The sequence below is a fragment of the Kitasatospora sp. NA04385 genome (genome assembly GCF_013364235.1).
In the GTDB taxonomy this organism is placed as follows: domain Bacteria; phylum Actinomycetota; class Actinomycetes; order Streptomycetales; family Streptomycetaceae; genus Kitasatospora.
The window spans coordinates 5,860,515-5,971,252 of the sequence record NZ_CP054919.1 but is presented as its reverse complement, the minus strand read 5'-3'; the positions used below and the strand labels follow the sequence as shown (position 1 = coordinate 5,971,252).

The 110,738-nt window shown below is 74.4% G+C and carries 101 protein-coding genes, 4 pseudogenes and 1 riboswitch; of the genes and pseudogenes, 48 read left to right on the top strand and 57 right to left on the bottom strand.

Translation table 11 applies throughout. From position 1 onward, the window contains the following. Positions 1 to 194: 194 nt before the first annotated feature. From HUT16_RS26540 to HUT16_RS26530, 3 genes are all read right to left on the bottom strand, one after another. A complete protein-coding gene (locus HUT16_RS26540; protein ID WP_014138756.1) occupies positions 195 to 428 on the bottom strand; it encodes a helix-turn-helix domain-containing protein in 234 nt (77 codons plus the stop codon). Between the two features lie 364 nt (positions 429 to 792). Further along, complete coding sequence (locus HUT16_RS26535) at positions 793 to 2,391, bottom strand: ABC-F family ATP-binding cassette domain-containing protein (protein ID WP_176190570.1); 1,599 nt, start codon at positions 2,389 to 2,391, stop codon at positions 793 to 795. A gap of 120 nt (positions 2,392 to 2,511) precedes the next feature. Further along, positions 2,512 to 3,426, bottom strand: coding sequence for a hypothetical protein (locus HUT16_RS26530; protein WP_176190569.1), 915 nt, complete (start codon positions 3,424 to 3,426; stop codon positions 2,512 to 2,514). Between the two features lie 198 nt (positions 3,427 to 3,624). Between HUT16_RS26530 and HUT16_RS26525 the strand changes: the two genes are divergently transcribed. Both HUT16_RS26525 and HUT16_RS26520 read left to right on the top strand, forming a co-directional pair. Next, complete coding sequence (locus tag HUT16_RS26525; RefSeq protein WP_176190568.1) at positions 3,625 to 4,512, top strand: neutral zinc metallopeptidase; 888 nt, start codon at positions 3,625 to 3,627, stop codon at positions 4,510 to 4,512. A 105-nt stretch (positions 4,513 to 4,617) separates the two neighbouring features. Beyond that, a complete protein-coding gene (locus HUT16_RS26520) occupies positions 4,618 to 5,700 on the top strand; it encodes a glycoside hydrolase family 26 protein (protein ID WP_176190567.1) in 1,083 nt (360 codons plus the stop codon). Here HUT16_RS26520 and HUT16_RS26515 read toward each other — a convergent pair. From HUT16_RS26515 to HUT16_RS26475, 9 genes are all read right to left on the bottom strand, one after another. Continuing rightward, positions 5,677 to 6,852, bottom strand: coding sequence for a GNAT family N-acetyltransferase (locus HUT16_RS26515; RefSeq protein WP_254897996.1), 1,176 nt, complete (start codon positions 6,850 to 6,852; stop codon positions 5,677 to 5,679). The two genes, HUT16_RS26520 and HUT16_RS26515, sit on opposite strands and share 24 nt — an antisense overlap. Beyond that, on the bottom strand, positions 6,849 to 7,541 hold the full coding sequence (locus HUT16_RS26510; protein WP_176190566.1) for a Wzz/FepE/Etk N-terminal domain-containing protein: 693 nt from the start codon (positions 7,539 to 7,541) through the stop codon (positions 6,849 to 6,851). The genes HUT16_RS26515 and HUT16_RS26510 overlap by 4 nt, the downstream gene beginning before the upstream one ends. Positions 7,542 to 7,620: 79 nt before the next feature. Then, positions 7,621 to 9,186 carry a glycosyltransferase gene (locus HUT16_RS39860; protein ID WP_176190565.1) on the bottom strand — a complete coding sequence of 522 codons (1,566 nt, stop codon included), beginning with the start codon at positions 9,184 to 9,186 and terminating at the stop codon, positions 7,621 to 7,623. Further along, positions 9,183 to 9,983: a polysaccharide deacetylase family protein gene (locus tag HUT16_RS26500; RefSeq protein WP_176190564.1), complete on the bottom strand. Its 801-nt coding sequence runs from the start codon at positions 9,981 to 9,983 to the stop codon at positions 9,183 to 9,185. Before HUT16_RS26500 ends, HUT16_RS39860 begins: the two co-directional genes overlap by 4 nt. Further along, a complete protein-coding gene (gene murJ / locus HUT16_RS26495) occupies positions 9,973 to 11,817 on the bottom strand; it encodes a murein biosynthesis integral membrane protein MurJ (RefSeq protein WP_176190563.1) in 1,845 nt (614 codons plus the stop codon). Before murJ ends, HUT16_RS26500 begins: the two co-directional genes overlap by 11 nt. Then, the gene (locus HUT16_RS26490) at positions 11,814 to 13,136 is read right to left on the bottom strand and encodes an O-antigen ligase (RefSeq protein WP_176190562.1); all 1,323 of its coding nucleotides are present in this window, start codon (positions 13,134 to 13,136) and stop codon (positions 11,814 to 11,816) included. Before HUT16_RS26490 ends, murJ begins: the two co-directional genes overlap by 4 nt. Positions 13,137 to 13,140: 4 nt before the next feature. Then, positions 13,141 to 14,688 carry a sugar transferase gene (locus HUT16_RS26485; protein WP_176190561.1) on the bottom strand — a complete coding sequence of 516 codons (1,548 nt, stop codon included), beginning with the start codon at positions 14,686 to 14,688 and terminating at the stop codon, positions 13,141 to 13,143. 295 nt (positions 14,689 to 14,983) lie between these two features. Next, positions 14,984 to 16,147: a glycosyltransferase gene (locus tag HUT16_RS26480; RefSeq protein ID WP_176192881.1), complete on the bottom strand. Its 1,164-nt coding sequence runs from the start codon at positions 16,145 to 16,147 to the stop codon at positions 14,984 to 14,986. Positions 16,148 to 16,266: 119 nt separating this feature from the next. Continuing rightward, positions 16,267 to 16,707, bottom strand: coding sequence for an SRPBCC family protein (locus tag HUT16_RS26475; RefSeq protein WP_176190560.1), 441 nt, complete (start codon positions 16,705 to 16,707; stop codon positions 16,267 to 16,269). A 191-nt stretch (positions 16,708 to 16,898) separates the two neighbouring features. Here HUT16_RS26475 and HUT16_RS26470 point away from each other — a divergent pair, with 191 nt between their 5' ends. Next, the gene (locus HUT16_RS26470; protein WP_176190559.1) at positions 16,899 to 17,798 is read left to right on the top strand and encodes a HipA family kinase; all 900 of its coding nucleotides are present in this window, start codon (positions 16,899 to 16,901) and stop codon (positions 17,796 to 17,798) included. 120 nt (positions 17,799 to 17,918) lie between these two features. Here HUT16_RS26470 and HUT16_RS26465 read toward each other — a convergent pair whose 3' ends face one another. Both HUT16_RS26465 and HUT16_RS26460 read right to left on the bottom strand, forming a co-directional pair. Beyond that, complete coding sequence (locus HUT16_RS26465; RefSeq protein WP_176190558.1) at positions 17,919 to 19,406, bottom strand: S8 family serine peptidase; 1,488 nt, start codon at positions 19,404 to 19,406, stop codon at positions 17,919 to 17,921. A gap of 225 nt (positions 19,407 to 19,631) precedes the next feature. Continuing rightward, on the bottom strand, positions 19,632 to 22,559 hold the full coding sequence (locus HUT16_RS26460; protein WP_176190557.1) for a glycoside hydrolase family 48 protein: 2,928 nt from the start codon (positions 22,557 to 22,559) through the stop codon (positions 19,632 to 19,634). 347 nt (positions 22,560 to 22,906) lie between these two features. On the opposite strand from HUT16_RS26460, the gene HUT16_RS26455 reads away from it, so the two are divergent. Continuing rightward, on the top strand, positions 22,907 to 24,475 hold the full coding sequence (locus tag HUT16_RS26455; protein WP_176190556.1) for a cellulase family glycosylhydrolase: 1,569 nt from the start codon (positions 22,907 to 22,909) through the stop codon (positions 24,473 to 24,475). A gap of 160 nt (positions 24,476 to 24,635) precedes the next feature. Here HUT16_RS26455 and HUT16_RS26450 read toward each other — a convergent pair whose 3' ends face one another. The 3 genes from HUT16_RS26450 to HUT16_RS26440 all read right to left on the bottom strand — a co-directional run bounded on the left by HUT16_RS26450 (position 24,636) and on the right by HUT16_RS26440 (position 26,127). Further along, entirely contained in the window at positions 24,636 to 25,091 is a 456-nt protein-coding gene (locus tag HUT16_RS26450; protein WP_176190555.1) for a hypothetical protein, read from the bottom strand. A gap of 356 nt (positions 25,092 to 25,447) precedes the next feature. Further along, a complete protein-coding gene (locus tag HUT16_RS26445) occupies positions 25,448 to 25,783 on the bottom strand; it encodes a DUF2568 domain-containing protein (protein WP_176190554.1) in 336 nt (111 codons plus the stop codon). Beyond that, positions 25,780 to 26,127, bottom strand: coding sequence for a hypothetical protein (locus tag HUT16_RS26440; RefSeq protein WP_176190553.1), 348 nt, complete (start codon positions 26,125 to 26,127; stop codon positions 25,780 to 25,782). Before HUT16_RS26440 ends, HUT16_RS26445 begins: the two co-directional genes overlap by 4 nt. Before the next feature lie 59 nt (positions 26,128 to 26,186). Between HUT16_RS26440 and HUT16_RS39350 the strand changes: the two genes are divergently transcribed. Then, on the top strand, positions 26,187 to 26,621 hold the full coding sequence (locus HUT16_RS39350; protein ID WP_176190552.1) for a MarR family winged helix-turn-helix transcriptional regulator: 435 nt from the start codon (positions 26,187 to 26,189) through the stop codon (positions 26,619 to 26,621). A gap of 6 nt (positions 26,622 to 26,627) precedes the next feature. On the opposite strand, the gene HUT16_RS26430 is transcribed toward HUT16_RS39350, so the two are convergent. Both HUT16_RS26430 and HUT16_RS26425 read right to left on the bottom strand, forming a co-directional pair. Continuing rightward, positions 26,628 to 27,377: a transposase family protein gene (locus HUT16_RS26430; protein ID WP_176192880.1), complete on the bottom strand. Its 750-nt coding sequence runs from the start codon at positions 27,375 to 27,377 to the stop codon at positions 26,628 to 26,630. Positions 27,378 to 27,493: 116 nt separating this feature from the next. Further along, entirely contained in the window at positions 27,494 to 28,537 is a 1,044-nt protein-coding gene (locus tag HUT16_RS26425; protein WP_176190551.1) for a hypothetical protein, read from the bottom strand. Between the two features lie 344 nt (positions 28,538 to 28,881). Here HUT16_RS26425 and HUT16_RS26420 point away from each other — a divergent pair, with 344 nt between their 5' ends. After that, a complete protein-coding gene (locus HUT16_RS26420; protein ID WP_176190550.1) occupies positions 28,882 to 29,364 on the top strand; it encodes a hypothetical protein in 483 nt (160 codons plus the stop codon). On the opposite strand, the pseudogene HUT16_RS26415 reads toward HUT16_RS26420, so the two are convergent. After that, positions 29,356 to 30,131: pseudogene (locus tag HUT16_RS26415) on the bottom strand (IS5 family transposase). The gene HUT16_RS26420 and the pseudogene HUT16_RS26415 sit on opposite strands and share 9 nt — an antisense overlap. Before the next feature lie 146 nt (positions 30,132 to 30,277). Between HUT16_RS26415 and HUT16_RS26410 the strand changes: the two are divergent. Continuing rightward, complete coding sequence (locus tag HUT16_RS26410) at positions 30,278 to 30,811, top strand: nitroreductase family deazaflavin-dependent oxidoreductase (RefSeq protein ID WP_368662714.1); 534 nt, start codon at positions 30,278 to 30,280, stop codon at positions 30,809 to 30,811. A gap of 21 nt (positions 30,812 to 30,832) precedes the next feature. On the opposite strand, the gene HUT16_RS26405 is transcribed toward HUT16_RS26410, so the two are convergent. Together HUT16_RS26405 and HUT16_RS26400 are read right to left on the bottom strand one after the other, a co-directional pair. Next, positions 30,833 to 30,997: a hypothetical protein gene (locus tag HUT16_RS26405; protein ID WP_176190548.1), complete on the bottom strand. Its 165-nt coding sequence runs from the start codon at positions 30,995 to 30,997 to the stop codon at positions 30,833 to 30,835. 117 nt (positions 30,998 to 31,114) lie between these two features. Continuing rightward, the gene (locus tag HUT16_RS26400) at positions 31,115 to 31,873 is read right to left on the bottom strand and encodes a DeoR/GlpR family DNA-binding transcription regulator (protein ID WP_176190547.1); all 759 of its coding nucleotides are present in this window, start codon (positions 31,871 to 31,873) and stop codon (positions 31,115 to 31,117) included. A gap of 91 nt (positions 31,874 to 31,964) precedes the next feature. On the opposite strand from HUT16_RS26400, the gene HUT16_RS26395 reads away from it, so the two are divergent. Further along, positions 31,965 to 32,333 (top strand): DUF4406 domain-containing protein, encoded by a 369-nt coding sequence (locus HUT16_RS26395; RefSeq protein WP_176190546.1) that lies wholly within the window; start codon positions 31,965 to 31,967, stop codon positions 32,331 to 32,333. Next, positions 32,330 to 33,112, top strand: coding sequence for an NUDIX domain-containing protein (locus tag HUT16_RS26390; RefSeq protein ID WP_176190545.1), 783 nt, complete (start codon positions 32,330 to 32,332; stop codon positions 33,110 to 33,112). Before HUT16_RS26395 ends, HUT16_RS26390 begins: the two co-directional genes overlap by 4 nt. 160 nt (positions 33,113 to 33,272) lie before the next feature. Here HUT16_RS26390 and HUT16_RS26385 read toward each other — a convergent pair whose 3' ends face one another. Further along, positions 33,273 to 33,833 carry a GNAT family N-acetyltransferase gene (locus tag HUT16_RS26385; RefSeq protein WP_176190544.1) on the bottom strand — a complete coding sequence of 187 codons (561 nt, stop codon included), beginning with the start codon at positions 33,831 to 33,833 and terminating at the stop codon, positions 33,273 to 33,275. A 110-nt stretch (positions 33,834 to 33,943) separates the two neighbouring features. Then, the gene (locus HUT16_RS26380; RefSeq protein ID WP_176190543.1) at positions 33,944 to 34,432 is read right to left on the bottom strand and encodes a MarR family winged helix-turn-helix transcriptional regulator; all 489 of its coding nucleotides are present in this window, start codon (positions 34,430 to 34,432) and stop codon (positions 33,944 to 33,946) included. A 508-nt stretch (positions 34,433 to 34,940) separates the two neighbouring features. Here HUT16_RS26380 and HUT16_RS26375 point away from each other — a divergent pair. Then, entirely contained in the window at positions 34,941 to 35,681 is a 741-nt protein-coding gene (locus HUT16_RS26375) for an MBL fold metallo-hydrolase (RefSeq protein ID WP_254897995.1), read from the top strand. Positions 35,682 to 35,903: 222 nt separating this feature from the next. On the opposite strand, the gene HUT16_RS26370 is transcribed toward HUT16_RS26375, so the two are convergent. Further along, complete coding sequence (locus HUT16_RS26370; RefSeq protein WP_176190541.1) at positions 35,904 to 36,488, bottom strand: hypothetical protein; 585 nt, start codon at positions 36,486 to 36,488, stop codon at positions 35,904 to 35,906. A 372-nt stretch (positions 36,489 to 36,860) separates the two neighbouring features. Next, positions 36,861 to 38,171: a glutamine synthetase family protein gene (locus tag HUT16_RS26365; protein WP_176190540.1), complete on the bottom strand. Its 1,311-nt coding sequence runs from the start codon at positions 38,169 to 38,171 to the stop codon at positions 36,861 to 36,863. A gap of 209 nt (positions 38,172 to 38,380) precedes the next feature. Between HUT16_RS26365 and HUT16_RS26360 the strand changes: the two genes are divergently transcribed. Together HUT16_RS26360 and HUT16_RS26355 are read left to right on the top strand one after the other, a co-directional pair. Then, positions 38,381 to 39,019 carry a TetR/AcrR family transcriptional regulator gene (locus HUT16_RS26360; RefSeq protein ID WP_176190539.1) on the top strand — a complete coding sequence of 213 codons (639 nt, stop codon included), beginning with the start codon at positions 38,381 to 38,383 and terminating at the stop codon, positions 39,017 to 39,019. Positions 39,020 to 39,142: 123 nt separating this feature from the next. Beyond that, positions 39,143 to 40,630: an MFS transporter gene (locus tag HUT16_RS26355; RefSeq protein ID WP_176190538.1), complete on the top strand. Its 1,488-nt coding sequence runs from the start codon at positions 39,143 to 39,145 to the stop codon at positions 40,628 to 40,630. A gap of 62 nt (positions 40,631 to 40,692) precedes the next feature. On the opposite strand, the gene HUT16_RS26350 is transcribed toward HUT16_RS26355, so the two are convergent. Then, positions 40,693 to 41,277 (bottom strand): Uma2 family endonuclease, encoded by a 585-nt coding sequence (locus HUT16_RS26350; RefSeq protein ID WP_176190537.1) that lies wholly within the window; start codon positions 41,275 to 41,277, stop codon positions 40,693 to 40,695. 399 nt (positions 41,278 to 41,676) lie between these two features. Here HUT16_RS26350 and HUT16_RS26345 point away from each other — a divergent pair, with 399 nt between their 5' ends. From HUT16_RS26345 to HUT16_RS26305, 9 genes are all read left to right on the top strand, one after another. Beyond that, positions 41,677 to 43,455 (top strand): 3-hydroxyacyl-CoA dehydrogenase family protein, encoded by a 1,779-nt coding sequence (locus HUT16_RS26345; protein WP_176190536.1) that lies wholly within the window; start codon positions 41,677 to 41,679, stop codon positions 43,453 to 43,455. Positions 43,456 to 43,649: 194 nt separating this feature from the next. Then, entirely contained in the window at positions 43,650 to 44,552 is a 903-nt protein-coding gene (locus HUT16_RS26340; RefSeq protein WP_176190535.1) for a TetR family transcriptional regulator, read from the top strand. Positions 44,553 to 44,933: 381 nt separating this feature from the next. Next, positions 44,934 to 46,337: a crotonyl-CoA carboxylase/reductase gene (gene ccrA / locus HUT16_RS26335; RefSeq protein WP_176190534.1), complete on the top strand. Its 1,404-nt coding sequence runs from the start codon at positions 44,934 to 44,936 to the stop codon at positions 46,335 to 46,337. After that, positions 46,337 to 48,361 (top strand): protein meaA, encoded by a 2,025-nt coding sequence (locus HUT16_RS26330; protein ID WP_176190533.1) that lies wholly within the window; start codon positions 46,337 to 46,339, stop codon positions 48,359 to 48,361. Before ccrA ends, HUT16_RS26330 begins: the two co-directional genes overlap by 1 nt. Positions 48,362 to 48,382: 21 nt before the next feature. After that, positions 48,383 to 49,363 carry a CoA ester lyase gene (locus HUT16_RS26325; protein ID WP_176190532.1) on the top strand — a complete coding sequence of 327 codons (981 nt, stop codon included), beginning with the start codon at positions 48,383 to 48,385 and terminating at the stop codon, positions 49,361 to 49,363. Between the two features lie 4 nt (positions 49,364 to 49,367). Next, on the top strand, positions 49,368 to 49,865 hold the full coding sequence (locus tag HUT16_RS26320; protein WP_176190531.1) for a MaoC family dehydratase: 498 nt from the start codon (positions 49,368 to 49,370) through the stop codon (positions 49,863 to 49,865). A gap of 143 nt (positions 49,866 to 50,008) precedes the next feature. Then, positions 50,009 to 51,211 carry an acyl-CoA dehydrogenase family protein gene (locus HUT16_RS26315; RefSeq protein WP_176190530.1) on the top strand — a complete coding sequence of 401 codons (1,203 nt, stop codon included), beginning with the start codon at positions 50,009 to 50,011 and terminating at the stop codon, positions 51,209 to 51,211. Between the two features lie 430 nt (positions 51,212 to 51,641). Further along, positions 51,642 to 52,319: a phosphatidylserine decarboxylase gene (locus HUT16_RS26310; RefSeq protein WP_176190529.1), complete on the top strand. Its 678-nt coding sequence runs from the start codon at positions 51,642 to 51,644 to the stop codon at positions 52,317 to 52,319. Between the two features lie 13 nt (positions 52,320 to 52,332). Next, positions 52,333 to 53,184: a phosphatidylcholine/phosphatidylserine synthase gene (locus tag HUT16_RS26305; protein WP_176190528.1), complete on the top strand. Its 852-nt coding sequence runs from the start codon at positions 52,333 to 52,335 to the stop codon at positions 53,182 to 53,184. 134 nt (positions 53,185 to 53,318) lie between these two features. Here HUT16_RS26305 and HUT16_RS26300 read toward each other — a convergent pair whose 3' ends face one another. The 4 genes from HUT16_RS26300 to HUT16_RS26285 form a co-directional block, all read right to left on the bottom strand. Continuing rightward, a complete protein-coding gene (locus HUT16_RS26300; protein WP_254897994.1) occupies positions 53,319 to 54,719 on the bottom strand; it encodes a hypothetical protein in 1,401 nt (466 codons plus the stop codon). Between the two features lie 337 nt (positions 54,720 to 55,056). Next, positions 55,057 to 56,178 (bottom strand): S9 family peptidase, encoded by a 1,122-nt coding sequence (locus tag HUT16_RS26295; protein ID WP_176190527.1) that lies wholly within the window; start codon positions 56,176 to 56,178, stop codon positions 55,057 to 55,059. 169 nt (positions 56,179 to 56,347) lie between these two features. Continuing rightward, complete coding sequence (locus tag HUT16_RS26290) at positions 56,348 to 57,061, bottom strand: helix-turn-helix transcriptional regulator (protein WP_176190526.1); 714 nt, start codon at positions 57,059 to 57,061, stop codon at positions 56,348 to 56,350. A gap of 166 nt (positions 57,062 to 57,227) precedes the next feature. After that, positions 57,228 to 57,596, bottom strand: a complete 369-nt coding sequence (locus HUT16_RS26285; RefSeq protein ID WP_176190525.1) for a VOC family protein — start codon at positions 57,594 to 57,596, stop codon at positions 57,228 to 57,230. A 62-nt stretch (positions 57,597 to 57,658) separates the two neighbouring features. Here HUT16_RS26285 and HUT16_RS26280 point away from each other — a divergent pair, with 62 nt between their 5' ends. The 6 genes from HUT16_RS26280 (at position 57,659) to HUT16_RS26255 (ending at position 65,115) form a co-directional block, all read left to right on the top strand. Next, the gene (locus HUT16_RS26280; RefSeq protein WP_176190524.1) at positions 57,659 to 58,183 is read left to right on the top strand and encodes a MarR family winged helix-turn-helix transcriptional regulator; all 525 of its coding nucleotides are present in this window, start codon (positions 57,659 to 57,661) and stop codon (positions 58,181 to 58,183) included. A gap of 154 nt (positions 58,184 to 58,337) precedes the next feature. Beyond that, positions 58,338 to 58,420: riboswitch (cobalamin riboswitch) on the top strand. A gap of 53 nt (positions 58,421 to 58,473) precedes the next feature. Next, entirely contained in the window at positions 58,474 to 59,418 is a 945-nt protein-coding gene (locus HUT16_RS26275) for a cobalamin biosynthesis protein (protein WP_176190523.1), read from the top strand. A gap of 100 nt (positions 59,419 to 59,518) precedes the next feature. Then, positions 59,519 to 61,069: a cobyric acid synthase gene (locus tag HUT16_RS26270; RefSeq protein WP_176190522.1), complete on the top strand. Its 1,551-nt coding sequence runs from the start codon at positions 59,519 to 59,521 to the stop codon at positions 61,067 to 61,069. Between the two features lie 35 nt (positions 61,070 to 61,104). Further along, a complete protein-coding gene (locus HUT16_RS26265) occupies positions 61,105 to 63,126 on the top strand; it encodes a putative cobaltochelatase (protein WP_254898369.1) in 2,022 nt (673 codons plus the stop codon). A gap of 5 nt (positions 63,127 to 63,131) precedes the next feature. After that, entirely contained in the window at positions 63,132 to 63,728 is a 597-nt protein-coding gene (gene cobO, locus HUT16_RS26260) for a cob(I)yrinic acid a,c-diamide adenosyltransferase (protein ID WP_176190520.1), read from the top strand. A gap of 4 nt (positions 63,729 to 63,732) precedes the next feature. Continuing rightward, entirely contained in the window at positions 63,733 to 65,115 is a 1,383-nt protein-coding gene (locus tag HUT16_RS26255) for a cobyrinate a,c-diamide synthase (protein ID WP_176190519.1), read from the top strand. Between the two features lie 69 nt (positions 65,116 to 65,184). Here the strand turns inward: HUT16_RS26255 and HUT16_RS26250 are convergent, their stop codons facing one another. Next, on the bottom strand, positions 65,185 to 66,579 hold the full coding sequence (locus HUT16_RS26250) for a DUF4190 domain-containing protein (protein ID WP_176190518.1): 1,395 nt from the start codon (positions 66,577 to 66,579) through the stop codon (positions 65,185 to 65,187). A gap of 149 nt (positions 66,580 to 66,728) precedes the next feature. Here HUT16_RS26250 and HUT16_RS26245 point away from each other — a divergent pair, with 149 nt between their 5' ends. The 3 genes from HUT16_RS26245 (at position 66,729) to HUT16_RS26235 (ending at position 69,497) form a co-directional block, all read left to right on the top strand. Beyond that, entirely contained in the window at positions 66,729 to 67,376 is a 648-nt protein-coding gene (locus HUT16_RS26245; protein WP_176190517.1) for a GntR family transcriptional regulator, read from the top strand. Positions 67,377 to 67,381: 5 nt separating this feature from the next. Then, positions 67,382 to 67,864, top strand: a complete 483-nt coding sequence (locus HUT16_RS26240) for an OsmC family protein (RefSeq protein WP_176190516.1) — start codon at positions 67,382 to 67,384, stop codon at positions 67,862 to 67,864. Positions 67,865 to 68,003: 139 nt separating this feature from the next. Beyond that, positions 68,004 to 69,497, top strand: a complete 1,494-nt coding sequence (locus HUT16_RS26235) for an alpha/beta hydrolase (RefSeq protein ID WP_176190515.1) — start codon at positions 68,004 to 68,006, stop codon at positions 69,495 to 69,497. A 74-nt stretch (positions 69,498 to 69,571) separates the two neighbouring features. Here HUT16_RS26235 and HUT16_RS26230 read toward each other — a convergent pair whose 3' ends face one another. Together HUT16_RS26230 and HUT16_RS26225 are read right to left on the bottom strand one after the other, a co-directional pair. Beyond that, positions 69,572 to 71,227, bottom strand: a complete 1,656-nt coding sequence (locus tag HUT16_RS26230; protein WP_176190514.1) for an ABC transporter permease — start codon at positions 71,225 to 71,227, stop codon at positions 69,572 to 69,574. Continuing rightward, on the bottom strand, positions 71,224 to 72,141 hold the full coding sequence (locus HUT16_RS26225; RefSeq protein ID WP_176190513.1) for an ABC transporter ATP-binding protein: 918 nt from the start codon (positions 72,139 to 72,141) through the stop codon (positions 71,224 to 71,226). The genes HUT16_RS26230 and HUT16_RS26225 overlap by 4 nt, the downstream gene beginning before the upstream one ends. Positions 72,142 to 72,240: 99 nt before the next feature. Between HUT16_RS26225 and HUT16_RS26220 the strand changes: the two genes are divergently transcribed. After that, the gene (locus HUT16_RS26220) at positions 72,241 to 72,723 is read left to right on the top strand and encodes a GbsR/MarR family transcriptional regulator (RefSeq protein WP_254897993.1); all 483 of its coding nucleotides are present in this window, start codon (positions 72,241 to 72,243) and stop codon (positions 72,721 to 72,723) included. Positions 72,724 to 72,759: 36 nt separating this feature from the next. On the opposite strand, the gene HUT16_RS26215 is transcribed toward HUT16_RS26220, so the two are convergent. From HUT16_RS26215 to HUT16_RS26200, 4 genes are all read right to left on the bottom strand, one after another. Next, complete coding sequence (locus HUT16_RS26215; RefSeq protein ID WP_176190512.1) at positions 72,760 to 73,407, bottom strand: hypothetical protein; 648 nt, start codon at positions 73,405 to 73,407, stop codon at positions 72,760 to 72,762. Between the two features lie 57 nt (positions 73,408 to 73,464). Further along, on the bottom strand, positions 73,465 to 74,553 hold the full coding sequence (locus HUT16_RS26210) for a TolB-like translocation protein (RefSeq protein WP_254897992.1): 1,089 nt from the start codon (positions 74,551 to 74,553) through the stop codon (positions 73,465 to 73,467). Between the two features lie 147 nt (positions 74,554 to 74,700). After that, positions 74,701 to 76,035 carry an MFS transporter gene (locus HUT16_RS26205; protein WP_176190511.1) on the bottom strand — a complete coding sequence of 445 codons (1,335 nt, stop codon included), beginning with the start codon at positions 76,033 to 76,035 and terminating at the stop codon, positions 74,701 to 74,703. A gap of 6 nt (positions 76,036 to 76,041) precedes the next feature. After that, positions 76,042 to 76,935, bottom strand: coding sequence for an alkaline phosphatase family protein (locus HUT16_RS26200; RefSeq protein WP_176190510.1), 894 nt, complete (start codon positions 76,933 to 76,935; stop codon positions 76,042 to 76,044). 85 nt (positions 76,936 to 77,020) lie between these two features. Here HUT16_RS26200 and HUT16_RS38560 point away from each other — a divergent pair. After that, a pseudogene (locus HUT16_RS38560) lies at positions 77,021 to 77,545 on the top strand (cobalamin biosynthesis protein); the annotation flags it as partial. Positions 77,546 to 77,629: 84 nt separating this feature from the next. Continuing rightward, positions 77,630 to 78,680, top strand: a pseudogene (cobC, locus tag HUT16_RS26195) (Rv2231c family pyridoxal phosphate-dependent protein CobC). On the opposite strand, the gene HUT16_RS26190 reads toward cobC, so the two are convergent. The 5 genes from HUT16_RS26190 to HUT16_RS26170 form a co-directional block, all read right to left on the bottom strand. Beyond that, positions 78,637 to 78,879 (bottom strand): hypothetical protein, encoded by a 243-nt coding sequence (locus HUT16_RS26190; protein ID WP_176190509.1) that lies wholly within the window; start codon positions 78,877 to 78,879, stop codon positions 78,637 to 78,639. The pseudogene cobC and the gene HUT16_RS26190 sit on opposite strands and share 44 nt — an antisense overlap. A gap of 372 nt (positions 78,880 to 79,251) precedes the next feature. After that, positions 79,252 to 80,028, bottom strand: coding sequence for an MOSC domain-containing protein (locus tag HUT16_RS26185; protein ID WP_176190508.1), 777 nt, complete (start codon positions 80,026 to 80,028; stop codon positions 79,252 to 79,254). Further along, positions 80,025 to 80,561 carry a hypothetical protein gene (locus HUT16_RS26180; RefSeq protein ID WP_254897991.1) on the bottom strand — a complete coding sequence of 179 codons (537 nt, stop codon included), beginning with the start codon at positions 80,559 to 80,561 and terminating at the stop codon, positions 80,025 to 80,027. The genes HUT16_RS26185 and HUT16_RS26180 overlap by 4 nt, the downstream gene beginning before the upstream one ends. Then, entirely contained in the window at positions 80,558 to 81,718 is a 1,161-nt protein-coding gene (locus HUT16_RS26175; protein ID WP_176190507.1) for a M48 family metalloprotease, read from the bottom strand. Before HUT16_RS26175 ends, HUT16_RS26180 begins: the two co-directional genes overlap by 4 nt. A gap of 43 nt (positions 81,719 to 81,761) precedes the next feature. Next, positions 81,762 to 82,268: a hypothetical protein gene (locus HUT16_RS26170; protein WP_176190506.1), complete on the bottom strand. Its 507-nt coding sequence runs from the start codon at positions 82,266 to 82,268 to the stop codon at positions 81,762 to 81,764. A gap of 164 nt (positions 82,269 to 82,432) precedes the next feature. Here HUT16_RS26170 and HUT16_RS26165 point away from each other — a divergent pair, with 164 nt between their 5' ends. Further along, positions 82,433 to 83,194: a GNAT family N-acetyltransferase gene (locus HUT16_RS26165; RefSeq protein WP_176190505.1), complete on the top strand. Its 762-nt coding sequence runs from the start codon at positions 82,433 to 82,435 to the stop codon at positions 83,192 to 83,194. Between the two features lie 81 nt (positions 83,195 to 83,275). Here HUT16_RS26165 and glnII read toward each other — a convergent pair whose 3' ends face one another. From glnII to HUT16_RS26145, 4 genes are all read right to left on the bottom strand, one after another. Then, positions 83,276 to 84,298, bottom strand: coding sequence for a glutamine synthetase GlnII (gene glnII, locus HUT16_RS26160; RefSeq protein WP_176190504.1), 1,023 nt, complete (start codon positions 84,296 to 84,298; stop codon positions 83,276 to 83,278). A 251-nt stretch (positions 84,299 to 84,549) separates the two neighbouring features. Then, positions 84,550 to 85,506: an SCO1860 family LAETG-anchored protein gene (locus HUT16_RS26155; protein ID WP_176190503.1), complete on the bottom strand. Its 957-nt coding sequence runs from the start codon at positions 85,504 to 85,506 to the stop codon at positions 84,550 to 84,552. A gap of 277 nt (positions 85,507 to 85,783) precedes the next feature. Further along, complete coding sequence (locus tag HUT16_RS26150) at positions 85,784 to 86,458, bottom strand: uracil-DNA glycosylase (protein ID WP_176190502.1); 675 nt, start codon at positions 86,456 to 86,458, stop codon at positions 85,784 to 85,786. Positions 86,459 to 86,517: 59 nt separating this feature from the next. Beyond that, the gene (locus tag HUT16_RS26145) at positions 86,518 to 87,603 is read right to left on the bottom strand and encodes an amidohydrolase family protein (protein WP_176190501.1); all 1,086 of its coding nucleotides are present in this window, start codon (positions 87,601 to 87,603) and stop codon (positions 86,518 to 86,520) included. A gap of 125 nt (positions 87,604 to 87,728) precedes the next feature. Between HUT16_RS26145 and HUT16_RS26140 the strand changes: the two genes are divergently transcribed. After that, positions 87,729 to 88,826, top strand: coding sequence for an alanine--glyoxylate aminotransferase family protein (locus HUT16_RS26140; protein WP_176190500.1), 1,098 nt, complete (start codon positions 87,729 to 87,731; stop codon positions 88,824 to 88,826). On the opposite strand, the gene HUT16_RS26135 is transcribed toward HUT16_RS26140, so the two are convergent. Next, the gene (locus HUT16_RS26135) at positions 88,816 to 89,502 is read right to left on the bottom strand and encodes an SMI1/KNR4 family protein (protein WP_176190499.1); all 687 of its coding nucleotides are present in this window, start codon (positions 89,500 to 89,502) and stop codon (positions 88,816 to 88,818) included. The genes HUT16_RS26140 and HUT16_RS26135 overlap by 11 nt on opposite strands. A gap of 150 nt (positions 89,503 to 89,652) precedes the next feature. On the opposite strand from HUT16_RS26135, the gene HUT16_RS26130 reads away from it, so the two are divergent. Further along, complete coding sequence (locus HUT16_RS26130) at positions 89,653 to 91,236, top strand: TauD/TfdA family dioxygenase (RefSeq protein WP_176190498.1); 1,584 nt, start codon at positions 89,653 to 89,655, stop codon at positions 91,234 to 91,236. Here the strand turns inward: HUT16_RS26130 and HUT16_RS26125 are convergent. Beyond that, positions 91,233 to 93,506, bottom strand: a complete 2,274-nt coding sequence (locus tag HUT16_RS26125; protein WP_176190497.1) for a SpoIIE family protein phosphatase — start codon at positions 93,504 to 93,506, stop codon at positions 91,233 to 91,235. The genes HUT16_RS26130 and HUT16_RS26125 overlap by 4 nt on opposite strands. A 116-nt stretch (positions 93,507 to 93,622) precedes the next feature. On the opposite strand from HUT16_RS26125, the gene HUT16_RS26120 reads away from it, so the two are divergent. After that, on the top strand, positions 93,623 to 93,874 hold the full coding sequence (locus HUT16_RS26120; RefSeq protein WP_176190496.1) for a hypothetical protein: 252 nt from the start codon (positions 93,623 to 93,625) through the stop codon (positions 93,872 to 93,874). Here HUT16_RS26120 and HUT16_RS26115 read toward each other — a convergent pair. After that, the gene (locus HUT16_RS26115) at positions 93,823 to 94,230 is read right to left on the bottom strand and encodes a RidA family protein (RefSeq protein ID WP_176190495.1); all 408 of its coding nucleotides are present in this window, start codon (positions 94,228 to 94,230) and stop codon (positions 93,823 to 93,825) included. The genes HUT16_RS26120 and HUT16_RS26115 overlap by 52 nt on opposite strands. A gap of 58 nt (positions 94,231 to 94,288) precedes the next feature. Next, positions 94,289 to 95,056 carry a GntR family transcriptional regulator gene (locus HUT16_RS26110; protein WP_176190494.1) on the bottom strand — a complete coding sequence of 256 codons (768 nt, stop codon included), beginning with the start codon at positions 95,054 to 95,056 and terminating at the stop codon, positions 94,289 to 94,291. A 289-nt stretch (positions 95,057 to 95,345) separates the two neighbouring features. Here HUT16_RS26110 and HUT16_RS26105 point away from each other — a divergent pair, with 289 nt between their 5' ends. The 7 genes and pseudogenes from HUT16_RS26105 to HUT16_RS39855 all read left to right on the top strand — a co-directional run. Beyond that, positions 95,346 to 96,521 (top strand): ABC transporter substrate-binding protein, encoded by a 1,176-nt coding sequence (locus HUT16_RS26105; RefSeq protein WP_176190493.1) that lies wholly within the window; start codon positions 95,346 to 95,348, stop codon positions 96,519 to 96,521. 8 nt (positions 96,522 to 96,529) lie between these two features. Further along, positions 96,530 to 97,486: an ABC transporter permease subunit gene (locus HUT16_RS26100; RefSeq protein WP_176190492.1), complete on the top strand. Its 957-nt coding sequence runs from the start codon at positions 96,530 to 96,532 to the stop codon at positions 97,484 to 97,486. After that, entirely contained in the window at positions 97,474 to 98,301 is an 828-nt protein-coding gene (locus tag HUT16_RS26095; RefSeq protein ID WP_176190491.1) for an ABC transporter permease, read from the top strand. The genes HUT16_RS26100 and HUT16_RS26095 overlap by 13 nt, the downstream gene beginning before the upstream one ends. 22 nt (positions 98,302 to 98,323) lie before the next feature. Beyond that, positions 98,324 to 99,403, top strand: a complete 1,080-nt coding sequence (locus HUT16_RS26090) for an ABC transporter ATP-binding protein (RefSeq protein ID WP_176190490.1) — start codon at positions 98,324 to 98,326, stop codon at positions 99,401 to 99,403. 160 nt (positions 99,404 to 99,563) lie between these two features. Continuing rightward, complete coding sequence (locus tag HUT16_RS26085; protein ID WP_176190489.1) at positions 99,564 to 100,229, top strand: HAD family phosphatase; 666 nt, start codon at positions 99,564 to 99,566, stop codon at positions 100,227 to 100,229. Next, entirely contained in the window at positions 100,229 to 100,549 is a 321-nt protein-coding gene (locus tag HUT16_RS26080; protein WP_303392103.1) for a multidrug efflux SMR transporter, read from the top strand. Before HUT16_RS26085 ends, HUT16_RS26080 begins: the two co-directional genes overlap by 1 nt. Beyond that, a pseudogene (locus HUT16_RS39855) lies at positions 100,453 to 100,917 on the top strand (DUF6584 family protein); the annotation flags it as partial. The gene HUT16_RS26080 and the pseudogene HUT16_RS39855, both read left to right, overlap by 97 nt. 266 nt (positions 100,918 to 101,183) lie before the next feature. Here the strand turns inward: HUT16_RS39855 and HUT16_RS26075 are convergent. The 5 genes from HUT16_RS26075 to HUT16_RS26055 form a co-directional block, all read right to left on the bottom strand. Beyond that, positions 101,184 to 102,428, bottom strand: coding sequence for a glycoside hydrolase family 3 protein (locus HUT16_RS26075; RefSeq protein WP_176190488.1), 1,245 nt, complete (start codon positions 102,426 to 102,428; stop codon positions 101,184 to 101,186). A 98-nt stretch (positions 102,429 to 102,526) separates the two neighbouring features. Further along, on the bottom strand, positions 102,527 to 103,228 hold the full coding sequence (locus tag HUT16_RS26070) for a phosphonatase-like hydrolase (protein WP_176190487.1): 702 nt from the start codon (positions 103,226 to 103,228) through the stop codon (positions 102,527 to 102,529). 110 nt (positions 103,229 to 103,338) lie between these two features. Beyond that, the gene (locus HUT16_RS26065) at positions 103,339 to 104,460 is read right to left on the bottom strand and encodes a TIGR03364 family FAD-dependent oxidoreductase (protein ID WP_176190486.1); all 1,122 of its coding nucleotides are present in this window, start codon (positions 104,458 to 104,460) and stop codon (positions 103,339 to 103,341) included. Between the two features lie 118 nt (positions 104,461 to 104,578). Next, on the bottom strand, positions 104,579 to 105,091 hold the full coding sequence (locus HUT16_RS26060) for a pyridoxamine 5'-phosphate oxidase family protein (RefSeq protein WP_176190485.1): 513 nt from the start codon (positions 105,089 to 105,091) through the stop codon (positions 104,579 to 104,581). 119 nt (positions 105,092 to 105,210) lie between these two features. Next, positions 105,211 to 105,849, bottom strand: a complete 639-nt coding sequence (locus HUT16_RS26055) for a phosphatase PAP2 family protein (protein ID WP_176190484.1) — start codon at positions 105,847 to 105,849, stop codon at positions 105,211 to 105,213. 185 nt (positions 105,850 to 106,034) lie between these two features. Here HUT16_RS26055 and HUT16_RS26050 point away from each other — a divergent pair, with 185 nt between their 5' ends. From HUT16_RS26050 to HUT16_RS26040, 3 genes are read left to right on the top strand one after another with little or no spacing between them, the layout of a single operon-like run. Next, entirely contained in the window at positions 106,035 to 106,403 is a 369-nt protein-coding gene (locus HUT16_RS26050; RefSeq protein WP_176190483.1) for a BlaI/MecI/CopY family transcriptional regulator, read from the top strand. Then, positions 106,400 to 106,963 carry a hypothetical protein gene (locus HUT16_RS39345; protein ID WP_303392102.1) on the top strand — a complete coding sequence of 188 codons (564 nt, stop codon included), beginning with the start codon at positions 106,400 to 106,402 and terminating at the stop codon, positions 106,961 to 106,963. Before HUT16_RS26050 ends, HUT16_RS39345 begins: the two co-directional genes overlap by 4 nt. After that, positions 106,861 to 108,954 carry a GAF domain-containing protein gene (locus tag HUT16_RS26040; RefSeq protein WP_303392145.1) on the top strand — a complete coding sequence of 698 codons (2,094 nt, stop codon included), beginning with the start codon at positions 106,861 to 106,863 and terminating at the stop codon, positions 108,952 to 108,954. Before HUT16_RS39345 ends, HUT16_RS26040 begins: the two co-directional genes overlap by 103 nt. Here the strand turns inward: HUT16_RS26040 and HUT16_RS26035 are convergent. Further along, on the bottom strand, positions 108,873 to 109,292 hold the full coding sequence (locus HUT16_RS26035) for an SsgA family sporulation/cell division regulator (RefSeq protein WP_176190481.1): 420 nt from the start codon (positions 109,290 to 109,292) through the stop codon (positions 108,873 to 108,875). The genes HUT16_RS26040 and HUT16_RS26035 overlap by 82 nt on opposite strands. Before the next feature lie 385 nt (positions 109,293 to 109,677). On the opposite strand from HUT16_RS26035, the gene HUT16_RS26030 reads away from it, so the two are divergent. Continuing rightward, positions 109,678 to 110,676: a hypothetical protein gene (locus tag HUT16_RS26030; RefSeq protein ID WP_176190480.1), complete on the top strand. Its 999-nt coding sequence runs from the start codon at positions 109,678 to 109,680 to the stop codon at positions 110,674 to 110,676. The last annotated feature ends 62 nt before the right edge of the window (positions 110,677 to 110,738 follow it).

Genomic DNA, 110,738 nt, shown 5'->3' with positions numbered 1-110,738 from the left:
GACGGGCTACTGGAGGGTAACAAAGCCCCCGGCGCGCGTACAGCACGTGCGACCGGGGGCCGGAACGGCGGACGGCGGCGCGGGAGGACCCGGCCGCCGATCCGTGGTGGAACGTCGTGCGTGGCGAGCAGCGTACTGGTGAACCGCGGGCGGACGGGGCTGCTCGGGTGCCGCCCGCCCGGAGTGACGGACCGTCAGGAACCGGCAGCGGCAGCAGCCTTGCCCTTGCCGCGGGTGGCGCCGCCACGGCCCCGGAGGTTGACCCCGGACTCGCTGAGCATCCGGTGGACGAAGCCGTAGGACCGGCCCGTCTCCTCCGCGAGGGCGCGGATGCTCGCCCCGGAGTCGTACTTCTTCTTGAGATCGGCCGCGAGCTTCTCACGCGCGGCACCTGTTACCCGGCTGCCCTTTTTCAGAGTCTCGGCCACCCGTGCCTCCTCGTAGAGGTGATCGGTCAGATTCCCATGATCACCCATTGCCCCGTTCCTGGCCACCCATTCGACAAGGTCCGTCACGGGAAAGCGGGGGCGAGTGGTGGTGCGCGCTCCGCACCAGGGCGCTCACGGAGGGTGCGCACGCCCCTCCGCGATTCGCTCCGGTGAGCGAATCCGCTGATCAGCCCGGACCGTCAGCGGGCAAACCGCGCACCCCGGGACGGGTGAACGGCCGCCGCCCTCCCGGTGTTCCCGGCGTCGACGCGGGACGAGTTCCCCTCGTACCGACGACGGACCCCGCGTCTACCCGCGAGGTCCGTGCGGCGGCCCGGAGCGGGCCGGTGGGCGGTCGGCCGGGTCAGGCCAGCGACACCAGGTCGTGGTAGGCCGGGCTCCACAGGTCCTCGACGCCGTCCGGCAGCAGGATGATCCGCTCCGGCTGGAGCGCCTCGACCGCGCCCTCGTCGTGGGTGACCAGGACGACCGCGCCGGTGAAGGTGCGCAGCGCGCCGAGGATCTCCTCCCGGCTGGCCGGGTCGAGGTTGTTGGTGGGCTCGTCGAGCAGCAGCACGTTGGCGCTGGAGACCACCAGCGAGGCCAGCGCGAGCCGGGTCTTCTCGCCGCCGGAGAGCACCCCGGCCGGCTTGTCCACGTCGTCGCCGGAGAACAGGAAGGAGCCGAGGATCTTGCGGATCTGCACCAGGTCGGTGTCCGGCGCGGAGGAGCGCATGTTCTCCAGCACGCTGCGCTCGGGGTCGAGCGTCTCGTGCTCCTGCGCGTAGTAGCCGATCTTCAGGCCGTGGCCGGGGATCACCTCGCCGGTGTCCGGCTGCTCCACGCCGGCCAGCATCCGCAGCAGGGTGGTCTTGCCCGCGCCGTTGAGGCCGAGGATGACGACCCGGGAGCCGCGGTCGATCGCCAGGCCCACGTCGGTGAAGATCTCCAGCGAGCCGTAGGACTTGGACAGGCCCTCGGCCGTGAGCGGGGTCTTGCCGCACGGGGCCGGGTCCGGGAAGCGCAGCTTGGCGACCTTGTCGGAGACCCGGACCTGCTCCAGGCCGGAGAGCAGCTTCTCGGCGCGGCGGGCCATGTTCTGCGCGGCGACCGTCTTGGTCGCCTTGGCGCGCATCTTGTCGGCCTGCGAGTTGAGCGTCGCGGCCTTCTTCTCGGCGTTGGCGCGCTCGCGCTTGCGGCGCTTCTCGTCGTCCTCGCGCTGCTGCTGGTACTGCTTCCAGCCCATGTTGTAGATGTCGATCGCGGCGCGGTTGGCGTCCAGGTAGAAGACCTTGTTGACGACCGTCTCGACCAGCTCGACGTCGTGCGAGATGACGATGAAGCCGCCCTTGTAGGTCTTCAGGAAGTCCCGCAGCCAGGCGATCGAGTCCGCGTCGAGGTGGTTGGTGGGCTCGTCGAGCAGCAGGATGTCGGCGTCCGAGAAGAGGATCCGGGCCAGCTCGACGCGGCGGCGCTGACCGCCGGAGAGCGTGTGCAGCTCCTGGCCGAGGATGCGGTCGGGCAGGCCGAGCGCGGCGGCGATGGTGGCGGCCTCGGCCTCGGCGGCGTAGCCGCCCTTGGTGAGGAACTCGGTCTCCAGCCGGGCGTACTTCTTCATCGCGTTGTCGCGGGTGGCGCCCTTGCCGTTCGCCATCCGCTCCTCGTTCTCGCGCATCTTCTTCAGCACGGTGTCGAGGCCGCGGGCCGACAGGATGCGGTCCCGGGCCAGGACGTCGAGGTCTCCGGTGCGCGGGTCCTGCGGGAGGTAGCCGACCTCGCCGGAGGAGGTGACCGTGCCGCCGGCCGGGAGGCCCTCGCCGGCCAGCACCTTCGTCAGCGTGGTCTTGCCCGCGCCGTTGCGGCCGACCAGGCCGATCCGGTCGCCCGGGGCGATCCGGAAGCTGGCGGACTCGATCAGGATGCGGGCACCGGCACGAAGCTCCAGGGCGTTCGCGGAAATCATGGCTGGGGTCTCTCCTCGACGTGGGTATGGCACTCAGCCATTGGGTCCAAGTCTACGGGAGGGCGGGAAAGCCTTTTTCGGCCCGGACCCGGGCCCGGTGGCGGCCGGGCCCGGGTCGGTTCACTTCTCGCAGGCCGGCTGGGCCGCGGCGAACGGGACGGCGGCGGTGCCGCAGGCGGTCTCCCGGCTGCCCAGCGTGGTGTCGTACACCCAGCTGCCGATCACCGGGCCGTCCTCGATCGAGACCCGGTGGCCGCCCAGCGGGCGCATCACCACGTCGGGGCCGGTGTTGAGGAAGTTGCCGTGGTCGGTGAGCGAGAACACCATCACGCCGCCGGGCAGCTGGCGGGAGCCCGCGCCGCTGCCGGGCGGGCACAGCCGCGGGACGAGCACCGCGTCGTCGGTCTCCGCGGTGCGCGCGGGCTGGAAGTCGCAGCCCGCCGGGGGGCGGGAGTTGAAGCGCAGGTCGCCGTCGCGCTCCCGGAAGCCCATCAGCAGGCCGGGGGTGACCACCGTCACGAACGCGTCGTTGACCTGGTCCCGGGACGGGTGCAGGGCGTCGGCGGCGCGCTCGGCCATCAGCTGCTTGCGCTGCTCCTCGGTGCGGTCGTCCGCGCCCGGCTCGCCCTCGGCGCGCAGCCAGTCGGACAGGCCGGGGACGCTGCGGTGCCAGCGCACCGCGTGGTCGGTGGTGTTGACCGCGGTGACCATGCCGTCGTCCCAGACCACCACGGCGTCCTCGCCGACCAGGGCGAGGTGCAGCGCGGTCGCGCCCTCGCGGCGGTAGGACCACAGGCGCTCGCCGCTCGTCCGCGAGTAGGCCTCCACGCCGGGGCCCACCTTGAAGTCGGTCTCCTCCGCGCCGGTCGACTGCGCGCTCACCGGGCTGGCGTCCGAGGCGCCGGAGACCACCTGGTCGCCGAACGGGTCGGGGCGGTTGGCGTGGGCCGCCGCACCGGCCGCGAGGACCAGCAGGACGGCGGCGGCGGGCAGGACCGATCGGGGGGACAGGCTTCTCAGCGGGTTGAAGGACACGGCCGGAGTTTATCCGGCGGGCACTGACAGGGCCGCCGGGTTTAAGTCCCGGCCGATCCCGGCGTGTCCCGGGTCCGGGCCTTTATCCGCCGCTGACGCGACCCGGCCCGACCTGGGCCGTCGCAGGACGGGTGAATGCTCCCGGCGCGCTAGGGTACGCGGTCGGTGGCCCACGGACTGTTACAGAGGTGAGACGGAATGCAGTTCGACGACGAGGCGGAGCTCGACTCCTCCCAGGTGCAGGACCGGCGCGGCGTCCCGGGCGGCGGGCTGGCGATCGGCGGCGGCGTGGTCGGCATCCTCGGCCTGGTCGTGGCGCTGCTGTTCGGGATCGACCCCGGCATGTTCGGCGCCGCCGACCAGCCGGCCGCGCCCCCGGTCGGCCGGGCCACCAGCTCCGCGCAGCTGGACGCGGCCTGCCGGACCGGCGCGGACGCCAACAAGCGGCAGGACTGCCGGGTGCTGGCCGTGGTCAACAGCGTCCAGACGTACTGGCAGGGCGAGTTCAAGGCGCGCGGCCGCGGCTACTCGCCGGCGCAGAGCGTGCTGTTCACCGACCGGGTGGCCACCGCCTGCGGCACCGCGAGCTCGGCGGTCGGCCCGTTCTACTGCCCCGGCGACCACAAGGCCTACTTCGACCTGGGCTTCTTCGACGACATGGGCCGGCAGCTGGGCGCCCGGGGCGGGCCGTTCGCGGAGGCGTACGTGGTGGCCCACGAGTACGGGCACCACGTGCAGAACCTGCTGGGCACCACGGACAAGGTCGGCGGCGACCGGCAGGGCGCCGACAGCGCCTCGGTCAAGCTGGAGCTCCAGGCCGACTGCTACGCCGGGGTGTGGACGCACCACGCCACCACCACCCCGCAGCCCTCCACCGGGCGGCCGCTGATCACCGAGCTGACCGACCAGGACATCGCGCTGGCGCTGGACGCCGCCGAGTCGGTGGGCGACGACCGGATCCAGCAGCGGGCCACCGGGCGGACCAACCCGGAGACCTGGACGCACGGCTCCTCGGCGCAGCGCAAGCAGTGGTTCACCACCGGGTACCGCACCGGCGACATGACGAAGTGCGACACCTTCGGCTGACCGGGCCCCGGGTTGACCCGTTGGGGTGACATGGGGCATTTATGACGGTCCGTCAGGCTAGGCTCCTGAGGCCGGAATCCGCCCCCTGGACCGTACGGAGAGCCCATGCGTCTCGGCCGCCTGACCCTGGCCGCCGCCGCGCTGCTGCTGGTGACCACCGCGAGCGTCCCCTCCGGAACCCCGCTCAGCCAGACCGAGCGGCACACGGTGCTCTCCTCGGACGCGATCCAGCCCCGCGGGGCCGCGCCCCGGCCGGTGGTGCAGCGGGCGGTGCACGAGGTGCCGTTCGGCGCGTTCGTCGGCTCCTGGAACGACTACATCCCGAACATCGCCCGGATGTCCTCCTGGCTGAACAACGCCAACATGCAGGTCGGCCACACCTACCTGGCGGGCAACGGCTGGCAGGACATCGAGGGCGAGCCGATGGTGCTCGGCCTGTGGTCGCAGTGGCGCCAGTCCGACCCGGGCCGGCGGCTGGTGCTGGGCGTGCCGATGCTGGTGCCCAACGAGGGCAACGTGCCGGACGCCGAGGTGGCCCGGCTGCTGGCCCGCGGCAACCAGGGCGAGTTCGACCAGCACTTCCTGCGGCTGGCCCGGAAGCTGGTGGCCTTCGGCGGCGGCGACACCGTCATCACCCTGGGCTGGGAGATGAACGGCGTCACCTACACCTCGCGCTGCAAGCCCGACCCGACGGCCTGGAAGGCGTACTGGCGGCGGATCGTGGGCGTGATGCGCTCGGTGCCCGGCCAGCACTTCTCCTTCGACTTCACCCCCACCCGCGGGCTGGACGCCATCCCCTGGACGCGCTGCTACCCCGGCGACGACGTGGTCGACATCATCGGCATGGACAGCTACGACCAGCCCGCCGGCGGCACCTTCGACGAGTACGTCTCCGAGCCGTACGGGCTGCAGGACCAGGTGGAGTTCGCCGCCAAGCGCGGCAAGCCGGTGTCCTACCCGGAGTGGGGGCTGTTCCGCAACGGCGACAACCCGGAGTTCGTCCGGCGGATGGTGGAGTGGATGCGCACCCATGACACCGCCTACCAGACCGTCACCGACTACTGCCCGCACGGGTTCTGGCAGTGCAAGGACAACCCGAAGTCGGCCGCGGTGTACCGGCAGCTGATGTCGGGCTCCTCCGGGGCGGTCGGGCCGGTCAAGGCCTCACCGCAGGCGCCGCTGCGCTAGCGCCTCCTTCAGCTTCGGCGCCCGGGTGGTCAGCACGCGCACGGCGGCGATCCGGGCCCGGACCCGCAGCGCGCGGGCGGCGGCCCAGGGGGCGAGCCGGCCCGGGCCGAGCACCAGGCGCTGGTTGTGCAGCCGGTCCGGGCGCCAGCGCTGCTTGTAGGGCTCCTGGCCGCGCAGCAGGCTCAGTTGCGGTATCCCCGCGGCGCGGACCTCGTCCAGGGCCGCGTTGAACAGCATCCCCGCGATGTCCAGCCGGTCCCGGAGCTTGGGGTGCGCGCCGTACATGTACAGGCCGCCGAACCGGGTCCCCAGGATCACCAGGTTCACCGCCACCACCTCGCCGTCCAGCTCGAAGCGGTGTATGGCCGCCCGGCCGGTGGCCACCAGGCCGGTGGTCGACTCGGTCAGGTGCGCGGCGAAGCGCGCGGTGCGGTGCTCCGGGGTGACCCCGCGCTCCTGCCACTGCAGGACGTGCAGCCGCAGCAGCTCGCCCACCGTGGACGGGACCTCCTCGGCGGTCGCGGAGTGCACCACCACCCCGGACTGGGCGATCTTGCGGAGCTTGACCCGGCTGCGCTGGGCGGACTTGCCGGGCAGCCGCTTGAGCAGCTCGTCCATCGGCACGGCCGGCAGGTACTGGCACAGCGAGTCGGTGTACCGGTGCCGGCGGCCGCGCCAGTGCGCGTAGACCCGCTGCACGGCGGCCGAGGGGTGCACCTCGCGCAGCTCCAGGCTGTGCCAGGGGCGGCGCAGCGGGAGGGCGGCGGCCAGCTCGGCGGCGGCCCGGTCCGCGCAGTCGTCGTCGAGCAGCACGTCGGTGAAGTCGACCAGCCCGGCGCCCAGGTTGGTCAGGCCGCCGAACGGGCCGCGGCGGCGCAGCGCGGCGGCGGCGACCAGTCGGCCGTCGCGGCGGACCAGCACCAGCACCAGCGCGCCCGGGCGGCCGTACCGGCTCCACCAGGAGCACAGCCAGGGCGCGGACTGGAAGACGGTGGCGGTCGAGCAGCGGCGGTGCAGATCGTCCCAGTCGTCGGCGAGCCGCTCCAGGGCGTCGTCGGTGCGCAGCACCTCGGCGGTCCAGCGCTCGCGGTCGGCGGCGTCCCGGGCCGGCTGGGCGGGCACCCGGGGGCCGGGGCGCTGGCGGAGCTTCACCGGGCCACCGCCGCCGGCTCGGCGGGCTTCGCCTTCGCGGCGGTCTCGGGGGCGGTCGCGGCGGCGGGGGCGGGGGCGGCTGCCTGGGCGGGTTCGGCCTGGGCGGGCAGCGCGGCCGCCGCCCCGGCGGGGGCGCCCTTGCGGCGGGTGAGCATCACCAGCGAGCCGAGCAGCACGCCGGCGGCCGCGCCGACCGCGGTGTCCAGGCTCGCCGACGGGGAGGCCGGGGCGTCGGGCTCGGCGGCCGCGGCCAGCGGGACGAGCCGGACGCCGGTCTCCTTGCTGCTGACGTTGCCGAACGCGATCAGCGACTTGGCGACCGCGTCGGCGTTCTTCACCGCGTCCTCGCCGCGGGCGCCGGTGCCGGTGATCTCGATCATCGGGGCGTCCGGCGAGGTGGTGCCGCGCACCAGCCCCGCCAGCTCGGTCACCGAGTGGCCGGTCTCGGCGGCCGCCCCGATCAGCACCTGCGGCTGGCCGGCCAGTCGGCCGTACGCCTGGGCGAAGTTGACGGCGGTGGAGTTCTCGCCGGGGTTGTTCGGGACGACCACCACGTAGGAACTGGCGGCGTAGCTCGGGTGCGCGACGACGGCGTAGCCGGCACCGGCCGCCGCCCCGAGCGGAACGGCGACGGCCAGCGGCCACCAGCGGCGGGCCAGCGCACGGACGCTGCGGCGTGGTTCGGGCATCGGTGACTCCAGGAGGGTCGTAGGGGTGAACAAGTTCGACGGACGACGGCGCGGCACCGGAACCACCGGCCACCGACCGCTAGGCCCGCCCGCCCGGCTTCCCGGCGGCCCGCCGGGACGGCGGAGGGAGGGCCGGGGCCCGGCGGGGGCCGTCGTCCGGGGCACCCGCGGACTTCCGGCCGGTGCGCCGGGGGCCGGGGGCGGACGGCGCGAGGCCTCCGGGTTCCCGGTCGGGGGTACGGGAGTCGGGGGTACGGGAGTCCGGGGCGCGGGAGTCCGGGGCGCGGGAGTCCGGGGCGGGCGGCGCGGAACCGGCGGCGGCCCGGCCGGAGTTCCCCGCCGGGGGCCCGGCGGGCTTGCGGCCGGTGCGGCGGGACGACGAAGGGACGGCGGGAGCCTGACGGGAGTCTTCGTCCGGGGCGGCCGGGGGCTTGCGGCCGGTGCGGCGGAAGCCGAGGACGGAGGACGCGGGGTCACCGGTCCCGGGCGCCGATCCGGCGGCGGAGCCGGGGGCGGGCGGGGGCCGGTGGGGGGTGCGGCGGGGGGTGGGGAGGGACTCGCGGTAGAGGGTGGCCAGTTCGGTGGCGAGGTGGGCGATGTCGTAGTGGGCGACGGCGGGGGGGACGGGGAGGAGGCCGGGGCGGGTGGTGGCGAGGAGGGCCAGCTCGCGGGCGTAGGACTCGGGTTCGGAGGGGAGCAGGCGGGCGTGGGGGGCGGCGTCCGGGGGGAGCTCGGCGAGGGCCGGGCAGGCGGAGTGCAGCAGGGGGAGGCCGGCGGCCAGGCCCTCCAGGGCGGCGAGGCCGAAGGTCTCCTCGCGGGAGGGGGAGACCAGGACGTCGACGGCGGTGAGCAGTTCGGGCACGTCGTCGCGCTCGCCGGTGAGCACCAGCCGGTCGCGGACGCCGAGTTCGGCGGCCCGGTCGAGCAGCGCGGCGCGTTCGGGGCCCTCGCCGATCAGCAGGAGCCGGGCGTCGGGGAGCCGGACCAGTGCCTCCAGCGGCACGTGGAAGCGCTTGCCGGGCACCAGGCGGCCGACCGCGCCGATCACGAACACGCCGATGGGGAGCCCGAGTTGGGCGCGCAGGCGGCCGCGGTGGGCGGCCCGGGCGGCGGGGGTGAAGCGGTAGCGGGCGGCGTCCACGCCGTTGGGCAGCAGGCGGACGCGGTCGGCGGGCACGCCCCACGCGCCGAGCACCTCGGCGACCTGGCCGGAGACCGCGATCGTGGTGGTGCCGAGCCGTTCGGCGCCCAGGTAGAGCGCCTTGACGCCGCGCGAGGTGGGGCGGCCCTCGATCACGCCGGACTGCAGCGAGTGCTCGGTGGCGATCACCGTGCGGACGCCGGCCAGCCGGGCGGCGAGCCGGCCGTACAGCATCGCCCGGTACAGGTGGGTGTGGACCAGGTCGTAGCGGCCGGACCGGATCAGCCGGGTGAGCCGGGGCAGCACGCCGAGGTCGCGGTTGCCGCGCATGTCGAGGTGGTGGACGGTGAAGCCGTCGGCGCGCAGTTCGCGGGCGACCGTGCCCGGGTTGGTGAGGGCGGCCACCTCGTGCTCCTGGTCCGCGGGCAGGTGCCGCAGCAGGAGGGCGAGCTGGCGTTCGGCGCCGCCCGCGTGCAGGCCGGTGACCACGTGCAGGACTCTCATCGGGGCTCTCCCGCGGCGGCCTTGGGCAGCTGCTTGGGCGGGGCCCAGCGCAGCCCGGTCACGGCGTCCCGCCAGCGGTGCCGGCCGTGCTTGGCGCGCAGCCGCCAGGCCCCGTCCCGGTCGCCGACGTAGCAGCGCGGCAGGGCGTGCCGCCCGGTCAGCCAGGAGTGGTCGATGGCGCAGGCGTAGTCGTACCCGGCGTCCCGGACGGCCCGGGTGGCGGGCAGGTCGACCGCGCCGTAGGGGTAGCAGAAGCCGGTGACCGGGCAGCCGAGCAGGTCCTCCAGGGCGCGTCGGCTGTCCGCCGTCTGGCGGGCCAGGGCGGCCGGGGAGAGCCCGGGCAGGGCCTGGTGGCCGAGGCCGTGCGAGCCGATCTCCCAGCCGGAGCCCGCGAGTTCGACCACCTGGTGGACGGTCAGCAGCTTCTTGCGCGGCCCCTCGCTGTCCCAGCCGTTCTCGCAGCCGAGCAGGTCGGGGACGACGTACGCGGTGGCGGTGAAGCCGTACTCGCGCAGCACCGGGACGGCGTGCCGGGCGAAGTCCGCGTAGCCGTCGTCGAAGGTCAGGCCGACCAGCCGGGACTCCCGGCCGCGGGCCTGCGCGGCCAGCAGCTCGCGGACGCTGACGCCGCGCCGGCCGGTGCGGTGCAGCCAGTCCATCTGCTCGGCGAAGCGTTCGGGGCTGACGGTGAGCAGGTACGGGTCCTCGTCCTCCTCGGCCACCGAGTGGTACATCAGGATCCAGGGCGCGAGCCTGGGGGCGAGCGCCTGGGCCGGCAGGCGGGGATCAGCGGCCATGCGGCTTCCCTTCTGCGGTGCTGGACGGACCGGTGGTGGACGGGCCGTCGGTGGACGGGCCGGTGGCGGGGAGGTCGACGGACGGGACGGCGACGGACGGGACGGCGGCGGCCGGGGCGGGGGGCCGGCGGCGGGCCCGGGCCAGCAGGCCGAGCACCGGGCCGCGCACCTCGGCGGCGCCGAACAGCGTGCCGAGGACGGCGAAGACCAGCAGCACGGTGACGCCGCCGAGCAGCGCGGCGGGCAGCGGGTCGGCGGTGGTCCGGGTGGCCAGCCAGCCGAGCGCGGCGGCGGTGACGGCGGCGCCCAGCAGCCGGGCCTGTCCGCCGAGCACCAGGGGCAGCCGGAGCGCGACGCCGCGCAGCATCAGGCCGCGCATCAGCAGCGCCGCGGTGGTGGTGATGCCCGCGGCGTTGCCCGCGGCCAGGCCGAGCGCCCCGAAGTGCGTGGTGGCGCCGACGCCGACGGTGACGGTGACGGCGAGGCCCAGCAGCATCGCGCCGACCGGGTACCAGTCCAGCCAGGTGACCCTGTCGCCCTCCGCGCGCGGGGTGTCGGCGCGGCGCACCACCGGGCGGACGCAGAAGTACGGCCGGACCATCACGCCGATCATCGCCTGCGCGGGCAGCCCGAAGGAGTAGACCCGGATCACGGCGGCGGTGGCGGAGGTGTCGGACGGGCCGAACGCGCCGCGCTGGAACAGCAGGGCGACCAGCGCGGGGGCGCAGGCCATCAGGAAGGCGGTGCCGAGCAGCACCAGCGCGGTGGCCTGCCCGATGTCCTTCTCGACCCGGTCGCGGGCCGCCCGGAAGTCTCCGGCGGCCATCGCCCGGGCCACCACCGGGAAGGTGACGGTGACGATCAGGATCGCCGAGGTCATCGCCAACTGGCTGACCTTCGCGGCGTAGTTGAGGTGCGAGATGGTGCCGGGCGGCAGGCCGGAGCCGAGGTAGCGCTCGATGAACACCTGGGCCTGCCGGGTCAGCGTGAACGCGGCGACCGGCAGCAGCGCCAGCGGGATCAGCACCAGCCGGCGGGCCGAGCCCCGGCGCAGCCCGCGCCGCCGCCCGCCGGAGCGCAGCCGGCGGGCGAAGGGCAGCAGCAGCACGCCGGCCATCAGCGCGCTGCCGACCGCGACGCCGATCGCCGCGGAGCGCACCCCGAGCAGCCGGTGGCCGCTGAGCAGCAGCGCCAGGATGCCCAGGTTGTACATCACGTAGATGACGGCGGGCGCGGTGAAGGAGTGCAGGGCGCGCAGCGCGGAGGCCAGGTACCCGGCGACGCCGAACGGCAGGATGGTGAGCGCGGTGATCCGGGTGCAGGTGACGGCGAGCTGCGGGTCGGCCAGGCCGGGGGCGAGCAGGTCGACCAGTTGCGGCGCGCCGAGCGCGACCGCGCCGGAGAGGGTGCACAGCGCGAGCAGCAGCCAGGGCAGCGTGGAGCGGGTCAACTGCCGTACCGGGTCCGGCCCGTGGGGGCGTTCCTCGCGCAGCACCAGGGCCAGGCTGAAGGCCGGGACCATCAGGAACGCCATCGCGTCCTCGATCAGTAGCGGCGCGGCGGTCTCCGGCACCGTCCAGGCGACCAGGAAGGCGTCGGTGCCCTGGTTGGCGCCGAAGTAGCGGGCCAGCAGCAGGTCGCGGAGCAGGCCGAGGGCGGAGCCGGCCGCGCTGAGCAGCGCGGTGACGCCGAAGGCCTTGGCCAGGAAGCCGCGCCGGGCCGGTTCGGGGCCCGGGCCGGGGCGCGGGGCGGGAACGGCGGCGGTGGTGGCGGCGGCCGCGGCAACGGCGGTGCCGGCGGCGGTGGGCGGGGCCACCGGCTGGTCGGTCGTCATGCGCCGTCCGCCTCGCGGGAGTCGGGGCCGGGGAAGGCGGTGCGGGCGGCCAGGCCGAGCACCACGGAGGTGAGCACGGTGGTGGTGCCGCCGATGTCGGCGTAGAGGAAGTCCCAGAGCACCCAGCTGAGCAGGGCGAGCGCGGCCAGGCCCGGTCCGGCGGCGCGGCGCAGGCAGCCGATCAGCAGGGCGAGGAACAGCGCGAGGTAGGCGATCACGCCGAGCAGGCCCTGCTCGCTGAGCACCAGGAAGTACATGTTGTGCGGGGAGAGCAGCGGTTCGCGCTGGAAGCCGATGGTGGGGTCGGCGGCGTCGCTGCCGGAGGACAGCCGCAGCGGGGCGTGGCCGTCGCGCAGCTGCTGGAAGGCCTTCGGGCCGGCGCCGGTCATCGGGTGGTCCTGCCAGATCCGGCCGGCGGTGGCCCAGAGGTCGTAGCGGTCGGAGACCGACTGGTCGGGGGCGGCGGAGACCGAGCCGATCGAGCTGAGCCGCTCGGTGACGCCGGAGGCGCCGAGGCCGAGCCCGCCGACCAGCACCACCGCGGCGGCGGCACCGACCAGCACGCCCCTGACGGCGAGCCGGGCGTCGGCGCGCAGCAGCAGCACGCTCGCGGCGACGGCGGTGGCGATCCAGCTGCCCCGGCTGAAGGAGACCGCCAGCGGGAAGGCGAGGAATGCGGCGGCGGCCCACATCGCGCGGCGCAGCACCGTGCTGCCGCCGGGGCGGCGCTCGGCGAGCGCCAGTCCGAGGGCGGCCAGCAGCCCGTACGAGACGACGGTGGACATCGCCATGATATCGAGGGCGCCGAAGGTGCCGACGGCGCGGATCGGCTGGCCGGTGTAGGAGGCGCCGGTGCGGGTGAGGTACTGGTGCGCGCCGACCGCGCCCTCGATCAGGGCGGCCAGCACGAAGGCGCCGAGCACCAGCCGCCGGTCGCGGGTGTCGCGGACGGCGAGCAGGACCGCGACGGGCACCAGCACGAAGATCTGCACCAGCCGGACGAAGCCGGTGGCGCTGCTCGCCGGGTCGATGGAGTGCAGGGTGGCGACGGCGGCGGCCAGCACCACGCCGCCGAGCAGGGCGCAGACGGCCGGGTCGAGCCGGGGCAGTCGCCCGCGCAGCAGGTCCACGGCGATCAGCCCGACCAGGGCCAGCGAGGCGAGGTCGGCCGGGGTGACGTGCACGGACGCGCTGACGTCCTTCTCCCCCGTCGGCACGCACACCAGCAGCACCACGGCCGCCGCGAGCCAGCTCGGCCGGGCCGGCACTATCCCGGCCAGGCTCTTCGCCGGGTACGGCGGTTGGAGTGCGATGGCCATGGGTTCAGCTCCCGTCCGGGCGGACCACCAGGGCGGCGGTGCGGAGCAGGACCTTGGCGTCCCCCCACAGGCTCCAGCCCTCGATGTAGCGGTTGTCGAAGCGCGCCCGGTCCTCGATCGAGGTGTCCCCGCGCAGGCCGTTGACCTGGGCCAGGCCGGTCAGCCCGACCGGGACGCGGTGCCGGTCGGCGTACTCGGGGTAGGCCTGGCCGAAGCGCATGACGAAGTACGGGCGCTCGGGGCGCGGGCCGACCAGGCTCATGTCGCCGCGCAGCACGTTCCACAGCTGCGGCAGCTCGTCCAGCGAGGTCCGGCGCAGGAACTTGCCGATCGGGCCCATCCGGTGGTCCTGCGCGATGTTCCAGCGGGTGGCCGACTCGTGCTCGTTGGAGGGGCGCAGGGTGCGGAACTTGAGGACGGTGAAGACCCGGCCGTCCAGGCCGGTGCGCTGCTGGCGGAACAGCACGCCCGGGCCGGTGTCCCAGCGCACCGCGAGGGCGCAGACGGCCAGCAGCGGGGAGATCAGCAGCAGGCCGAGGCCGGCCGAGGCGATGTCGAAGCCGCGCTTGACGATCCAGCCGCCGCGCCGCATCGCGGGGGCGCCCAGGCGCAGGCAGGGGAAGCCCCACAGGTGGTCGCCCGCGCCCTGGACCGAGTCGAACTCGCGCAGGCCGGGGACCAGCCAGACCTGGCAGCCGAGCCGGGCGGCGTGCCGCAGCGCGGCCAGCGTCTCGGCCTCGTCGGCGGCGCCGGCGGTGGCCAGCACGTGGTGGATGCGGTAGCGGCGCAGCACCCGGCCGAGCACCTCGCGGCCGCCGAGCACCGGCAGCGGGCCGCCGGCCGGCAGCAGGACCGGGTCGGGGTCGAGGTAGCCGACCGGGCGCAGCCCGTACTCGGGGCGGGCGGCGAGCACCCCGGCGATCCGCTGGCCGAGTTCGCCGGCGCCGAGGATCAGCACCGGGCTGGGGTGGCGGCGGCGGGCCCGGCGGGTGAGGTGGTGGACGAAGGCCCGGCCGAGGGCGGCGAGCGGGAGCACCAGCACCAGCAGGGCGATCAGCCGCAGCGGGCTGACCGGGCCGAGGTCGGCCCAGCGGCCGGCCAGGCAGGCGTCGGCGGTGATCGCGAAGGCGGTGGCGACGGCGGCGCGGGCGGCCAGGGCGGGCAGTTCGTCGAGCGCGGAGAGGCTGAGCCGGCTGCGGTAGAGGCCGCCCGCCAGGTTGAGCGGGAGCAGGGCGGGCAGCAGCAGGACGGCGGTGGCGACCGGGCGGGTGCCGGCGGGGGTGGTGGCGGCCGCGGCCAGGGCGACGGCGAACGCGTCGGCGGCGGCCAGGGAGAGCGGCAGGGCGACCCGAGAGCGCAGCCGGCCGCGGTGCCGGCCGACGCCCGGCGAGGTCCGGGGCGCGGCGGCCCTGGACTTCGGCCGGGTCCTCGTCCGGACTCCCGGCCGGTCGAGCAGGCCGGTGCCGGGGCGGCCGTCCGGCCGGGTGCCGTCCCGGCCGGGGCCCGTCAGGGTTCTTCCCGGTCGCGGCACGCTCTCGTGGTCAATGGTCATCAGCGCACGAACTCCCCTGCTGTGTACCCGCCGCGGCCGGACGGCCGGACCGGACGCGCACCGGCTCGGCGCCCCGGCCCGGTGGACGCGGTCCAGGTAGGCGCCTGCTGCCGTGGAAGGCGGTCGACCATTTCGCTGCCGAAAATGGGGACGAAGCAGGCAAAATCAGACATTACCGAACGCCGACTGGCACGCAGGGGGCTGACATGCCATTTCATTCCACCCGCCCAGTAATCAGACATTCAGGAAAGAAGGCCGCACCTGCACGGGCGGGCGTTCACGGTCTGACAAACGATCAGAACCGCTGCGGGACACGGTCCGCACGGCCCACCGGCACCGTCCCGCTCCGAACAATCGTCCGGTACACCGCCGCCACCTGCTGAATCACCCCGCGGATATCGTGATGATCTGCCATGTACGACCGGGCCAGAACTCCGCGCCTTTCGCATTCGCCCCGGTCGCCCAGGAATTCGACCAGCCGTTCGGCCATCGCTCCGGGATTCTCCGGCGGCACCACCGCGCGCTCCCGCTCCCCCGGCGGCAGGCACTCCCGGGCCCCCGGCACGTCGGTCAGCAGCACCGGCCGCCCACAGGCCATCGCCTCCAGCGGGGCCAGCGCCATCCCCTCCCAGCGCGAGGGCAGCACCGCCAGGTCGGCCGCCGCCAGCCACAGCCGCGGGTCCGCCACGTCGCCCACCATCCGCACCCGGGACGGGTCCGGCAGGCCCCGGACCCGCTCGGCCAGCGCCTCCGCGTCCGGGCCGCCGCCGACCAGCACCAGCCGGGCCGCCGGGCGGGCCAGCTGCACCCTCGTCCAGGCGTCCAGCAGCACGTCCTGGCCCTTCTGCCGGCACAGCCGCCCGACGCAGACCGCCAGCGGGTCGGACCGGTCCAGGCCCAGGGTCATCCGGGCGGCCCGCCGGGCGGCCGGGTCGGCGGGCGCGAAGTGCTCCAGGTCGACGCCGTTGGGCACCACCCGCCAGTCGGCGATCAGCCCGGCGTCCTCGCCGTCCTCCCGCTCCCGCTCGCTGACGCACAGCACGGTGCGGGCCCAGCGGGTGGCGTGCCGCTCCCAGCGCAGGCTGGCCCCGGCCATCACGCCCTCCACCGCCGCGAACGACCAGGCGTGCGGCTGGAAGACGGTGGGCAGGGTGCCGCGGGCCGCCAGTCGGCCGGCCAGCCCGGCCTTCGCGCTGTGCAGGTGCAGCACGTCCGGCTCGGTGCGGCGGAGGATCCGGCGCAGCCGCCAGACCTCGCCGGCCACGCTCGCGCCGGGCGAGCGCTCGGCGGGCCAGTCGAGCACCCGGGCGCCGGCCGCGGCGGCCTCGCGGGCGAGCCGGCCGCCGGGGGGACACGCCACCAGCACCCGGCACCCGGCCGCGCGCTGCCCGCGCACCAGGTCCACCACCACCCGGGCCACTCCGCCGTCGACCGGCTGTGAAACATGAAGGATCGTCATCTGCACGGCCCGGAGCCTAAGTTGACGGCGCCCGCCGTCCGGGCCCGCTTCACCCGTCCCGGGGAAGCCAAACACCCGTACGGATGACGCTCCGTACGGGTGTTCCAGGGTCCGTCCGGTCAGCCGAGCGCCGCCGCCAGGTTGGCCAGCACCTGGTCGTGGATCCGGTTCAGGCCCTTGGGGGCGAACCTCCGCTCGAAGAAGCCGCCGATCCCGGTGGCGCCCGTCCAGCTCGCCTCCACGGTGACCCTGCTGCCGCTCTCGCCGACCGCCGACACCGTCCAGGTGATCACCATCGAGGAGTTGGCGTCCGTCTCCACCAGCTTCTCCGGGCTGGGCGCCGACACCGTGAACAGGCAGTCGCGCACCCGGTTCTCGGTCGCCTGCAGCTTCCAGTGCACCTGCGTCCCGGCGCCGTGGCCGCCGGCCCGCACCTCGTACTCACCGTACTGCGCGGGCAGCAGCTTCGGCCGGGTCACCTCGTAGTCGGCCAGCGCCTCGTACACCCGCGCCGGGTCGGCCCCGTACGTCCGCTCGGTGGTGGCGTGCACCTTGCCCATCGCTTCACTTCTCCTCGGTCGGCTGCTCGACGGTCGGCCCCACCCAATCATCGCCCCGGACGGCCGCCAAACCGGGGGCGGTCGAGCGGGCGGTCCACGGTGGGCGATCCAAGGTGGGCGGTCCAAGGTGGGCGATCCAAGGTGGGCGATCCAAGGTGGGCGATCTAAGGTGGGCGATCTAAGGTGGGCGGATGCTCGATGAGGTGAAGGCGCTGCGCTATGTCGACCCGCTGCGGGCGGGCGGGTCGGTGCCCGGGGTGGTGGAGACGGACGACCTGGGCACGTACGTGGTGAAGTTCACCGGGGCGGCGCAGGGCGTCAAGGCGCTGGTGGCCGAGGTCGTGGTGGGCGAGCTGGCCCGGCGGCTGGGCCTGCGGGTGCCGCCGCTGGTGCTGGTGGACTTCGACCCGGCGGTCGCCTCGGACGAGCCCGACCAGGAGATCCAGGACCTGCTGCGGGCCAGCGCCGGGCGCAACCTGGGCATGGACCTGCTGCCGGGCGCGCGGGACTTCCGGCCGGGGATGATCGAGGTGTCGCCCGCCGAGGCGGGCCGGGTGGTCTGGCTGGACGCGCTGACCGGGAACGTCGACCGCAGCGTGCACAACCCCAACCTGATGGTGTGGCACGGGCGGCTGTGGCTGATCGACAACGGCGCGGGCCTGGTGTTCCACCACCGCTGGGCGTCCGCGCCCGCCTCGGTGCACAAGCGCTACGACCTGAGCGGCCACGCGCTGGGCGGCTACGCGCCCGACCTGGCCGCCGCCGACGCCGCGCTCGCCCCGCTGGTGACGCCGGACCTGCTGCGCGAGGTCACCGCGCTGGTGCCGGACGCCTGGCTGGCCGACGAGCCGGGCTTCGACTCGCCGGCCGCGGTGCGGGAGGCGTACGTGGGGCACCTGTCCGCCCGGGTGGCGCACTCGGCGGCCTGGCTGCCGGAGGGCTTCGCCACGCCCGAGCAGATCCGGGCCGCCGAGGAACGGGCCGCCGCCGCGCGGCTGGCGGCCCGTCCGGCCTGGTTGAAGCAGGTGCCGAACCGGGCCGGTCTGGCTCCGGTGGAGCCGGACTGGTCCCGGCACGTCGGCGGGGAGTGAGCTAGCCGCCTGGGGGCGGTTGCGCTGTCATTGGTTGTGACGACATCAGTTGCGCCGTCATTGGTTGTGACGACATCAGTTGCGCCGTCATTGGTTGTGACGACATCAGTTGCACTGCCGTCAGTTGCGCCACCAGTCGGCCGCCTTGGCCGCGGAGACCACGCCCGCGCCGTAGAAGCCGTTGTTGCGCCCGGTGCCCTCGCAGGTGGCCTTGTACGCGCCGGTGCCGCCCGGGTCGAAGACGCCGGTCGGGCAGGCGTGCTGGTCGGCTTCCTTCACCAGCAGGGCGCGCAACTGCTCCGGGCCGGCCCACGGGTGGGTGGAGGCCAGCAGTGCGGCGACGCCGGCCACGTGCGGGGAGGCCATCGAGGTGCCGGAGCTGTAGCCGTACTTGTTGCCGGGGATGGTGGAGAGCACCGCGCCGATCCGGTCCGGGGTCTCGGGCACCTGGTAGCGGCTGTCGCCGCCGGGGGCCGCGACGGTGACCTTGTTCAGTCCGTAGCTGGAGTAGTACGACTTGTCGCCCTTGACGCCGATCGCGGAGACCGCGACCACGCCGGGCAGTTCGGCGGGCAGGTCGAGGCAGCTGTCGTCGATCGGCCGGGTGGCCGGGTCGGTGTCGTCGGGGCTGGAGACGTCGACCGTCTTGTGGGCGAGGTCGATGTTCTCGTTGCCCGCGGCGGCGACGTTCAGCACCCCGTTGCGGCGCGAGTAGTCGACGGCCCGGCGGACGGCCTCGCTGACGGCCGCCTGGTCGGGGTCGCCCGCGCAGTTGAACATCCACGGGTCCACGTAGTAGCTGTTGTTGGTGACCTGGAAGTGGTGCTCGGCGGCCCAGACGAAGCCGCAGATCGCGTACTCGGGGTAGATGAACCCGCCGTCGTCGACCACCTTGACGGCGGCCAGCCGGACGCCGGGCGCGATGCCCTCCACGCCCTTGCCGTTCTTGGCGGCGGCGATGGTCCCGGCCACGTGGGTGCCGTGGCTGCTGGTGGTGGGCTGCCAGGACTGCCAGCTGGTGTCGGGACGGCCGCTCAGGCAGGACGCGGAGAGCTTGGGGTCGACGTTGGCGGCGAGGTCCTCGTGGGTGGCGTCGATGCCGGAGTCGAGCACGCCGACCACCACCGAGCGGCTGCCGAGGGTGCTCCGGTGCGCCTGGTCGACGCCGATCTGCCTCATGTCCCACTGGTTGGCCCACAGCGGCTCGCTGCCGTCGGCGGGCGCGGTGGCGGGCACCTCGGCCTCCTGGACGATGCCCTCCACGCCGCCGGCCTGGATGCCCGCGGTGCGGCTGGCGCCGACCGAGTCGACGGTTTTGGACTTCCGGAGCTTCGCCGCGAAGCCGGGGTCCGCCGAGTGGGCGATCACCACGCCTATCCGGTCGTAGGAGGCGACCACGGTGCCGCCCGCCGCCTTGACCTCCCGTTCGGCCTTCTGGGTCTGGCCGTGGTTGGCCCGGGTGTTGACGACGTAGCTGAGCGTCGGCCCGTCGGCGGCCTCGACCGCGGCCGCCGACGCGGCGGGCAGGGCCAGTGCTCCGACCGTGGCGAGCGTGAGACAGGCCGCGGTCGTGGTGAGTGCGGAGCGGCGAATCCGGGGAACTCTCATAGGGGTTGACCCTCCCGAGTGTCGGCGGCGCGATCGTGGGTGATCGATTGCGTCCGAATGGCCGGGAGACTATTCACCCGATATGACAAAAATCAAGAGGTAGTAAAGCAATCTACTCAGAACGGGCGAGTGCCCGGTCCGCTGTCGGTCGGACCGGGCACTCGCGTTCGGGTGGCGGCCGACCGGCCGTCGGTGACGGTCGGTCAGCGCCTCGGTGTCGGCGGGTCAGCCGCCGAACAGCTCGCCGTAGGTGGCCATCGCCGTGGCGATGTCGGCCTGCGCCCAGAACCGGTGGTACGTGAAGGTCGGCGCGGCGCCGCCGTTCAGGTACGTCTGGACCTTGGCGAACGACGGGTCGTTCTTGTAGAAGGACCGGATCGACAGGAAGGTCGAGCCGCTGTTGATCGGGTCGCCGTTGGGCATGGTGCCGGTCCAGCCGCTCGGCACCGAGACCGAGTCGTTGAAGCGGCTGTAGTCGGTGCGGGTCTCCGGCACCGAGATGCCCAGCGCGTCCTGGTTGTTGGCCCACATGCCGTCCAGCAGCTTCTGCGCCGCGGTCCTGGCGGCCGCGTTGCCGGACTTGGCCGCGTAGTACGACAGCAGCTTGGCGTAGGAACCGGCCACGCCGACGTCGTTGGTGTAGTCGACCACGCTCACGTGCAGGCCGGTGTTGGCGCCCGGGGAGGAGGCGTTCCAGGTGTCCGGCTTGCCGCTCCAGGCCAGCGTGGACGGGATCTGGTAGCTGCCGTCCGCCTTGAAGGTGGTCTTGGACAGCGCCCAGGTCACCCACTTGTCCAGGATGGCCTTGGCCTTCGGGTCGTTGCTGGAGTAGTAGTACTCCGCCATCCGCTCCAGGCCCCAGGCCTGGAAGCCGAACCACTGGTTGGAGGCCGGGTCGTGGTAGACCGGCGCCTCGTCGTAGAACATCCCGTAGAAGGTCGGGGTGCCGGCCGGCGGGGTCCCGTAGTCGCCCTCCCAGCTGTTGGTCGCGCCGCCCGCGATCGCGCCCTCGTTGGACTGCAGCCACTGGGTGAACTCGACCTGACGGCCCATCGAGGTGGTCCAGTCGGACTTGCCGGTGGACGACTTGGGGGCCATCGCCGGGTCGTTGACCAGCGCGTACGCGGCCATCGGGTTCTGGTAGCCGCCGTGCGCCGCGCTGTCGCCGATCCGCCAGGACCAGCCGGCCGAGGTGTCGGTGGCGCCGCCCCAGGCGTAGTACCAGGACAGCAGGTAGTGCTCGGAGGTCTTGCCGCTGCCGGGCGCGCAGGTGCCGGCGCCGACGCAGTTGCCGATCTGCTTGAAGTACTTGTCGAAGAACGAGTACCGCAGGTAGTCGCCCATCTTGCCCGCCTTGGCCACCGTGGTGGCCACCTTCGAGCCGTTGCCCTGGGCCTTGGCCCAGGTGTCGGCCCAGTACGCGGCCTGGATGGCGCGCGCGTCGGCGTCCGGCGCGTCGGTGTACTTCCACTGCTTGGCGTAGGAGTTGTCCTTGACGAACAGGTCCAGGTACCCGTTCTTGCCGCCGTACTTGAAGTTGTCGCAGGTGGGCTGCGGGATGGTCTCCCACACCGACTCCTGCGCGCCGCGCTGGTAGGTGTTGATGAACGACGGGCCGGTGTCGGACGGGCCCGCCTCGCACTTGCCGGGCGCGTTGCCGTAGCCGTAGACGTTGTCCACGTCCTGCAGCCAGTGCATGCCGTAGATGTCGTCGGTGCCGTACGCGCTCTTCAGCTCACCGGCGATCGGGTCGTTGCCCGCGGTGACCGAGGTGTCCAGCGCCGCCGGGTAGTCGCTCGGCAGCGGGCGCTCGGGCGCGTAGGTGGCCGGCTTGGAGGCGTTGTAGAACGCGTTGGTCGGCTGGTCGGCGTGCCCCGGGATCATGTACGTCTCCATGAGCGTCCACGCCGCGTTGAACTTCGACCAGTCCTGGGTGACCCGCCCGTACTGGGCCTCCAGCCAGAGCAGGTACGAGTACGCCTCCGAGGTGGTCTCGTGGCCCTGGTCGGGGGCCTCGACCAGCAGGGTCTCCACCGAGTGGTAGGGGATGCCCTCCGGCGAGAAGTAGCCGTTCGCCGGGTCCTTGATCTTGTTGTACAGCTGCAGGAACCGGTCGTTGTACACGCCCGAGGCGGCGGCCAGCTCGGTCACCGTCACCGCCGAGGAGGTGTACCCGGTGGCGGTGGAGGTGAAGGTCGCCGAGCCGGTGGAGGAGGCGTCGGCGGCGAGCGTGACGTTCTGCGCCGTCGACCAGTTGCCCGGGGTGAAGGTCAGCGTCGCGCCGGAGCTGATCGACAGCCCGGTGTTGCCCGAGGTCCGGGTGGTGGTGACGGTGACGTTCGCGCTCGGCTGGCTGCTGAGCTTCACGGCGAAGCTGCCGGTCTTGCCCTGGTTCACCGACAGGGTCAGCGGGGTGGCGCTGATCGCCGGACCGGCCGCGACCGTGATGCCCGCCGGGGTCGACTCGCTGCTCGCGCCCAGGCTGTCGTACGCCTTCGCGTAGATCGAGTGGTTTCCGCTCGCCGCGCCCGTCCAACTGAAGGTGTACGGGGCGCTGGTGGCGGTGCCGATCAGCGTGGTGTTGTCGTAGAACTCGACCTTGCTGATGCTCGCGCCGTCCGCCGCCGTGGCCGTCGCCGAGAGCGGGACGGCCGCCCCCGCCTGGTAGTTGGCGCCCGGGGCCGGGCTGGTCAGGGCGGTGGTCGGGGCCGCGTGCGCACCGGTGCAGCTCGTCCCGTTGACCGCGAACGCGGTCGGCGCGGTGTTGGTGCCGCTGTACGAGAAGTTGGCGCCCGCGGTGGCCGAGCCGCCCGCCGCGATGGTGGTCGCCCAGGCCGGGGCCGTGACGGTGACGTTCTTGCCGGACTGGCTCCAGGTGCCGTTCCAGCCGCTGCCGGAGAGCGTCTGGTTGCCGGAGTACGCGTACGTGAGCGTCCAGCCGTTGAGCGCGGCGGTGCCCTTGTTGTTGATCGCCACGTTGGCGGTGAAGCCGCTGCCCCAGTCGTTCGCCGTGTAGTCGACGGAGCACTGGACCACGGCGGCGGAGGCCGGGACGGCGACCGCGGTCGACAGGCCGGCGGCGAGCAGCGTGAGGGCGGCGGTGAGCGCCGGAACCCGTTTCCTGGGCACCCGGCGACGGGGTGGTGACGACATGACGGCTCCTCGGATGGGGGTGGGTGGGGGAGTCCGGGGGACGGTCGTGCGGTGACGGCCGCCCGCGCAGGGACGGCCGTACAGGGACGGTCGGGCGGTGACGGCCGTGCGGTGACGGCCGTGCGGGCGGGTCCGGGCGGTCGGCAGGGGGGTGCCTTCCGGAGCGGTCCGCCGGGGGGCGTTCTGTGGGAGCGCTCCCAAATATCGGGAGGGGGGTGCGCACTGTCAAGGGACCGCGCAGGAGAGTGCGCAGCCGACGCGTGTTGGCAACTGCCTTGCCCCTGGCTATGGTTCAGGGCGGGCCTGTGGGAGCGCGCCCATTTCTCCCCTCCTCCGAGGAGTCGGACATGTCCGTCCGCACCACCACCCTGGCGCTGGTCTCGGCGTTGGCCGCGACCGCTGCGGCCACCCTCGCCCTCACCGGCGCCGGCCCCGCGGCCGCCGCCGGCGTCCAGTGTTCCGTCGACTACACGACGAACGACTGGGGCAGCGGCTTCACCGCGAACGTGAAACTTACCAACGCCGGCACCACCCCGATCGACAACTGGAGCGTCGGCTACTCCTACACCGGCAACCAGACGCTCTCCGGCACCGGCTGGAACGGCACCTGGAGCCAGTCCGGCAAGAACGTCACCATCGCGGCCCCCGCCTGGGCGACCACCATCGCGGCCGGCGGCTCGATCAGCGCGGGCGCCAACTTCGCGTACAGCGGCGGCAACGCGGCCCCCACCTCGTTCACCGTCAACGGCGTGGCCTGCAACGGCGCGGCGAGCCCGTCTGCGTCTGCGTCTGCGTCGGCCTCTCCGTCCGCGTCCGCGTCGGCCTCCCCCTCCCCCTCGGCGTCCGCTTCCGCGTCGCCGTCACCGTCGCCGTCGGCCTCCTCCTCCGGGAGCACCGGCAACGGCAAGGCCCCGGCGCTGCACGTCTCCGGCAACAAGCTGGTGGACGCCAACGGTTCGCAGGTGATCCTGCGCGGCGTGAACCGCTCCGGCATGGAGTTCATGTGCGTCCAGGGCTACGGCTTCTCGGACGGGCCGGTGGACGCCGCCTCGATCGCCGCGATCAAGAGCTGGAAGGCCAACGCCGTCCGCGTCCCCGTCAACGAGGACTGCTGGAACGGCTACTCCAACGTCAAGCCCGAGTACGCGGGCGAGAACTACCGCACGGCGGTGAAGAACTTCGTCTACGCGCTGCGGGACGCCGGGCTCACCCCGATCATCGACCTGCACTGGACGCAGGGCCTCTACACCGGCAACTCCTCGGGCTGCTCGGACGTCAACTCGACCTGCCAGAAGCCGATGCCGGGCGCCGGTGCGGCGACCTTCTGGACCTCCGTCGCCACCACCTTCAAGAACGACCCCTCGGTGGTCTTCGACCTGCTCAACGAGCCCTACGCGGACCGCGCCGTCTCCGGCATCGACCAGGCCTGGAACTGCTGGCGGGACGGCGGCAGCGCCTGCCCCGGCATCAACTACCAGGTCAGCGGCATGCAGACGCTGGTGAACTCGGTGCGCACCGCCGGCGCGAACAACGTCATCCTGCTCGGCGGCCTGGCGTACTCCAACGACCTCGGCCAGTGGCTGGCCCACAAGCCGACCGACCCGGCGGGCAACCTGGCCGCCTCCTGGCACGTGTACAACTTCAACACCTGCTCCAGCCAGTCCTGCTGGAACTCGACCGTGGCACCGCTGGCCGCCCAGGTCCCGGTGGTGGTCGGCGAGATCGGTGAGAACGACTGCGCCCACTCCTTCATCGACCAGGTGATGTCCTGGGCCGACGCCGCCAAGGTCTCCTACCTCGGCTGGACCTGGAACACTTGGGACTGCGGCCAGGGCCCGTCGCTGATCTCCAACTTCGACGGCACCCCGACCGCGTTCGGCCAGGGCCTGAAGAACCACCTGGCCGCCGTCAACTGACGCCACCGCCCCGCACCGCGCCCAGCTCCCTCAGCAGCGCGCGACCGCCCGGGGTGACCCGGGCGGTCGCGCGGTGGCGGGGCGCTCTTGGCTTGGACCTTGGCTTGGCGGGGCGTGGGCGGGACGGGACGGGACGGGACGGGACGGAGGCTGGCGGTCGCTATTCGACCCGGAACCCGCCGTGGGTCGCGGCGCGCTGGAGGTAGTCGATCCACTCCTCCCAACGCGGGTACTGGGAGACCGCCTCGGCCTTGACCGATTCGGGTTGCGCTTCGAGGGCGGCCAGCGCGGCACGGATCTCGGCGGGTGTCACCAGCCAGCCGTCGTTGCCGCCGCCGATCTTGTAGCCCGGAATCCCCGTCGGCTGCTCGGCCTGCCAGTCGACCACTGCCCGGCCGGCGGCATGGAAGGCGCGCATGGACTCGGACTCCTCGCCCCGGGAGGCGGTGACGAAATCGGCCGACACCACCTCGAAGTCCGCGAACTCCGGCCAAGGCGGCGGCTCCTCGGACGAGAGCATCCCGAGGCGCTCCATGGTCCGTTTCGCCGGCCCCATGCTCGAAACGTTGAACCGGTAATCGGGATCACCGGCGCCTCCCGGCTGCTCGATCGTCATGTCCCAGCCCACTGTTACCGCCCCGTCCGGTTCGCATGCTGCCGGACACCGTAGGGCATGCCCGAGTGGCCGTCAGATCATTTTGCGGGCCCGTGTCGCGACATAGGTGTCACGACATACGTGTCGCGGCATACGTGTCGCGGCATACGTGTCGCGGCATACGTGTCGCGGCATACGTGTCGCGGCATACGTGTCGCGGCATACGTGTCACGCCACCAGTGACGCGACATGGGTGTTGTGACATAGGTGCCACGGCATGGGTGTCACGGCATGCGTGCTGCAACACGGTTGCCACGACATGGGTGTTGCGACATCAATGCTTGGACATCCGTGCCTGGACACCCGTGCCACAGCACTCACCTCACCCCCCGCCGGTACGCGCGCAACGCCGCCGCCGCGCCCACGCCGAACCAGCAGACCTCGAACGCCACCCGAGCCACCCCGTGCAACGGCCGATCGGCGGTCGGGGCCGCGAACCGCCCCCACAGCACAGCGAGCACGGCCACCGCCCCGACCGCCGCCGCCAGTCGCGCCCCGCGTCGGCCCGGCCTGCGCCAGGCCCACCAGGCGGCTGCCGCGTACACCGCGAGTTCCGCCGCGAACGCTGCCACGTCGAGCGCCGTCAGGCCCGTGGCGCCGGGCCCCGCCACGCTCATCGCGGTGTCCGTCGCGCCGTTCACCGGGCCGTTCACCGGGCCATCCACCAGGCGGAGAGCAGGTGCAGGACGGCGCACGCGCCGGCGCCGATGCCCATGCCGAGGTTGCGCTGACGGAAGCCGATCGCCGAGTCGGCGACCTGGGCCAGGCCGGACACCAGCAGCATCGGCCAGGCCACCGCCGCGCCCGTCCACACCGCCGCCGCCGTGGCCACCCCGAGCGGGAGCGACCTGGCGGCGTAGGCCTGTGCATACAGGTGCACCCCGGCGGTGGCCGGTTCACCTGCGGGCAGCGCCAGGCCCGGCCGGAGCACGCCCGCCACGCTCGATCCCGCGCTCATCAGCGCGGCCAGTGCATTGGCCGCGGACAGCACGCCCATTTCATCTCCCCCTAAATCATTCGAGCCGTGAACGATATGGGGAAGTTATCATTCTCGGCATGAGCGATGTCAAGGGATCGGCCGCCCTCCGCGCCACACTGGTCTTCAACCTGGGCACCCTCGGCGCCCTGGCCGCCGACCGCTTCGCGACCCGGGTCGAGGCACTCGGCCTGAAGCCCAAGCACGCCGGACTGTTGGCCGCGTTGGATGCCGAATCCGCCGCCTCCCAGCAGGAGTTGGCCTCCCGATTGGGTGTCGCGCCCAGCCTGATCGTGGCCCTCGCCGACCAACTCCAGGCGCTCGGCGCAGTCGAACGCCTCCGCGACCCGGACGACCGGCGCCGCCAGGTCCTCACCCTCACCGCCGAGGGCCGCCGCCTGCTGGCCCGCTGCGCCGAGGCCGCCGAGGCCGCCGACGCCGAACTGGCCTCCGGCCTCACCGCCGCGCAACTCGCCGCACTCACCGACGGCCTGCGCGCCCTCGGCGAACAGTGAGCCTTTTCAGCGTTGAAGCTCAAGGGTGAGGACAGCTTTGGCTGCTGACGTCAACCAGTTCGGGCTGCATCGGGCACGGCGGAAGATTTTCCAGCGTTTCAGGGTGGCCACGCCGCGTTCGACCGGGTGACGGAGCCGAGCGTGGGCCCGGTTCACCGATCGCTGCCTGACGCTGGGCTCCTTGCGGGGCAGGCGTCTGGTCGGCACGGCGAACGTTCCGCCAGCACCGGTGTAGGCCATGTCGGCCAAGGCCGGGATGTGCAGCCTGGCGCAGGTTTTGACGATGCGGTGGGTGCGGGCTGCGGTCAGGTCGTGGGTGCGGCCGGGCAGGGCGCGGGAGATCCACAAGAGCCGACCGGTCGGGCTGGTGATGACCTGGTGGTTCACGTCGTGGCGGCGGTGTTTGCCGGAGTAGTCGGCGCGGCTGTCGCCGACGCGGTCGCAGTCGGCGAGGGTGCCGTCGACCAGGACGTACTCGGGGTCGGCTTCGCGCAGGGCCTGGGTCAGCCCGGGAGCACAACGGGCGAGGAGGTCGGTGACCTGGCGGACGTAGGCGTGGGCGGTGCCAACGCTGATGCGGAAGCCGGCGGCGATCTGGACGAGGGTGTCGTGCTTGCGCAGGTACACCAGCGCGACCAGCGCGCGTTTAGAGGGCCGGAGTTTGCAGCGGCGGTCGCCTTCGCGGATGACGATGAGCATGGTGACCCACTCGACGAGCGCGTGCGGCAGGTCCAGTGCGGCTGGGCACGTGACCAGCAGGGCTCCCGGGCAAGAGTTGAGACGTCGGGTACCTCACTCAACCGTCCAGGAGCCCCGCGGGTTCTTCCCCACCCGGCACCACTCGATCGGCGGTCGCCTCGACGGGCTCAGCCTCAGTCGTCGCTGTACTCCCACTGCTCGACGCAGAACAGGGCCCCGGTGATCGTGCCGTCCCCGACCCGTTCGGCCCGTACCCACACGTTGAGCTCGACCGAGCCCACATTCCCCTGCTGGGCGTAGCGGAGTTCCAGCGGGTGCTCCTCGGCGTGCCGGAGGAGCTCCGCCTCGACGACGGAGGGCCGGCGGCCGACCAGTTCGATGCCCTGGAAGAGGACCTGCGGGCCGGTGCGGCCGTGGACGCTCACCGCGCTCAGTTCGGGGCCGTCCGCACCCTCCCAGTAGTGCGCGCTCACCCCCACGTGGTCGTAGTGCTCGTCGTCCAGCTCCCACCTGTCCAGGTCGCGGCCCCCGCCCGGCCGGAACGGGTGGTGGCCCTCGCGCCCGGCGGGCTCCCGGCCGCCCAGCGCGGCAGCCACCTGCCGCGGGCTCATCCCGAAGCGCAACGGACCGACCCCCCGCAGCGGTGAACATTCCCAGCGCGGCCGGTCCCGATCGGCCGTCACCGGCGGAGGGTCCGGGGGCGTCCGCCGGTCGTGCGAAGGGCGGATCAACCTGGCGACCGGCTCCGTGTTCCAGGGGTCCCCGGCCAGCTCGGGACCGGTGGCCAGGAGGCCAGTGATCATGTTGTCCCGGCGCTCCATATGCCCCGTGGACGAGTGCCCCCACTCCTGCACCGCACACACGGAAAGCCCCCAGGCCGGCACCTCCGGCTCCCCGTGGAAGTTCACCCGTACCTCGGCCCCGTCGAGGAGGGCGAGGCGGCGGATGTCGGCACGGGCTTCGGAGGGCACCCGCGCGACCAGTTCGACATCCCCCAGCCGCAGCAACGGCCCGCCCGTGGCGTCGATCAGCACCGCGGCCAGCCGCGGCCCCGGCGCGTAGAACGCGGTCAGCCCCGGCTCCCGGTAGTACTCCAGGGAGTCTCCCGTTCGCACCGTCAGCTCGGGCCGGACGCCCGCGTCCTCCAGCGCCTCCCGGACCTGCGCCGGGTCCATCCCGAACCGCAGCGGTCCCACCCCCGCCAACGGATCGAGCACCCATCGCTCGCGTTCCCCCGGCGCCCTGTCCCACCAACCCATACCAACCCCTTCCGAACGGTTCCAGCCACGTCGGGGGTGACCCCAATGACGATCTTGCCGGTCACCCTAGAGGCGGCCTCCGACAGCACCACAAAGCACAGGGCCAGCACCACGCCCTCGCCCATCGGCTCTACAGCTCCTACTCCAACAACCCGAGCCGCCGCTCCAAAATCCCCACAGATGGCATCAGGTCGACCGTCACCCGATCGGTGGCCGCTTTGCAAAGGCTCAGTACGCCCCGCATTAGACATCGCTTCTTTTGGTGCTTCCTGGTGTCCGAGGTGTGCAGGGATACTTCCGGGGTGCTGTTGACATGGATCGCCGAGGTAGCGGACGAACCGCTGGTGCTGGAGCCGACTGATCCGCGGGTGGAGTGGGAGACCAACACCTGGTGGCTGGGGGCAGAGGATGAGGACAGGCGCGCCTTGTCCGTGTCGGAGGTGATCGCCGCCTTTGAGCAGACCGCCGAAGGCATCCGGCTCCGCATCCGCGAGATGGGCTTCGCCGGGGTGGCGACCTTCTACGTGTGGCACGACGAGCAGGCCGGGCAGCTCCGATGCTCAACCGGATCGGTGGCCGCGGACGAACTGCCCTTCGGCAGTGCGTACGCGCCTTCTGACGATCTCGGTGCCGTCATCGAGGGCTTCCTGAACGACCGGACGCCGGGCTTGGTTGCCTGGTCGGACCTCGAGATTGAGGACGGCCAGGCAGAGCAGGACGTTCCCGAGCCAGAGACCGCACCTTTTCCCGTGTGGGTCCGCAGCGTCGGAGCGGTCTCACGCTGACCGGCCCCGCTCGGCGGCACGGGTGAGACGGCGGTAGCAGATCAGGAGTGCGGCGATGCCGGCGAAAGCGAGGAAATGCCCGGCCTTGCGCTCGTAGCGTCAGTGCAGGCGCTGGCATCCGGAGACCCATGACGTGGTGCGCTCGACAACCCGGCGGTGGCGACCCGGGCGCTGGGAGGACTCGATGCCTCGGCGGGCGGTGCGGGGGACGATGCCGCGGGAGCGCAGCCATCGCCGCAGGTGGTCGTGGCCGTAGCCCTTGTCGCCGTGCAGCTTGGCCGGTCGGCGTCGGCGCGATCCGCGTCGGGAACGGATGGGCGGGATGCCGAGCACCAACGGTTCCAGGGCCTGGCTGTCGCGCAGATTGGCTCCGGAGATGGAGAGCGAGATCGGCAGGCCGTTTCGGCCGCAGATCAGGTGGATCTTCGATCCGTTCTTGCCACGGTCGGCCGGATTCGGTCCGATCAGAGGCACCCTTGAGGGCGCGGATGCTCACCGAATCGATGGCACACCGTGGCCAGTCCAGCGCCCCCCTGGGCGTCGAGTTCCCCCAGGACGACCCGGTACAGCCGGGCCCGGAGCCGGTCGCGGCTCCATCGCGCAAAGCGCCGGTAGACCGTCTGCCAGCAGGCCCCGAAGACTGGCGGGAGCTGGCGCCAGGTGCAACCCGAAGCCGCTACGAACACGATCGCGACCGGCACTTCCCGGTCCCCGGCCCGCCGTCGACCTCCGCCCTGTGGGCGCTGAACGACCGCCGGCGGCACCATACGTCGAAACAACTCCCACAACTCGCCCGGGACCAGGCGCTCAACAAGACTCTCCACGACCACTCAACAACCACTGGCACCAAAAGGAACGACGTCTTAGCGGTTGACTACCCGAGGCCCACTGAGCAGGTGCACGGACCGGACGGGTGCGCGGACCGGGCCGGTGCTGCTGCACGAAATCCGTTGGGCGGCAAACCATTTGGCGCGTAGCGTGCGTGACGTTCCGTCAATTCCCTTTCCCCGGAGGTGTCAACGTGTCGTCAGAGCGGCTCCGGTGCAACCAACTGGTGATCGACGAGTTCCGCTCCGCTGGCGGGGTGGTGGGCGGCGACTTCGCCGGGGTCCCCCTGTTGCTGCTCACGACCACCGGCGCTCGCAGCGGGGAGCCTCGCGTCATGCCGGTGACCTACCTGGAGGACGGTGGGCGGCTGGTGGTCTTCGGGGCCAACGGGGGTCGGCCGAACCACCCCGGCTGGTACCACAACCTGCTCGCCGACCCGGCCGCCCGCGTCGAGGTCGGCACCGAGAGCTTCCCCGTCACCGCGTCGGTGGCCGAGGACGCGGAACACGACCGGCTCTGGGCCTTGCAGTTGCTGCGCACCCCGTACTTCGCAGGCTTCCAGGAGCGGGCCGGACGCCGGATCCCGGTCGTCGTCCTGACCCGGGACGCCGCACCGTAGACACCGGCGGCGTACCGGGGCTCACCAGACGTACGCCCCGGGCGCGGGCTTGGAACCGTTGGGCGCGGGCGAGGGGAAGAGCACGGGCCAGGGGAAGAGCTCGTCCGGCGCAAGGACGAACAGGCCCCGGACGCCCTCGCGGCGCTCGTCGTGGACACCCTGCTCCGGAGCGCCGGAACGCCGCACCCCGACCGGCCCCGAGAGCGGCCGCGCGGCGGCACGGCGGCGCGACCAGGCATCGACGCGGCGACGCGACCGTGCTCCAGCGCGGCGACGCGGCCGTGCTCCGGCGCGGCGACGCGGTCAGCGCGCCCGGCGAATCTCCAGGCCGGAGGCGGCGAGGCGTTCCAGGGTCGGGTGGTCGGGGGCCGCGTCGGTGATCAGGCCGGCGACGCGCTCCCAAGGCAGGACGCGGAACGGGGAGGCGGCGCCGATCTTCTCGGCGGAGGCCAGGATCCAGGTCTCGGCGGCCCGGGCGGCCAGCGCGCGCTTCATCGCGGCCTCGTCCGCGTCCCCGGTGGTGAGCCCCGCCTCGGGGTGGACGCCGGTGACGCCGAGCAGGCACAGGTCGGCGGAGACGTTCTGCGCGGCCTCGACGGCGGCGGCTCCGCAGGCGACCGCGGAGTGCTTGAACACCCGGCCACCGAGCAGGAACAGCTCGGCCCGGGGGTGCTCCAGCAGGGCCGCCACCACCGTCGGGCTGTGGGTGATCACGGTGCAGTCGAGGTCGGGTGGGAGCAGGCCGGCGACGGCGAGCGCGGTGGTGCCACCGTCCAGGATCAGCGTGCTGCCGGGACGGATCAGGTCGACGGCCGCGGCGGCCACCTTCCGCTTGCCGTCGGGTGTCACCGACTGCCGCTCGGCGTAGTCCGCCATCGCCGGGGACGCGGGCAGCGCCCCGCCGTAGACCCGCTGGCACAGCCCTTCGGCGGCGAGGTCGCGCAGGTCGCGGCGGACGCTGTCCTCGGAGATGCCGAGTTCGGCGGCGACGTCCTTGGCCACCACCTTGCCCTCCCGGGCGAGCAGTCCGAGCAGGTGGTCACGCCGTTCAGCAGCCAGCATCCGCATTCTCTCCCGTTCTTTCACGTTTCTGCATGTATCGTAGCGCCCCATGACCCGGAAAGCAGCAACACGCCCCGACACCGACTCCCCCATGCTCGTCCTGATCGCCGGTCCGTACCGCTCTGGCACCGGCGGCGATCCGGCGGCGATGGCCGCCAACCTGGCCCGGCTGGAGGCCGCGGCCTGGCCGGTCTTCGCCGCCGGGCACCTGCCCGTGATCGGCGAGTGGATCGCCCTGCCGGTGCTCCGCTCGGCTGGGGCGGGGCCGACCGACCCGCTGGCCGACCAGGTGCTGTACCCGGCCGCGGACCGGCTGCTGGCCCACTGCGACGCGGTGCTCCGACTGCCCGGCGACTCCACCGGCGCGGACCAGGACGTGGCCACCGCCCGCCGCCGCGGCCTGCCGGTCTACCACGACATCGCCGAACTCCCCCGCCGCGCGCCCCAGGAGGACGCGTGAGCGGCCGCCCGGGGATCGACCTCCCCGACCACCGCGGCCGCACCGGCCTGGACCGCGTCGGCCGCGGCCTGCGCCGCAACCCGGACGTGCGGGTGCGCGAGGTCGAACTCACCTCGCAGGGTTGGCACGTACTGCGCCGCACCACCTTCGACTACCGCCGCCGGGACGGCCGGTGGACCACCCAGCAGCGGGAGACCTATGACCGGGGCGACGGCGCCGCGGTCCTGCCGTACGACGCCGCGCGCGGCACCGTGCTGCTGACCCGCCAGTTCCGCTACCCGGCCTACGTCAACGGGCACCCCGACGGGATGCTGATCGAGGCGGCCGCCGGGCTGATCGACGCCTCCGACCTGGACGGCCCAGATGGCCCAGACGGCCCGGGCGACGCGAACGGTCCGGACGGCGCCGCCGACGCGGTGCGCCGCGAGAGCAGGGAGGAACTGGGCGTGGAGCTCGGCCCGTTGACGCACGTGCTGGACGCCTACATGAGCCCGGGCTCGGTCACCGAACGGCTGCACTGCTTCGCGGCGCCCTACCTCCAGGCCGACCGGACCGGACGCGGCGGCGGCCTGGAGGAGGACGGCGAGGACATCGAGGTGCTCGAACTGCCCTTCGCCGAGGCGCTGGCGATGACCCGGGACGGCCGGATCACCGACGGCAAGACCGTGCTGCTGCTCCAGTGGGCCGCACTGGACGGCCCGTTCGCCGGGCGGTCGACGAGCGACGCGGCCGATGGCAGGACGAGCCACTCGGTGAAGGGCGGGGCGAACCGCGGTTAGAACCGCTCCGGCCACGGCGTCCAGCGCGACGCCGGAGGCCGGGACCGGAGACCGGCCCCGGTCGGCGGTCGGCGGTCGGCGGTCGGCGGTCGGCGGTCGGCGGTCGGCCTCACTGTTTCGCCACCTCGCGCGGGATCGTGCAGAAACGTGCAGGCGGTGTTCAGAGCCCGGTGGGACCGCCGTACCGGGCGAAGAATTCCTCGGCGAACATCGCGAACAGCACCACGTCACGGTGTTCACCCGCGACGAAGAAGTGCTGGCGCAGGCGGCCCTCCTCGGTGAAGCCGAGCTGCCGCTGGAGGGCCAGCGAGGGCGCGTTGTGGGCGAACACCCGGGCGGTGGCCTTGTGGTGGCGGCGCTCCTCGAACTGGTGGCGCAGCACCAGCCGGACCGCCTCGACCGCGTAGCCGCGACGGCGGTGCTCGGCACCGACGGTGATGCCGTACTCGAACAGGCCGCTGCGGTCGTCGGCCCGGTGTACGCCGGTCGTACCGACGGCGGCGCCGTCGGCGAGGGACTCGATGATCAGCTGGTAGGTGCCGGCCGTCGGGTCCGCGGCGGCCTTCTGCCGGGCGAGGGCCGCCCAGCCCTCGGCGGAGCGCGGCGGGTCGAGCACGTCGCCGAGCCGCTCCTCCTGCGCGGAGAGCCGGGCGAGCAGCGGCCCGTCCTCCGGTTCGACCGCCCGCAGGCGTACGCGTTCACCCGTCCAGTAGCTCGTCATCCGAGCTTCGTACCACGGCCGGTCCGCCCCCGTCCGGGGGTTTCCCGGCCAGGGGTTCCCCCCTCCCCGGACGGGGCTTGCGCGTTCCGGGGAGGGCGCGGGGGCGACCGTCAGCCGCTCTGGGCCGGGATGATCGGGAACCGGGCCGCGACGGCCGCGCCGCCGGGGGTGCCGTTGAGCAGGCGGCGCAGCAGGTCGGCCAGCGCGCGGGCCTCGTACTGGTCCAGGCGGTCACCCATCAGGTCGAGCAACGGGCTTGCGGTCTCGCCGAGTTCGGCGAGCTTGGCGAGGCCGCCGGGGGTGATGGCGAGCAGCACGGTGCGGCGGTCGGTGGGGCTGGGGGTGCGGGCCACCAGGCCCGCCTTGACCAGGGAGTCCACCAGCCGGCTGGGGCTGCCCGCCTCGCAGACCAGGCGGCGGCCGACCTCGGCGAGGGTGAGGTGCTCACCGCCGGAGAGCACCTCCAGCACCTCGCCCTGGGCGGGGGTGATGCCGGACTGCTTGAGCGCGTGGCCCAGTCGGCGGCTGCCCTCCCGCTGGGCGGCGAGCACCAGCAGGCGGATCTCGTTCAGCGTCCTGGCGTGTTCGGCCGTTTCCACCGGCTCAGGTCCTTTCCTCGGGCAACGCGCGGCAGGGGCGAGGTTGACACCTCCTCAGCCCCTCCACCATATTCAGTGACACGACATCGATGACATGACATCAATGTCGCATCATCGATACTGCATCATCGATGTCGGGGTGTCGATGACCTCACATCGATGCCGCGACAACGGTGCCGCCACATCGATAGCGCCTCACCGATGACGCAACATGCGTGATGAGGCATGCGCGATGAGACATGCGTGACGCGCCATCAATGAACCGACACCAATGAGGCGACATCGATGTTGCGTCATTAGTTGTCGCAACATCGATATCCGGCCAATGCCCAGGAGGGTACGCGACCCATCCGCTACAGCGCACTCTTGCGCTCACCCACTCGGCCCAGCCACCCCGCCAAACCAAGGAGCGTCCCACCATGAACCCCACCCCCGACGTCCTGCTGCTCGACGGCCCAGCCCGGCCCGGCGCGCGCATCACCCCGGTGCGGGGCGAGGCGGTGGCCCGGTGAGCACCCGGGTGCTGCGGTTCGGTGATCCGCACGTCAACTTCCACCTGCTCGTCGACGGCACCGACCTGACCCTGGTCGACGCCGGGCTCCCCTCCCACCTGCCGCTGCTGGAGGCCGGGTTGGAGCGGATCGGCCGTCGCCTGGACGACCTGCGGGCGGTCCTGGTCACCCACGGTCACCTGGACCACCTCGGTCTGGCCGGTCCGCTCACCCAACGCACCGGCGCCGAGGTCTGGGTGCACGCCGAGGACGCCCCGCTGCTCGCCGACCCGCTGCGCGGCAACGCCAAGTCGCCCACCGAGGGCAACGTGCTGCGGTACGCGCTGCGCCGCCCGTCCGCGCTGCGCACCCCCGTGCACTTCGCCCGGCGCGGCATGCTGCGCACCCGTCCGGTCCGCGCCCCGCGGACCTTCCGGGGCGGCGAGCAACTCGACGTCCCCGGGCGCCCGTTCGCGGTGCACGCCCCCGGCCACACCCCGGGCAGCGCGGTCTTCCTGCTGCCCGGCGGGGCGGCCGCGTTCACCGGGGACGCGCTGGTCACCGCCGACACCGTCGGCGGCCGCAGCGGCCCCAGCCTGGTCTGCCGCGCCTTCACCCGGGACAGCGCGCAGGCGCTGCGCTCGCTGGAGGCGATGGCCGACCTGGACGCCGACACCGTCCACCCCGGCCACGGCGAGCCGTGGCCGGGCGGCCTGGCCGACGCCGCCCGCCGCGCGCTGGCCGCCGGACAGGTCTGACGGGTCTGCGGGCACACCGACCGGCGGGAGGGCCGGGGGGAAAGGGAGAGGGAGTTGCGCCGTCGAGGACACCGAGGGACTCCGCGGCGCCCCGACGGTGGGATTCAACAGCGACATTCACCGGTGAGACCCGGCGGCGGAATCCGGCGGCGGAATCCGGCAGCGGGGACGGGGAGCTGCTGTACGTCGAACGCACCGCGTCACTGCAGGAGTTGGCGCCGGTCAGGAACCCCACGCGAGGAAGAACACCGCCGCTCCGGCGGCCATCGCGGCCAGCACGGCGATCCCCGCTCCGCCCAGCGGGACCTTCGGTTCGTGCACCCGGGTGCTCTCCGGCGCGGTGTCCAGCGGCACCCGGATCTCTTCCCGGCAGCGCTCGGGGACCTCGACGCGCCAGGGGCGTTCCGGGTCGTAGGCGACGTCCAGCGTGCGTCCGGCGGCGAACTCCTGGAGGTGCATCACGTTGACCCGGGTGGTACCGGACACCCGGTACGCGGGGCGGCCCTTGGGGGCTACCGTCAGGTCGAGTTCCAGCCTGTGGTCCGGACCGTCACCGGTCGCTTGGGCGTCCTCGATCCGGGCGAGCGCGGGCGAGAGCTTCCCCTTGGCCTCCAGCCCGGCGCGCCTGCGACGGCCGACATAGACCAGGGCGCAGGCGCCCAGGGCCGTCCAGGGCGCGAGGTTGATCCCGATGACGAACTGGGCTATCGCGCCGCCGTCCTCATCGCCCAGTCGGGTCGCCCCCTGCGCCACCGCCCCCAACTCGCCGCCCACGACGACGAACAGCAGCAGCCCCACCCAGAACATCCCGTTCCCCCTCCACGTTCCCGGCCCACGGCGCCCACACTCTAGGGGTCCGAGGTGACGCGCTCGGAAACCCCGGGACGTTCGGTGCCCCGGGCCGTTGGGAATCCCGGCTCGTTCGGAAACCCTGTGACATCCCGGGCGGTGAACCGCGGCTGAAGGGTGACAGGGCGGGAATCCTCGGGGGAACGGTCATCGTGGCATCGGCAACGACTCGCGGCGCGGACGCGGAGTACACGGAGTTCGCCGCCAGCACCGGCACCGGCACCGGCACCGGCTGAGCCGAAACCACCCCGGCACCGGCACCGGCTGAGCCGAAACCACCCCGGCACCGGCACCGGCTGAGCCGCAACCACCCCGCCCCGGCCCCTGTCGTCAGTAGCGGTAGCGGACGGCCGCCGCGACCTCCTCGGGCCCGAGGCCGGCGAAGCGTTCGGCCTCGGCCTCCCGGACGTCGAGGACGGCCCGCCAGAGCGGTTCGCCCATCGCGGCGCGCAGCACCTCGGACTTGCGCAGCGCGTCGACGGCCTGGTCGAGGGTGGCGGGGAGGCGTTCGGCGGCGCCCTCGGGGTCGCCGGTGGTCTCGGCGGGCAGGTGGAGGGCGGCGCCGAGACCGGCGAGGCCCGCGGCGAGGACGCCGCCGACGGCGAGGTAGGGGTTGGCGGCGGCGTCGAAGCACTTGATCTCGGCGTTGGCCTGCTCGGGTGCGGAGCCGGTGATCAGGCGGAGCGCGGCCTCCCGGTTCTCCAGGCCCCAGCAGCGGTAGGGGCCGGACCAGCGGCCGGGGGCCAGGCGCAGGTAGCTGGCGACGGAGGGGGCGCCGAGGGCGAGCAGCGCGGGGAGTTCGGCGAGGACGCCGGCCAGGAACGCCTCGGCCTCGCGGGTGAGGCCGTGCGGCCCGGCCCCGCCGTGGCCGAGGTTGCGGCCGTCGCGCCACAGGCTGAGGTGGAGGTGGCCGCCGTTGCCGACGCCGCCGGGGTCGGTGACGGGGGCGAAGCTGGCCCGCAGCCCGTGCCGCAGCGAGACGGCCTGGACGGTGTGCCGCACCAGCAGCGCGGTGTCGGCGGCCTCGACGGGGCCGGTGGGGGCGACGGACAGCTCGTACTGGCCCTCGGTGTACTCGGGGTGCAGTTGGAGGACGGTGAGTTCCTGTTCGCGCAGGGTGCGCAGCAGGTCGCGCAGGTAGTCGCTGTTGCCGATCAGGCGGCGCATGCCGTAGGCGGGGCCGGGTTCGCCGCCGTCGACGATCCACTCGACCTCGATGCCGGCCCGGACGGCCAGGCCGAGGTCGGCGAGCGCGTCGGCGGTGCGGCGGGCGAAGTGGCGCTGGCAGCCGGGGTGGGGTTCGCCCTGCTGGGTCCACCGGTCGCCGGGGGCCCAGGCCCAGCCGGGCTGGGCGGCGAGGCGGTGCAGGCCGGTGAGGTCGGGGACCAGGCGCAGGTCGCCGACGGGGCCGGCGGTGGGGGCGGTGGAGTCGTCGACCAGGAAGGCGTCGAAGCAGGGGGCGGCGCCGACGCCCCAGCGGGCGGCGGATTCGAGGCCGCGGACGGGGACGGTCTTGACCCGGGTGACGCCGGCGTTGTCGACCCAGCTGACGATCACTCCGTCGACGCCCTCGGCCTCGATCCGGGTGGCGGCCGTCCGGGCCTCGGCGGCGCGGTCGGCGCGTGGCTTGGCGGTGCTCATGGACCCATCCTGACCAGGGGTTTCGGGTCGGCCGGGGGAACGCGCCGGGGGTCACTCGTCCGTGCGTGGGAAGGAGCGTCGCAGATGTGACGCAGGCCACATCGGATGATGAAATTTCCGGGGACCAGTTCCCCGTTTAGACATCTGTCCGCAACAAAACGGGGAGATGATCCCCAGTACCGCCCACCGCCGCTCGAAGGGAGCGCAGCATGACCGTCGTCACCACCGCCGCTCCCGTCCGGCGGGCGGACGCGGCCCGCAACCGGGCCCGCATCGTGGCCGCGGCCCGGGAGGCCTTCGTCGAGTACGGGGCGATGGCCCCGCTGGACGAGATCGCCCGCCGGGCCGGGGTCGGGAACGCCACGCTGTACCGGAACTTCGCCGACCGCCGGACGCTGATCCAGCAGGTGTCCATCGCCGTGATGCAGCGGATCGTGGCGCACGCGCACGCGGCCACCGCGGAGGAGTCCGACTCCTTCGCGGCGTTCAGCCGCTTCGTGCTCGCCTCGGCCGAGGAGCGGATCGGCGCGCTCTGTCCGCTGCTCTCCGACTCCGTCGACCTCGAAGAACCCGAACTCGCCGAAGCGCGCGCCGAGATGAAGCGGGTCACCCAGGACCTGATCGCCCGCGCCCAGGCCGACGGCCTGCTCCGCACCGACGTCGGAGCCGGCGACATCGTCGTCGCCATGGCCCAGCTCACCCGACCGCTCCCCGGCTTCGGCTGCCTCGACCTGGACCCGCACGTCCGGCGTCACCTGCAGTTGCTGCTGGACGGCCTGCGGGCTCCCGCACCGTCCGTGCTGCCCGGCCGTGCCGCGACCCTGGAGGACCTCACGCCCCGCGCCTGACTCCGCACCGGCACTCCGGCGGCACCGACGCCGCCCTCACGACTTCCCACGGGACGCCCGTCCACCGGCCGCGGTCCCGCACGCAATCCGTACGCTCTCTCGCACACACAAGTGGGTACCTCCATGTCTGACACCCTCCAGCCGGACCCGCGCCGGTGGAAGGCGCTCGTCTTCATCGCGCTCGCGCAACTGATGGTCGTGCTCGACGCGACCGTGGTGAACATCGCCCTCCCGCACGCCAAGGAGGACCTCGGCTTCGCCGACAGCACCACCCAGTGGGTGATCACCGCCTACGCCCTGGCCTTCGGCAGCCTGCTGCTGTTCGGCGGCCGGGTCGCCGACCTGTGGGGCCGCCGCCGGACCTTCATGGTCGGCCTGGTCGGCTTCGCCGCGGCCTCCGCGCTGGGCGGCGCCGCCGTCAACACCACCATGCTGCTCGGCGCCCGCGCCCTGCAGGGCGTGTTCGGCGCGCTGCTGGCGCCCGCCGCGCTGTCGCTGCTGGCCGTGATGTTCACCGACGGCAAGGAGCGCGCCAAGGCGTTCGGCATCTACGGCGCCGTCGCCGGCGGTGGCGGTGCGATCGGCCTGATCCTGGGCGGCGCCCTCACCGAGTACCTGAACTGGCGCTGGACCTTCTACGTCAACATCCCGTTCGCCGTGGTCGCCATCGCCGGCGCGCTGCTGGTCATCAGCGAGCCCGCCGTCGGCCTGAACCGCAACCGCCTGGACATCCCGGGCGTGCTGCTGGTCACCACCGGCCTGGTCTCGCTGGTGTACGGCTTCACCCGGGCCGAGCAGGAGGGCTGGGGCGACAGCAGCACCATCGGCCTGTTCGTGGCCGCCGCCGTGCTGCTCGCCGCGTTCGTGGTCGTCGAGAGCCGGGTCAAGGCCCCGCTGCTGCCGCTGCGCGTGATCACCGACCGCAACCGCGGCGGTGTCTACCTCTCGCTCGGCATGGCCGTGATCGGCATGTTCGGCCTGTTCCTGTTCCTCACCCTCTACATGCAGGGCGTGCTCGGCTACAAGCCGCTGGTCAACGGCGTCGCCTTCCTCCCGATGGTGGCCGGCATGATCACCGGCTCCACCCAGATCGGCGCCCGCCTGATGACCCGGGTCCCGGCCCGGTACCTGATGGCGCCCGGCTTCGTGGTCGCCTCGCTCGGCCTGCTGATCCTGACCCAGATCGACGTCAACACCTCGTACTGGCAGATCCTCCCCGGCCTGGTCCTGATGGGCCTGGGCATGGGCACCGCGTTCATGCCCGCGATGAGCCTGGCCACCTACGGCGTCCAGCCGCGGGACGCCGGTGTCGCCTCGGCGATGGTCAACACCTCCCAGCAGGTCGGCGGCGCGATCGGCACCGCCCTGCTGAGCACCGTCGCGCACAGCGCCGGCACCTCGTGGGCCAAGGCGCACGCGGCCACCGCCACCGACCCGAAGCTGTTCCAGCTCCAGGCCCAGGTGCACTCCTACTCCGTCGCGATCTGGGCGGCCTTCGGCATCCTGCTGCTGGCCGGCGTCACCGCGGGCGTCCTGGTCAACGCCGGCAAGCCCGAGCACCACACCGAGGGCGCCGGCGCCGAGGAGGCCGTCCCGGTGATGGCGCACTGACGCGCTGACGCACCACGCACGAACGGCCCGCCCGGAGCACTCCGGGCGGGCCGTTCGGCGTTTCAGCGTGCGTAGCGCTTGAGCTCCTCGGTGTCGAGGAGGACACCGACCGGGTCGGGCAGGACAACCTCGTGGCCGTAGGCGCGCGTCGTGACGGTCTCGTAACGGCCGCCCTGCGGATCGCTGTGAACGGTTACCGCGCCCGCGTCCCGGTCGATCAGCAGGTAGACCGGGATTCCGGCCTCGGCGTACGCCACCGGCTTCTCGACCCGGTCGCGCCGGTGGGTGTCGGAGTCGTAGGAAGTCACCTCCACCACCATGAGCACCTGCTCGGGATCGGCCCACTCGCCCTGTCCGGCGAAGGCACCGTCCTCGGCGAGCGCACCGTCGGGCTTCGCGTGTCCGGCCCGGTAGCGATCGACGCGCAGCCCCTGCTCGACGTACAGCCACAGGTCCGGGCGGTGCTGCATGCAGCGCCTCGAAACCCAGCGGATGATCTCCCCGTGGTCGCCGTCGGGCACCGGCTTGACTCCGATCCTGCCGTTGATGAACTCGAACACCACGTCCTCCCGCTCAGCGGCTATGGCGGCGATGTTCCTGAACTGCTCGAGTTCCATCTGCGGGCGCTCGGTCGTCATGACAGCCATGGTGTCCTCCTTCGGCAGCTGCGGCCACAGTATGGGCGCGCCGACGGCCCGGCGGGTCGCGTTCCCCTCTTCCTACCCGCCGGTAGCTCGGCTACAGTGTCGGCACGCGCCAGCGCCGGGCTACGGGAGCCGCACCGGCAGGTCGCGTTCCCTTCTCCTGTGCGCGCGTCGGCGTAGCCGTTCACGACCCGGTCGGAGCGCCTGAGCACCACGGCACTGCCCCCGGACGGAACTGGAGCGGACCAGTCCGTACCGCGGGTGCCGCAGTTCTTCTTCCGTTCCCGTTTCTCCCGTGCCGCCGGCACACCCTCCCCCGTCACACCCTCCGCCCGGGTTCGCGCTGCCGCGGCCGGGCGGTGGCGGGGGCCGCGGCACGGGCCCATGACAAGGAGTCTGGACATGGAGCGTCCCTTCCCCACCGTCGCCGTGGTCGGCCTGGGCACCATGGGTGCCGGCGTGGCCGTGGCACTGGCGCGCAGCGGGCGTCGGGTGATCGGCGTGGAGGCCGGTCCGACGCAGGCGCTGCGGGCGCTGGACCGGATCGAGGCGTCCACCGCGCGGGCGGTGGAGCGCGGGCGGCTGTCGGCCGAGGAGCGGGCGGCGCTGCTGGCGCTGGTCGAGGTCGGCGACGACCTGACCGCCGCGGCGGCGGCCGACCTGGTGGTCGAGGAGGTCCCGGAGGACCTGGAGCTCAAGCGGGCGCTGTTCGCCGAGCTGGACCGGATCTGCCCGCCGGAGACGGTGCTGGCGACCGGCACCACGGCGCTGAGCGTGACCCGGATCGCGGCGGCCACCACCCGCCCGGAGCGGGTGCTGGGGGTGCACTTCTTCAACCCGGTGCACACGATGCGCCTGGTGGAGGTGGTCCGCACGGTGCTGACCTCGCCCGGGGCGGCCGAGCAGGTCGCCGAACTGGCCCGCGACCTGGGCAAGGAGCCGGTGACGGCGGGCGACCGGGCCGGGTTCATCGCCAACGGCCTGCTGTTCGCGTACCTGAACCAGGCGGCGGCGATGTTCGAGTCCCGGTACGCGACCCGGGAGGACATCGACGCGGCGATGCGGCTGGGCTGCGGCCTGCCGATGGGCCCGCTGGCGCTGCTGGACCTGATCGGCGTGGACACCGCCCGCACCGTGCTGGAGGCGATGTACGCGCAGTCCGGGGACCGGCTGCACGCGCCGGCGCCGGTGCTGGGCCAGCTGGCCGCGGCGGGCCTGCTGGGCCGCAAGTCGGGCCGCGGCTTCTACACCTACGAGGCGCCGGGCTCCTCGAGGACGGTCGCCGAGCCGGCCGCGGCGGGCGCGGGGCCCCGGGCGGCCGGGCGCGAGGTGCGCGGCATCGGCGTGTGCGGCAGCGGGACGATGGCGACCGGCATCGTGGAGGTGTTCGCGAAGGCGGGCTTCCCGGTGCTGCTGGCGGCCCGCAGCCAGGAGAAGGCGGAGCGGGCGAAGGCGCAGCTGGCGCGGTCGCTGGAGCGTTCGGTGGCCAAGGGCCGGCTGTCGGAGCAGGACCGGGACGCGGCGCTGGCGCTGGTCACCCCGACCGGCTCGTACCGGGACCTGGCGGACGTCGACCTGGTGGTGGAGGCGGTCGCGGAGGACCTGGCGGTCAAGCGCGAGCTGTTCGCCGTCCTGGACGGGATCGTCAAGCCGGGTGCGGTGCTGGCCACCACGACCTCCTCGCTGCCGGTGATCTCCTGCGCGACGGCGACCTCCCGGCCGCAGGACGTGGTCGGGATGCACTTCTTCAACCCGGCGCCGGCGATGAGGCTGGTGGAGGTGGTCTCCACGGTGCTGACCGCCGGGGACGTCACGGCGACGGTGCTGGAGCTGTGCGCGAAGGTGCGCAAGCACCCGGTGGAGTGCGGCGACCGGGCCGGGTTCATCGTGAACGCGCTGCTGTTCCCGTACCTGAACGACGCGGTGCGGATGCTGCAGGAGCACTACGCGACGGTGGACGACATCGACACCGCGATGAAGCTGGGCTGCGGCTACCCGATGGGCCCGTTCGAACTGCTGGACGTGGTGGGCCTGGACGTGTCGCTGACCATCGAGCAGGTGCTGCACCAGGAGTTCCGGGAGCCAGGGCTGGCCGCGGCGCCGCTGCTGGAGCACCTGGTGGCGGCGGGCTGCCTGGGGCGCAAGACGGGGCGTGGTTTCCGCGACCACGCACGGCGATGACCGGCCGCCCGGTGCCCGCGCCGCAGGGCCGGCCGCCGTCCTCAGGGGGCGTCAACCCGCTTGCGGCGAAGCCTCCTTGGGGTGCGGGGTCGGTCTCCTCGCGGTGGCCCCGGCCCGCCGTGGCACCGCCGGGGGCGCCGGTGCGCCGGGGCAGGCCGGACGGCGGTGCACCGGGTGCGTGTAGCGTTCCGAACATGGATCGCCAGACCTCGCCTCCCCAGCAGCAGCCGCCGGCCGCCGGGCCCGACCAGCCTCGTGCGGGGGCGGAGTCCGGACCGGGCAGCCGCCGGGCCGCCGCCCAGCGCCTGCAGATGCGCCAGGACCTCACCGCGGCGGCGATGGAGCTGTTCGCCACCCAGGGGTACGAGGAGACGACGGTCGATCAGATCGCGGCCGCGGCGGGGGTCGCCCGGCGCACCTTCTTCCGATACTTCCGGTCGAAGGAGGAGGCGATCTTCCCGGACCACGACGACACCCTGGTGCGGGTGGCGGACCTGCTGGCCAGCGCCGAGGCCGAGGAGCACCCGTTGGACGTGGTGTGCCGGGGCATCAAGGAGGTGCTGCGGATGTACGCCTCCACGCCGGAGATGTCGGTGGCCCGCTACCAGCTGATCCGGCAGGTCCCGGCGCTGCGCGAGCGCGAGATCGCGGTGGTCTCCCGCTACGAGCGGCTGTTCACCCGTTACCTGCTGGGCCGGTTCGACGCGGCCGAGCAGACCCCGCCGGGCTGGCAGCGCGGCGGGGACGACGACTCGATGCTGGCCGAGGTGTCGGCGGCGGCGGTGGTCGCGGCGCACAACCACGTGCTGCGGCGCTGGCTGCGGGCCGGCGGGCACGGCGACGTGGAGGCGCAGCTCGACCACTCCTTCGGGGTGATCCGGGGGACGTTCTGGCCGACGCCGCCGAGCGGGGCGCGCCGCCGCGGCGCCACCGTGGCACCCGGTGCCAGTGGTGACGGTGGGGAGGCCGAGGCGGTGAGCGCACTGAGTGCCAGTCCGGGCGGTGAGGTGCTGATCACAGTCGCCCGGACGGACGCACCGCTGGAGTCGGTGGTGGATTCGATCAGAGCCGCCCTGGCCGGCAGAACTTCCGGGTAATCCCGGGTAATCCAGGCGGTTTCCGCAGATCAGCCACAGATTCGAAGGTCCGTTCCCGTTTTCGGGGACGGGCCTTCGGCCTGTCCGGGCCGGTTCGGCACCGCGTGTCCTGGCTCACGCCACGACTTGGCACCGCGTGTCTTTACGAGTGGCACAGGGTGCCACTACCTTGTTCCCACCGGCTGCGGCGCCGCGGCTCCCCACCTCGGCGCGCCGTCCTCCGGCGTCCCCCACCGCGGGGGCGTGAACCAGCAGCACCCACGCGACACCACCCTCCGTCGCACCCGCAGCACCCATCCACCCTCAGCGAAGCCGGTGTCCGCTCCCGGCTCCCCCAGACGCCCTGTGTCCCTCGCACAGGTACGCCTTCGGAGGCAGCCCATGCAGGAAATTCTCGACGCGATCCTCAGCGGCGACGCCACGTCCGCCGACTACGCCGCCCTGGCGCTGCCCGAGTCCTACCGGGCCGTGACGCTCCACAAGGACGAGGAGCAGATGTTCGCCGGCCTGGCCAGCCGGGACAAGGACCCGCGCAAGTCGCTCCACCTGGACGACGTGCCGCTGCCCGAACTCGGCCCGGGCGAGGCCCTGGTGGCCGTGATGGCCAGCTCGGTCAACTACAACACGGTGTGGAGCTCGATCTTCGAGCCGGTCTCCACCTTCGGCTTCCTGGAGCGCTACGGCCGCCTGTCGCCGCTGACCAGGCGTCACGACCTGCCGTACCACGTGCTCGGCTCCGACCTGGCGGGCGTGGTGCTGCGCACCGGCGCCGGGGTCAACGCCTGGAAGCCCGGCGACGAGGTCGTCGCGCACTGCCTGTCGGTCGAGCTGGAGTCCCCCGACGGCCACAACGACACGATGATGGACCCGGAGCAGCGGATCTGGGGCTTCGAGACCAACTTCGGCGGCCTGGCCCAGCTCGCCCTGGTGAAGACCAACCAGCTGCTGCCCAAGCCCAAGCACCTCAGCTGGGAGGAGGCCGCCTCCCCGGGCCTGGTCAACTCCACCGCCTACCGGCAGCTGGTCTCGCGCAACGGCGCGGGCATGAAGCAGGGCGACAACGTGCTGATCTGGGGCGCCAGCGGCGGCCTCGGCTCGTACGCCACCCAGTACGCGCTGGCCGGCGGCGCCACCCCGATCTGCGTGGTCTCCAGCCCGCAGAAGGCCGACATCTGCCGCGCCATGGGCGCCGAGGCGATCATCGACCGCTCGGCCGAGGGCTACAAGTTCTGGAAGGACGAGCAGAACCAGGACCCGCGCGAGTGGAAGCGGCTGGGCGCGAAGATCCGCGAGTTCACCGGCGGCGAGGACGTGGACATCGTCTTCGAGCACCCGGGCCGGGAGACCTTCGGCGCCTCGGTCTACGTCACCCGCAAGGGCGGCACCATCGTCACCTGCGCCTCCACCTCCGGCTACATGCACCAGTACGACAACCGCTACCTGTGGATGTCGCTCAAGCGCATCGTCGGCTCGCACTTCGCCAACTACCGCGAGGCGTTCGAGGCCAACCGGCTGATCGCCAAGGGCAAGATCCACCCGACGCTGTCCAAGGTCTACGCGCTGGAGGAGACCGGCCAGGCCGCCCTGGACGTGCACCACAACAAGCACCAGGGCAAGGTCGGCGTGCTCTGCCTGGCACCGCAGGAGGGGCTGGGCGTGCGCAACACCGAGTTGCGCGAGCAGCACCTGACCAAGATCAACGTCTTCCGCGAGCTCGACGAGCGGAACATCGAGCACAGCCGCGAGCTCGACGAGCGGAACGACAAGCACAGCCGGAACGTCTGATGGGCGCCCAGGAGCGCGACCGGCCGTGGCTGATGCGCACCTACGCCGGGCACTCCACCGCGAGTGACTCCAACGCGCTGTACCGGCGCAACCTGGCGAAGGGCCAGACCGGCCTGTCGGTGGCCTTCGACCTGCCGACCCAGACCGGCTACGACTCCGACCACGTCCTCGCCCGCGGCGAGGTCGGCCGGGTCGGCGTGCCGGTCGGGCACCTGGGCGACATGCGGACCCTGTTCGACGGCATCCCGCTGGAGCGCACCAACACCTCGATGACCATCAACGCCACCGCCATGTGGCTGCTGGCGCTCTACCAGGTGGTCGCCGAGGAGCAGGGCGCGGACATCGCCAGGCTCACCGGCACCACCCAGAACGACATCGTCAAGGAGTACCTGTCGCGCGGGACGCACGTCTTCCCGCCCGGCCCTTCGGTGCGGCTGATCACCGACATGATCGCCTACACGGTGGCGCACATCCCCAAGTGGAACCCGATCAACATCTGCAGCTACCACCTGCAGGAGGCCGGGGCGACGCCCGTCCAGGAGATCGCCTACTCGATGTGCACCGCGATCGCCGTCCTGGACGCCGTCCGCGACTCCGGGCAGGTCCCGGCGGAGCGGATGGGCGAGGTGGTCGGCCGGATCTCCTTCTTCGTCAACGCGGGCGTCCGCTTCGTCGAGGAGATGTGCAAGATGCGGGCGTTCAACCGGCTGTGGGAGAAGCTCACCCGGGAGCGCTACGGCATCGAGGACGCCAAGCAGCGCCGCTTCCGCTACGGCGTGCAGGTCAACTCGCTGGGTCTGACCGAGGCGCAGCCGGAGAACAACGTCCAGCGGATCGTGCTGGAGATGCTGGCCGTCACGCTCTCCAAGGACGCCCGCGCCCGCGCCGTCCAGCTCCCGGCCTGGAACGAGGCGCTGGGCCTGCCCCGGCCCTGGGACCAGCAGTGGTCGCTGCGCATCCAGCAGGTGCTGGCGTACGAGTCGGACCTGCTGGAGTACGGCGACCTGTTCGACGGCTCGCACGTGGTGGAGGCCAAGACCTCCGAGCTGCTGGCCGGCGCGGAGGCGGAGATCGCCAAGGTGCTGGGGATGGGCGGGGTGATCCCGGCCGTCGAGTCCGGCTACCTGAAGTCCGCGCTGGTCGCCTCGCACGCCGAGCGGCGGGCCCGGATCGAGGCCGGCGAGGACAAGATCATCGGCGTCAACTGCTTCGACAGCACCGAGGAGAACCCGCTCACCGCGGACCTGGACGCCGCCATCATGGTGGTCGACCCGGCCGCCGAGCGCTCGGTGCTGGCCCAGCTGGACGCCTGGCGGGCCGGGCGCGACGAGGCCGCCGTGCAGGAGGCGCTGGCCCGCCTCAAGGAGGTGGCCGCCACCGAGGAGAACCTGATGGCCGCCACCCTGGCCTGCGCCCGGGCCGGCGCCACCACCGGCGAGTGGTCGTTCGCGCTGCGCGAGGTGTTCGGCGAGTACCGCGCCCCCACCGGCGTCGGCGGCGCCCCGGTCGCGGTCGCGGCCGAGCCGGGCGGCGAACTCGCCGCCGTCCGGGAGGCGGTGGCCGCCACCGCCGCCGAACTCGGCGCCGGCAAGCTGCGCCTGCTGGTCGGCAAGCCCGGCCTGGACGGGCACTCCAACGGCGCCGAGCAGATCGCCGTCCGGGCCCGCGACGCCGGGTTCGAGGTGGTCTACCAGGGCATCCGCCTGACGCCCGAGCAGATCGTCTCGGCGGCCGTCGCCGAGGACGTGCACTGCGTGGGCCTGTCCATCCTGTCCGGCGCGCACCCCGAGCTGGTGCCGGACGTCCTGCACCGGCTGCGCCGCGCGGGGGTGGAGGATGTGCCGGTGATCGTGGGTGGAATCATCCCGGCAGCGGACGCGGAGGTCCTGCGGGACTCCGGCGTCGCCGCCGTGTTCACACCCAAGGACTTCGGCATCACCACCATCATCGGCCGGATCGTGGACGAGATCCGGCTGGCCAACAGGCTCCAGCCGTGGACCGTGACCACCGCCGCGGCCGGCTGAACCCGGAAGGAACCCCCCTCAATGACGACCGTGAACCGCCTCCGTCCGCGCCGTTCCTGCCTGGCCGTACCGGGCAGCAACCCGCGCTTCCTGGAGAAGGCCCAGGGCCTGCCCGCCGACCAGGTCTTCCTGGACCTGGAGGACGCCTGCGCCCCGCTGGTCAAGGAGAGCGCCCGGCACCACATCGTGGACGCCCTCAACAACGGCGACTGGGGCGGCAAGACCCGGGTCGTCCGGGTCAACGACTGGACCACGCACTGGACCTACCGCGACGTGATCACGGTGGTCGAGGGCGCCGGCCAGAACCTGGACTGCATCATGCTGCCCAAGGTGCAGGACGCCCAGCAGGTGATCGCGCTGGACCTGCTGCTGACCCAGATCGAGAAGACGGTGGGCCTGGAGGTCGGCAAGATCGGCATCGAGGCGCAGATCGAGAACGCCAAGGGCCTGATCAACGTCGACGCGATCGCCGCCGCCTCGCCCCGGCTGGAGACCGTCATCTTCGGGCCGGCCGACTTCATGGCGTCCATCAACATGAAGTCCCTGGTGGTCGGCGAGCAGCCGCCCGGCTACGGCGCCGACGCCTACCACTACATCCTGATGCGCATCCTGATGGCGGCCCGCGCCAACGACCTCCAGGCGATCGACGGCCCCTACCTGCAGATCCGCAACCAGGAGGGCTACCGCGAGGTGGCCCGCCGCTCGGCCGCGCTCGGCTTCGACGGCAAGTGGGTGCTGCACCCGGACCAGGTCGGCGCCGCGAACGAGATCTACTCGCCCTCGCAGGACGACTACGACCACGCCGAGCTGATCCTGGACGCCTACGACTGGTGCACCTCGGAGGCCGGCGGCGCCAAGGGCTCGGCGATGCTCGGCGACGAGATGATCGACGAGGCCAGCCGCAAGATGGCCCTGGTCATCGCGGGCAAGGGCCGGGCGGCGGGCATGGAGCGCACCACCAAGTTCGAACAGCCTGTTTCCGACAAGACGGCGGAGGCGTGACGCGATGCAGTTCGGACGCACCTACGAGGAGTTCGAGGTCGGCGCGGTCTACAAGCACTGGCCCGGCAAGACCGTCACCGAGTACGACGACCACCTGTTCTGCCTGCTCACCATGAACCACCACCCGCTGCACCTGGACGCCAACTACGCGACCACCACCGTGCAGGGGAAGAACGTCGTGGTCGGCAACTACGTCTACTCGCTGCTGCTCGGCATGTCGGTGCCGGACGTCTCCGGCAAGGCGATCGCCAACCTGGAGATCGAGTCGCTGCGGCACGTCGCGCCGACCTTCCACGGCGACACGCTGTACGGCGAGACCACGGTTCTCGACAAGAACATGACATCGAAGCCGGATCGCGGCATCGTGTACGTCGAGACCAAGGGGTACAAGCAGGACGGCACCGTCGTCTGCACCTTCCGCCGCAAGGTGATGGTGCCGACGGCGGCGTACGCGGCGGAGCGCGGCGGGGAACAGCCCGGCCGCCCCGAGCCGCTCGCCTGACCGCCCCCCAGAGCCCCGGACGGGCGGGCCGCCGTCATCGGCCTCGTCCCTACCCGGTTCCCGGGGGCTCCGCGGCAGCCACGCGCCGCGGAGCCCCCCAACCCCACCCTCACCACCCTCACGAGCATTCACGGAGCCGCACGATGGGACGCCTCGCACAGACCGACGGCCTCACCGAGATCCAGCGGGACATCCTCGCCACCGTGCGGGAGTTCGTCGACAAGGAGATCATCCCGGTCGCCACCGAGCTGGAGCACCGGGACGAGTACCCCACCGCCATCGTCGAGGGCATGAAGCAGCTCGGCCTGTTCGGGCTGACCATCCCCGAGGAGTACGGCGGCCTCGGCGAGTCGCTGCTCACCTACGCCCTGGTGGTGGAGGAGATCGCCCGCGGCTGGATGTCGGTCTCCGGCATCGTCAACACCCACTTCATCGTGGCGCACATGATCAGCGCGCACGGCACCCCGGAGCAGAAGGAGTACTTCCTGCCCAGGATGGCGGCCGGCGAGCTGCGCGGCGCCTTCTCGATGTCCGAGCCGGGCCTCGGCTCCGACGTGTCGGCGATCTCCACCAAGGGCGTCAGGGACGGCGAGCACTACGTCCTGAACGGCCAGAAGATGTGGCTGACCAACGGCGGCACCTCCAGCGTGGTCGCGGTGCTCTGCAAGACCGACGAGGGCGGCAGCACCCCGTACAAGAACATGACCACCTTCCTGATCGAGAAGACTCCCGGCTTCGGGCCGAACGGGACCGTGCCCGGCCTGACCGTGCCCGGCAAGATCGAGAAGATGGGCTACAAGGGCGTCGACACCACCGAGTTGGTGCTCCAGGACGTCCGGGTGCCGGCCGACCGCGTCCTGGGCGGCGTCCCCGGCCGGGGCTTCTACCAGATGATGGACGGCGTCGAGGTCGGCCGGGTCAACGTGGCCGCGCGCGGCTGCGGGGTGGCCCGGCGGGCGTTCGAGCTGGGCATCGCGTACGCGCAGCAGCGGGTCGCCTTCGGCAAGAAGATCGCCGAGCACCAGGCGATCCAGTTCAAGCTCGCCGAGATGGCCACCAAGGTCGAGGCCGCGCACCAGATGATGGTGATGGCCGCCCGCAAGAAGGACAGCGGGCAGCGCAACGACCTGGAGGCCGGGATGGCCAAGTACCTGGCCTCCGAGTACTGCAAGGAGGTCGTCGAGGACTCCTTCCGCATCCACGGCGGCTACGGCTTCTCCAAGGAGTACGAGATCGAGCGGCTGTACCGGGAGGCCCCGATGCTGCTGATCGGTGAAGGTACGGCGGAGATCCAGAAGATGATCGTGGGACGCCGGCTGCTGGAGGAGTACCGGCTCGCCGACTGAACCGCCCCTCCCGGTGCGGGCGGCGGGCGTGCGGCCCGCCGCCCGCACCGCGCCGCACCCGCCCCGGCCTGGTCAGCCGTCCCTCCGGCGGGACCGGCGCCCGAGGCGACCCACCGGCGCGTTTTCCCAGGTGCGCGCCGGTGGGGCGCCTCCGCGCACCGCGTGTCACTCCACCGTCACTGAGACGTGAATCACCCGTGACACGGCACCTCTTGGGGAACCGCGTCCTCTCCGGTTACGGTCGTATGCATAGCAGGTGCTCGACTCCGCAGGCAGGCGCAGTCCGGCTAGCAGGCGGCTTGCCCAGATACGGGCAGGTCCCGATAGCATCCACCCGGACAGCAGCCGTCCAAACAACTCGATCCCCGCGGTGGCCCCCGTCCAGGGGCCATTCAGTGTCTCCGCGCGGGGCCGCGACTAAAGGTCCTCGATGCCCATCAGCCCGTCCCCTCACACCTCCGCCCAGGGTCCCGGACCCGAGGGTCGGCGTCCCCGCGTGACCATCGCGCGCGGTGCCACCCCCTGGTTCGTTCCCACGCTCGCCACCGCCGCCGTGACGACCGCCCTCACCCGGCGTTCCGGCAAGTGGGCCCTGGCGGCCGTGCCCGCCTGCGCCCTGAGCGCCGGCATGCTGTGGTTCTTCCGCGACCCCGAGCGCGAGATCGGCGCCGGCCGAGTGATCTCCCCGGCCGACGGCGTGGTCCAGTCCATCGACGAGTGGCCGGACGGCCGCACCCGCGTCGCGATCTTCATGAGCCCGCTCAACGTCCACGTCAACCGCGCGCCGCTGCCCGGCACCGTGACGTCCGTCGAGCACATCGCCGGTGGGTTCGTCCCGGCGTTCAACAAGGACAGCGACCGCAACGAGCGCGTCGTGTGGCACTTCGACACCGAGATCGGCGACATCGAGATGGTGCAGATCGCGGGTGCTGTGGCCCGGCGCATCGTCCCCTACGTGGACGCCGGCACCAAGGTCGAGCAGGGCGAGCGGGTCGGTCTGATCCGCTTCGGCTCCCGCGTCGACACCTACCTGCCGGCGGGCGTCGAGGTCGGCGTCACGGTCGGCCAGAAGACCACCGCCGGGGTGACTCGCCTTGACCGTGACTGATCCGGAAACCCTCATGGAGCTCGACGACGACGAGTCGACCGAGCTCCGCCGCCGCCGCTGGGCCCGGGACCGCGAACTGCGCGCGCCCCGTTCCCCCCAGCACCTGTCCACCGCCGACTTCCTGACCCTGGGCAACGCCGTCTGCGGCTTCCTGGCGATCTACTCGATCACCACCGGGATCCTGATGCCGCACCTGACCAACGAGTCGGCCGCCCCGGTCAAGCACAGCGCCGCCACCGCGGTGACGCTGCTGCTGATCGGCTCCATGTGCGACCTCTTCGACGGCCTGGTGGCGCGCAAGCTGCGCTCCTCCGCGCTCGGCGCCGAGCTCGACAACCTGGCCGACCTGATCAGCTTCGGCATCGCGCCGGCCTACTTCGTCGCGGTGTGGGGGCTGGTCTCCCCCGGCACCAACCAGCAGCTCTCGGCGTTCATCGCGCTGACCGTGCTGCTCGCCGTGGTGCTGCGGCTGGCCCGCTTCTCGGCGGTCAAGATGCGGCCCGGGATCTTCCAGGGCATGCCCTGCCCGATGGGCGCGATGACCGTGCTGGCGATCGTGCTGCTCGACCCGCCGTTCGTCCCCGGCCTGCTGATGATCTTCGGCGTGGCCTACCTGATGGTCAGCCGGATCGAGTACCCGAAGCCGCAGGGCCTGCTCGCCACCGCGACGCTCGCCTGGATCGTGGTCTCCATCGGCTGCCTCGCCTCCTGGGCGGCGGGGCTGCCCGGCGGCGACACCCTGATGCACATCGGCGCGGTCGCCCAGATCGCGCTGGCCGCGATGGCCCCGCTGCTGGTCATCCGCCGCAAGGTCGGCGAGAAGGTGGGCGTGGTCCGCGCCCGCCGGGCCGAGAACCGGGGCTGACGCCCCGCCGCCCCACCGCACGAAGGAAGCCGCCCTCCCGGAGCTGATCCGGGAGGGCGGCTTCTTTTCGTGTGCGGCTTCTTCTCGTGTGTGCCGGTACGGGCCTCAGGCGCCGCCCGGGTGCCGGTACGGGCTCAGGCGCCGCCGTTGTGGACCGAGAAGGCGCTGCGGCGGGCGGCCCGGGCGACGGCCGGGTCCGGGTGGACGGAGGCGACGGCGGTCAGCACGCTCGCGGCGCGCGGGTGGCCGGACTGCCGGGCGCGGTGGAACAGCCGGACCGGCTCGCCGGCCGAGGCGCCCTCGACGTGGCCGACCAGCAGCGCGGTCTCGCCGTGGTCGAGCACGGCGGCGGCGGTGTCCACCCACAGCCAGGCGGCGTCCTCCGCGCCCAGCACGTCGGCCGGGGAGACCCCGTCCTCGTCCAGCTGTTCGGCCAGCCAGAGCAGCGCGTAGGGGCGCAGAACGGGCTCGTCGACGGCGGCCCGCACGCCCTGTTCGGCGGTGGAGCCGGCCACCACCCGCAGCGCCTCGAAGGCGAGGCCGCGGACGAGGGCGTCCTCGCCGCGGGCGGCTTCGAGGAGTTCGGCGACGGCGCGGTCGGCGGGGCGGGCGGCGACCCAGGCGCGGAACTCGGCGCGGGCCGGTCCGGGGCTGTAGTCGGCGCAGGCGCTGAGCAGCTCGGCGGCGCTCTGCTCGATGTGGCCGGCGGCGGTCTGCGCGACGGTGCAGATCTCCTCCAGCTTGGCGCGCACCGCCCAGTGGCCCAGCGGGGAGAGCTCGGCGGCCTCGTCGCGGCGGCCGAGCGCGCCGACGGCGGCCAGGCCGTCCAGCATCCAGTCCAGGACGGCGGCGACGTCGGCGGGTGAGTGCGGGGTGTCGATCTGCGGTTCGCGGCAGGTGCCGCGGACGGCGGAGACGGCGAACGCGGCGTGCGGGACGGGCGACAGCGGGAAGGTGCCGGAGCCAGGGCCGAGGCGGCGCTCGTCGAGGCCGCGGCGGAGCAGTTCGAGCAGTTCGCTGTCGGCGACCGGGCCGTCCACCAGGTGCAGGAAGGACAGCAGCTGGGGGGCCTGGTCGACGGCCTGGCCGGCCAGCTGGGCGAAGACGCCGCGCAGGGCGGCGGGCGGGACGGGGGCGAGCAGCGTCCAGGCGTCGAACAGCGCGGACCAGCCGCGGATCACCGCCTCGTCGTCGTGCTCCCAGGCGTGCAGCCGCCAGCCGGGCCCGGCACCGCCGTCGCGGAGCTCGACCAGGCCGACCAGCAGGGCCTGGCCCCAGGCGTTGGCGGCGGCGCCGACCGTCATGGCGAGGGCGCGGCCGGCGGCGCGGGCGTCCTCGGGGAGGAGTTCGCCGCGCTTGTCGACCTCGGAGAGCTCGCCGGCCCAGCGGGCGACGCGGACGGCGTCGGCGAGCATCCGGCGGGCCAGCGGGGCGAGCTCGGAGGGGGCCGGGAAGCCGTCCGGGACGGGCACCCGGCCGCGCCCCGGCTTCGCGGGGACCCGGCGGCGGCTGGCGGCGGGGGGGGTGCCCTCCACACGACCGACGGCCGCCGTTCCGGGCAGACGGGTCACCGTCGCACCGGTGCGGTGGGGCGGGTGCGGGGCATCACGGTCGCGCGGGTTCCGAGACGTCACGCCGTGCAGTCTTCCCCTTGTACGGGCCTTCTGTCACATCGACTGCCGAGCTGTCTCGGCCCGTCGTGCGAACGCTTCGAACGACGGGGGGACGAGTCGCCACGAAACGGGACGAATCACTCCGCTTTTCGACGTGGACATGGCGGATATTGTGACCGCTCCGAGACGAGGACGCGCTGCGAGGGCGCTCCGGTTCCCCGCCGCCCGGCTCCGGGGGCCGCGCGCCCGGCCCCGGGGGTCACAGCAGCGGGGTCAGGAAGCGGCGCAGCGCCTCGGTGTACCCCGCCGGGTCGGCGTTCCACAGCGCGGCGTGCTCGGCGTGCGGCACCGGGTGCAGGCTGACCAGGTCGTCGCGGCCGTCCGCGAGCCGCTGGGCGGCGCTCCACGGGGCGATCCGGTCGTCCGGGCTCTGCAGCAGCAGCGCGGGCGCGGGCAGGTCGGCGCCGGAGGCGATCCGGGCGAAGCCGGCGAGGTCGACGCCGGTGCGGCCCTGGGCGGAGAGCGCGCCGAGTTCGCCGAGGGCGGGGGACGACCAGGCCCGGGCGGTCTCCCGGCGGACGGTCTCGGACCAGTCCAGCACCGGGGAGTCCAGCACCACCCCGGCGATCCGGTCGCGCCAGGTGGAGCGGGCGGCGGTGTGCAGCACGACGGTCGCACCGACCGACCAGCCGTACAGCACGACCTGCCCGGCGCCCTGGGACAGCGCGTAGCGGATCGCCACCTCGACGTCCTGCCACTCGGTCTCGCCGAAGTGGCCCAGGCCGTCGGGCGGGGCCGGGGCGTCCCGGTCGCCGCGGTAGCTGACCGTCAGGGTGGGCAGCCGCAGCGCGTGCAGCAGCGGCAGCACCGCCAGGGCCTGCTCGCGGCCGGTGCCCGGGCCGTGCACCAGCAGCACCCAGGTGCCGCGGATGCCGGTGGTGTGCCAGGCCGGGAGGGTGCCGAGGTCACTGGCCACCGCGACGTCGGTGTAGTCCAGGCCGAGGGCGGTGCGCGGGTCGCCGAGCAGCACCCGCGCGGTGACCCTGACCTCGGTGCCGACGGCGAGCGTCCCGCCGTCGGCGCGCTCCAGCCGCCGGGTGACCCGGTCCGCGCCCTGCTCCAGCACCCCACCGACCACGGCGTGGCCGCCCTCGCCCCACTCCAGCGCGTACGTCCCGCGCCGGCGGGTGTCCGGCGTCGAGGTCAGCACCACCCGGCCCGGCCCGAGCGCGTGCACCTTCACCGGCGCGGGCGCCGACCGCGCCTGCACGGTACCGGGCCGCACCACCCGGTCGGACACCTTCCGGCCCAGCAGCAGGAACGCCGCCGTTCCGGTTCCTGCTGCGGCGGCCGCGACGGCGGCTGCGGTTCCCCAACGCATGGCGGTCTCCCGAGTGCTGGCGGTCCTCTGCTCCCAGTGCACCTGCCCGCGCGACGGACGGCCATTCGGGGCGCCGCCCCGGGTGACGACCACCCCCGGCGGTCCCGCCCGGCGCGGACGGTCCCGCCCCCTCCCCGGGCGCCCTCGGGGCCGGTGCGGTCCCGGGCCGTCAGTGGTCGGCGGGGCGGCCGGCGGGCCCGGCCTCGGGCCCGGTCTCTATCGCGATCTCGGTGAGCAACTGCCAGAAGCGGGCGGTGGGTTCGGGGCGGGGCGGGGCGGGGGCGGCGCCCCAGGAGGTGGGGGTGTGGTGTTCGGCCTGGAGGGTGGCGAGGACGTGTTCGAGGGTGCCGGGGTCGACCGGGACGAGGCGGGCGACGGGGGCGAGTTGGGCCTGCCAGCGGCCCTGGACGACCTGGCGCAGGCGGGCGTCGAGTTCGGCGGCGCGGCCGGTGAGCCGGAGCAGGGCGGGCAGGTCGAGGGCGAGGACGCGGGCCAGCAGGCGGGTCTGCTCCTCGTCGCCGCTCCAGCGGCCGGTGGTTTCGGCCCGGAGGTAGGCGGCGGGGGCGAGGCCGAGTTGGCGGGCGGCCTGGTCGGGGGTGAGGCCGCGGGCGATCCGGTGCTCGCGGAGGGTGGCGGGGGCGGTGCCCATCAGGTCGGCGGGCGGGCACCACAGGGTGCGGGCGAGGGCGGTCAGCTGCTCCTCGGTGGGCGCGATCCGGCCCTCCTCCCAGCCGAGGACGTGCCCGGGCAGCAGCCGTACGCCGTGCGCGGCCAGCCCGTCCGCGACCTGGTCGGCCGTCAGGCCGAGCGCGGTGCGGTGGGCGCGGGCGGCGGCCGGGGAGAACGGCACCGGCGCGGGGGCCGGCGGCTGTCTGCGTCGCATGCCTTCCGACGGTAGGGGCGGGGGCCGGGCGGGCCACAGCCGCGGATGGCACGAAGCGGGAACGGGTGCGGGGCGGCGGGGTTGGGTGAACCGACGAGCCGGCGGCGGCCGGTTCCGGGGCCGCCGGGGCCAGGGGGCAGGCCCCGGGGACGGGCCCCGGCCGGCCTCAGCGGCGGTCGTGGAGGGTGATGTGGTAGCCGTCGGGGTCGACGAAGGTGAAGGTCCGGCCGAAGGGGCCGTCGACCGGCGCGGAGACGATGGCGTGGCCGTCGGCGGCGAGGGCGTCGTGGACGGCCTGGACGTCGGTGGCGTGCAGCCAGATCGCGGCGCCGATGCCGGGCCGGGCGGCGGAGGCCAGATCGGTGCCGGGGACGACCTCGCGGAGGGCGAACGCGATCGGCTCCGTCGCGAAGACCACGGCGTGCGGGGGCCCGGCCGGCGAGCGGACCAGGCCGAGGTAGCGCTCGTAGAACGCCCGCGAGGCGTCGAGGTCGCGCGCCTGCAGCGAGAGGAAGTCGGGACCGGTGGCGGGCATGGCGATGCTCCTTCCGTTCGTGTCAGATTCCTGACACGCACAACGTATGTCAGACTTCTGACATGAGTCAAAGCGACGCCGGCATCGACCTGGACACCTCCCTGGGCTACCTGCTCAAAGAGGCGTCGAGCGTCCTGCGCACCGCCATGGAGGAGGTGCTGCGGCCGCTCGGCATGACCGTGACGCACTACTCCTGCCTCGAACTGCTGGCCCAGCGGCCGGGCCTGTCGAACTCCGAGCTCGCGCGCGGCGCGTTCGTGACCCGGCAGTCGATGAACGTGCTGCTCCAGAACCTGGAACGGGAGGGGTACGTCACCCGGCCCGCGGAGGCGCCCGTCGGCAAGGCCCTCCCCGCGCGGCTCACCCCCCGCGGCCGGCGGAGCCTGGCGCGGGCGAGCGCGGCGGTCCGCTCCGTCGAGGCCCGGATGCTGGCGGGCATGACCGGGGCGGAGCAGGCGGACGCGTTCCGGAGCCTGCAGAGCATGGTCCGCTCCCTGCGCGGCGACAGCGGCGACAACGGCAGCGGCGGTGGCGACAACGGCACCGGCACCGGCAGCGGCAGCGGCAGCGGCAGCGACACCGCCTGACCCGCACCCGTCCTGACCTGCGCCGCGGGCCCCGTCGACCGGTTCGGCGGGGCCCTTCCGGCCCCGGTGGCCGTATGTGACCAACCCCTCCGCCGGCTCGGTTGACTGCCCCGAAGCGGGCGTGGTGGGATCTTCGGGCCAAACGGAGGCAAGCAGAGGAAGCCGGTGCGAGTCCGGCGCGGTCCCGCCACTGTGACCGGACACCCCGCGCGGGGGTGACCGGAAGTCAGGAGACTCTGGCCCCCGTTCCGTCGATCCAGGGCGCGGACCCTGAGTGAGGACACGACGCCATGCGGGCTGCCCCGTACCTGGTGGGCGCGGCCGCGGGATACCTCGCGGACGCCCGGTTCGGAGACCCCCGGCGCGGACACCCCGTCGCCCTGTTCGGCACCGCCGCGGCCCGGCTGGAGGGCCGGCTGTGGCGCGACCACCGCGGGGCCGGGGCGCTGCACACCGCGCTCGCGGTCGGCGCGGTGGCGGGCGGGGCGGCGCTGGCCGTCCGGGCGGCGCGGCGCTCGCCGGTGGCGGCGGGCGCGCTGGCCGCCGCGGCCGCCTTCACGGTGCTGGGCGGGACCTCGCTGACCCGGGAGGCGACGGCGGTCGGGCGTTCGCTGGCGGACGGCGACCTGGCGGGCGCCCGGGAGCGGCTGCCGCACCTGTGCGGGCGCGACCCGTCCGGCCTGGACGAGCAGCAGGTGGCGCGGGCGGTGGTCGAGTCGGTCGCCGAGAACACCGCCGACGCGGTGGTCAACGCCCTGGTGTGGGGCGGTGTCGCGGGCGTGCCGGGGCTGCTGGCGTTCCGGGCCGTCAACACGCTGGACGCGATGGTCGGGCACCGGTCGGCGCGCTACCGCCGGTTCGGCTGGGCCGCGGCCCGGCTGGACGACGTCGCGGGCTGGCCGGGCGCCCGGCTGACCGCGCTGCTGGCCGTCGGCGCGTCCGGCGCCCCGGCCCGGACGTGGCGGGTCTGGCGGCGGGACGGCTCCGCGCACCCGAGTCCGAACGCGGGCCAGGCGGAGGCCGCGTTCGCGGGCGCGCTGGGCGTGCGGCTGGGCGGGACGCTGCGCTACGGCGAGCGGGTCGAGCACCGTCCCGTGCTGGGCGCGGACCTGCCGCCGGTCGCCGTCGCCGACATCGAACGGGCCTGCCGCCTCTCCCGGCGGGTCGGCGCGCTCGCCCTGGTGACCACGCTGGGCGTGCGGGCGCTGGCCTCCGGCGGGCGGCGGCGCGGGTGACCGCGTCGCGGCGGCTGCCCCCGTCCGGGCGGGTCCTCGGCGTGCCCGCGCGCCCCTCACCTCTCCCCCTCCCCCTCCCCCTCTCCGAAGGAGTCCTGCCGTGAACGGCGCGCTGTTGGTGGCCGGAACGACCTCGGATGCCGGGAAGAGCGTGGTGACGGCGGGCATCTGCCGCTGGCTGGCCCGGCAGGGGGTGCGGGTGGCGCCGTTCAAGGCGCAGAACATGTCGCTGAACTCGTTCGTGACGGCCGACGGGGCGGAGATCGGGCGGGCGCAGGCGATGCAGGCGCAGGCGGCGAAGGTGGCGCCGGAGGCGGCGATGAACCCGGTGCTGCTGAAGCCGGGCGCGGACGGGCGCAGCCAGGTGGTGCTGCTGGGGCGGCCGGTCGCGGAGGTCGGGGCGCTGGACTACCGGGAGCGCAAACCGGTGCTGCTGGAACGGGCGTTGGAGTGCCTGGCGGACCTGCGGGCGCGCTTCGACGTGGTGGTGTGCGAGGGCGCGGGCTCCCCGGCGGAGATCAACCTGCGGGACCGGGACATCGCCAACATGGGCCTGGCGACGGCGGCCCGGCTGCCGGTCGTGGTGGTCGGGGACATCGACCGGGGCGGGGTGTTCGCGTCGATGTTCGGGACGCTGGCGCTGCTGTCGGCCGAGGACCAGGCGCTGGTCGCGGGCTGGTTCGTCAACAAGTTCCGCGGTGACGCCCGGCTGCTGGAGCCGGGGTTGGAGATGCTGCGGCGGCTGACCGGCCGTCCGGTGCTGGGGACGCTGCCGATGCTGCCCGGCCTGTGGCTGGACGCGGAGGACTCGCTCGGCCTGGCCGCGGTGGCGTCCCGGCCGGCGGCGGGCGGGCCGGTGGGCGCCGAGGTGCTGCGGGTCGCGGTGGTGCGCTTCCCGCGGCTGTCGAACTTCACGGACGTGGACGCGCTGGCGCAGGAGCCGGGCGTGCTGGTGCGCTGGGCGACCCGCCCGGAGGAGCTCGCGGACGCGGACCTGGTGGTGCTGCCCGGCACCCGGGCGACCGTCGCGGACCTGGCGTGGCTGCGCGCGCAGGGCCTGGCGGAGCCGCTGGCGGCCCGGGCCGCGGCGGGGCTGCCGGTGCTGGGGGTGTGCGGCGGCTACCAGATGCTGGGCCGGGAGATCGTGGACGGGGTGGAGTCGAAGTCGTCCGGCGCGGTGGACGGCCTGGGGCTGCTGCCGGTCCGGGTGGTGTTCGGCGCCGACAAGGTGCTGGCCCGGCCGTCGGGGGTGGCGCTGGGCGAGCCGGTGGAGGGCTACGAGATCCACCACGGCGTGGTGTCGGTGGAGGGCGGCGCGCCGTTCGTCACCGACCCGGCCGGGCGGCCGCTGGACGGCTGCCGGGCGGGCGCGGTGTGGGGCACCACCTGGCACGGCCTGCTGGAGAACGACGCCTTCCGCCGGGCGTTCCTGGCCGAGGCGTCCCGCGCCGCCGGGCGGTCCTTCGTCCCGGCGCCGGACACCTCCTTCGCGGCCGCCCGCGAGCAGCAGCTCGACGCGCTGGGCGACCTGGTCGCCGAGCACGCCGACACCGACGCGCTGTGGAAGCTGATCGAGAACGGGGCACCGGCGGGTCTGCCGTTCGTGCCGCCCGGGGCCCCGGCCCCGCTGGAGATGGGGAGTGCCAAGTGACCGAGGCCCGTTATCCGTTCACGGCGATCGTGGGCATGGACGACCTGCGGCTGGGGCTGCTGCTGAACGCGGTCTCGCCGGCCGTGGGCGGGGTGCTGGTGCGGGGCGAGAAGGGGACGGCGAAGTCGACGATGGTGCGGGCCCTGGCGGGCCTGCTGCCGTCGATCGGCACGGTGCCGGGCTGCCGGTTCGCCTGCGACCCGGCGGCGCCGGACCCGCAGTGCCCGGACGGGGAGCACGACGGCGCCGGGGTCGCGGAGCGGCCCGCGTTCCTGGTGGAGCTGCCGGTGGGCGTCTCCGAGGACCGGGTGGTCGGCTCGCTGGACCTGGAGCGGGCGCTCGCCGAGGGCGTGAAGGCGTACGAGCCGGGCCTGCTGGCGAAGGCGCACCGCGGGGTGCTGTACATCGACGAGGTGAACCTGCTCCAGGACCACCTGGTGGACCTGCTGCTGGACGCGGCGGCGATGGGCCGCTCGTACGTGGAGCGCGAGGGCGTGTCGGTGCGGCACGCGGCCCGGTTCCTGCTGGTCGGGACGATGAACCCGGAGGAGGGCGAGCTGCGGCCGCAGCTGCTGGACCGGTTCGGCCTGACGGTGGAGATCGCGGCGACCCGGGACGCGGACGAGCGCGCCGAGGTGGTGCGCCGCCGGCTCGCGTACGACGCCGACCCGGCCGGTTTCGCGGCGCGCTGGGACGAGCGGGAGCGCGAGCTCGCCGAACGGATCACCGCCGCACGGGAGTTGCTGCCGGAGGTCGAGCTCTCCGACCTGGCGCTGCGGCAGATCACCGCGGTGTGCGCCGCGTTCGAGGTGGACGGCCTGCGGGCGGACATCGTGATGGCGCGCACGGCGGTCGCGCTGGCCGCCTGGGCGGGGCGCACCGCGGTGCTGGAGGAGGACGTCCGCACGGCCGCCCGGCTGGCGCTGCCGCACCGGCGGCGGCGCAACCCGTTCGACGCGCCCGGGCTGGACGAAGAACAGCTGGACGAGACGCTGGCCGAGCACCGGGCGGAACCGGACGGCGACGGGCCGGACGACGGCGGCCCGGACGACGGCGGGAACGGCCCGGACGGCAGCGGCCCGGACGGCGGGGGCGGTGCGCCGGAGCCGGACGCGCCCGACGCGTCCGACGCGTCCGACGCGCCTTCCGGGGAGGCGGGTTCGGACGAGACCCCCGCTCCCCCGCGGCAACGCCCGGGCGGCGGACGGGAGTCGGCGCCGGTCGCGGCCGACCGGCCGTACCGCACGCGGCTGTTCAAGGTGAATGGCACCGGCCGGGGCGCGCAGGGCCGGCGCTCCCCCGCCGAGACGGACGCCGGGCACACGATCCGGGCCCGCCGCCCGCAGGGTCGGCTCTCCCGGCTGCACCTGAGTGCGACGCTGCGCGCGGCGGCCCCGCACCAGGTGGCGCGCGGCCGGGACGGCCGGGCGCTGGTGCTGCGCCGGGACGACCTGCGCGAGCAGGTGCGCCGGGGCCGGGAGTCGAACCTGGTGCTGTTCGTGGTGGACGCCTCCGGGTCGATGGCGGCCCGGCAGCGGATGACGGCGGTCAAGGGCGCGGTGCTGTCGCTGCTGATGGACGCCTACCAGCGGCGCGACAAGATCGGGCTGGTGACGTTCCGGGGCGCGGGCGCGGAGCTGGCACTGCCGCCGACCTCCTCGGTGGAGGTGGGCGCGGCCCGGCTGGAGCAGCTGCCGACCGGCGGGCGGACGCCGCTGGAGGCGGGCCTGCTGCGGGCGCACGAGGTGCTGCGGGTGGAGCGGCTGCGCGACCCGGACCGGCGCCCGCTGCTGGTGGTGGTGACCGACGGCCGGGCCACCGGCGGGAAGGACGCGCTGCCCCGGGCCCGCCGGGCGGCGGGGCTGCTGGCGGCGCAGGGCGTGGCCGCGGTGGTGCTGGACTGCGAGTCCGGCCCCGTCCGGCTGGGCCTGGCCCGGGAGTTGGCGGCGCACCTGAACGGTGACGCGGTGAGCCTGGACGAGCTGCGGGCCGAAGGGGTGGCCTCGCTGGTGCGCGAGGCCCGGACGACCATGACGACGACGCGAAAGGCGGCGTGAGCGGTATGCCCAAGGGAGTGGCGGAGAACGTCCCGGACGACGGCCTGACGACGCGTCAGCGCCGGACCCAGCCGATCACGGCGGTGCACACGGGGCCGGGCAAGGGGAAGTCCACGGCGGCGTTCGGGATGGCGCTGCGGGCCTGGAACCAGGGCTGGCCGATCGGGGTGTTCCAGTTCGTGAAGTCGGCGAAGTGGAAGGTCGGCGAGGAGAACGCGCTGCGGGTGCTCGGCGCCTCCGGGCAGGGCGGCTCGGTGGCCTGGCACAAGATGGGCTCGGGCTGGTCCTGGGTGCAGCGCGACATCGAGTCCTCCGAGGAGGCGGCCCGGGAGGGCTGGGAGCAGGTCAAGCGGGACCTGGCGGCCGAGACGTACCGGTTCTACGTGCTGGACGAGTTCACCTACCCGCTGCACTGGGGGTGGATCGACGCGGCCGAGGTGGTCGAGGTGCTGCGGGACCGCCCGGGCAGCCAGCACGTGGTGGTGACCGGCCGGTACGCGCCCGAGCCGCTGCTCGAACTGGCCGATCTGGTCACCGAGATGACCAAGGTGAAGCATCCGATGGACGCGGGCCGCAAGGGCCAGCGCGGTATCGAGTGGTAGCGAGTTGAACGACGTGATACCCCGCCTGGTGGTCGCCGCGCCCTCCTCGGGGGCGGGCAAGACCACGGTGGCCACCGGCCTGATCGCGGCGCTGGCCGCGCGCGGGCTGAAGGTCTCCCCGCACAAGGTCGGCCCCGACTACATCGACCCCGGCTACCACGCGCTGGCCGCCGGGCGCCCGGGCCGCAACCTGGACGCCTGGATGAGCGGCCCGGAGCGGATCGCCCCGCTGTTCGCGCACGGCGCGGCCGGGGCGGACGTCGCGGTGGTCGAGGGCGTGATGGGCCTGTACGACGGGGCCGCCGGGCGGGGCGAGCTGGCGTCCACGGCGCAGGTGGCGAAGCTGCTGCGGGCGCCGGTGGTGCTGGTGGTGGACGCCTCCTCGCAGTCCCGGTCGGTGGCGGCGCTGGTGCACGGCTTCGCGTCCTGGGACCCGCAGGTCCGGCTGGCCGGGGTGATCCTGAACAAGGTCGCCTCGGACCGGCACGAGACGCTGCTGCGCGAGGCCCTGGAGGAGGGCTCGGGCGTGCCGGTGCTGGGCGCGGTGCGCCGGGCCGGGGCGGTCGACACCCCGTCCCGGCACCTGGGGCTCGTCCCGGCCGTGGAGCGCTCCGCGGAGGCGCTGCGGGCGGTGCGCGAGATGGGCGAACTGGTGGGCCGGTCGGTCGACCTGGACGCGGTGCTGGCGCTGGCCCGCACCGCCCCGCCGCTGACCGACGCCCCCTGGGACGCGGCGGCGGAGGTCGAACCGGTGGCCGGGCCCCGGCCGCGGGTCGCGCTGGCGGGCGGCGCGGCGTTCTCCTTCTCGTACGCGGAGAACGCCGAGCTGCTGGCCGCCGCCGGGGCCGAGGTGGTGCCGTTCGACCCGCTGCACGACGAGCGGCTGCCCGAGCGGACGGCGGCGCTGGTGATCGGCGGCGGCTTCCCCGAGGTGTACGTCTCCGAGCTGAGCGCCAACGCGGCGCTGCGCGCCGCGGTCGCCGAGCTGGCCGCGGGCGGTGCGCCGGTGGTCGGCGAGTGCGCCGGACTGCTGTACCTGGGGCGGGAGTTGGACGGCCTGCCGATGTGCGGGGTGCTGGACTCCGCGGCCCGGATGACGCCCCGGCTGACCCTCGGCTACCGGGAGGCGGTGGCGCTCGCCGACTCGCCGCTGGCGGCGGCCGGGTCCCGGGTGCGCGGCCACGAGTTCCACCGCACCGCCACCGACCCGGCGGCCGGTCCGTCCCCCGCCTGGGGCTGGCGCACCCCGGCCGGCCCGCACACCGAGGGCCACCTGCACGGCTCGGTGCACGCCTCCTACCTGCACCTGCACTGGACGGGCGCGCCCGCCCTGCCCGCCCGGCTGGTGCGGCACGCCGCCGAATGGGACCGCCGCGGCCGGGGCTGAGCCGGGCTGAGCTGAGCCGGGGCCCGGGCGGAGCTGAGCCGGGCGGGGCCCGGGCGGGCCCCGGGCGGGTCAGACCACCTGGTCCGAGGGGTGCTTGCCGGGCTCCCGGTCCTGGGTGGCCAGGCCGAGCTGGCGGCGCAGGTCGAGGATCAGGTCGTCGCCCAGGTGCTTGGAGGCGGTGCGCAGTTCGTCCTCCACGGTGGCCGCGTCGGTGGCCTTCGCGGCGGCCCGGAAGTGCTGGGCGGCCACCTTGGACTCGCCGACCAGCCGGTCGATCGTCTTCTTGTCGGCGTTGGCCCAGCCGCTGACGCCGCTGAGCAGCGCGGCCTGCCGGTCGGCCGCCTCGGCCATCCGGCCGGCCCAGGTGCGGAACACCTGCGGGTCGTCCTTGATCTCGGCGTCCTCGTCGGGGCCGTCGGCCCAGACCCGGTCGAGCTGGTTGGTGGCCGCCAGCAGGTGCTGCTGGTCGTTCGTCAGGTTGGTCGCGTCCTTGCGCATCGAGCCGGTGGTCGGCTTGTCCCCGGCCAGGAAGCAGATGAAGCGGCGGCCGGTGCTGGTGTGCCAGCTGTTGCGGTCCGGGTAGTAGTAGCGGTAGGTCGTCTCGTCCGTGAGCGTCCAGGTGTCCATCACGTACTCGTCGACGTGGTTCAGGCACTCCCGGTCCGCCTCGGACTCCAGCGTGCTCGCGGCCGGGTAGTCGTCGCCCTGCTCGCCGGGCGTGCCGGTCCAGAACACCTCGCCCTCGTGCGACTGCGCGCAGGGGACCTTCTTGGCCACCTGCTCCGTGGGGAGGTTGAAGCACTCCCCGGCGCTCAGCCGCAGCGGCGAGGTCGCGGGCAGCAGGACGACGGTGGAGCTGGGGCTGGGCCTGGCGCGGTCGCCGGAGCCGGAGCCGGAGGAGCTGTCGGTGCTGAAGTCGAAGTGCAGGCCGCTGTTGACGACCACCAGGACCAGCAGCAGCAGCCAGGCCGAGCCGATCACGATGGCCGAGACCGCCATGGCCTTGCCGCGCTCGCCGGTCCGCTTGATCTGGACCAGGGCGGCGGCGCCCAGCGCGATGGCGATGATGCCGAAGTAGCACAGGAAGCTCACCACCAGCGCGGCGATGGCCAGCCCGTTGGTGTACAGCGACCGCGACGGCTGCGGGTAGCCCGGGTAGCCCGGCATCCCGTACTGGCCGGGTGCACCGTACTGGCCGGGTATGCCGTACTGGCCGGGTATCTGGGCCGCGCCCGGGTGCGGCGTGCCGCTGCCCCAGGGGTGGGCGCCGGGGGACGGCACCGCCCACGGGTCGGCGGGCGCGGCGGGCTCGGCGGGCTCGGCGGAGGCGGCGGGCGCACCGGGAACGGGCTGGGGCGCGCCGGGCTGCGTCGGGGCGGCGGGCGCGGCCCACGGGTTGGCGGGGGTGTCGTCCCGAGCGGCGCCCTGGTCGTCCTTCCCGGCGCGCTCCTGGTCGAACGACATTGGGTGTTCCCCCCTGCGAGTGGTACGGGTCGAGGCTGCGCGAATATAGCGGACCGCACCGTCCGGGTCCCAACGAGTTCCCCACTCGACACTGTGCATCATGCACATGGCCATTGCATGCACTGCATGCAGGGATCTACGCTGACCCCGTGCAGACCGAGAGCGCCCGCCTGCGGCTGCGGGAACTGATCCTGGACGGCCACTACCCGCCGGGGTCCCGGCTGGGCGAGGTGGAGGTGGCCGAGACCCTGGGGGTGAGCCGCACGCCGGTGCGGGAGGCCTTCCGGGCGCTGACCGCGGACGGGCTGCTGGCCGCCGCCGGGCGCGGGCTGCGGGTGGTGCGGCTGGACGGCGAGGAGCTGTCGCAGGTCTACCGGGTGCGGGCCGCGCTGGAGGCGCTGACGGCCGAACTGGCCGCCGAGCGGCAGCGCGCCGGACGGCTCGCCCCGGCCGAGCTGGCGGACCTGGCCGAGCTGGCGGACCGCACCCACCGGGCCACCGCGGGCGGGGACGCGGTGGCGGGGGTGCGGCTGAACCGGGCCTTCCACCGGCGGATCGCCGAACTGGCCGCCAACCCGGTGGCGCTGCACACCCTGGACCGGCTGTGGGACCAGATCCAGGTCTCCACCCTGCGCTCCCTGCGCCCGCCCGCCCGCACCGCCCTGGTCGACGCCCAGCACCGCGAGCTGCTCGACGCGATCACCGCCGGGGACGGGGCCGCCGCCGCGGCGGCGGCCCGCCGGCACGTCCTGGACACCTGCGCGGCCGACCGACCGGCCGCGGACCACAAGGAGTGACCCGCATGGCCTTCTCCCGTTCCCACCACTACGCGGTCCGGGTCGAGTGGACCGGCAACCTCGGCACCGGCACCGACCACTACCGCTCCTACAGCCGGGACCACACGGTGTCGGCGGCGGGCGTGCCGGACATCCCGGGCAGCTCCGACCCGACCTTCCGCGGCGACCCGTCCCGGTGGAACCCGGAGCAGCTGCTGCTGGCCGCGCTCGCCCAGTGCCACATGCTCTCCTACCTGCACCACTGCGCGGTGAACGGCGTCGTCGTGCTGTCCTACGCGGACGACTCCGAGGGCACCATGACCACCGAGGGCAACGGCGGCCGGTTCACCGGGGTGCTGCTCCGGCCGCGGATCGAGGTCGCCGAGGAGTCGATGCGCGAGCAGGCGGTGGCCCTGCACGGACCGGCGGCCCGGGACTGCTTCATCGCCTCCTCCGTGAACTTCCCGGTGCACCACGAACCGGTGGTGACCGTCCGCGCCGGAGACTGACGGCCCGTCACGAAATCCTGACGCTCCGTCAACCTCTTTGGTGGTGCTGGCTCCAGTGCGTTCCCTGGAGCGGGCCGCAGGGAAAAGACGGAGGCTGGCGGGATCGTGCGGGGGCGCGCCGGAGCGAAGACTTGCGGGCATGCGAATCCTCCACCGGGGCGCCGCCCTCGCCGCCGCCACCACCGTCCTGCTCGGCCTCACCGCGCCGCTCGCCCTGGCCGCGCCCGCCCCCGCCGCCGACCGCCTGGCCTGGGGCGCGTGCCCGGCCGGCACGCCCGACGCCCGGCAGCAGTGCGCCGAGCTCGCCGTCCCGCTCGACTACGCGCGGCCCGGCGGGCCGTCGATCTCCCTCGCGGTCTCCCGGATCTCCACCGCCCGGCCCGAACTGCGGCGTGGGGTGCTGGTGCTGATACCGGGCGGCCCCGGCGGCTCCGGCCTGAACGGGCCCGCCGGCGCGGTGGAACGCCTCCCCCGTTCGGTACTCGACAGGTACGACCTGATCGGCTTCGACCCGCGCGGGGTGGGCCGCTCCACCCCGCTCGACTGCGGCTTCGACCACGCCGACCTGGCGCACAGCCACACCCTGCCCTGGCCCGCGCCCGACGGCGGGATCGACGCCAACCTGGCCACCGCCCGGCGGATGGCCGCGGCCTGCGCGGCCGACGGCGGGGAGCTCGTGCGCAGCATCAGCACCCGCAACGAGGCCCGGGACGTCGACCGGATCCGCCAGGCCCTCGGCGAGCGCCGGATCTCGCTGTGGGGGGTCTCCTACGGCACCTACGCGGGCGCCGTGTACGCCACGCTGTTCGCCGACCGCACCGACCGGGTCCTGCTGGACAGCAACGACGACCCGGACCCGACCAGGGTGGAGCGCGGCTGGCTCGCCAACTACGCCACCGGCGTGGCGGACCGCTTCCCGGACTTCGCGGCCTGGGCGGCCTCCCCCGCCGCGGGCGAGTACCGGCTCGGCGACACCCCGGAGCAGGTCCGCGCCGCCTACCTGGCCACCGCCCGGCAGTTGGACGACGCACCGCTGCCCTGGCCGGGCGCCAACCCGGAGCGGTTGGACGGCAACGCGCTGCGTTCGGCGATGCTGGAGAACCTGTACGCGGACGCCGGGTTCCCCCGGCTCGCCGAACTGGTCCAGGCCGCCCGGGGCAGCCGGCCGCTGCCCGTCCCGGGCGCCGTGCCGGAGGCCGCGGTGCGCAACGGCACCTCGGTCTCCCTCGCCACCCTGTGCAACGACGTGTCCTGGCCGCGCGACCCGGGCTCGTACGCCCCGGCGGTGGCCGCCGACCGGGCCGCGCACCCGCTCACCGCGGGCATGCCGGTGAACGTGACGCCCTGCGCGTTCTGGCCCTGGCGGCCCGCCGAGCCGCCGGTGCGGGTCGGCTCCGCCGGGCCGTCGAACGTCCTGCTGGTACAGAACCTCCGGGATCCGGCCACCCCCTACTCCGGTGCGCTGAAGATGCGCGCCGCCTTCGGCGACCGGGCCCGGATGGTGGCGGTCGACTCCGGCGGCCACGACGCCTACCTGGCGAACGGGAACGCCTGCGGCGACGCGCTGGTGACGGAGTTCCTGGCCACCGGCCGCCGCCCCGCGCGGGACGCGTTCTGTCCGAAGGCCGGGTGAGGCCCGTGCTGCGTGCGGGGCGCCGGGTGCCCGGCGCGGCGGGTGGCCCGGCGCCGGGCCCGGGCGGCCCGGGCTCAGCCCAGGTCGCGGCGGCGCAGCCCGGCCAGGGCGGCGGCGGTGGTGAGCGCGGTCAGGGCGGTGATCCACAGCAGCGGGGCCGCCGTGAGCTGCCCGCCGGGCAGGTGCGGGAGGTGGCTGAACGGGGAGAGGTCGAGGACGGCCTGCGGGAGCTGCACGATCGGGCCGAGCCAGGAGATCAGCACGAACGCGCCGAACCCCGCCCAGCCGGCCGCCGCCCAGTGCGGCAGCAGGCCGTACCCGGCGAGGGCGACGGCCGCGGTCAGCCAGACCGCGGGGAGCTGGACGAGCGTCGCGCCGAGCATCCGGCCGACCGCCGTCCCGCCGCCCTGGCCCAGCGCCAGGCCCTCGGCCAGGCCCGCGGTGACGCCGGCGGCGGCCAGCAGCAGGGCGGTGCCCAGCAGCGGGAAGAGCAGGTGCCCGGCGGCCCAGCGCAGCCGGGAGACCGCGCCCGCCAGCACGGGTTCGGCCCGGCCGGAGACCTCCTCGGCGCGCATCCGCAGCACCGCCTGGACGGCGTACACGGCGGCGACCATGCCGAGCACGTTGGCGATGCTGGACAGGTAGGCGTCCAGCACGCCCTGCTGCCCGCCCATCCGGGCCAGGACCTCGGCCATCTGCCGGTTGTCGCCGATCAGGTCGACCACGCCCTTGGCGACGCCGCCGAACACGGCGCCGCCGACCGCGAGGGCCAGCGTCCAGCCGAGCAGCGGGCCGCGCTGCAGGCGGCGGGCCAGCGCGGCGGCGCTCGCCAGGCCGGGGGCGGCGGCGGCCGGGCCGGGGCGCTGCGGGAGCAGCCCGGCGCCCAGGTCGCGGCGTCCGACCAGGGTGCGGGCCAGCGCGGTGAGCAGGGCGGCGCCGGCCAGCGGGAGCAGCAGCACCCACCAGCGGTTCCCGGCGAACGCGCGGACCTGCTCGGACCAGCCGAGCGGGGACAGCCAGGAGACCCAGCCGGTGCCGGCGCCCGAGTCGCCGATCGCGCGCAGCACGAAGGCGGTGCCGATCGCCGCGCCGGCCAGGCCGTTGGCGGCCCGGCCGGTCTCGGCGAGCTGGGCGGTGACGGCGGCCAGCGCGGCGAAGAACAGCCCGGCGGTGCCGAGCGCGAGGCCGAAGGCGAGCGCGCCGGCGGCGTCCTGACCGGCCGCCAGCAGTGCGGCGGCGATCAGCGCGGCCAGCGCGGCGTTGGCGGTGAGCGCGGCGGCGAGGGCGGCGGTCAGCGGGGCCCGGCGGCCGACGGCGCCCGCGCCGATCAACTCCAGGCGGCCGTCCTCCTCCTCGGCCCGGGTGTGCCGGACGACCAGCAGGGTCGACATCAGGGCGGCCAGCACCGCCCCGAACACGCCCATCCGCCACGCGGTCAGCCCGCCGGTGGTGGAGCCGTCGAAGATCGGGCCGTACAGGGCGCGCAGCGAGCCGTTGCCGTCGACACCGGCCGCGAACGTCCGGCGGGAGGCTTCGTCGCCGTACAGCTTGCGGAAGGAGAAGACGGTGGAGGCGACCATGCCGGTGCCGACGTACAGCCACACCGGCAGGGCGATCCGGTCGCGGCGCAGCGCGAGGCGGTAGAGGACGCCGAGGCCCGCCAGATCCTGGCGGCCGGGGGCGGGCGCGGCCGCGGGGGCCTGCGGGGCGGACAGGGCCTGGCTGCTCATCGGGCGACCGCCGCCGACGCTTCGCCGGCTCCGGCGCCGCCGTCGCTCGCGTAGTGCCGGAGGAAGAGCTCCTCCAGGGTGGGCGGGCGGCTGGTCAGGGTGCGCAGGCCGGCGGCGTTGAGTTCGGTGAGCAGGTCGCCGAGCCGGTCGGTGTCGACCTGGCAGCGCAGCCGGTGGCCGTCGACGGCCAGGTCGTGGACGTAGCCGGGGCGGGGCGGGGGTCCGGTGAGTTCGGCGTCGATCGAGGTGCGGGTGAGGTGGCGCAGGTCGGCGAGGGTGCCGGTCTCGACGGTGCGGCCGGCCCGGATGATCGAGACCCGGTCGCACAGGGCCTCCACCTCGGACAGGATGTGGCTGGAGAGCAGCACGGTGGCGCCCCGGTCGCGGGCCTCGGCGACGCACCCGCGGAACACCTCCTCCATCAGCGGGTCCAGTCCGGAGGTCGGCTCGTCCAGGATCAGCAGGTCCACGTCGGAGGCGAACGCGGCGACCAGGGCGACCTTCTGCCGGTTGCCCTTGGAGTAGGTGCGGCCCTTCTTGGTCGGGTCGAGTTCGAAGCGCTCCAGCAGGGCCGTCCGGCGGGCCGGGTCCAGTCCGCCGCGCAGCCGCCCGAGCAGGTCGATCGCCTCCCCGCCGGAGAGGTTGCGCCACAGCGTCACGTCGCCGGGGACGTAGGCGAGCCGGCGGTGCAGCGGCACCGCGTCCCGCCAGGGGTCGCCGCCGAGCAGGGCGGCGCTGCCGGAGTCGGCGCGCAGCAGGCCGAGCAGGACGCGGATGGTGGTGGACTTGCCGGAGCCGTTGGGCCCCAGGAACCCGTGGACCTCGCCCTGCTCGACCGTGAGGTCCAAGCCGTCCAGGGCGCGGGTGCGGCCGAAGGTCTTCACCAGGCCGGACACCGAGATCGCGGTTGTCATGGCATCGAAGCTACTCTGGTTTCACAGATTCGTGAAGTTACTGAAACCCCTGGATCTTCGCGGCGCCGAGGGCGCGCGAGGCGGCGGAAGGCGGGCGGCGTGGGCGAGGCGGACGGAGCCGGGCGGCGGGACCCGGCGGTGGTGGGCGAGTTCGTGGAGCGGTTCGCCGCCGTGATGGTGGACGCCGGGTTCCCCCGGATGCCCGCCCGGGTGTTCACCGCCCTGCTGACCGCCGACTCCGGACGGCTGACCTCCGCCGAACTGGGCGAGCTGCTGCGGGTCTCCCCCGCCGCGGTCTCCGGCGCGGTCCGCTACCTCGTCCAGGTCGACCTGGTCCGCCGCGAGCACGAGCCCGGCTCCCGCCGCGACCACTACCGCATCCACGACCACGTCTGGTACGAGGCCACCACCAACCGGGACCGCACCCTGGCCCGCTGGGAGACCGGTCTGACCGAGGGCGTCGAGGCGCTCGGCCCGGACACCCCGGCGGGGCAACGGCTCGCCGAGTCGCTGGAGTTCTTCGCCTTCCTGCGGGTGGAGCTGGCGCAGATGATGGAACGCTGGCGCGAGCGCCGCGTCTGACGGCCGGACAGGGGTCCGGGGTCGGGCCCTCGGACGTCACCGCCGCCGTCCGTACCGGTACATCACCAGCCGGGCGTCCGCCGAGAAGTCCAGCCGGGGTCCGCGGCCCGCCCACAGCGGGAGCGAGAGGACCAGCAGGGTGAGCGCGGCGAGCAGACCCGCTGCCCAGCGCAGGGCACCGGTGGGATCGGGGACGCCCTCGACCGGGTTCTGCCGGCCGTCCGGGTCGTAGGTGGCGTCGAGGCGGTCGCCGACCTCGAGCCCTTCGCAAGGGGTGAGTTCCCGGGGGACGGCCGAGCCGTCGTCGGTGCGCAGCAGGCAGTACGGGCTCTGCCGGGGCCCGCCGGAGTGGACCTCGGCGACCACCGCGGAGGCCCGTTCCCCGTACTGCCGCAGGACGGTCGCGTGGACCGCGTCTGAACCGGCGAGGCCGAGCCCGAGGGCCAGCAGGACGGCGAACGCGCCTGCGACCCGGCCGCTCCGGGTGCGGAAGCCGAGCATGACGACCGTGCCCAGGGCGATCGTCCAGGCCGCGACCACCATCCCCTCGGCCGCCGGCGACCGGCCGATCCACCAGGACTGGAGGCCGCTCAGCAGGCAGCCCCCGTACAGCGTCAGCAGCGCGTACAGCGTCCAGCGGCCGGGCGCGCGGGTCGGCGCCCGCCCTGCCTGTTCGTCCTTCATCTTCCGTCCCCCCGACGAGTGGTCGGGCCGGGACGATACTCCCGGCGCGGCCCGCTGTCAGCCCAGGTAGGCGGGGGCCACCGCGGAGCGGACCAGGACGGCGGGGGTGCCGGTGCCGTCGGCGGGGACGGTCCACAGGTCGGAGCCGTAGTCGCCGGGCATCGAGTACAGCAGGGTGTGGTCGTCGGACCACAGCGCCTGGTCGTCGATGTTGCGCTGCTCGGCGGTCGCGGTCTCGGTCATGGTCGCCAGGTCCAGCACGTACAGCCGCCAGGGGGCGGCCGGGTCGGCGCCGTCCACCCGCTTCTTGTAGGCGACCCGGGTGCCGTCGGGCGAGAGCGAGGGGCACTCGACGTTCTGGTGCAGCGTGGTGAGGGTGCGGTCCGTCAGGTCGCCCTTGACCAGGTAGGTCCGGCCGCCGGTGGCGACCGTCGCGTAGAAACCGCTGTCGTCGGCGAAGGTGACGCCCCAGACGTTCACGTCCGCGGCCTGGACCTGGTGGCCGTCCTCGACCAGCCGGAAGTTCTCCAGGTTGTCGTAGAACTGCCAGTCGCGGGTGTCGACGATCGCGGTGCGGGTGGAGAAGTTCGTGCCCGCGTAGGAGTCGCCGCTGACGAAGACCGTCCAGCCGACCAGGTGCCCGGACGGGGAGACCCGGGCCCGGGTCGGGATGCCCGGGGCGGGGAAGCGCCTGACCTCGTGCAGCGCGGAGTCCAACACCGAGGCGTGGTAGGTGTCGTCCAGCGCGCCGTGCTCGGCCTGCAGGCAGATGCCGGTGCCGGCGGCGGCGTGGAAGCGCAGGCACTTGACGCCGGACGCGGTGCGCGGGCCGTCGGGGGCGTCGGCGGGCACCGCGGCGATCTCGTCGCGGTGCGGGCCCCAGGCCAGGTTGCGCAGCAGCAGTCGGCGGCCGCCCGCCGCGTCCAGCGACACCGCGCCCTCGTGGACCGGCGGCCCGCCCGCCTGCTCCTGGTCGCGACGGTCGGAGCGCTGCGCGGCGTACCACACGGCGCCGGTGCCGACACCGGCCAGCAGCAGCACGGCGACCAGCAGCACCAGCAGCTTGCGGCGCAGCGGGGAGGCGCCGTCCGGCCCGGGTCCGGGCGTCTCGTCGAGGACGGGGTCGGCGGTGGCGGGAGCGGTCATGGGGAGGCCCTCCGGGCGGGAAGTGCGGGCGGGTGGTGGAGGAGGAGAGCGGAGCGGCGGGGAGCGGCCGTGGACGGGTGCCCTCCGACCAGGACGCGACGCGACGCGACGGGACGAGGCGGGCCGGGACGGGCGGGGCCCGGCGCGTCAGGCGGTGGTGCGGGCGTCGGCGGCCGGGTCGCGCAGCAGCCGGGTGGCGGCGAGGGCGGTCACGGCCAGGGCCGCCGCGGTGCCGGCCAGCGCGGGGCGCGGGCCCCACAGCGACCAGGCGGCGCCGAAGGCCAGCGAGCAGGTGAAGCGGGCCAGCGCCTGCCCGGTGCCCACCAGGGCCTGGCCGGCGCCCTGCTGCCCGTCGGGGACGGTGGCGGCGGTGGCGGCGGCCAGCACCCCGTCGGTGGCGGCGTAGAAGGTGCCGTGCAGCAGCAGGACCGCCGCGGCGGCGGGCACCCCGTGCAGCGGGGACAGCACGACGGCGTAGCCGCCGAGCAGCACGGCGTGGCCGAGCAGGAACAGGGTGCGGCGGCCGATCCGGTCGGCGAGCAGGCCGAGCGGGACGGCGAGCAGCAGGAACACCGCGGCGGTGCCGAGCGGCAGCAGCGGGAACAGGTGCGCGGGCAGGTCGAGTTCGCGCTGCAGCAGCAGGTAGAGGAAGGAGTCGCTGACGGTGGTGAGGCCGAGCAGCACGGCGGCCAGGGTGAGCCGGCGCAGCGCGGGCCGGGACAGCAGGGCGAGCGCGTCGCGCAGCGTGGGCCTGGGCGCGGCCGGGTCCGTGGCGGGCAGACCGGCCCGGGTGATCCGGCCCGGGACGAACAGCACCAGCAGCAGCACGCCGAACACCGCGACGCAGCCGGAGACGGTGAACACCGCGCCGTAGCTGGAGCGTTCGGTGCGGTCGTCGGCGATCCGCAGGACGGCGAAGGCCAGCAGCGGGCCGATCAGCGCGCCGGTGGTGTCCATCGCACGGTGGACACCGAACGCCCGGCCGCGGTGCTCGGGTTCGGTGGCCAGCGAGATCATCGCGTCGCGCGGGGCGGTGCGCAGGCCCTTGCCGGTGCGGTCCACCGCCAGCACCGCGCCGATCAGCGGCAGGGTGTGGACGAGCAGCAGCAGCGGCTTGCACAGCGCGGACAGGCCGTAGCCGAGCCCGGCGACCAGTTTGTGGCCCCGGCCGCCGCGGTCGGCGAGGTGGCCGCCGAGCAGGCGCACCAGGGCGCCGACGCCGTTGTTGATGCCGTCGAGCAGGCCGAAGCCGAGCGGGGACAGGCCGAGCGCGGTGACCACGTACAGGGGCAGGACCGCGCTGACCATCTCGGAGGAGACGTCGGTGACCAGGCTGACCGCGCCGAGCGCCAGCACGGTGCCGGGGACGGCGGCGGTGGCGGTGGCGGCGGGGACGGCGGCGGCCCGCCGCCCCGGACCGGAGTCCGGGGCGGCGTCCGCGGCGCGGTCACGCTTCGTGGAGCGGGCGTCCGCGAGGTACATCGGGCGTCAGTTCCAGATGCCGGTGATGTCGGTGGCGGAGGCGGCGTTGCCGGCGTGGGTGGTCAGGCCCGCCAGGTCCTCCAGGGTGCGCAGCACGTTGTAGTGGTTGTAGGTGGTGGCGCTGCTGGAGCCCGGGGTGACGTGCTGGCCGTAGACGAGGGTCGGGATCCGGTTGCCGGAGAGGCTGTTGTCCTCGTCGAAGGTGACGATCAGCAGGCTGTTGTGGGTCTTCGCCCAGGTCGCGTAGGCGCCCAGGTTGTTCTTGATCCAGGTGTCGCCGGTGGAGACCGAGCAGTCGTGCATGTCGCTGCACAGGTTCGGCACCACGAAGGACACCTTCGGCAGCGTGGTGTAGTCGGTCGGGAACTGGGCGAAGGTGTACGCGGTGTTGGTCGGCACGTTGGAGAAGCCGAACCACGGGTTGTGCTTCTGCGCGTACTTGCCGCTGGAGTTGGAGCAGGTGGTGGAGCCCTGGCTGGGCAGGCCCTCGTTGTACGAGCCCCAGCTCTTGCCCGCGGCGATCAGCTCGGAGGCCAGGTTCGGGGCCGTCATCGAGCCGACGCCCACACAGCTGTCGTCGGTGCGGCCCTGGTTGGAGCCGGAGAACAGCATGTAGTAGTTCGGCTCCGACGGGTGGGTCAGGCCGTAGGACTGGGTCAGGGTGGCGCCGCCCGCCTTCAGCGTGTTGTTCAGGTACGGGGCGCTGGAGCTGCCGATGACCTGGCTGTAGGCGTGGTTCTCCATCACCACGACGATCACGTGGTCGGGGGCGGGCAGGCCGGCGGCCTGCGCGGTGGAGCCACTGGCGGCCCACAGGCCGAGCGAGGCGGCGGTCAGGGCGACGGCGCTGCCGATCGCGGTCAGTCGGCGCTTGGTGCGGCTGCTGGGCTGAGCGGACATGTCTGGACGTCCTCCCGGGCGGGGGTGGTGCGGGACAGGGGTGTTGGAGCGCCGGAAACGCTAGGGCCGGCCCCGTGACCGCCGAATGCCGGACGACATGAAGAACAAGCGAACGGTTGGCTGTGCAACTTCGGCCGGTCGGCGCTTTTCGGCCAGCCGGGCGACGCTTCTCACACCTGTCCCGATTGACCCTGCTCGGACCGACATGGTGGGATTCCCACGGCCCGGCGGCGCGGGCCCGCACGGGCACAGCGGACAGGGAGGGCCGGGCGTGACGGACGGCGCACCCCGCACCCCGGCCTGCGCCCCCCGCCTGGTGCTCGGCCTCGGACTGCGGCGCGGCACCCCCGCCGCCGAACTGCTGCGCACCGCCGACGCGGCCCTCGCCGCCCTCGGCCTCGACCGCACCGCCGTGGCCCGTGTCGCCACCCTGGACAGCAAGCTGTTCGAACCCGGACTGCGCGCGCTGGCACGGGAGTTGGGCGTCCCGCTGACCGGCCACCCGGCCGCCGTGCTGGCCGCCGTCCCGGGGGCGGGCGGCTCCGCCCGGGTCGCCGCCGCGGTCGGCACCCCCAGCGTCGCCGAGGCCGCCGCGCTCGCCTCGGCCGGGCCGGGCGCACGCCTGCTCGCCCCGCGCACCGCCACCGCCGCGGCCACCGCGGCGCTCGCCGCACCGCCCCCAGGAGGACAACAGGTGAACCAGCAGCCCGATCTGCGCCATCACGGCGACGCCGAAGTGCGCTCCGCCGGGCTGGTCGACCTCGCCGTGAACGTCCGCACCGGCACCCCGCCGGCCTGGCTGCGCACCCGCCTCGCCGAGACGCTCGCCGACCTCGCCGCCTACCCCGACCCCGCCGCGGCCCGCGCCGCCGTCGCCGCCCGGCACGGCCGGCCGGTCGGCGAGGTGCTGCTCACCGCGGGCGCGGCCGAGGCGTTCGTGCTGCTCGCCCGGGTGCTGCGGCCGCGCCGGGCGACCGTGGTGCACCCCCAGTTCACCGAGCCCGAGGCGGCCCTGCGGGACGCCGGGCACCCCGTCCACCGCGTCCTGCTCGCGCCGGAGCGGGGCTTTCGCCTCACGCCCGGGGCGGTGCCCGAGGACGCCGACCTGGTGGTGGTCGGCAACCCCACCAACCCCACCTCCGTCCTCCACCCGGCCGCCGCGCTGGCCGAGTTGGCCCGGCCCGGGCGCACCCTGGTCGTCGACGAGGCGTTCATGGACACCGACCCCGGCGAGACCCAGAGCCTCGCCGCCGTCCGCGACCTGCCCGGCGACGTGGTGGTGCTGCGCAGCCTCACCAAGACCTGGGGCCTGGCCGGCCTGCGGGTCGGCTACCTGCTCGCCCCGGCCCCGCTGGTCGCCGCGCTCGGCGCCGCGCAGCCGCTCTGGCCGGTCTCCACGCCCGCCCTGGCGGCCGCCGAGATCTGCTCCGCCCCGGCCGCCCTCGCCGAGGCCGACCGCGCCGCGCACCACCGCCGCGCACCGCGACCACCTGCTGGCCGGGCTGGCCGCGCTGCCCGGCGTCGGCGTCCACGGCACTCCCGCCGCGTCCTTCGTGCTGGTCGGCCTCCCGGGCGCCGCGGCCGTCCGCACCCGGCTGCGCGAGGCCGGCTACGCCGTCCGGCGCGGCGACACCTTCCCCGGTCTCGGCCCCGACTGGCTCCGGATCGCCGTCCGCGACCCGGACACCACCGACGCCTTCCTCAGCGCGCTGCGGGCCGCGCTGCCCCCCGCAGCCGGGCGCTGACCACCCGGCGGCGCAGCAGGCAGTACCGGGCGACGAGGACGCCGATCAGCGGGGCGAGCAGGAGCGCCGGAGCGGAGAACGCGGCGGCGAGCGAGTGCCCGGTGGCCAGCGAGACGGCGAACCAGGCGGCGTACAGGACCAGGAAGACGAAGACCGGCCACAGCAGGGCCCGGCGCGGGGAGGTGACGACGCTGCTCATCGGCTCTGTCCTTTCGTAGCGGAACGTTCCGGCCCACCCGTCCGTCCGTCGGCCGGAGGCCCGTCCGTCCGCCGGTCGGCGGCCCGGCGGCGGGCCCGGCGACGGGTGAAGAGGCCGTTCGCGGACGAGGACCGGCTCCACTTGGAGAGGACCTCCAGCGCGATGGCCGCCACGACGAGCAGGACGGACCAGAAGGTGGACATCTCCCGCTCCCCTCACCGATCGCCCCGCCGACGGGCCCGCCGGACGGCTGGTACCGGTCCGGCTGCCCCCCGTCGTCCGGTTCATGCCATCCGGTTCCCGCCGCCCGCGCCCCACCGCCCGGCTGACGGTCCGCCCGGCTGACGGTCCGTCGGCTCCGGGCCCGCCCGCTCAGTGCAGGGTGACCGCGTCCCCGACCTCGACCGTCCCGGGGGTGAGCACCTGCGCGTAGGCGCCCAGGCACGGGAGCGGGGGCATCCCGGGCAGCGGCCGGACGCGGTTGTCCCGGGCGGGGCGGCGCAGCGCCTCCGGGTCGGCGGCGAGGGCGCCGTGTGCCAGGGCGGGGATCGCGCAGCGGGGCGTGGCGGCGATGACGCGCAGGCGCAGTTCGGGCCCGACGGCGAGTTCGCGGCCGATCCAGGCGTTCTCGTTCCAGGGCCCGGCGCCGCCGTCGACCACCAGGTTCGGGCGGTAGCGGGCGGCGGGGGCGCCGGCCAGGCTCGCGGTGGTGACCAGGTGCAGCGGGGCGAAGTCGAAGAAGCTGCCGGGCGCCGCCGCCCCGCCGAACTCCTGGACGGTGTGCTCGACTTCGGCGTCCACTCCGGCGGCGAGCACCTGCTCGGGCACCGAGCGGTGCAGCACCGCGCCGGGCGGCCGTTCGCCGATCAGCCGGACGGGCCGGCCGAGCAGCGCGGAGATCCCGGCCTCGTCGAGTTCGGCGCCGTCCGGGCCGGTGATCCGCACGCCGCCGTCGGTGCGCTGCGCGCGCAGGGTGAGCAGGCGGCGCCAGGTGCGGGGCTCCTTGGCGCTGGCGATCCGGCCGTCGGTGAGGTCGAGCAGGGCGTGGCGGCGGTCGCCGTCGAGGCCGTGCTCGTCGATCCGGGCCCGGGCGGTCTCCTCGCCGAGCAGGGACTTGACCGGGTGGCGGTGCAGGGCGGCGATCCTCACCTGCCGTTCTCCTCCGCCCAGTCGGCCAGGAGGGCGAAGTCCGCGGGCCGCAGGCCGCAGCGGTGGTCGACGGCCAGGGTGAGCGCGGGGGCCGGGTGGTGGGCGGCGATCCAGGCGGTGTCCTGCGGCCCGATCTCGTCGTCGACCCAGGCGAACGGCCGCCCGGCGGCCCGGGCGACCAGGTGGCGGGTCTTCCAGTGCAGCCCGTCCGGGTCGCCGTGGTGCATGGACGGCCAGTCCACGTAAGGGAGTTCGGGCAGGCCGAGGAGCGGGGCGAGGTCCTCGTTGGCCTCGTCCTTCCAGGTGGTAGCCCAGATCAGGTCGTAGGGCAGGGCGAGCAGCGCGGGCCCGTGGCCGGGGTGCAGCCAGACCCGCAGCGGCTTGGGGGTGCGGATGCCGGAGGCCAGTTGGCGCTCGCGCCAACTGCGCACCGGGAGGCGGTGGGTGAGGTAGCCCTCGGGGCGGCGGTAGGGGCGGCCGACGTACGGGGCGAGCGGGCCGTCGACGTCGAGCATCAGCAGCGGGCGGCTCACTGGGTCTCCTGGGCGGCGAGCCAGCGGCGGGCGGCGGCGATCCGGCGGCCGGTGGCGGGGTGGGTGGCGAGCAGCAGTTCGACGGCGCGGGGCGGGTACGGGTCGGCGACGTTGGCGACCGCGAGGCGGCGCTGCATGGCGATGAACTGCTCGGCGTCGCCGGTGAGTTCGAGGGCGTGCAGGTCGGCGCGGGCTTCGATCCGGCGGCTGACGGCGCACTGGGCGGGGGTGCTGAGCGCGCCGAGCAGGGCGGCGAGCGCGGCCAGCAGCGGCAGCGAGCGCGGGTCCTGGACGGCGTCGGCACCGGCCGCGTCGAGCAGTGGCCGCCAGGCGAGCAGCGTGGCCAGGACGGGCACCACCAGGGCCGCGCCGAGGGCGCCGAGCGCGGTGCCGGTGGCGACGTCCCGGTGCTTGACGTGGCCGAGTTCGTGGGCGGCGACGAGTTCGACCTCGCGCGGCTCGGCGGTGGACAGCAGCGTGTCGTAGACGACGATCCGCCGGGACGGGCCGAACCCGGAGACGTACGCGTTCAGCGCGGTGGTGCGGCGGGAGGCGTCGGCGACCAGCACGTCGCGCACCGCGATGCCGTCGCGGCGGGCCGACTCCAGCAGGGCGGTGCGCAGTTCGCCCTCCGGCAGCGGGGTGAAGCGGTTGAACAGCGGCTCGAAGACCAGCGGGTGCAGGAAGGACAGCGCGACGGTCAGCAGCGCGGCCCCGGCCGCGGCGGGCACCCACCAGTGGCCGGGCGAGCGGCCGATCAGCGCGTACAGGGCCAGGGCGAGCGGCAGGAACAGGGCGAGCGCGACGGCGGTGCCGCGCAGCACGTCCACCGCCCAGCCGGCCCAGCCCTGGGTGACCAGGCCGTACCGGGCGGAGACCGCCCGCACCCGGGCCGCGAACGGCAGCGTCACCGCCCGTCCGAGCAGCACCAGCGCCGCGGCGCCCGCCAGCACCTCGGCCGCCCAGCCGCCGCCGAACCAGCCGCCGACCGCACCGACCAGGCCCGCCCCGGCGGCGGTGAACCCGAGGACGGCGCTCAGCGCGAGCGAGGCCAGCTGCCCGCCCAGCGCCCACGGCAGCCGGGCCCGCCGCAGCGCCCGCCCGCGTTCCCGCTCCTGCGGGGTGAAGTCGCCCTCCCCGGGCACGGTGTCAGCCATGGACCCAGCCTAGGACGCCCCGCGGCCGGTCGTCCGGCGAGGCTCAAGCGGCGGCGGGGGGCGGCGCGCTGCCGTCCGCCTCGACGCAGGGGGAGGAGACGCGCAGTTGGAGCGTCTTGCTGGAATCGCTGCTCTCGCTCAGTTCCACGGCGAAGTCGTCCACGGGGTTGTCGTACCCCCAGGTACCGGGTTCGTCGTCGTCCCGGGCCTCGAAGCCCAGTTCCGTCATCTTCCGCTGGAACGCCGCGACGAGTTCCTTGTTCCACTCGGCCTCCCGGGAGACCAGCGAGGTGACCACCCCCAGTTCGACCCGGAGCCGGGTGCCCTCGCCCCCGTACTCGCACACGTTCGTGATCACTTTGCGGACCGGGGTCTCCCCCTGGTGCTCGCCGAGCACGGCGCGCCGGATCCCGGTGTCGTAGGCGATCACCTGCCCCCTGAGCGTCTCGTTGGTGGGCAGTCGGCTCGGCGGTGCGGCGGGGGCCCGCACGCAGGAGGTCAGCAGCAGGGCGACCGCGGCGGCCGCGATCACCGCCTTCAGGTGTCGCAAGGTCGTTCTTCCACCCGTCAGGTACGCGCGCCCCGGGCCGTCCGGCGGCGCGGCCGGATCCTAGCCAGCCCAACGCCCTTGGCACGAACGGGTTTTCCGTCCGCCGGCGGGCCGGTGCGACAAACCGCTCGAAGCGGGCGGAGCGGGCGGCCTACGATGGCCGGATGGTCGAGGACAGCTTGCGGGTGGCCCTGGAGTTCCGTCGTGCCTTCGCCCGGCGGCAGGCCGCCGAGGTGGTGGAGGTGCCGGGCGGGTTCGGGGTGCTGAGCGGGGAGTTTGCCTACTCGCACGAGCACAACCAGCTGCTGCTGGACGCGCCGCCGAGCGGGGTCGACGTGGTGGGGCTGGCCGACGAGGTGCTCGGGCACCTGGGGCACCGGCGGATCTCGGTGTTCGACGACGCGTCCGCGCTGGCCCTCGCGCCGGGGCTGGCGGCCGCCGGGTACCGGCACGAGACCGAGGTGGTGATGGTGCACCGGGGGCCGCTGCCGGCCGGGGGCGGCGCCGCTCCGGTCGCCCTGGACGAGCTGGCCCCGGCCCTGGAGCGGCAGTGGCGGCACTGGCTGCCGTGGGCGCCGGACGACTCGATCGCCCAGCTGGTGAACCGGCGCACCGCCCGCGCGGCGGGCGCCGAGCGGGTGCTGACGCTGGCCGCCCGGGACACCGACGGCGCGTTCGGTTCCTGGGCCGACCTGTACCAGGACGCCGCGGGCACCGCCCAGATCGAGGACCTGGCCACCGCGGAGGAGCACCAGCGCCGCGGCCTGGCCGACGCCGTCCTGGCCACCGCGCTGCGGCTGGCCGCCGACCCCGCCCCCGGCGGCCTGCGCTTCCTGGTCGCCGACGCCGAGGACTGGCCCCGGCAGTGGTACGCCCGGCGCGGTTTCGTCCCGGTCGGCCGCACCCACGGCTTCGTCCTGACCTGAGACGGCCCCGGCACGACGACGGCGCCCGCCGTCCCCCTCGCGGGGGCGGCGGGCGCCGTCGTGCGGTGCTTACCGGGCGGATCAGACCTGGCCGGCCTTCTCCAGGGCCTCGCAGCAGGTGTTGATCAGCAGGCGGGTGACCACGTACGGGTCGACGTTCGCGTTCGGGCGGCGGTCCTCGATGTAGCCCTTCTGCTCCACCTCGACCTGCCACGGGATGCGGACCGAGGCGCCGCGGTTGGACACGCCGTAGGAGTAGACGTTCCAGGGGGCGGTCTCGTGCTTGCCGGTCAGGCGGGACTGGATGTCGTCACCGTACTGGTTGACGTGCTCCAGGACCTTCTCCTGGGAGGCGCCGAGCGACTCGCAGGCGGTGATGATGGCGTCGTAGCCCTCGCGCATCGCCTTGGTGGAGAAGTTGGTGTGCGCACCCGCGCCGTTCCAGTCGCCCCTCGCCGGCTTGGCGTCGAGGGTGGCGTCGATGCCGAACTCCTCGGAGGTGCGGTAGAGCAGGTAGCGGGCGATCCACAGGTCGTCCGAGACGGTCAGCGCGTCGACCGGGCCGATCTGGAACTCCCACTGGCCGGGCATGACCTCGGCGTTGATGCCGCAGATCGCCAGGCCGGCGTCGATGCAGCGGTCGAGGTGCAGCTCGACGATCTCGCGGCCGAAGACCTCCTCGGCACCCACGCCGCAGTAGTAGCCGCCCTGCGGGGCCGGGTAGCCGCCCTCCGGGAAGCCGAGCGGGCGGGAGCCCTTGAAGAAGGTGTACTCCTGCTCGATGCCGAAGATCGCCTCCTGGCCGGCGTAGCGCTCGGCGACCTCGCGCAGCGGGGCGCGGGTGTTGGTGACGTGCGCCTCACCGTTGGTCTCGAAGACCTCGCACAGCACCAGGATGTTGTCGCCACCGCGGATCGGGTCCTTGACGACCTTCACCGGCTCCAGCACGCGGTCCGAGGCGTGGCCCTCGGCCTGGTTGGTCGACGAGCCGTCGAAGCCCCAGGTGGGGATCTTGTCGGCGTTCGGCAGCACCCGGGTCTTGGAACGGAGCTTCGCGGTCGGCTTGGTGCCGTCGATCCAGATGTACTCGGCCTTGATCGCCATCGCGGGTGATCCTCACTGCTTGGGTGGTGGGTGCCCGCGTAGCGTCGCAAGCCGCCGTTTCCCGGTTGTTCCTCCTATGTAACGCCCATGTGAACCAACGGTCCGCAGCGGCACGCTCACCCACGGGCAGTGCCCGTCTCGGGATGTGGGCGCACCGCTGAGACGCGAGGGGCGCGACGGGCGCTACCGGCACTACGGGCGCCGGGCCGGACGCCCCGCCGCCGGTCGGCGGGACCGGTCGGCGGTGCCGGTCAGCGGTGCCGGGCGTGCGCCGCGCGCCGCCGCCGCGTCATCCACACCGCGGCGCCGCCGGCCAGCAGCAGCGTCCCGCCGCCCGCGGCCAGCACCGTGGTCCCGGACGAGCCGGTGTACGCCAGTTCCTCCCCGTCCGCCTTCGGCACCGCCCGGTTCTGGGTGGACGCCGACGCCGACGCCGGGACGGAGGCCGAGGGCGGGGCCGCGGGCGAGGAGACCGCCGCCGCCGGGACGACCGCCGCCACCGGCTTCTCGCAGGACACCGAGGCGACCGTCACCGTGCCGTTGACCTTCGCCACGTTCAGGTTCAGCGGGTTCAGCGCGACCTTCACCTCCAGCGCGGAGGCCGCCGCCGTGCTGCTGGTCACCGTCTTCTTCGAGAACTCGACGTCCACCGAGCCGACCGCCGGGACGTCCACGTGGGTGGGCGAGTTGAGGCCGACCGTCACCGACCTGCCGAGCACCGTGAGCTTGGCGGGCGCGGTGACGTTCGCGGTCGGCTGCCCGTCCACCGGGCAGCTCACCTCGGCGCTCATCGCCTCCAGCCCGAGCAGCGTGGTCAGCGGCAGGCCGGGCACGTGCACGTCCGCGTCCACCAGCTTCACGGACGCGGCGGCCAGCTTGTCGTCGGCCTTGGTGACCGACCGGCCCACCTCGGCCTTCACCAGCGTCACCGGCCGGCCGCCGTCCACCCCGTCCACCGTGGCGGTGAGCATCGCGCCGTCCCGCTGGGCGGGCGACTGCACCTTGTTCAGCGCCACGTCGACCGGCACGTTCACCGTGTTCAACAGCGTCACGTCCAGGGCGAGTTCGGCCGTCACCGCGCTGGCCCTGCCGGGCTTCGCGGGCGTCCCGCCGGGGGCGTCGGCGGCGGAGGCGGGTGCCAGCGGCACACCGACCGTGAGGGCGGACACCGCCAGGGCGGACACGGCGACCGAACGCAGAACAGACATGACAGGAACCCCCACACGTGGTGAACGGCAGAGCGCGCCCGCGACCTCACCCGGCGCACCGCACGGGGAGGGGACTCGCGCTCTCGACTGCCGCCAGTCTCTTCGAACAGTGCGTCACTCCAGCAACACAGAGCGTCATTTCACTCCTTCGGGTGAGGTTGACGTTCTGGATTGACCATTTCCGGAAACATTCCGGCACCGGGGCAACAGAGTCGGGAGACGGAAACAGGGGCCCGGGGAACGGGCCCCGGGCCCCTGGAGGCGAACGGGCTCCGGGCTAGGGCAGGCGCCAGTCGACGGGCTGGCCGCCCTGCCGGGTCAGCAGGTCGTTGGCCCGGCTGAACGGCCGGGAGCCGAAGAAGCCGCGGTCGGCGGAGCGCGGGCTCGGGTGGGCGGACTCGATGCTGGGGATCTGGCCGAGCAGCGGGCGCAGCTCCCGGGCGTCGCGGCCCCACAGGATCGCGACGAGCGGGCCGCCGCGGGCGGCGAGCGCCTTGATCGCCTGGTCGGTGACGGCCTCCCAGCCCTTGTCGCGGTGGGAGCCGGCGTTGCGGGGCTGGACGGTGAGGGAGCGGTTGAGCAGCAGCACGCCCTGCTCCGTCCAGGGGGTCAGGTCGCCGCTGCTCGGCATCGGGAGGCCGAGGTCCCGGCCGAGTTCCTGGTAGATGTTCTCCAGGCTGTACGGCGGCCGCACGCCGGGCGCGACGGAGAAGCTGAGCCCGACGGCGTGCCCGGGCGTGGGGTACGGGTCCTGGCCGACGATCAGCACCCGGACGTCCGCGAACGGCTGCTGGAAGGCGCGCAGGATCTGCGGGCCGGGCGGTAGGTAGGAGCGCCCGGCGGCGATCTCGGCGCGGAGGAAGTCGCCCATCGCGGCGATCTGTCCGGCGACCGGCTCCAGGGCCTGGGCCCAGCCGGGTTCCACTACTTCGTGCAAGGGTCGAGCAGCCATGACGGAAGCCTATCGGCCGCACTGACAACCGGAGTTCGCGAGGGCCCCGGGCCCGGCCGTCACACCACCCGCCCGTTCAGCACCACGTGCGCGGGCTCGGCCAGGACGCGCAGGTCGGTGCGCGGGTCGGAGCGGTAGACGACGAGGTCGGCGGGGGCGCCCTCGGTGAGGCCGGGGCGGCCAAGCCACGCACGGGCGGACCAGGTGGCGGCGGCGAGCGCTTCGAGGGGGGTGAGCCCGGCCCTGGTGAGTTCGAGCGCCTCCTCGGCGACCAGGCCGTGGGCGAGCGAGCCGCCCGCGTCGGTGCCGACGTAGATCGGGATGCCCGCGTCGTGCGCGGCGCCGACGGTGTCGTAGCGGCGGGCGTGCAGCCGGCGCATGTGGGCGGCCCAGTCGGGGAACCTGGCCTCGCCGCCGTCGGCGAGCCCGGGGAAGGTGGCGATGTTGACCAGGGTGGGGACGATCGCGACGCCGCGTTCGACGAAGGCGGGGATGAGGTCCTCGGTGAGCCCGGTGGCGTGTTCGACGCAGTCGATGCCGGCGGCCAGCAGGTCGGGCAGCGACTCGGTGGCGAAGCAGTGCGCGGTGACCCGGGCGCCCTCGGCGTGGGCGGCGGCGATCGCCTCGGCCAGGGCGTCGCCGGGCCAGCAGGCGGTGAGGTCGCCGACGCCGCGGTCGATCCAGTCGCCGACCAGCTTGACCCAGCCGTCGCCGCGCCGGGCCTCGGCGGCGACGTACGCGGCGAGGTCGCCGGGTTCGATCTCGTGGGCGTAGTTGCGGATGTAGCGGCGGGTGCGGGCGATGTGCCGGCCGGCCCGGATGATCTTCGGGAGGTCGTCCCGGTCGTCGATCCAGCGGGTGTCGGCGGCGGACCCGGCGTCGCGGATCAGCAGGGTGCCGGCGTCCCGGTCGGTGAGCGCCTGCTTCTCGCCGGTGGCGCGGTCGACGGCGCCGTGCGCATCCAGGCCGACGTGGCAGTGGGCGTCGACCAGGCCGGGCAGCGCCCAGCCGGTGAGGGTGGCGGCGGGCTCGGCGGCGGGCCGTTCGAAGGTCACCCGCCCGTCCACGGCCCAGAGTTCGTCCCGGACCTCCTCGGGGCCGACCAGGACCCGGCCCTTGATGTGCAGCACCGCACGGTCTGTCATGCCTGGCACTGTACTCGGCGTCGCGCACGGGCCGCGGGGCGATCTGCGGCAGACTGTCCGACGGCGCCCCGCCGCCCCGCCGGCCCGTTCCGGCGGCCCTCCGCCGCACCGAAAGGCCCGCCCGCATGCTGCTCGACCTCCCCCCGATGACCGCCGACCGGTTCGCCGCGATCGAGGACGGGGTGGCGGCGCTGCTGCGCACCCGCAACGACGTGATCGTCACCCAGGGCGAGGCGCTGCTGCCGCTGGAGGCGGCGATCAAGGGCGCGGTGCACCCGGGTTCCACCGCGCTGAACGTGGTCACCGGCCCGTACGGGCAGACCTTCGGCGGCTGGCTGCGCGCCGCCGGGGCGAAGGTGGTGGACCTGGAGGTGCCGTACGACGCCGCGGTGGGCGCGGAGCAGGTCGCGGCGGCGCTGGAGGAGCACCCGGGGATCGACTTCGTGTCGCTGGTGCACGCCGAGGCGGCGACCGGCAACACCAACCCGGTCGCGGAGATCGCCGAGGCGGTGCGGCGGCACGGCGCGCTGCTGATGCTGGACGCGGTGGCCTCGGTGGCCGCCGAGCCGCTGCTCACCGACGCGTGGGGCGTCGACCTGTGCGTGATCGGCGGGCAGAAGGCGATGGGCGGCCCGGCGGGCGTCTCGGCGGTGGCGGTGAGCGGGCGGGCCTGGGAGCGGATCGCCGCGAACCCGGCCGCGCCGCGCCGCTCCTACCTCTCCCTGCTGGACTGGAAGGAGCGCTGGACGGACGCCGGCCGGACCCAGCTGCCGCACGCTCCGGCCCAGTTGGAGATGCTGGCGCTGGAGGAGTGCCTGGCCGCGATCACAGCCGAGACGCTGGACGCGGTGATCGCCCGGCACCGGGCCGCCGCCGCCGCGACCCGGGCGGGCGTGCTCGCCCTGGGCACCCTCGCCCCGTACGTGCGGCGCGCCGAGGACGCCGCCCCGGTCGCCACCACGCTGCGCACCCCCCTGGGCACGAACGCGGCCGAGCTGGCCGCCGAGGTGCGCCGGCGCGCCCCGCAGCTGCCGGTCCAGTCCGGCGGCGCCCTGGCCGCGAGCATGCTGCGCCTCAACCACTACGGCCCGGCGGCCAACCCGGAGACGGTGATCGCCGCCCTGGAGCTGCTGGCCCAGGCCACCGGCGCCCCGGCCTCGGCGGCGGTCGCGGCGGCCACCGAGGCCTGGGAGCAGGAGGTCCGACGGGACGTCAGCTCCTGAGCCAGGAGACCTGGATCTGCCCGCACAGCGCCTCCAGCGCCTCCCGGCTCACCGCCCGCAGGGCCAGCCAGGAGTCGCCCTGCACGGCCAGCAGGGCGTCCGGGCGGGCGAAGAAGCGGGTGTCGATCCCGGCCTCGTACAGGCGCGGCAGTTCGGTCCAGCCGACCAGCTCGGCCGGGTCGGCCTCGCCCGCGTCCACGTGCGCGTCCTCGTCGAACAGCGGCTCGGTGAGGACGACGGCCAGGATCTCGACGGAGAGGCGGGCCGTCCACGGTTCGGGCTCCGGCACGGTGGGCGGGGCGAGGTTCGGCCAGGCGACGGTCGGCGGGTCGGCCCGGCCGAGGGCGGCGAGCGGGACGCCCCAGTAGGCGCAGCCCTGGTTCTCCACCCGGTAGACCAGGTGCTCCCGGTCGACGTACAGCTCCTCGGGCGGCAGCAGGGTGTCGTGGTTGCCGGTGAGGTCGGGGCGGTTGCCGAGCAGCCGGTGGGCCTCGCGCAGCGCGGCGGGCAGGCGCAGGCCCAGCCGGGCTTCGGCCGCGTCGAGTTCGGCGTCGGTGCGGCCGTCGCCGGGGCCCAGCGGGGTGCCCCAGAAGGCGGCGACCTCGGCGATCAGCCGCCAGGCGGCGGTGCGGTCGGCGAGGGCGGCGGGCAGGTCGCGGGGGAGGTCGAGCGTCATGCCGGGCAGGGTAGCCGCCCCCGGTGACAGGGTTCGGCCGCCGGTGGCCCGCCGTTCACCGGGCGGGCGGCGCGTGGACGCCCGGGCGGTCTTGGCTGAGCAGTCCGCGAAGTTGGCTGGACAACTTTCCGTGTGACTGGAGGCCGCCCGATGTCCGTGCCGAACCCGTACTGGCTGCGCGACAACTGCCCCTGCGCCGAGTGCCGCGACCCGCGCGGCGGGCAGAAGCTGTTCCAGATCGGCGACCTGCCGGAGGGCCTGGCCGCCGTCGAGGCGGTCGAGGACGCCACCGGTCTGACGGTGCGCTGGTCCGACGGCCACCGCTCGCACTACCCGGCCGGGTGGGACGCGCCCGCCGGGCCCGACGAGCGCACCGAGCCCGCCAAGCGGCTGTGGGAGGCCGCCGACTTCGCCCGCGGCCTGCCCGAGGCCGACTGGGCCGCCTACCTGGCCGACCCGGAGGAGCGGATCGCGGTGCTGGCCGCCGTCCGCTGCTGCGGCTTCGCGCTGCTGCGCGGCGTCCCGGCCGAGGAGGGGCGGGTGCTGGCCGTGGCCCGGAGCTTCGGGTACGTCCGGGAGACCAACTACGGCGAGCTGTTCGACGTCCGGGTGGAGCCCGACCCGGCGAACCTGGCCTTCACCGACCGGGCCATCGCCCCGCACACCGACAACCCGTACCGGGACCCGGTGCCCACCCTGCAACTGCTGCACTGCCTGCGCAACGACGCCGAGGGCGGCGACTCCGGGCTGGTCGACGGCTTCCGCGCCGCCGCGCTGCTGCGGGACGAGGACCCGGCCGCGTTCGAGCTGCTCACCCGCACGCCGGTGCCGTTCCGCTACCGCGACCGGGGCGCCGAACTGTCCGCCGAGAAGCCGCTGATCGGGCTGGACCCGCGCGGCGCGATCCGCGAGGTGCGGTTCAACAACCGCTCCACCGACACCGCCGCGCTGTCCGTGCCGGCCCCCGCCGGACCGGACGCCTTCTACGCCGCGTACCGCCGCTTCGCCGCGATCACCCTGCGCCCGGAGCTGCGGCTGGACTTCCGGCTGGCCCCCGGCGACTGCCTGCTCTTCGACAACACCCGCCTGCTGCACGCCCGCACCGCCTTCGAACCCGGCACCGGCCACCGCCACCTCCAGGGCTGCTACGCCGACCTCGACGCGCTCTCCTCCACCCTCGCCGTGCTGCGCCGGAACACCGCCGCCCTGGACGAACTGGAGGCCCTGTTCGAGGGCGAGGGCGCCGACGAGTACCTCGGCGAGGCCGTCACCCTGGCCGCGCACATGCTCCAGGCCGCCGTCCTGGCCCGCGCCGCCGGCGCCCCGCCCGCGCTGGTGGCCGCCGCCCTGCTGCACGACATCGGCCACTTCCGGGGCAGCGGGCTGGAGTTGATGGCCGGCACCGACAACCGCCACGGCGCGACCGCCGCCGCCCGGCTCGCCCCGCACTTCCCGCCCGCCGTCACCGAACCGGTCCGCCTGCACGTCGACGCCAAGCGCTACCTGTGCGCCACCGAGCCCGGCTACCTCGACCTGCTCTCCCCCGCCTCCGTCCACACCCTGGCGCTCCAGGGCGGCCCGATGACCCCGGACGAGGCCGCCGCCTTCGCCGCCCACCCCTTCGGCGCCGACGCCGTCGCCGTCCGCCGCTGGGACGAGGCCGCCAAGGACCCGGCCGCCGAGATCCCCGCCTTCGCCGAATTCCGGCCGCTGCTGCTGAAGTCGATGCGCTAGGTGCCCCGGATCCGCAGTTCGAACCAGACCGTACGGCCGTCCGTCCGGCGCTCGGTTCCCCACCGGTCGGCGAGCCTGCTGACGAGCAGCAGGCCCCGACCGGCCCCCTCTTCCTCGAACGGATCCACCGTTTCCAGGACGGGCAGTTCACGGTGGTCGTCGGTGACCTCCACCAGTAGGCGGTCGGTCCACAGCACCCTCAGTCCGACCGGGCCCTGCGCCACCGCAACGGCATCGGTGACCAGTTCGCCCACCAGCACTTCGGCGATGTCGGCAACGGCCTCCAGGCCCCACGCCGTGAACTGCTCCCGCACCAACCGCCGGATGCGCGACACCTCCCGCGCCCGCGGCGCGAGGGTGTGGTGGGCCACCTTCGCCTGGGGGATGCCGTCGAACCCGGCCACCAGTACTGCGAGATCGTCCCGCTGGTCCGCCACCCTCAGCTCCACCGCCGCACAGATCCGGTCGGGGCTCCAGCCCGGCTCCACCGCCTCCCGGCAGATGGCGGCCAAGTCGACCCGGTTGTCGGTGCACAGCACCATCGAGGAGCCCTTGGGCACCTCGATGGTGCGGGAGGTGAACGGTATGCCGCCCACGCCGATCGGAGCATTGGTCGGAAGCGCGATCTCCTCGGACCTCCCGTCGTGGTGCAGCAGCACAGGCGGCAGGTGGCCCGCCGAAGCGATTTCGCACATGCGCTCGATCGGGTCGTAGACCGCGTACACGCACGTGGCCAGATGGTCGCTGCCCAACCGCTGGGCCAGGTTGTCCAGGTGGCGCAGCAACTGCCCCGGCGGCACCTCCAGCAGGGTGAACGCCTGCACTCCGGCGCGCAGCCGGCTCATCGCCTGGGCCGCGTGCAGACCCTGCCCCATCACGTCCCCGACCACCAGCGCCACCCGGTTGCCACGCAGGGGAACGGCGTCGAACCAGTCGCCCCCGGCACCGGCCCGTTGCCGGCCGGGCCGGAACCGGTGCGCGAGCCGCACCCCGGGCAGGTCCGGTACGAGGTCCGGGATCATCGATCGCTGGAGCGCCCTCGCCAGCCTGACCTCCGCCATGTGCATCCTGGCAACGTCCAGGAGCAGCGCTCCACGCTCCGCCAGCACGGACAGCAACTCCGCGTCGGCCCGGCCGTAGGGGGTGCGACCGTTCAGCCGCACCAGTCGAAGCACACCGAACACCTCGCCCCTGACGGACAGCGGCAGCGCCACCGCCGAAGAATCGGGTTCGCTGCCCGCCGGCCGGTCCGGGAACGTTTCCAGTACCGGCCGTCCTTCGCCCAGGACCCGCTCCGCGAGGAGGCGCGGCACCGCCACCGCGCCCCGCACCGTGCGGTCGCCGAGCGCCGCCGTCGCACCGAGCCTCCAGAGCATGCCCGAGTCCGGCGTCCAGCCCTCGGGCGGGTCGCCGTCGATGAAGGCCGCCCGCACGTCGACCGTGGCCTCGTCGGCCCAGCCCGGTACGAACACCTCGCACAGTTCAGCCGCGGTGGTCTCCAGGTCCGTCGTGGTGCCGACCTTGCGGCCGAACTCTCCCGTGAGGACCGCGCCCGGCGACTCCAGCTCCCCCCGGTAGGTGAACTCCCTTTCGTGGCGGGCCTTCTGGGCGGCCAGAGCGGCTTCGGCAGCGAGCAGCCGGGCCTCCAGGCGCAGACACTGCTCCTCGGCATCGTGGCGGAGCTCCCTGGTTCGGACGAGTTCGGCTCGCAACAGGTCCAACTCGGTTTTCAGGGAACGCAGTTCCTCGCGTGCAGATTCGGTCTCGGCAGTCTCCGACCAGCGTTCCAGCTCTGCGGGGGCGGCCTCGTAACGAGCGGTGGCCCGATCGGCCTCCAGTTGGCGGTAGCGCTGTTCGGCCTGCGTGGCCTGCGCCTCGGTGGCCTCCAGGGAACGCAGCAGGGCCCGCTCCCTGACGCCTGCGAGCTGGAGTTCGCGTTCGGCCGCCCCGAGCCGCTCCCGGAGCTCCTCGACCTCGTGCCGGGAAGCGTTGCGCACCCGCAACGCCCCCATCCTCAGCCGGTGGGCGTGCTCCTGGACGTCCGGGGAGACCGACTGCCCGGTGGTCTCGGCGACTTGCCGGAGCAGTTCGTCGACGAAGTCCTTGGGAGCGATCCGGGCCCCGCTCAGATAACGGGAAACGCTCCCCTTGTCGCGGTTGCAGCGGGCGGCATAGCGGGTGAGCGAGAGTTCCATGGCCTGGAACAGCTGCCCCAGGAAGGCGGTGAAAGCCGCCACCTCGGGCTCCGCGCCCAACGGCTCCAGCGTCACGGAAGCACCCTTCCGGCCGTTGCCGGAAACTGGCAATCCGTTGCGCCTGGTGCAACCAACGGCCTGTCATGAAGGGTAGGAGAAACCCTCAACCCGCCGCAGTGAAAGGCACATTGATGTTCACCGGAGTGATCCGGGCCCTGGCGGTCTGCCAGCGCCCGGCCATCGTCGCGCTGGCCCTGCTGCCGGTCGTCATGGTGACGGCGGCCTGCTTGCCCGCCGTCCTGCTGCTGTCCGCCGTGCCGGGCGGCATCCGTCGGCTCTGCCCCCTGCTCGCCCAACTGCAGCGCTGGACGGACGTGGTGCTGACGCGGAGTCAGCCCGGCAGCGCCGCCGTCAGGTCGATCTCGACCAGTTGGCCGGTGTAGCCGAGGGCGGCGACGCCGATCAGGGTGGAGGCGGTGCGGAAGGCCGGGCCGAGCGGGGAGGCGGTCAGCCGGTCCCAGGCGGCGGAGAGCACCGCGCTGCGGTCGTCGACCACGTAGATCACCGACCGCACCACCCGCTCGGGCCCGGCGCCGATCGCGGCCAGCGCCGTCATCGCGTTGGCCACCACCTGGTCGATCTGGGCGTCGAGGTCTCCCGCGCCGACCAGCTTCTCCTCCGCGTCCAGCGGGCACTGCCCGGCCAGGTGGGCGGTGCGCCCGGCCTCCACCACGGTGATGTGCGCGTAGCCGGAGGTGGGGTGGAGTTCCGCCGGGTCGATCCGCGTGATGTCACTCATCCGGCGATTGTCGCCGCCGGACGGCCCCGGCGGCACCGGCCCCCTCCCGTGACAGCCGTCAGTCCTCGTCGCGGGCGTGCCGGGAGAGGGCCGAGGAGGCCAGCGAGTTGTGGATGGAGAAGGCGACGGTGCCGGGCAGGTAGCGGTCCTGGGACCACTCGACGGGGGTGCCGGTGGGGTCGGTGGTGCGGCGCTTCTCGCGCAGCAGGGGGCTGCCGCGGCGGCAGGAGAGCAGGCGGGCGTCGTCGGCGTTGGCGGCGACCACGTCGATGGTGTGGTCGGCGTCGGTGAACAGGATGCCGTGCTCGCGCAGGGGTTCGGTGTGCGAGACCACGTCGGGCGGCAGCTGGGCGACCAACTCGCCGACCCGGGGCGGGTAGACGGTGCGCTCGACCATCACGGGGGTGCCGGAGAGGGTGCGCAGCCGCAGCGTCACGTAGACCTCGGTGCCGGGTTCCAGGCGCAGCTGCTCGCGTTCGGCGGCGTCGGCGGGGCGGCGGATCAGCGATTCGAGCCGGCCGCCGGGCTCCTCGCCCATCGAGCGGGCCCAGTGGGTGAAGGAGAGCAGCTCGGAGAAGGACTGGACGCGGGCGCTGCCGAGGACGACCCGGCGGGTGCCGCGGCGGGAGGTGACCAGTCCGTCGGCGCGCAGCATGGCGAGCGCCTGGCGGACGGTGCCGCGGGAGACGCCGTACTGCTCGGCGAGGGCGCCCTCCGCCGGCAGCCGCCCGGCCTCGCCGAACGAGCCGGAGGTGATGGCTTCGCGCAGGTCGGCGGCCACCTTGCGGTAGAGCGAGCCGGCGGCGCGGTCCTGGTCGAGTGCCACGTGCGTCGAGTTCCCTTGGCTGGTCAGGAGATTGGGCTGTGTGCTGCGCGTGACCGCGCGTACACCGCCGACTGTAGCCGCTGCCGACGGGGGCTCCGGACCCGGGCGCGACCGTTCCCGCAGCCGACCCCCGCCTTGGGCCGTCCGTTCACCTTCCCGTCACCGCTCTCGGGCGTACTTGCTCCTGGTGCCGGAAGTTGGCTGGCCAACTTGGCCGGACAACCGGCCGCGCCGCACCCCGAACACGCCTGTGATCTCTGCCGTTCCACTTCCTCCAGGAGACCCTCCCGTGACCGTGCACCGCCACCGCGCCGCCGCCCTCGCGGCCGTGCTGACCGCTGCCGCGCTCTCCCTCTCCGCCTGCGGCTCCGCCGGCTCGTCCGCCTCGTCCGGTGAGGCCGCCAAGGCCGGCGGCGGCACGGTGAACGCGAAGACCGCGACCTCGCTGGCCGACTTCGGCGGCCTGGACGGCCTGGTGGCCGCCGCGAAGAAGGAGGGCAAGCTGCACGTCATCACCCTCCCGCGCGACTGGGCCAACTACGGCAAGCTGATGGACGACTTCAAGGCGAAGTACGGCATCGAGATCGAGGACGAGAACCCGGACGGCTCCAGCCAGGACGAGATCAACGCGGTCAAGTCCCGCAAGGGCCAGGACCGCGCCCCCGACACCCTCGACCTGGGTTCGGCGTTCGCGCTCTCCGCCGCCAAGGAGGGCCTGCTCGCCCCGTACAAGGTGGCCTCCTTCGACAAGATCCCCGCGTCCATGAAGGACGCGGGCGGCCTGCGGGTCAACGACTACGGCGGCTACGTCTCGATCGGCTGCGACGCCAAGAAGGTCGCCGTCTGCCCGAAGACCTTCGCCGACCTGCTCAAGCCCGAGTACAAGGGCCAGGTCGCGCTGAACGGCAACCCGACCAAGTCCGGTTCGGCGTTCGGCGGCGTGTACGCGGCCGCGCTGGCCAACGGCGGCTCGCTGGACGACATCCAGCCCGGCATCGACTTCTTCGCCAAGCTGAAGCAGTCCGGCAACTTCAACCCGGTCGAGTCCACCCCGGCCACCATCGAGAAGGGCGAGACCCCGATCTCGATCGACTGGTCGTACCTGAACGCGGGCTACACCGACGAGTTCAAGGGCAAGGGCATCGACTGGCAGGTCGCCGTCCCCTCCGACGGCTCCTACGCCCAGTACTACAACCAGGCCATCAACAAGGACGCCCCGCACCCGGCGGCCGCCCGCCTGTGGATGGAGTACCTGTACTCGGCCGAGGGCCAGAACGGCTTCCTCGGCGGTTACGCCACCCCGGCGCTGTTCGACGCGATGAAGACGGACGGCACCCTGGACGCCACCGCCGCGGCCAAGCTGCCCGCCGTCGAGAAGCCGTTCACCGACTTCCCCAGCTCGGAGCAGGTCGACGCGGCCAAGAAGGTCCTGACGGACAACTGGGCCAAGGCCATCGCGGGCTGATCACCGACATGACCACGGCCCCCACCCCGGTGCCGGCCCCGGCCGCCGCTGACCCCAGCGGCGGCCCGGGCGCCGTCGGCGCCGCCCCCGCCTCCCCCACCGCCCGCCCCGCCCGGCGCCGCCCGCGCGGCCGCGCCTGGCTGGCCGCCGTGCCGCTGCTGGCCTTCTTCCTGGTCGGCTTCGGCCTGCCCGCCGTCGCCATCGTCACCGGGGCGTTCACCGTCTCCAGCGACGCGGAGAGCGGCGCCGGCTCCTTCACCACCGCCAACCTGACCGACTCGGTGCAGGGCGCGTACTGGACGGCGCTGGTCTCCAGCGTGAAGCTGTCCGCGCTGACCGCGCTGATCGGCACTGTGCTCGGCGTCCCGATCGCCCAGGCCGTGCTGACCTCCCGGTTCCGGCTGCTGCGCGAGGCGGTGCTGACCGCCTCCGGCGTGCTCGCCAACTTCGGCGGCCTGCCGCTGGCGTTCGCCTTCGTCGCCACCCTCGGCAACGCGGGCGAGGTGACGAAGATGTTCCACCTGACCGACCACGGCTGGTCGCTGTACAGCTTCACCGGCCTGGCCGTCACCTACCTGTACTTCCTGGTGCCGCTGATGGTGCTCACCATCACCCCCGCGCTGGAGGGCCTGCGCCTGCAGTGGCGCGAGGCCGCCCGCAACAACCGGGCCACCACGCTGCAGTACTGGCGGCACGTCGCGCTGCCGATCCTGTTCCCCTCGCTGCTCGGCGGCTTCGTGCTGCTGTTCGGCTCGGCGTTCGCCGCGTACGCCACCGCCGCCGCCATGGTCGGCGCGACCGTCCCGCTGATCAGCCGCCAGATCGCCGACGCGCTCTCCGGCAACGTGCTGGTCGGCCAGGGCAACCTGGCGCTGGCGCTCAGCCTCGACATGATCGTCGTCGCCGTCCTGGTGATGGCCGTCTACCTGCCCCTCCAGCGCCGGAGTGCCCGATGGCTCAGCTGAACCCCCGCCCCCGGCCCTGGCGGTGGGCGGTCCTGCTGCCGGCCGGCCTGTACTTCCTGGTCCCGATGGCCGCCTCGGTCTGGTTCTCGATCGACGACACCGACGGCATCTCCTTCGACGCCTACACCGGGCTGCTCTCCGCCCCCGGCTTCACCGACAGCCTGGTCCTCACCCTGGAACTGGCCGCCGTCACCGTCGTGGTGCTGCTGCTCCTGCTGGTGCCCGCGATGATCGCGGTCCGGATCGGCGCGCCGAAGCTGCGCCCGGTGCTCGAAGTGGTCTGCACCCTGCCGCTGGTGGTGCCGCCGGTCGCGCTGACCGCCGGCCTGATCGGCGTGCTGCGCTGGGGCCCGGACTACCTGATGGACACCCCGTTCTTCCAGACCTTCGTCTTCGTCCAGCAGCCCGAGTTCCCGCTCGTCCTGGTCGTCGCGTACGTCCTGATGGCCCTGCCGCTCGCCTACCGCGCCCTGGACTCCGGGCTGCGCGCCGTGGACGTGCGCACCCTGGTCGAGGCCGCCCGCAACTGCGGCGCGGGCTGGCCGCGGGCCGTCCTCTCGGTGATCGTGCCGAACCTGCGCGGCGCGCTGCTGAACGCCGCCTTCCTCACCCTGGCCCTGGTCCTGGGCGAGTTCACCACCGCCTCGATCCTCGGCTACCAGCCCTTCGCGGTGTGGATCTACTCGGTCGGCAACAGCCGGGGCCAGATGTCCGTCGCGGTGTCCGTGCTCAGCCTGCTGATCACCTGGGTGCTGCTGCTCCTGCTGGCCGCCGCCGGCCGCGAGCGCCGCCACCAGACCGCCGCCACCTCCTGAGACGTTCCGGAGACCGCCACCCATGAGCACCGCCACCGCCCCCCTCGCCCAGGACGCCGCCACCGGCAGCGCCACCGTCGAATTCCGTTCGCTGCGGCGGACGTTCGGCACCACCACCGCCCTGGACGGCCTCGACCTGACCGTCCGCCCCGGCGAACTGCTCGCCCTGCTCGGCCCGTCCGGCTGCGGCAAGACCACCGCGCTGCGCGTCCTGGCCGGCTTCGAGACCCACGACTCCGGCGAGGTGCTGGTCGACGGCGAGGACATCACCCGCATCCCGGCCCACCGGCGCGACGCCGGCATGGTGTTCCAGTCCTACAGCCTCTTCCCGCACCTGACCGCCGCCGACAACGTCGCCTTCGGGCTGCGGATGCGCGGCGTCGGCAAGGCCGAACGGCTGCGCCGCGCCCAGGAGTTGCTGGAACTCGTCGGCCTCCCGCAGCGCGCCGCGCACTACCCGCACCAGATGTCCGGCGGCCAGCAGCAGCGCATCGCGCTCGCCCGCGCGCTCGCCCTGCAGCCGCGCGTGCTGCTGCTCGACGAGCCGCTCTCCGCCCTGGACGCCAAGGTCCGCCTGTCACTGCGCGAGGAGATCCGCCGCCTCCAGCAGGAGCTCGGCATCACCACCCTGTTCGTCACGCACGACCAGGAGGAGGCCCTCTCGATGGCCGACCGGGTCGCCGTCCTGCGCGCCGGGCGCCTCGAACAGTGCGCCACCCCTTCGGAGTTGTACTCCCGGCCGGCCACCGCGTTCGTCGCCGAGTTCGTCGGCACGATGAGCCGCGTCCCGTGCTCGCGCACCGCCGACGGCGGGGTCGAGGTGCTCGGCCGCCGCCACCCCGTGGACGGCGCCCTCCCCGCCGACGGCGAACTGCACGTCCTGGTCCGCCCCGAGCACGTCGCGCTCGCGCCCGCCGAGGACGGCCCCGCGCTGGTCGTCGCCGCCGCCTTCCTCGGCGCCGTCACCCGCCTCACCGTCCGCCTCCCCGACGGCACCGAGATCAAGTCCGACCTCCCCACCGAGGCGGCCGCCGCCCTCCCCCTCGGCTCCCGCGCCGCCCTCACCCTCCCCGACCGCCCGGTCCTGGTCGACCGGGCCTGAACGCCGCGCAGTGGCCCCGACAGGGGCCCGGGGAACGGCGGGTCGATGCTGCTGACGGCGCACTGCCGTTGCGCGCGCGGGCTTCCGGTTCTGTCTACTACCCGCAGCAGCACGGACTCGTCGTTCCCCGAGCCCCTGACCCCACGTAAGAGGTACCGCCATGCCCGCAGCCCCCCGCCCCGCCGCCGTCCTGTTCGACATGGACGGCACCCTGGTCGACACCGAGCACCTGTGGTGGCAGGCCGCGGCCGAACTCGCCGCCGAGCTGGACCTGACGCTCACCGACGCCGACCTCCCGGACGTCCTCGGCCGGGCCGTCGAGCACACCGCCGCCCACCTGCACCGCAGCAGCCGCACCGCGCGCCCGGAGGCCGACCTGGTGGAGCACCTGAACGAGACCTTCGCCGCGAAGGTCGCCTCGCAGATCGTCCCCCGCCCCGGCGCCCTCGCGCTGCTGGCCGCGCTGCGCGACGCGGACGTCCCGACCGCCCTGGTCTCGGCGTCCCCGCGCCGGGTGGTCGACCTGGTGCTGCGCGCCATCGGCCCGCACTGGTTCAGCACCACCCTCGCCGCCGAGGACACCCCCCGCACCAAGCCCGCCCCCGACCCGTACCTGGCCGCCGCCGCCCGGCTGGGCCTGGCCCCGGCCGTCTGCGTCGCCGTCGAGGACACCCCGACCGGCGTGGCCTCCGCCCGCGCCGCGGGCTGCCCGGTGCTGGCGGTGCCGTCCGCCGTCCCGATCCCCGCCGCGCAGGGCACCACCGTGCTGGACAGCCTGGCCGACGCCGACCTCCCCTTCCTCGCCGCGCTCTCCCCCGCCCGCTGATGCCGTACCTGCTGCTCGCCCTGGCGATCACCAGCGAGGTCTGCGCGACCAGCCTGCTCAAGCTCACCGACGGCTTCTCCCGGCCGTGGCCCAGCCTGGCCGTCGCGGTCGGCTACGCGCTCTCCTTCGCCCTGCTCGGCCGGGCCCTCAAGCACATACCCGTCTCGGTCGCGTACGCGCTCTGGTCGGGCGCGGGCACCGCCGCCGTCGCGACGATCGGCGCGTGCTTCTTCGGCGAGGCGCTGGGCCGCCTCCAGTGGTGCGGCCTCGCCCTGGTGATCGCCGGCGTGGTGCTGCTCAACCTCCGCTCCACCCACTGACCTGCCCGAATCCGGTTGACCGCAGCCGGGGCGGACCAGCAGAATCCGGGGCCGTGAGCGTCGAATCCACCCTGGTCAGAGCTGCGGCCGACCTGCGGGAGGGCCGCGAGCCGCTGGCCCTGCGCCGGCTGCACGGCCTGCTGTCGAACGACCCGACCGACCTGGTGGCCCGCCGCCGCCTCGCCGACGCGTACCGGCGGACCGGGCAGCTGGACGAGTGCGGGCGCTGGAACTACCTGGACGAGGAGCTGTCCGGCCTCGAACTGGCCGCCTTCGAACGGCGCTTCCGCGACCCGGCCCGCCGCCTGGCCGTGCTGCGCTGGCCCGACCCGGCGCGCCGCCCGCCGCCGACCCCGACCGCCCGCCGCCGCCTGGCCGCCCTGTACCGGCGGCCACCGGCACCGACCCCGACTGGCCGGAGCACCGGGAGGACGCCGCGGCCCCGGCGCCCGCGACCGTCGGCCCGCCGGCCCCGCGCCGGTCGCGCCGGTCGGCCGTCGGCCCGCCCGGCGGCACCACGCCGAGGCCGACCTCCACCCCCAACGGCCCGCGCACGTGGCCGCGTTCCGCCTCACCCTGGTGCTCGTCGCCGTGGCGGCGGTGCTGCTGGCGCTGGTGCTCTGACGGCCGCCCGCTACTTGAGCGTGCCGCGCAGCGCGTCGACCCGCTGGGCGGAGGCGGTGAAGTCCTTCCGGTCGAGCTGTCCCGAGGCCAGCGCCGAGGCCAGCGCTCCGGCCGCCGCGTCGCCCTGGGCGACGTCCCGGCCGGAGCAGAGCAGCAGGTCGACGCCCGCGTGGGCGACGGCCAGGGCGCGCGCGGGGGTGCCGCCGAGCGGGTCGAGGGCCTTGGCCTCGATCGCGTCGGTGATGGTGACGCCCTCGTAGTGCAGGCGGCCGCGCAGCTCGTCGCGGACGATCGTGCCGGACGTCCCGGCGGGGGTGCCGGGGTCGAGCGCGGGGTAGACCGCCCAGGAGAACATCACCAGCTTGACGCCGGCGGCGATCGCGTCCCGGTAGGGGCGTTCGTCCACGCTGCGCAGCTGGTTCAGCGAGACGTCCAGGGTGACGGGCTCCTCGTCGGTGTTGGCGCCGGTGGGCGCGCTGCCGAGGCCGGGGAAGTGCTTGGCGGTGGCGGCGACCCCGGCGCCCTGCTGGGCCTTGAGGAAGGCGGAGCCGAGCCGGCCGACCACGGCGGGGTCGGTGCTGTAGGAGCGCTGCGCGGAGTCGGCGAAGTCGCCGGGGGTGCGGTAGACGTCCAGGACCGGCGCGAGGTTGAGGTTGAGGCCGTACTGGCCGAGCGCGGCGGCGGCCTCGCCGCCGGTGCGGGTGGCGGCGGCGCCCGGGTCGGCGGAGCGGCCGACGTCCTTGGCGGACTGCTCGGGCCCGCCGGGCACCCGCCGGACGAGTCCGCCCTCCTGGTCGGTCATCAGCAGCAGCGGGCGCGGGCTGGGGCTCTGCTGCTCGGCCTCGCGCAGCCGGGTGACGGCGGTGCGCAGCGCGGTGGCGTCGGTGCCGACGTTCTCGGCGAAGAAGATCACCCCGGCGACCCGGCCCTCGCGGACCCGCTGCAGCAGCGTGTCGGGGACGGTGGTGCCGGGGTACGAGTAGACGATCCGCCGTCCGGCGAGCTCGGCGTCGCTCGGGCCGGTGGTCGGCGCGGCGCTGGTCGGCGCGGGCGTCGGGGCGGGGGTCGGCGTGGGGCTGGGCGTCGGTGTCGGCGAGGGCGAGGGCGACGGGGACGGGCTGCCGGGCTCCGCGCTGCCGGTGGTCGTCCCGGCGGTGCCGGACGGGGCGCTGCCGCCGTTCCCGGAGGAGCCGCAGCCGGTGAGCAGCGTCAGGCCGAGGGTGAGCACTCCGAGCGAACGCAGCGACCGCAACATGCCATCAGATAAGCACGCAAAAGCCGCACGGACCAGTACCGCGCGGCCCCGGGGCGTCGCCGGGGCCGCGACGGCCGGGCCGGGGAGGTGACCTCCCGTCAGCGGGCGGCCGGCAGGGCGGCCAGCAGGGCGGGCAGTTCGGCCACCGAGGCCAGCACGTGGGTGGCGCCGTCCGTGCGCAGCCGGGCCTCGTCGTGCGCGCCGGTCAGCACGCCGGCCACCACCGCGGCCCCGGCCCGGACGCCGGTGAGCATGTCGTAGCCGGTGTCCCCGGCCACCGCGACCTGCCGCACCGAGTCGGTCCGGGTGCGCAGCAGCGCGGTCAGCGCCAGGTCGGGGTAGGGGCGGCCGCGCCCGGCGTCGGCCGGGCAGAGCGTCAGGTCGGCGACGTCCCGCCAGCCGAGCGCGTCCAGGATCCGGTCCTGCGTGGTGCGCGAGAACCCGGTGGTGAGCGCCACCTTCCGTCCCTGGCCGCGCAGTTCGGCGATGGCCTCGGCCGCCCCGGGCAGCGCCTCGCAGCGCCCCTGGTCGACCAGCCCCTCGTAGGCGGCCTCGAAGACCAGGTTGGCCCCCTGCGCCCGGTCCTCCTCGCCGAACAGGTGCCGGAAGACCGAGATCTTCGACTCGCCCATGGTGGCCCGCACGTGCGCCAGCATCGCGGCGTGCTCGGGGCTCCCGGTCTCCACCCCCTGCGAGCGCGCGGCCGCGGCGAAGGCCAGCTCCACCAGCCCGTCGTCGGCGACGGTGGTGCCGGCCATGTCGAGCACCACCAGGGTCACATCGTGCGTGGTCATGTCCATCCTCAGGTGATCCGTGGGCCCCTCCGGGGGCCCGGGGAACGGCGGGTCCGAGCCGCTGACGGCCGGAGCCCGCCGGAAGGTCCGTGCCGCCGGGCAGCGTCGGGTCGGGCTCAGAGCCCCGCGGCGTCCGCCGTGTCCGCGGCGATCGCGGGCGAGCAGGTCATCCCCCGGCCGCCCGGCCCGGTCACCAGCCAGGCGCCGTCGGTGAGCCGCTGCCGGTGGACGACCAGCGCGGGGTCGGTGCACTGGGCGTAGACGCCGGCCCAGCGGCGGCGGATCGGGGGCAGCGGGCGGCCGAGCAGGCTCCCGGCGACGGCGGCGAGGTGGTCGTACGGGTCCTCGACCACGTCGAAGCCGAAGGGCTGGTCGTACTCGTGGGTGTCGCCGACGGTGAGTCCGCCGTCCCGGCGCTGGACCATGAGCAGCTGCATCTTGTGCTCGGCGGCGACGTCCGGCTGCGGCTGCCCGGCGCGCAGGGCGTCCAGCTCGGGGCCGGCGAAGGCGGGGTAGTAGCGGAAGGAGTCGCCGTCGGCGACGGAGGTGGTGAGCGGCTCGCCGAGCGGGTCGGTCTGCATCATCTGGAGGCGGACCCGGCGCACCGGCAGGTCGGGGGCGAGTTCGCGGACCAGCCCGCCGAGCCAGGCGCCGGTGCAGAGCAGGACGAGGTCGCCCTCGTGCAGCTGCCCGTGGTCGTCGCGGACGGCGCGCGCGCCGACCAGGTCGCGGACCTCGCGCCCGGGCAGGAAGGTGTAGCGGCCGGTGGCCTCCAGCGCGGCGCGCAGCGCGGGCTGGGCGGTGCGGGGTTCGACGGCGGCGTCCCGGGCGCAGTGCAGGCCGGCCAGGAACTCGCCGCGCAGTGCGGGGTTGAGGGCGCGGACCTCGTCCGCGCCGAGCAGCCGGTAGCCGCGGCGGTCGGCGTCGGGGAGCTTCGACGCGGCTTCGGCGACGGCGAGTTCGGCGGCGGTGCGGGCCAGGGTGAGCGAGCCGTTGGGGCGGAACCCCAGGCGGGGGACGCGGGCGCCGATCTCCTCCCACAGTTCGCGGGCGCGCAGCGCGGTGTCGAGTTCCGGGCCGGCGGCGCGGCCGCTGACCCAGACCAGGCCGAAGTTGCGGACGGAGGCGCCGCGGGCCTCGCTCTCGCGTTCCAGGTGGACGACCTCGTGGCCGCGTTCGACGGCCTGCCAGGCGTGCATGGTGCCCAGCACGCCCGCTCCTACGACGATGACTCTCATGCGGACAGGCTCGGGCGCCGAGGTGGCCGCCAGTCGTCCGGATCTCGTCGCGGACATGAACCGCCCGCAAGAGTTGTCCATACAACCTGGCCGCCCCGGCGCCCGTCGGAGCCGTCCCTCAGCGCAGCACGCGCGCGTGCAGGTACTCGCGCCGCCCGAACCGCGGCTCGTCCACGGCGGTTAGCTCCTCCACCTGGAAGCGGTACAGCGCGGCCGCGCCCCGGCCGTTCAGGAGCTGGTCGGCCAGCTCGGGGTCGGCGGCGAACCCCGGGTAGCGGCCGCGGTACGCCTCCAGCGCCGCCTCGGCCTGCCGGCCCCAGGCCTCGCCCGCGCTGCCGGTGAGCTGGATGCCGCGCAGCTGCTCGCCGAACGCGGGCGGCGGCAGGTGGACGGTGGCGGCGGCTCTGGCCTCCTCGGCCAGGTGCCGGCTGTGCCGGGTGGAGCGCTCGCTGAAGAAGTACAGCACCAGGTCGGAGTCGAAGGCGTAGAAGGCCAGGTTGGCGTGCGGTCCGCGCTCGGGGCCGGCGGTGGCCAGGCTGAGCACCGTGCTGTCCGCGAGCAGGCCCTCCACCCCCTTCCCGAGCTCGTCCGCGGGCCAGTTCCCCTGGATGACGTCGAGTCGGTACGGCATGGCGCGTCCCTCCGCAGAGCTGCAGGAAAAAGCGAGCCGGGCGGGGAGTCACCCCTGCCCGGCTCACATGCTCCCCCCGCCCGGCGCGGCCGCACAAGAGGCCGGTCCGCCCTGTCTGCTCAGGCCGTTCCGGCCCCCAGCACGGGGCCGAGCGGCCCGGTGCGCAGCCGGTCGACCAGCGGCGCGGCCCGTCCGGCGAGCAGCGCGAGCGGGATCGCCACCAGGACGCCGACCAGCGCGGCGACCAGCACGTCGTGCGGGTAGTGCGCGCCGACCCAGACCCGGGAGGCGCCCATCAGCACGGCGGCGAGCAGCGCGATCCCGCCGATCCGGCGGTCGGCGTACCAGAGCGCGGTGGCGGCGGCGAACGCGGCCACCGTGTGGTTGCTGGGGAAGGACCAGTCACCGGGCGGCGGGCAGGTCTCCAGCGGCACCGTGGCCGGGATCTGCTGGCACGGCCGGACCTCCTCGACCAGCGACTTGAGCACCGAGTTGACCAGGTAGGCGACGACCACGACCAGCGGCGAGGCCAGCACCCGGGCCATCACCGCCGAGTCCGCGGCCCGGGCCCGCCACCAGGCCCACAGCATCAGCAGCGCGAACAGCGCGAGGCCGAACGCGGACCACTCCTTGACGAGCTGGTCGAGCCAGTGCGGCGCGGAGTCGGCCCACCCGGTGACCCGGGTGTAGAGGCCGCCGTCGATGCCGCTGCCGTCGTAGGCGAGCAGGTGGGCGGGGGGATGAACGTTCGGGGTCACGGGGACAACATGTACCAGAACGGGCGAGGTGAACGGTTCACGCGCGGCTCCGGGGGACGGGGTCAGGGGCAAGGCTGGCGGACCTCCCGTTACGTTGGGGGGCGTCCAGGCGGGGACGCGCCCCAACGTCTACATTCGTGTAGACGTCGACAGGACTGTAGACGAATTCCGGAGGTTCGCGCGACATGACGGACACGCCCGCCCGTCGGCCCGCGGGGGAGCTGGAGGCCCAGGTCCTGGCCGCCCTCTGGGCCGCCGCCGGACCGCTCACCCCGCAGCAGGTCCAGCACGCCATCGCCGCCGACCTGGCCCGCACCACGGTCGCCACCATCCTGGCCAGGCTGCACGAGAAGGGCACCCTCTCCCGCACCAAGGCGGGCCGGGCCTTCGCCTACACCCCGACCGTCCAGGACGCCGACGGCCTGGCCGCCCGCCGGATGCGCACCGAACTCGACCGTGGCCGCGACCGCTCCACCGTGCTGGCCCGCTTCGTCTCCGACCTCTCCGACGAGGACGAGCGCCTGCTGCGCGACCTGCTCGGGGAGCAGCCGTGACGATCGCCGTCTGGGCCCCGCTGCTGCTGCCGCTGCTGGCCGCCCCGCTCGCCCGCCGGCTCGCCGAACAGCTCGCCCCGCGCGCCGCCGCCCTCACCCTGGCCGCCACCGCCGTCGCCCTCGGGGCCGCCACCCTGGCCTCGCTCGGCCTGCTCACCGTCACCGGCCTGCTGCACCTGCCCTACGGCGCCGCACTGGCCCACCTCTCCCCCGCGCACCGGCACCCCGGCGAACTCTCCGGCCCGGAGTGGGTGCCCGCCGCCGCCCTCGCCGCGACCGCCCTGCTCGCCGCCGCCCTGCTGGCCGCCCGCACCGCCCGCCACCAGTACGCCGACCTGCGCCGCGCCCGCACCGCCACCGGCGACGCCCCGGCCGGCCGGCGCGCCCCGGTCCGCCGCCCGGGGCCGGCCGCCCCGTCCTCACCGTCCTCACCGACGACCGGGCCGACGCGTACGCCCTGCCCGGCCGCCCGCCCCGGATCGTCGCCACCACCGGCATGCTCGCCGCCCTCACCGGCCCCGAACGCGCCGCCCTGCTCGCCCACGAACGCGCCCACCTGACCGGCCGCCACCACCTCCTGCTGGCCGCCGCGGAGTACGCCGCCGCCTGCCACCCCGCGCTGCGGCCGCTGCGCCCGGCCCTCGGCTACCACCTGGAGCGCTGGGCCGACGAGTGCGCCGCCGCCGCGGTCGGCGACCGCGCCCTGACCGCCCGCGCGATCGGCCGCGCCGCCCTCGCCACCGCCCGCACCCCGCCCGCGGCCCGCCCCCGGCTGGCCGCCACCGCCGGGCCCGTCCCCGCCGCGTCCGCGCCCTGCTGGCCGCCCCGCCCCGCCCCGCCCGCCCCACCGCGCCCTGCGCACCCTGGCCGCCATCGCCCTGGCCGGCTGCCTCACCGCCACCACCTGCGCCACCGCCGAGGCCGGCCACGACTTCCACCGGGCCGTCGAAACCGCCCAGGACGACTCCCCCCGCTGAGCGCGGCGCACGCGCGGCCCCGCCGTTCCCCGAGCCCCCGCATACCGGTCCTCCGCAGGCGGGAAACCGACCAGTCTGCATCATGTTCCGGAACGCGGACGACTCTTTTCGCCGTCCCGGCGTGTCCCCGTCGAACCCCCGTACGCTGTCAGCCGGACCGAGAAGAGGGAGGGGACCGCATGCGGCGGATCGGCGGCGGCCCACCCCTCTCCCGACCGACCGGTCGGTATGTCCGGCCCGAACTGGCGGAGCCCGCGGGGCCGACCGCCCTGCGGCCGGAGATCGGGGACTCCTGGGAGCGCCTGCGCCGCCTCGGGCTGGACCCGGATCGCGCCCGGTCGGCGCCCCGGCTGCCCCTCGGGGAGCTGGAGGAGCTCCGCCGGGCCACCGGCCTGGAGCAGGTGCTGCCGGTGCTGCGCTCCACGCTGTTCCCGCCGGGCGACACCTCGCCGGTGGTGCTCGCGGTGTCCGACCCGAAGGCCCGGCTGCTGTGGCGGGACGGCGAGGCCCGGCTGAAGCGGGACGCCGACGCGCTCGGCTTCGAGCCGGGCGCGCTCTGGTCGGAGGACGCGGTCGGCACCAACGGCATCGGCCTGGCCGCCCGCACCGCCCGCGCCAGCACCGTGCACTCCGTCGAGCACTACCTGCGCAGCCACCACGGCTGGACCTGCGCGGCCGTCCCGATCCGCGATCCGCGCACCGGCCGGCTGGCGGGCGTGGTCAACCTGAGCAGCCCGGCCACCGACAGCCACCCGTACCTGCGGCAGCTCACGCTGACCGCCGCCCGGCTCGCCGAGACCGAGCTGCGGGCCGGCCACCTGGAGGCGCTGCACCGGCTGCGGACGGTCGCGGTGCCGCTGCTGGCCCGCTTCGGCGGCCCGGCGCTGGTGGTGGACGGCGCGGGCTGGACGGCGGCCGCGACCGGCGTGCCCGGCCCGCCCCGGCTCGCGCTGCCGCAGGACAGCTGGGGCGCCGGCGGGGTGCACTGGGTGCCGACGCTGGGCGAGTGCGCGGTGGAGCCGCTGGCCGACGGCTGGCTGGTGCGCCCGGCCGCACCGCGTCCGGCCGAGCTCGCCGAACAGGCCGAGTCCGCCGCCCTGGAGCTGGACCTGCGCCGCCCCGACCGCCCCGAGCTGCGGGTGCGCGGCAGCGCGGGCGCCTGGTCGCACTCGCCGAGCCCCCGGCACGCCGAGCTGCTCCTGCTGCTGGCCCTGCACCGGGACGGCCTGAGCGCCGCGCAGCTCGCCGAGGCGCTGTTCGCCGACCCGGCCCGCACCGTCACCGTCCGCGCCGAACTCTCCCGGCTGCGCAGGCACCTGGGCGCCCTGCTGGAGGCCAGGCCGTACCGGCTGGCGTCCTGCGCCGAGGCCGCCGTGCTCGGGCCGGACGACCCGTACGACCTGCTGCCCGGCTCGGACTCGCCGGCCGTGCGGCTGCTGCGGGCGGACTTGGTGCGCGGCCTGCTGCGGCTGCCCGGCCGGGGCGGCGGCGCTCAGCCGTCGGCCAGCAGTTCGGCCAACTCCTCGTCGCTGGGCAGCAGTTCGGCGGCGCTGCCGTCCGGCACCACGGCGTAGGTGCGTTCCAGCCAGGCTTCCACCTGCGGGCGGGACGCCTCCAGCAGGGCGCTGCCGTACGGGGACTCCAGCGCCAGGTGCAGGGTCGCGCCGTGGCAGGGGCAGTGCGCGGGCCACAGCTTGATGTCGCCCTGGCCGCTGAGCGACTCCAGCCCGTCCCGCAGCAGGTCGCGGGAGAAGACCCAGTCCGCCTCGTCGGACCGTCCCAGGTGGAAGGTCAGGCGCACCTCGTGCGGCGCGGCCGCCGTGTACCGGAACCGGGTGCTCACCTCACCGACCAGGTCCTGGTCCAGGGCGATCCGCAGCGCCAGCACCTCCTCCACCACCGCGGGGGGCACGGTGGTGCTCCTCCGGTCGCCGCCCGTGGGGGTGGCGGCGATCGGCTGGTCGGAAGGGGCTGACGGCGGGTCGCACGGCATGACGATCTCTCCGAGGCGGCTGGGTACCGCTCCAGCGTGCTCCGGTGCGCGGCCGCCCGCAACGGTTGCAGGGGGTTGCACGACGATCGCGGCGGCCGGTTCAGGCCACCGCCGGTGCCCGCCGCCCCGCGCCAACTCACCCGCGCGGCAAGGGACTCGATTTGGCCGTCGGGTTTCACCCGGGATCTGGCGGCCCGTCAGACCGCTGGTAGTCTCGTCCCTCCCGCCCCGTTCGTCCGGGCCCGTCCGGGCCGCGCACGGGGTGCGGCGTCGCGTGCGGTCCTGTACCAGGAAGGGGAGCCCGGTGGCGCTCCGCGAGCACTCCAGGCCCGTCACCGCGGGCCGTTCGGGACGGCACGGCCGGCCCGGGCCCTTCGGCGGGCGGCTGCGGCTGCCCACCATCCGCTTCTCCGGCGCGGCGATGGCGATGTCCACGGTGGTCGGCATCAGCCTGGCCACCACCTGGCTGCTGAACGAGCAGCAGCAGGTCGGCCGCCGGGTCGGCGTGACGGTCGGCGGGCCGCCCGTCCCCAGCCCCGACGCCACACCCACCGAGGGCGCCACCCCTCCCGCCCCGGGCGCCACCGTGCAGGCCGCCCCGGCGACGGCCGGCGGCACCACCACCGCCACCCCGGCCCCGTCCAGGACCCCGGGCCGGACCCCGAGCAGCGGCGGCGGCACGCCCGGCGGCGGCATCCGCCCGGCGGAGGCCACCACCGCCGCGCCCCCGGTCCGCCCCGCCCAGGTCACCTCGGCCGCCCCCACCGTCCCGGGCCCGGCCACCGGCGCCGCCCCGGCCGGTGCCGCGCCGAGTGCCGCCCCGGCCTCCTCGCCCGCCGCGCCGCCCGCCCCCGAGCCGCACACCCAGCCGGTGTCGCTGGTCCCGGGCCCCTCGGCCCCCGTGCCGTCCCCGAGCGCCTCCGCTGCCCTCCCGCACACCCTGCACGGCGCCGCCCGCACCGACCCGGTCGGCCCGACCGGCACCCGGCACACCCTGCGGCTCGACCTGGACGAGGCGATGACCGCCCTCCAGGTCGAGTTCCGGCTGAACCGCCCCGCCGCGCTCCCGGGCACCGCCCCCGCCACCGACCTCCCCGGCGCGGTCGTCACCATCGCGCTGGAACGCGACACCCTGGTCTACCGCTTCACCACCCCGGCCGACCTCCCGCTGCGCCCCGGCAGCTACGCCTTCACCGTCACCGGCGCCCTCCCCACCGCGGCCCCCGCCGCCCCCGAGACCTGGACCGCCTCCGCCTTCGCCCTCCCCACCGCCCGCGCCCTCACCGCCCGCGGCGCCTTCTGAGCGGACGCCGCCGGGAGCGGCGGGAGGCGGCGTCAGGGGCCCGGGGAACGGCGGGCCCCTGA

What these genes read in the sequence shown, in the direction of transcription:
- HUT16_RS26535 (WP_176190570.1), bottom strand. Translation starts at nt 2,391, where the DNA reads ATGATTTCCGCGAACGCCCTGGAGCTTCGTGCCGGTGCCCGCATCCTG.
- HUT16_RS26525 (WP_176190568.1), top strand. Translation starts at nt 3,625, where the DNA reads ATGCAGTTCGACGACGAGGCGGAGCTCGACTCCTCCCAGGTGCAGGAC.
- HUT16_RS26520 (WP_176190567.1), top strand. Translation starts at nt 4,618, where the DNA reads ATGCGTCTCGGCCGCCTGACCCTGGCCGCCGCCGCGCTGCTGCTGGTG.
- HUT16_RS26510 (WP_176190566.1), bottom strand. Translation starts at nt 7,541, where the DNA reads ATGCCCGAACCACGCCGCAGCGTCCGTGCGCTGGCCCGCCGCTGGTGG.
- HUT16_RS39860 (WP_176190565.1), bottom strand. Translation starts at nt 9,186, where the DNA reads ATGAGAGTCCTGCACGTGGTCACCGGCCTGCACGCGGGCGGCGCCGAA.
- HUT16_RS26500 (WP_176190564.1), bottom strand. Translation starts at nt 9,983, where the DNA reads ATGGCCGCTGATCCCCGCCTGCCGGCCCAGGCGCTCGCCCCCAGGCTC.
- murJ (WP_176190563.1), bottom strand. Translation starts at nt 11,817, where the DNA reads ATGACGACCGACCAGCCGGTGGCCCCGCCCACCGCCGCCGGCACCGCC.
- HUT16_RS26490 (WP_176190562.1), bottom strand. Translation starts at nt 13,136, where the DNA reads ATGGCCATCGCACTCCAACCGCCGTACCCGGCGAAGAGCCTGGCCGGG.
- HUT16_RS26485 (WP_176190561.1), bottom strand. Translation starts at nt 14,688, where the DNA reads ATGACCATTGACCACGAGAGCGTGCCGCGACCGGGAAGAACCCTGACG.
- HUT16_RS26480 (WP_176192881.1), bottom strand. Translation starts at nt 16,147, where the DNA reads ATGACGATCCTTCATGTTTCACAGCCGGTCGACGGCGGAGTGGCCCGG.
- HUT16_RS26475 (WP_176190560.1), bottom strand. Translation starts at nt 16,707, where the DNA reads ATGGGCAAGGTGCACGCCACCACCGAGCGGACGTACGGGGCCGACCCG.
- HUT16_RS26470 (WP_176190559.1), top strand. Translation starts at nt 16,899, where the DNA reads ATGCTCGATGAGGTGAAGGCGCTGCGCTATGTCGACCCGCTGCGGGCG.
- HUT16_RS26465 (WP_176190558.1), bottom strand. Translation starts at nt 19,406, where the DNA reads ATGAGAGTTCCCCGGATTCGCCGCTCCGCACTCACCACGACCGCGGCC.
- HUT16_RS26460 (WP_176190557.1), bottom strand. Translation starts at nt 22,559, where the DNA reads ATGTCGTCACCACCCCGTCGCCGGGTGCCCAGGAAACGGGTTCCGGCG.
- HUT16_RS26455 (WP_176190556.1), top strand. Translation starts at nt 22,907, where the DNA reads ATGTCCGTCCGCACCACCACCCTGGCGCTGGTCTCGGCGTTGGCCGCG.
- HUT16_RS26450 (WP_176190555.1), bottom strand. Translation starts at nt 25,091, where the DNA reads ATGACGATCGAGCAGCCGGGAGGCGCCGGTGATCCCGATTACCGGTTC.
- HUT16_RS26440 (WP_176190553.1), bottom strand. Translation starts at nt 26,127, where the DNA reads ATGGGCGTGCTGTCCGCGGCCAATGCACTGGCCGCGCTGATGAGCGCG.
- HUT16_RS39350 (WP_176190552.1), top strand. Translation starts at nt 26,187, where the DNA reads ATGAGCGATGTCAAGGGATCGGCCGCCCTCCGCGCCACACTGGTCTTC.
- HUT16_RS26400 (WP_176190547.1), bottom strand. Translation starts at nt 31,873, where the DNA reads ATGCTGGCTGCTGAACGGCGTGACCACCTGCTCGGACTGCTCGCCCGG.
- HUT16_RS26395 (WP_176190546.1), top strand. Translation starts at nt 31,965, where the DNA reads ATGCTCGTCCTGATCGCCGGTCCGTACCGCTCTGGCACCGGCGGCGAT.
- HUT16_RS26385 (WP_176190544.1), bottom strand. Translation starts at nt 33,833, where the DNA reads ATGACGAGCTACTGGACGGGTGAACGCGTACGCCTGCGGGCGGTCGAA.
- HUT16_RS26370 (WP_176190541.1), bottom strand. Translation starts at nt 36,488, where the DNA reads ATGTTCTGGGTGGGGCTGCTGCTGTTCGTCGTCGTGGGCGGCGAGTTG.
- HUT16_RS26365 (WP_176190540.1), bottom strand. Translation starts at nt 38,171, where the DNA reads ATGAGCACCGCCAAGCCACGCGCCGACCGCGCCGCCGAGGCCCGGACG.
- HUT16_RS26360 (WP_176190539.1), top strand. Translation starts at nt 38,381, where the DNA reads ATGACCGTCGTCACCACCGCCGCTCCCGTCCGGCGGGCGGACGCGGCC.
- HUT16_RS26355 (WP_176190538.1), top strand. Translation starts at nt 39,143, where the DNA reads ATGTCTGACACCCTCCAGCCGGACCCGCGCCGGTGGAAGGCGCTCGTC.
- HUT16_RS26350 (WP_176190537.1), bottom strand. Translation starts at nt 41,277, where the DNA reads ATGGCTGTCATGACGACCGAGCGCCCGCAGATGGAACTCGAGCAGTTC.
- HUT16_RS26345 (WP_176190536.1), top strand. Translation starts at nt 41,677, where the DNA reads ATGGAGCGTCCCTTCCCCACCGTCGCCGTGGTCGGCCTGGGCACCATG.
- HUT16_RS26340 (WP_176190535.1), top strand. Translation starts at nt 43,650, where the DNA reads ATGGATCGCCAGACCTCGCCTCCCCAGCAGCAGCCGCCGGCCGCCGGG.
- ccrA (WP_176190534.1), top strand. Translation starts at nt 44,934, where the DNA reads ATGCAGGAAATTCTCGACGCGATCCTCAGCGGCGACGCCACGTCCGCC.
- HUT16_RS26330 (WP_176190533.1), top strand. Translation starts at nt 46,337, where the DNA reads ATGGGCGCCCAGGAGCGCGACCGGCCGTGGCTGATGCGCACCTACGCC.
- HUT16_RS26325 (WP_176190532.1), top strand. Translation starts at nt 48,383, where the DNA reads ATGACGACCGTGAACCGCCTCCGTCCGCGCCGTTCCTGCCTGGCCGTA.
- HUT16_RS26320 (WP_176190531.1), top strand. Translation starts at nt 49,368, where the DNA reads ATGCAGTTCGGACGCACCTACGAGGAGTTCGAGGTCGGCGCGGTCTAC.
- HUT16_RS26315 (WP_176190530.1), top strand. Translation starts at nt 50,009, where the DNA reads ATGGGACGCCTCGCACAGACCGACGGCCTCACCGAGATCCAGCGGGAC.
- HUT16_RS26310 (WP_176190529.1), top strand. Translation starts at nt 51,642, where the DNA reads ATGCCCATCAGCCCGTCCCCTCACACCTCCGCCCAGGGTCCCGGACCC.
- HUT16_RS26305 (WP_176190528.1), top strand. Translation starts at nt 52,333, where the DNA reads ATGGAGCTCGACGACGACGAGTCGACCGAGCTCCGCCGCCGCCGCTGG.
- HUT16_RS26295 (WP_176190527.1), bottom strand. Translation starts at nt 56,178, where the DNA reads ATGCGTTGGGGAACCGCAGCCGCCGTCGCGGCCGCCGCAGCAGGAACC.
- HUT16_RS26290 (WP_176190526.1), bottom strand. Translation starts at nt 57,061, where the DNA reads ATGCGACGCAGACAGCCGCCGGCCCCCGCGCCGGTGCCGTTCTCCCCG.
- HUT16_RS26285 (WP_176190525.1), bottom strand. Translation starts at nt 57,596, where the DNA reads ATGCCCGCCACCGGTCCCGACTTCCTCTCGCTGCAGGCGCGCGACCTC.
- HUT16_RS26280 (WP_176190524.1), top strand. Translation starts at nt 57,659, where the DNA reads ATGAGTCAAAGCGACGCCGGCATCGACCTGGACACCTCCCTGGGCTAC.
- HUT16_RS26275 (WP_176190523.1), top strand. Translation starts at nt 58,474, where the DNA reads ATGCGGGCTGCCCCGTACCTGGTGGGCGCGGCCGCGGGATACCTCGCG.
- HUT16_RS26265 (WP_254898369.1), top strand. Translation starts at nt 61,105, where the DNA reads ATGGACGACCTGCGGCTGGGGCTGCTGCTGAACGCGGTCTCGCCGGCC.
- cobO (WP_176190520.1), top strand. Translation starts at nt 63,132, where the DNA reads ATGCCCAAGGGAGTGGCGGAGAACGTCCCGGACGACGGCCTGACGACG.
- HUT16_RS26250 (WP_176190518.1), bottom strand. Translation starts at nt 66,579, where the DNA reads ATGTCGTTCGACCAGGAGCGCGCCGGGAAGGACGACCAGGGCGCCGCT.
- HUT16_RS26240 (WP_176190516.1), top strand. Translation starts at nt 67,382, where the DNA reads ATGGCCTTCTCCCGTTCCCACCACTACGCGGTCCGGGTCGAGTGGACC.
- HUT16_RS26235 (WP_176190515.1), top strand. Translation starts at nt 68,004, where the DNA reads ATGCGAATCCTCCACCGGGGCGCCGCCCTCGCCGCCGCCACCACCGTC.
- HUT16_RS26230 (WP_176190514.1), bottom strand. Translation starts at nt 71,227, where the DNA reads ATGAGCAGCCAGGCCCTGTCCGCCCCGCAGGCCCCCGCGGCCGCGCCC.
- HUT16_RS26225 (WP_176190513.1), bottom strand. Translation starts at nt 72,141, where the DNA reads ATGACAACCGCGATCTCGGTGTCCGGCCTGGTGAAGACCTTCGGCCGC.
- HUT16_RS26215 (WP_176190512.1), bottom strand. Translation starts at nt 73,407, where the DNA reads ATGAAGGACGAACAGGCAGGGCGGGCGCCGACCCGCGCGCCCGGCCGC.
- HUT16_RS26210 (WP_254897992.1), bottom strand. Translation starts at nt 74,553, where the DNA reads ATGACCGCTCCCGCCACCGCCGACCCCGTCCTCGACGAGACGCCCGGA.
- HUT16_RS26205 (WP_176190511.1), bottom strand. Translation starts at nt 76,035, where the DNA reads ATGTACCTCGCGGACGCCCGCTCCACGAAGCGTGACCGCGCCGCGGAC.
- HUT16_RS26200 (WP_176190510.1), bottom strand. Translation starts at nt 76,935, where the DNA reads ATGTCCGCTCAGCCCAGCAGCCGCACCAAGCGCCGACTGACCGCGATC.
- HUT16_RS26190 (WP_176190509.1), bottom strand. Translation starts at nt 78,879, where the DNA reads ATGAGCAGCGTCGTCACCTCCCCGCGCCGGGCCCTGCTGTGGCCGGTC.
- HUT16_RS26175 (WP_176190507.1), bottom strand. Translation starts at nt 81,718, where the DNA reads ATGGCTGACACCGTGCCCGGGGAGGGCGACTTCACCCCGCAGGAGCGG.
- HUT16_RS26165 (WP_176190505.1), top strand. Translation starts at nt 82,433, where the DNA reads ATGGTCGAGGACAGCTTGCGGGTGGCCCTGGAGTTCCGTCGTGCCTTC.
- glnII (WP_176190504.1), bottom strand. Translation starts at nt 84,298, where the DNA reads ATGGCGATCAAGGCCGAGTACATCTGGATCGACGGCACCAAGCCGACC.
- HUT16_RS26155 (WP_176190503.1), bottom strand. Translation starts at nt 85,506, where the DNA reads ATGTCTGTTCTGCGTTCGGTCGCCGTGTCCGCCCTGGCGGTGTCCGCC.
- HUT16_RS26150 (WP_176190502.1), bottom strand. Translation starts at nt 86,458, where the DNA reads ATGGCTGCTCGACCCTTGCACGAAGTAGTGGAACCCGGCTGGGCCCAG.
- HUT16_RS26145 (WP_176190501.1), bottom strand. Translation starts at nt 87,603, where the DNA reads ATGACAGACCGTGCGGTGCTGCACATCAAGGGCCGGGTCCTGGTCGGC.
- HUT16_RS26140 (WP_176190500.1), top strand. Translation starts at nt 87,729, where the DNA reads ATGCTGCTCGACCTCCCCCCGATGACCGCCGACCGGTTCGCCGCGATC.
- HUT16_RS26135 (WP_176190499.1), bottom strand. Translation starts at nt 89,502, where the DNA reads ATGACGCTCGACCTCCCCCGCGACCTGCCCGCCGCCCTCGCCGACCGC.
- HUT16_RS26130 (WP_176190498.1), top strand. Translation starts at nt 89,653, where the DNA reads ATGTCCGTGCCGAACCCGTACTGGCTGCGCGACAACTGCCCCTGCGCC.
- HUT16_RS26120 (WP_176190496.1), top strand. Translation starts at nt 93,623, where the DNA reads ATGTTCACCGGAGTGATCCGGGCCCTGGCGGTCTGCCAGCGCCCGGCC.
- HUT16_RS26115 (WP_176190495.1), bottom strand. Translation starts at nt 94,230, where the DNA reads ATGAGTGACATCACGCGGATCGACCCGGCGGAACTCCACCCCACCTCC.
- HUT16_RS26100 (WP_176190492.1), top strand. Translation starts at nt 96,530, where the DNA reads ATGACCACGGCCCCCACCCCGGTGCCGGCCCCGGCCGCCGCTGACCCC.
- HUT16_RS26095 (WP_176190491.1), top strand. Translation starts at nt 97,474, where the DNA reads ATGGCTCAGCTGAACCCCCGCCCCCGGCCCTGGCGGTGGGCGGTCCTG.
- HUT16_RS26090 (WP_176190490.1), top strand. Translation starts at nt 98,324, where the DNA reads ATGAGCACCGCCACCGCCCCCCTCGCCCAGGACGCCGCCACCGGCAGC.
- HUT16_RS26085 (WP_176190489.1), top strand. Translation starts at nt 99,564, where the DNA reads ATGCCCGCAGCCCCCCGCCCCGCCGCCGTCCTGTTCGACATGGACGGC.
- HUT16_RS26080 (WP_303392103.1), top strand. Translation starts at nt 100,229, where the DNA reads ATGCCGTACCTGCTGCTCGCCCTGGCGATCACCAGCGAGGTCTGCGCG.
- HUT16_RS26075 (WP_176190488.1), bottom strand. Translation starts at nt 102,428, where the DNA reads ATGTTGCGGTCGCTGCGTTCGCTCGGAGTGCTCACCCTCGGCCTGACG.
- HUT16_RS26070 (WP_176190487.1), bottom strand. Translation starts at nt 103,228, where the DNA reads ATGGACATGACCACGCACGATGTGACCCTGGTGGTGCTCGACATGGCC.
- HUT16_RS26065 (WP_176190486.1), bottom strand. Translation starts at nt 104,460, where the DNA reads ATGAGAGTCATCGTCGTAGGAGCGGGCGTGCTGGGCACCATGCACGCC.
- HUT16_RS26060 (WP_176190485.1), bottom strand. Translation starts at nt 105,091, where the DNA reads ATGCCGTACCGACTCGACGTCATCCAGGGGAACTGGCCCGCGGACGAG.
- HUT16_RS26050 (WP_176190483.1), top strand. Translation starts at nt 106,035, where the DNA reads ATGACGGACACGCCCGCCCGTCGGCCCGCGGGGGAGCTGGAGGCCCAG.